Source organism: Burkholderiales bacterium, from assembly GCA_036262035.1.
GTDB lineage: Bacteria > Pseudomonadota > Gammaproteobacteria > Burkholderiales > SG8-41 > JAQGMV01.
Genome location: DATAJS010000001.1, coordinates 115,344 through 230,686, shown reverse-complemented (window position 1 = coordinate 230,686; position 115,343 = coordinate 115,344). Strand labels below are relative to the sequence as shown.

The following is a 115,343-nucleotide window of genomic DNA, read 5'->3' as shown; positions in this document are numbered from 1 at the left end:
TCGCTACGCCGTGATCGCGAACGAACCGTCCGATGCTAATTTCCAGTCGCTCTACAACAACGGCTACGATCTGTCTTTCGGCGATCTCGCGAACAAGGCAGCCAAGATTTTCGAAACCAGTGACAAGACCTGGCTTCCCAACGGCGGTGTTGGGACATTTACGTTCAGCGATTTTGCGAATTTCGTGATCCAGGCGCCGACGTCGACGGAACTCGGCCTCGGCTGGGCTGGCCTGGGGACCGGTGCGCCGCGCGAGTTCGGTAGCAATGCCGCTTACGGCGTCAACTGGATTTTCGGCGACAGCCTGACGAACTACGTCTCTGGCAACGAAGGCTACGTCGTAGCGAACGCATCCGTCAGCGCGGTGCCCGAACCCGGCTCGCTCGCGCTGCTCGCGATCGGCTGCCTGGCCTTCGGCCTCGCCCGCCGGCGCCTCGACGCCTAGGGACGCACATCGACCCGCGGAACCGTCCCGGACGGTTTCGCTTTAAACTCCTTCTCAAATGGACCCCCGCCCGCGCGGGGATGACGAGTCCAGGCGGGGAGGAGCGATGAAGCTCGGCGTTTCGCTGGTCTGTGTCGTGGCGTGCTGCGCGCACGTCGCATTCGCGCAGCAGGACTATCCCACCAAACCCATCCGCATCGTCGTCGGCGTCGCGCCCGGCGGCGCCACCGACATCCTCGCGCGCGCGCTCGGTACGAAGCTCTCCGAGCATCTGAAGCAGCAGGTCATCATCGACAACCGCCCGGGCGCGAACCACATCCTCGGCGGGCAGATCACGCAGAAGTCGCCGCCCGACGGCTACACCATGCAGGTGATCCCCGAAGGCTTCGTGATCAACGCGTCGATGTACAGGAAGCTGCCGTTCGATCCGCTGCGCGACTTCACCGCGATCGCGATCCTCGCGCTTGTGCCGAACGTGCTGACGGTGCATCCCTCGATGCCGGTCCGTAACGTGAAGGACTTCATCGCGCTCGCGCGCTCGCGTCCCGGGCAGATGAACTACGGCACGTCGGGCGTAGGCTCGCCGAGCAACATGTCGGGCGAGCTGCTCAAGGTGCTCGCGCAGATCGAGTACACCCACGTGCCGTACAAGGGACAGTCGCTCGCGGTGAGCGATCTCGTCGGCGGCCAGATCCATTTCGCGTTTCCCTCGATTCCCGCGTCGGTGGGGCACATCCGCGGCGGGCGGCTCCGCGCGCTCGGCGTGACGACGGCGCAGCGTGCTACTGCCTTGCCGGATATCCCGACCATCGCCGAGGCGGGCGTGCCCGGATACGAAGTGAGCGGGTGGTACGGCGTCATCGGTCCCGCCGCCATGCCGCAGGCGCTGGTCGCGCGCATCAACCGCGAGATCAACGCGATACTCACCGTGCCCGAAACCGCCGAGCAGCTGTCGATGCAGGGCGCGGACCCGCGCACCATGAGCCCGGAGCAGTATGCGTCGACGATGGCGAGCGACCTGAAGAAATGGCAGAAAGTCGTCGCGGCGGCCGGACTGAAGCCCCTGTAACGAGCGAGGAGGAAGCATGAGGAAGGCGAGCCGCTTTGCGGCGATCGTATTGTTCGTCGCCGGCGCGGTTCACGCGCAACAGTATCCGCAGCGCCCGATACGACTGATCGTGCCGTATCCCGCGGGCGGTCCGACCGATTTCACCGGGCGCATCGTCGGACAGAAGCTGTCGCAGCTCGTGGGGCAGCAGGTCGTCGTCGACAACCGTCCCGGCGCCGGAACGGTGATCGGCACCGAGCTCGTCACGCGTGCCGCCCCCGACGGATACACGCTGCTCTTCGCGACGGGCGGAGGCACGTTCCTCACGCCGATCATGCTCGCCAAGGTGCCGTACGACCCGGTCAAGGACCTCACGCCGGTCGCGATGCTCGTCATGAGCCCGCAGGTGCTGGTCGCGCATCCGTCGGTCCCGGCCAATACCGTTCCCGATCTCGTCGCGCTCGCGAAAGCGAAACCGGGCGTGCTCAACTTCGCGTCGGTCGGCACCGGCACGTCGCCGCATCTCGGCGGCGAGCTGCTGCAGTCGCTCGCGGGGATCAAGCTCGTGCACGTGCCTTACAAAGGCACCGCGCCGGCGATGACCGACCTCATCGCCGGCCAGGTGCAGCTCATGTTCACGAGCATGCCGACGGTGCTCGCGCACGTGAAAGCGGGAAAGCTCAAGCTCCTCGGCACCGGCGGCAAGAAGCGCAGCGCGGTCATCCCGGACACGCCGACGATCGCCGACAGCGTGCCCGGCTTCGAGCTCATCACGTGGTACAGCATCTTCGCGCCCGCGGGAACAAAGCAGGCGATCGTGACGCGCCTGAACGGCGAGATCGGGAAAGTGCTCGCCGATCCCGAGAGCCGCGACAAGCTCGCGGCGCAGGGACTGGAACCGACGACGATGAAGCCCGAGGAGCTGGGGCGCTACTCGAAGGAAGAGCTCGCGCGCTGGGCGAAGGTGATCAAGGCGGCGGGGATCAAGCCGCAGTAGGGACTCGAAAGTGGATTCCCGATCCCGCTATCGCGGGTCGGGAATGACGGTATCGTCATTCCCGCGAACGTGGATATCCGTTGCGGCCCATCGGCATTCCCGCGAAGGCGACCCATCCGTCATTCCCGCGAAGGCGGGAATCCATTTTTAACGCACGGCGACGTCACGTCGCGTAGACATCGGTGATGTTCTTCAGCCCCTTGAACTCCACCGCGTTCCCGCACCCGTCCTTGCACGTCATGAGCTTCTGCTCCCGGATGGTGCCGGCCTGGCGCACTTCGGGCTTCATGATGAAATCGATGCCGGCGCCGGTGAGCTTCTTCTCGATCGTTTCGAACTGATCGAGCGGGACCACCACCCCGAAATGGCGCATCGGCGTGCCGCCGCCTTCGCGCAGCTTCGAGCCCTTGTCGCCGACGATGTCGTCGGGCGACTCGTGGGCGACGATGTGATGGCCGAAGAAGTTGAAATCGGCGCGGCCCGGCAGCTTGCGGCCTTCCGGACAGCCGAGCAGACCGCCGTAGAAGCGGCGCGCGCGCTCGAGATCGTCGACGGCGAAAGAGAAGTGGAAGAGGGTGTTCACGGACGTCATTGCTCGCTCCTTGATAACCGTCATTCCCGCGTAAGCGGGAATCCATTTAAAGATTCACGTCGCCCCATCGACGCATCAAAGCCTTGCGCTCGGGTCCCGGCGGAACCGATTTCATTCGCTCGACGTCCGCCGGCGTGACGCTTTCGTACGCCGTCACGCTCGACGCGGCACAGAACACGTTCATCGAGTACGCGCCGCACGCGGCGCATCGGCCCAGCAGGTAATCGAAGCCGCCCGCCTGGCCGAGATCGAGCTGCGGACTCCACGACGGTCGTGCGCAGCAGGCCGGCTGTTCCGCCATCGCCCTCGTCCGCATATCGATGCCTCGATATTAGAGCGTGTTGCGCCGGCGTGTCGAACAAGCGAAACTCCGCAGGACTCGAATCGACAACAGCGGCGCCCACGCCGCGCTCCCCGAGGCTGCATGGACTATCGAACCCTGAAGGTCGCGCACGCCGGCGGCGTTTCGCGCGTGACCCTGGACCGTCCGCCGGTCAACGCGATCAACGTGCAGCTCCTCGAGGAATTGCTCCATGCGCTCGACGCGCTCGAAGCGCGCGCGGAGACGCGATGCATCGTGCTCGCCGGCGGCGGGACGAAAGCGTTCTCCGCAGGCGCCGATCTCGCGGATACGCGCGGCGCGCACGGCAACGATCGTTTCCGCGAGCTCGGCCGCACCGCACTCGAGCGCATCGAGACGCATCCCAAGCCGGTCATCGCCGCGCTGCGCGGCTGGTGCATCGGCGGCGGCTTCGCGCTGGCGATGGGCTGCGACGTGCGCATTGCTTCCAGCGCCGCGAAGTTCCGCACCGGCGACGCATACGTCGGCGTCGTGCCGTCGTGGGGCATGAGCCTCACACGCCTGGTGCATTACATCGGCCGCAACCGCACGCTGGACATGCTGATCCTCGGCGAGGACCTGTCCGCCGAGCACGCCGCCGATCTCGGCCTGGTCACGCGCGTCGTTCCCGACGACGCGTTCGATGCGGAGATCGAGCGGGTCGCGGCGCGCGTGGCCCAGGGTGCGCCGATCAGCTTTCGCGCGATCAAGGAGACGGTGCGCGCGCAGTACTGGCTGTCGCCGCCGGAGGCGAGAGAGCTCGAGACCCGATGGGCCGAGCTCAACGATGCGTCCGAGGACGCGCGGGAAGGCAAGGCGGCTTTCCGCGAGCGCCGCCCGCCGGTTTTCAAAGGAGTCTGAGCATCCGATGAAACGATCGCTCCGCATGACCGCGCTCTGTCTGTGCACCTGTTTGTCGAGCGCCGTCGCAGCACAGGGTTATCCCGCCAAGCCGCTGCGCATCGTCAACCCGTTCGCGGCGGGCGGCAACACCGACATCATCACCCGCGCGATCATCGAGCGGCTCGCGCCGGTGTTGAAGCAGCAGATCATCATGGAGAACCGGCCGGGCGCGATGACCAACATCGCGTCCGAGTACGTCGCGAAAGCGCCGCCCGACGGTTACACGCTGCTCATGGGCGGCGCGTCGAACGCGATCAACATGAGCTATCTCGCGAAGGTGCCGTACGACACGCTGCGCGATCTCGAGCCGGTGATCCTGTGTCTCAAGGGCGCGAACGTGCTCGCGGTGCACCCGTCGCTGCCGGTGCGCAACGTGAAAGAGCTGATCGCCCTGGCGCGCGCACAGCCGGCGAAGCTCAACTACGCGTCGAGCGGGCTCGGCAGCTCCAACCACATGGCGGGCGAGCTGCTCAAGGTCATGGCGAAGATCGACATCCAGCACGTCCCGTACAAAGGCAACAACCCGGCGCTGACCGACGCCATGGGCGGACACGTGCACATGCTCTTCGCGGGCGTGCCGTCGCTGCTGCCGCCGGTGAAATCGGGCCGCCTGCGCGCGATCGCCATCAGCGTTCTTACGCGAGCGCCGGCGCTGCCCGACGTGGCGACGTTCGACGAATCGGGCGTGAAAGGCTACGAAGCGACGAACTGGTTCGGGCTCTTCACCGCCGCGAAGACGCCGCGCGACATCGTGGCGCGCCTCAACGGCGACATCGACAAGGTGATCCACAGCCCGGATCTCGTCGAGCGCTTCGGCAACGAGTCGCTCGAAGTGATCGGCGGTCCGCCGGAATCATTCAGGGCTTTCGTGCGCGCCGAGATCGACAAGTACGCGAAGGTGATCGCGGCGGCGGGAATAGCGAAGCAGTGAGCTACAGGCGCACCTGGGCGGCGACCTGCCACCCGGGTTTGCCCAGGCCTTCCACGACCGGCAGCCCGCTCATCCGGTAGAGCTTCGGAAACTCGAACCGCAGCTCGGCCTCGCGCCCGCGCCCGTGCACGGTCAGCGACAGCTCCATGCGCAGCTCCGCGCCGCTGCCGTCGTCGCGCCAGACGAGCGCGTGCGCCCCCGGCGCGAGATTGCTGATGCGAACATCGGCGGGGTCGCTGCTTCCCGTGTCTCCCCATTCGTAAGCGACCTCGTGAAGCACCGCGAGATCCAGCGCATCGTCGCTGTCGTTGATCAGGTAGAAGCTCCACTCGTTGCCGTCCGACAGCGCCTCGCGGCAGGCGGCGATGCGGCAGCGAACGATCGGTCCGTCGTCGACATCCATCGGTCGTCAGGTTTCCCTTTGCCGGAGCGCGTGAGGCAGCTGCTCACGCCGGCATTCTCTCATCCAACCGCCGCTCCCGCCCGTATACGTCGCGGCCCCTCCATGACGAGGGTTCTTCCACGTGGGCAAGGAGAAGACCATGCGAGCAGTGAAAAGAATCATCCGGGCGGTGGCGGTGAGTGCGCTGGTGCTGTGCGCCGCGAACGTGTACGCGGCAGACAAAAGCCTCTACGACCGGCTCGGCGGCAAGCCGGCGGTCGTCGACGATTTCGTCGCGAACGTCGCGGCGGACACCCGCATCAACGGCTTTTTCGCGAACACCGACATCCCGCGTCTGAAGCGCCTGCTCGTCGAGCAGATCTGCGCCGGCTCGGGCGGGCCGTGCACCTACACCGGCCGCGACATGAAGACCACGCACATGGGCATGGGCGTGCAGGACCCGCACTTCGCCGCGCTCGTCGAGGACCTCGTGAAGTCGCTCGACAAGCTCAAGGTGCCGGCGCGCGAGAAAAACGAGCTGCTCGGCGTGCTGGGGCCGATGAAGACCGATATCGTGATGCGCTGACCGAAATCCGGGTCAGAGTCAGTTTAACTGCCAGAAATGTGACTCTGACCCGGATTATTTCTTTGTCGCGGCTTTTGCCTGCTCGCGCGCGCACACGCGGCTCGTGGTCTCGCGGATGATCTCGCCGAGCCTGAGCACGCCCGGACCCGCGGCGTCGCGGTCGGCGTAGACGAGATAGAGCTCGGCGTAGCGGTCGCGGCCGTCGCGCAGGGGCAGGGGCACGAGCGCGCCCGCAGCGAGCTCCTCGCGGATCTTCTCTTCCGGCAGCCACGCGTAGCCGTAGCCCATGCGCGCCGCCTGGATCGAGGTCGCCATGTGGCTCACGGTCCAGCGCTGCGCGGCCTCGACCGAAAGCCGCGTGACGCGCACCGTCCCCGATTCCCTGACGACGAGCTGGCGATGCTTGCGCAGGTCGTCGTGCGTCACCGCGCGGCCGAGCTTGATCAGCGCATGCTCGGGATTCACCACCGGTAACAGGCGCATCCGCAGCAGCGATTCGCCGAAGAATCCCGGCGGCACGAGCGGCGTCAGCGCGAGATCGGCGACGCCCTGGATCAGCGCCTCCGAGGTGCCGCTGATCACCGATTCGATGAGCTCGATGTGCGTGTGCGGACTCTCCTCGCCGAAGCGCTGGAGGCACTCGAACATCACGACGTTGGGAAAGATGTGCTCCATCGCGACGCGGATCTCTGCTTCCCATCCGGCCGACAGCCGCCGTGCGGCGGTCTCGAGCCCGCCGGCTTCCTCCAGCAGCACGCGCGCGCGGCGGTAGAGCAGCTGTCCCGTCGGCGTCAGCACCGCCTTGCGGCCGACGATGTCGAACGCCTTGACGTCGAGCAGCGACTCGATCTTCTGCACGCCGTAGGTGACCGTCGACTGCGTCTTGTTCATGCGCTCGGCGGCCTTGGCGTAGCTGCCTGCCTCGACGACCGCGACGAGCGCTTCCCACTGCTCCAGGGTGATGCGCGGGCTTTGGGCCATGATCGATGCTTTCGATAGATAACGCTCAAATTTTGATGTTTTTTATCGAAAGCGTAAATGCTTTAATCACTTCACACACCAACGTGAGGTGAGCCATGAAAACCAGGACCCTGCTGCAACTGAATTCGAGCCTCAATTCCACCGCCGGCCATTCCAGCCGCCTCGCCGATGCCTTCGTCGCCAACTGGCGCGCCGCCAATCCCGGCGCCGACGTGATGGTGCGAGATCTCGCCGCCGATCCGGTGCCGCACCTGACGGCCGAGCGTTTCGGGGCGTTCCTGTCGAAGCCGGAAGAGCGCACGGCCGAGCAGAGGGCGGTCCTCGAGTATTCGGACGGCCTGATCGACGAGCTCAAAGCGGCCGACGTGATCGTGCTCGGCCTGCCGCTCTACAACTTCGGCGTGCCGTCGACGCTCAAGGCGTACTTCGACCACATCGCGCGCGCCGGCGTGACGTTCCGCTACACCGAGAGCGGCGCTTTGGGCTTGCTGACGGGCAAGAAGGCATACGTGCTGGCGGCGCGGGGTGGAATTTACGCGGGTACGCCCCAAGATACTCAGACTGCCTACGTGCGCGGCTTCCTCGCATTCCTCGGCATCACCGACGTCGAGTTCGTGTACGCCGAAGGCCTCGCGATCGGCGAAGCGACGCGCGAATCGGCGCTGACCAAAGCGCGCGAGCAAATCGAAGCGCTGACGGCGACGGAATGGAAGCAGGCGGCTTAAAGGCATGATTGACCGCAAAGGACGCAAAGGACGCAAAGGTTGATTAGCACCGAGTCGTCATGTGTTCGCGATGCTTAGCCCTTCCTTGGCGTCCTTTGCGTCCTTTGCGTCCTTGGCGGTTAAATAGCTTTTGAAGGAGTAGAGATGACCACCAGAACCGTTAAGAGCGTGATCCAGTCGGTTGCCACCAGCGATGGGGCGGGCGTGAAGCTGCGCCGCAGCCTCGGCTCGCAGCGCGGGCTGTATCACGACCCGTTCCTGATGCTCGACGAGTTCTCGTCCGAGAACCCCGGCGATTACATCGCGGGCTTCCCGGCGCATCCGCACCGCGGCTTCGAGACGGTCACGTATCTGCTCGACGGCCACATGCTGCACGAGGACCATCTCGGCAATCGCGGCGATCTCAAGAGCGGCGGCGTGCAGTGGATGACCGCGGGCCGCGGCATCATCCATTCCGAGATGCCGCAGCAGGAGGAAGGGCGCATGCGCGGCTTCCAGCTCTGGATCAACCTGCCGGCGGCCGAGAAGATGAAGACGGCGGGGTATCGCGACATCGACGCTTCGGAGATCTTGAGCGTGGCGCTGAGGAACGGCGGCGCGGTGAAAGTGATCGCCGGCACGATCGCGATCGACGGCAGGGACGCCGCGGGACCGATCCAGGGTGTGACGACCGACCCGCTGTACCTCGACGTCGCGCTGCCGGCGAACGGGACGGTGTCGCTGCCGGTGAAGCAGGGCTACAACGCGTACGTGTATCCGTACGAAGGCTCGGTCGTCATCGGCGATCGCACGCTGCCCCGCGGCCACGGCGGCATGCTCTCGGATGGCGACGCTCTCGAGCTCGAAGCGGGCGCCGAAGGCGCGCGCGCGCTCGTGCTCGCCGCGAAGCCGCTGCACGAGCCGGTCGTGCAGTACGGTCCGTTCGTGATGAACACGCGCGAGGAGATCGAGCAGGCGCTGCGGGACTATCAGTCGGGGGCGCTGGCGAGCGCGTTCGAAAAGGCGTGAAGAACCAGGGTCTGACCCCGATAGAGCCGGGGTCAGACCCAGCCGCTCATTGCGAAAGTGCGACCGGCGATAGAGGCCGCTTGGCGACCTTGTTCTTCCCTGCTTTGAACCGGGGCTTGCTCAAAATGGGTGCTGGCCTTCGCCAGGACGACGGGTAGCCTAGAGCTGCGGACCCACCAATAACGCCGCTTTCTCTTTCAGCTTCTCGGTCCACGGCCGCTCCCGCCATTCTTCGAGCGTCACCCGCTTCGACTTCGCCACGTCCTTCTCGAAATCCGCGATCTGCCTCGCCGCCACCTCGCGGTCGTAGACGTTGAGGTTCGCCTCGTCGTTCAGCCTGAACGACCGCGGATCGAAGTTCGTCGAGCCGACCGAAGACCACACCCCGTCGACGACCAGCACCTTGCAATGGAACATCGTCGGCTGGTAGCGCCAGATCTCCGCGCCCAGCTCCAGAAGCTCTCCCCATTTCGCCCGTGACGCATCCTGCACGAGCTGCGCATCAGTGATCGGGCCGGGCAGGATCATCCGCACTTTGACGCCGCGCCTGATGGCGGCCTTCAGGGTCTCCATCGCCGGCTCGTCGGGCGCGAAATACGCCATCGAGAGGTGGATCGTCTTCGTCGCGGCGGCGATCGAGAGCAGATACATGAGGTGCATGCTCTCGGCGCCGCCTTCGATCGAGCTCTGGAACACCTGCGCCCGCTGGGTGCCGGCCGGCGGGAGCTCGGGGAAATAATCGGGCGTGTGCAGCACCTTGCCGGTGATCTTGGTCCAGTTGTCCATGAACGCCGCCTGCATCTGAGCGACGGCAGGGCCTTCGATGCGGTAGTGCGTGTCGCGCCAGTGATCGGCGTCCTGCGCGTCGCCCGACCACTTGTCGGCGATGCCGACGCCGCCGGTGAAACCGATGCGACCGTCGACCACGAGCAGCTTCCGGTGCGTGCGGTTGTTGAGGCGGTTGATCGTGTACCACTTCGGTTTGTGATAGCGCTCGACTTCCACGCCTGCGCGCCGCATCGCTTCGAGCTGCGCGTCGTCCATCTTGTTGCTGCCGATCCAGTCGAGGATGACGTGGACTTTCACGCCGCTCTTCGCGCGCTCCGACAGCGCGTCGGCGAACGCTTTCCCTACGTCGCCCGACCAGTAGATGTAAGTCTCGAAGGTGATGGTCTTTTTCGCCGAGCGGATCGCTTCCAGCATCGGCGGGAATATCCCTTCGCCGTTGAGCAGCGTCTCCACCTTGTTGCCGCCGACCAGCGCAGGACCGAGCAGGACCCCGATCGTGCGCGTGAACTGCGGATCGTCGACCGAGTACTCGTGACGGACCTGCTCCTTGATCTTCTTCTCGGTCGCCACGAAGTTCATCGCGATGAGCGTCACCGACAGCGTGGCGATCACTGCCATCGCGATGTTGAGCGGCCACCGCTTGCGATTGCTCTTTGGTTTCTTCATGGGGCTGGGATTGTAGCGGGCGCGCACGGGCATACGGGTTGCTGCCGACGGGCTCGTTCTCAAGGAAGGGACCCCGATGGCCGCACGCAAGAAAACGCCCGCCGATTCCAACGCCGCCGCCGATGCCGCGAAAACTTCTTCGCGCGCGACAGTTAGCGGCCCGGCACGCAAAGGCGGTGCCGACGCGATCACCGATGCCGCGACGGCGAAGATCGCCGGCACCGAACAGGTTTCGGCATCCATTCCGCACAACGCTGCAAAACCTTCCGAATTCGGCGACGCCGCGGCGATGCAGCCTGCGACCGGCCAGAGTGTGGAACCGCCGCACCCGCTGGTGAGCGGCAGCACGCTCACCGAGACGAACGCCTCGGAGAAAGTCGGGAAGGGCAATCCACAGGCGAGCTTCAATCCGACCAGCGGTCCGCTCGACCGCGTGCGCGTGGACTCGGGCGGGCGCGTGCTCACGACCAATCAGGGCGTTCCGGTCGCGGACAACCAGAACTCGCTGAAAGCGGGCCTGCGCGGACCGACGCTCCTCGAAGATTTCATCCTGCGCGAGAAGATCACGCACTTCGACCACGAGCGCATTCCCGAGCGCGTCGTGCATGCGCGCGGCTCCGGCGCGCATGGGTACTTCGAATGCTACGAGCCGCTGACGGACCTCACCCGCGCGTCGATCTTCGCCGAAGCGGGCAAGCGCACGCCGGTGTTCGTGCGCTTCTCGACCGTCGCGGGCGAGCGCGGGTCCACCGACCTTGCTCGCGACGTGCGCGGGTTCGCGGTCAAGTTCTATACCGACGAAGGCAACTGGGACCTCGTCGGCAACAACATCCCGGTGTTCTTCATCCAGGACGCGATGAAGTTTCCCGACCTCGTGCACGCGGTGAAGCCCGAGCCGCACCACGCGATGCCGCAGGCGGCCTCGGCGCACGACACGTTCTGGGATTTCGCCTCGCTCATGCCCGAGATCACCCACATGCTGATGTGGGTGATGTCCGACCGCGCGATCCCGCGCTCCTACCGCATGATGCAGGGCTTCGGGGTACACACGTTCCGCTTCGTCAACGAAGCCGGCGAGTCGCGCTTCGTGAAGTTCCACTGGAACCCGCTCGCCGGGACGCATTCGGTGATCTGGGACGAAGCCGTGAAGATCTCGGGCGCCGATCCCGATTTCCACCGCCGCGATCTGTGGGAAGCGATCGAGGCGGGCGAGTATCCCGAGTGGGAGCTCGGCGTTCAGATCTTCACCGAGGAGGATGCCGAGCGCTTCAGCTTCGACGTCCTCGATTCGACCAAGATCGTCCCCGAGGAGCTCGTTCCGCTGCGGCCGATCGGGCGCATGGTGCTGAACCGCAACCCCGATAATTTCTTCGCGGAGACCGAGCAGGTCGCGTTCTGCACCGCGCACATCGTGCCCGGGATCGACTTCAGCAACGATCCGCTGCTGGCGGGCCGCATCCATTCGTACGTGGACACGCAGATCTCGCGGCTCGGCGGCCCGAACTTCCACGAGATCCCGATCAACGCGCCGGTGGCGCAGGCGCACAATAACCAGCGCGACGGCATGCACCGCCAGGAGATCAATCGCGGCCGCGTCGCCTACGAGCCGAACTCGCTCGGCGGCGGTTGTCCGTATCAGGCGGGCATGACGGGTTTCCGCTCGTTCCCCGAGCCCATGGAGGAGAACAAGGTGCGCGGCAAGCCGGAGCGCTTCGCCGAGCACTACAACCAGGCCAAGCTGTTTTACAACAGCCAGACCGACGTCGAGAAGCAGCACATCGTCCGCGCATTCCGCTTCGAGCTGACCAAGGTACAGGTGAGCGCGGTGCGCGAGCGCATGGTGGCGGGCTTACGCAACGTCGACGAGGCGTTCGCACAGGCCGTGGCCGAAGGTCTGGGGATGGCGGCGCTGCCCGATCCTTTGCCGAAAGTGCTCAAGCGCGATCCGAAGGCGGAAGTGACGACGTCCGGCGCGCTGTCGCTGCTTTCACGCCCGGGGCAGACCGGCATCCGCACGCGGCGCATCGCGATCCTGGTCGCCGACGGCGTCGACGGCGCAGTCGCGCGCGCGACGCACGCGAGCCTCGTCGCACAGGGTGCGGTGCCGCGCTATGTCGGAATCACGCTCGGCCAGGCCGCCAGCGAGTCCGGCGATCCCATCGAGATCGAGGTGAGCATGGAAGCCGCGCCTTCGGTGCTGTGGGACGCGATGATCGTCCCCGGCGGCGACGCCGCGACCGAGATGCTCGTGGAGAGCGGGCATGCGATCGAGTTCATCAAGGACCAGTATCGGCACTGCAAGCCGATGCTGTTCTTCGGCGCGAGCGCGACGACGTTACTGGAAGAGGCGCGGGTGCCTTTGATGCTCCCGAACGGCGGCAAGGACCCGGGGGTGATCCACTCGGACGGCGCGAATACCGACGCGGCGTTGAAGCAGTTCGTCGATGTGCTGACGCGGCATCGGGTGTTCGAGCGGGAGACCGATCCGCCGGTTGTTTAAGGGAGTCGTCATTCCCGCGAAGGCGGGAATCCATTTTTTGCAGTTGAGGGTCAACATGGGTCCCCGCCTACGCGGGGACGACGACCTTTTTCACCCGTTCACCCGTTCACGCCTTCTTCCGTTTCTTCTCTTCCTGCGCCGCTTCCACCGCCGTCTTCACGTCCTTCTTCTCCTCGGGCGGCGGCAGCACCGCTTCGAGCCCGAGCGCCTTCAGCCATAGCTCGCGGCACCAGCCTTTGGTGTGGTACAGGTGTTCGTCCTCTTCGTCTTCGACCGCCTCGTACGCCTGCATCAGCGCATCGCGCGGGTCGCCGTCGAGCGCTTTGGCGCATTCGCCGATGAGCTCCCAGTCGAAGTGGTCCTTGGTCTCCGCCAGCACGACGCACTCGCACGCGACGAGCTCGGCGGCGGGGGGATCGTTCGCCGCGAGCGCCATCTTCATCGCGACGACCAGCGACTTGCCGTTGTGCTGCACGATCTTGCGGCCCGGCGTCATCTCGTCCGGATCGAGTCCGAGCGCTTCGCAGGCGCCGGTCAGCAGCTCGACGTGTTTTTCGGTCTGCTGCAGGTATTTTTTCCATTCCTTGCGCAGATCGCCGTTCACCGCGCACTCGAGCGCGGTCTGGTAGACGATCACGCCGCCGCGCTCGTGCTCGAGCGATTGCAGCAGCAGTTCCCTGAATTGCGCTGGGGCCATCTATACTCCGGTTCGCTTTCAATGCCGGAACACACCCGGCGACACATGCGAACAGCAACCGGCATGCCCCCGCGATGTCCTCACTGAAGCGCCCCGCATTCACGCGCTTCTGGATCGGCGAAACCGCCACGGTGCTGGCTTACCAGATGCTCGTCGTCGCGGTGGGCTGGCAGACCTACGACCTCACCCAGAGCGCGCTCGCGCTCGGCCTGATAGGCCTCTTCCATTTCTCCACGCAGTTCACGCTGCTCCTGCCCGCGGGGCATTTCGCCGACCGTCACGATCGAAGGCGCATCGCGCTCGGCGCTCAGCTCGTGCAGCTCGCGGTGGCCGCGGTCTACACCGGTGCGAACCTGTCGGGCACGATGAGCACCGCGTTCATCTACGGTGGTTCGCTGTTCATCGGCGCGGCGCAGGCGTTCCAGAACCCGAGCATCCGTTCGATGCTGCCGACGCTCGTCGAGCGGCGTGAGCTTCCGCAGTGCATCGCGTGGTCCGGCGCGACCCGCAAGATGGCGGTGATCGCGGGGCCGGCGCTCGGCGGTCTCATCTACCTCGCCGGGCCGGCGTACGTGTACGGCACCGCCGCGGTGTTCTTCGTGATCGCCGGGATGCTGCTCGTCAGCGTGAAGATGCCGCACGCCGTGCGGCCGCACGAGCCCGCGACGCTCAAGACGCTGTTCGGCGGCATCTCCTACATCCGCAGCAACCCGGTCGTGCTCGGCGCAATCTCGCTCGATCTCTTCGCGACGCTGCTGGGGGGCGCCACCGCGCTGCTGCCGATCTACGCGCGCGACATCCTCGCCACCGGGCCGTCGGGTCTGGGCGTGCTGCGCGCGGCGCCGGCGATCGGCGCGATCGTCGTCTCGGCGGTGCTCGTGCGCGCGCCGCTGTCGCGGCACGTGGGGCGCGTCATGTTCACGTGCGTCGCGGTCTTCGGGGTGGGGACGGTCGTCTTCGGCCTATCGAGCTCGTTCGCGCTGTCGGTGACCGCGCTCGGCGTGCTCGGCGCGGCGGACATGATCAGCGTGGTCATCCGCACGTCGCTGATACAGCTCGAGACGCCCGATCACATGCGCGGGCGCGTGAGCTCGGTCAACTCGATGTTCACGAGCACGTCGAACCAGCTCGGGCAATTCGAGTCGGGCGTGGTCGCGGCGCTCGTCGGCACCGTGCCGTCGGTGGTGATCGGCGGCGTAGGGACGCTGATCGTCGCGGCGGTGTGGATGAAGCTCTTCCCGGCGCTGTATCAGCGCGATCAGATGACCTCGGTGCAGTGAAAAGCGAAAAGCTTTACCGCAAAGGACGCAAAGGACGCAGAGGAAAAGCAAAAAGCGCTATTTGAAGTCACGTAGGGTGCGCTCGCACGCGCCCTACGGTCCCGTCATTCCCGCGAAAGCGGGAATCCAACTTAGCGGTCCAAGTCAAAACGGATTCCCGATCACATCCGCTATCGCGGGTCGGGAATGACGAATCCTCAGGTGATCGAGTTGTGGCGGGGATAGTAGGAGAAGCTGAACGGCGTGCCGTTCGCTCCGCCCGGATCCGCGACGAGGATCACTTCGACTGCGAAGCGCGTCTCGCGTTTGGCCTCTCCGCCGAGCACGTCCTGATATTCGGCCTTGCCGTACAGGACCGCCTTGCGCGATCCGCCCTGCACCAGCACGACGTCGGTCTGCGGCACGTACAGCGTTCCCGAGGTCACCGTCGAATGCGAGCCGAGCTCCCCGCCCGCGAAATCGGCCATCACCGGCGGCGCGAAGTCGAAGTCTTTCGGGATCTCGTGATCGAACTGCCGCAGCGCCGCCCAGTAGCGAAAGCCGCGCGTCGGCGTCGCCCCCGAGTTCTGCCACACCACCTGGAACACCCACCCGTGCAGGAAGTTCTTCTCGTCCTTGACCGGGCCCTGCAGGAACTCCTTGACCGTCACGTACGGCCGTAGCTGCCGCGCGGCGGTGTCCTGCAGCACCGTGGCGGAGCGCTCGGCGGCTTCGGCGCTGCGCTTGGCGGCCTCGGCGGCGCGCTCGCTCGCTTCGATCGCGCGGCGGTTGGCGTCGAGCAGATCCTGCGACGGAGCCCCGGCCGCCGCTGCGCCGCGCGAGACCCGCCACGCGAAGATCGCCACGAACAGCGTGAAGATCGCGACCAGGATGTCGGTCACGTTCATGTCGCGCAGCAGATGGCTGACCGCCTCCGGCGCCGCGTTCGCGGGAGCGGCGGTGGCGGTGGCCGCGGGCGCAACCGCCGCAGCGGCCACCGGGGGCGGCACCGCCGGCTTCTCGGTCGGCGGCGGCGTGGCGGGCGTCGACGCGGTCGTCGAAGATGTCGTGCCCGGCGGCGTCTCGGCGGGCGCGGCCGTCGCCGTCGGCGTTGCCGCGCTCGTCGCGCCTTTCGCAGCGGCGGCCTTGTCGTCCTTCCTGTCGTCCTTCTTCTCGTCCTTTTTCGCCTCTTTCTTCTCGTCCTTCGCCTCGATAGGCGGGAAGGCGTTCAGCGGCTGGGGCTCGGCCGGGTGCGCCGGCGCGTGCTTGGTCGCGCCGAGGGCGACGGCAGGGGCGAGGACTACGCACATGCCGAGCACCAAGGCGTTTTTCACCGCAAAGGACGCCAAGGACGCAAAGGAAAGCTTCATATTGTTTTTCATCGTCTCGCGCCGTGTGCCGCGCTCAGTTTGCTTCCGGCACGCCGTTGCGCAAAAGATCGCGCGCGATGAACCAGCGGTGCACTTCAGACGGGCCTTCGTAGATGCGCCACGAGCGGCACGCGCGGTACATGTACTCGAGCGGCAGGTCCTTGGTCATGCCCATGCCGCCGAAAAGCTGCATCGCGCGGTCGGTGATGCGCGAGACCATCTCGCTGCCCTGCAGCTTGACCATCGCGGCGTCGCGGCGCCAGTCGCTCACGCCCGCGTCCATCTTCCACGCGAGGCGCCACGTGATCCAGCGCACCATCTCCATCTCCTGGAAGCTGTCGGCGAGCCACCACTGGATCTGCTGGCGGTCGGCGAGCGCCGCGCCGAAGGTCTTGCGCTCCTTGGCCTGCGGGATCATGAGCTCCATGCAGCGGCGCGAGTAGCCCAGCGCGCGGCACGCGATCTCCATGCGTCGCACGCCGAGGCGGCCCTGCATCGGCGCGAAGCCGTTGCCGATCTCGCCGAGCACCTGGTCGTCCGGGACTTCGACGTTGTCGAAGAACACGCCATAGGGCGCGTGCTCGCCGATGGTGTTGAAGACCGATGGAATCGAGAGGCCCTTGGCGCCCTTGTCGACGAGGAACGCGGTGATGCCGCCGCGCGAGCCTTTCTCCGGATCGGTCACCGCCATCGCGATGATGAAGTCGGCACGGCGCGCGCCGCTGATGAAGATCTTCTGGCCGTTGATGACCCACTTGCCGTTCTTGTACTCCGCGCGCGTCTTCATGTTCGCGGGGTCCGATCCCGCGCCGGGCTCGGTGATCGCGATCGCGCTTTTCTTGTCGCCGTTGGCGTACGGAATGAGGTACTTCTGGATCTGGTCGCCCTTGCAGGTCTGCTTGAGCATCCACAGGTTGGGGCTGTCCGGGGGCAGGATGAACGGCACGATGCTCGTCTTGAGCTCTTCGACGACGACTGCCTTGGCGAGCATGCCGAGGTTCTGTCCGCCGTATTCCTCAGGCACGTCGATGCCGTAAAGGCCGATCTCCTTCGCCTTCTTCGTGAGGTGCTCTTCGGCGTCGGGCGGGATGAGCGGATTGTCGGTGAGACCGCGCTCGGCCTCGCGCTTGATGACCGTCGCCTCGAGCGGGATCAACTCTTCACGGACGAAGCGCGCGACGGTGTCGCGCAGCATGCGTAGTTCTTCGGGAAGCTCAAAGTCCATTGCAGTGTCCTCAAATGCGTCGAAGGTATTGTAGTACGGCGTAGTTCGTCATTCCCGACCGCGCGGCAGCGCGAAGTGATCGGGAATCCATCTTGATTTGCAGCCTTGAAAATGGATTCCCGCCTTCCGCGGGAATGACGACGGGGTTACTCCTCCGGCCTCGCGATCCGCGTCAACCTGCGCAGCGACAGCAGCAAAAACGCGCCCAGGATGATCTCCAGCCCCACCGGTCCGTTCTCCCCGCCGAACGGCGGCGCGAAGCCGAGCTGCACCATCGCCCAGTTCATGCCCCACATCAGCGCCCACGAGGCGCCGCACAGGAGAAAAAAACCGCCGACCAGCACCAGGAACATGCCGATCGAGCCGCCGACGACGATGAAGACGTTTCTTGTTTCCTGCTTGAGCACGCGAATCCTCCCGATGTTGCCGATGGCCGCATTCTCCCATGCCGGCCGCGCCTGATCGGCCGACAGGGGCTTGTCAAGCCGGCAGCTTCGCATGACCGCACCGATCCTGCGCCGCGTCGACGAGCAGGAGATCGACGACGCGACTTCGCTGCGCAGCGCGGAAGCCGCCGGCGCTCCCCGCGAGCCGGCCGTGTGCACCGCCGCCGACGCGAAAGGCGGCGCGGTGCTCGCATGCGCGCCCGCCGCGAACCGCTGAAAAGGCATCGCGTGTAACATCGAAGGCTTCGACCGAAGCAGGGGGGACGATGAAAAAACAGCCGATACTTCGGTCGCCGGGTCTTTTTTCAGCCCGCGTCAACCCGCTCACCGCCGCAGTCGCCGCCGCGCTCTTCGCCGCCTACGGCGCGCCGCGCCCTGCCTACGCCGGCCCCACCGGCGAGCAGCTCGTCGGCGGCCAGGCCACCGTCAGCCGTCCCGACGCCCAGACGACCGTCGTCAACCAGGCGAGCCAGCGCGCCGCGCTCAACTGGAACGGCTTCTCGATCAACGTCGGCGAGGCGGTGATCTTCAGGCAGCCCGACGTGTCCTCGGTCGCGCTCAACCGCGTCGTCGGTCCGAATCCATCCACGATCGCCGGCAGCCTGCAGGCCAACGGCCAGGTCTTCCTGATCAACCCGAGCGGCATCCTGTTCGCGAAAGGCGCGAGTGTGGACGTCGCCGGCCTCGTTGCCTCCACGCTGAACATCAGCAACCACGATTTCATGAACGGCCGCAACGTGTTCAGCGGCGTCGGCGGCAACGTCACGGTGGAGAAGGGCGCGAGCATCAAGGCGGGCGAGCGCGGCTACATCGCATTGCTCGCGAACCAGGTGAGCAACAGCGGCACACTCACCGCGAGCAACGGCACGGTCGCTTTGGGCGTGGGCAGCGACATGGTGCTCGACTTCCACGGCGACGGGCTGCTGAGCCTGAAGGTGAACGCCGCGGCCGCGAACGCGAAGATCGCGCACGACGGGATCATCGTGGCGGACGGCGGGCGCGTGATCATGAGCGCGGCTGCGCGCAACGCGCTGCTCGACACCGTGCTCAACGTCGACGGCATCGTGCAGGCGAGAGGAGCGGTCGAGAGAAACGGCTCGATCTATCTCGAAGGCGGCGACAGCGGCGTGACGCGCGTCGCGGGCACGCTCGACGCGAGCAACACGCAAGGCAAAGGCGGCGAAGTCCGCGTGCTCGGCCAATACGTCGGTCTCGTCGACCAGGCGAAGATCGACGCCTCGGGCGCGACCGGCGGCGGAACCGTGCTCGTCGGCGGCGACTACCAGGGGAAGAATGCGGACGTCCGAAACGCATTCCGCACCTCGGTCGGTCGAGACGTGACGATCAACGCCGACGCGACCGTCAGCGGCGACGGCGGCAAGGTCGTCGTCTGGTCCGACGACTCCACGCGCTTCGAAGGCGCGATCACCGCCAAGGGCGGTCCACGGAGCGGCGACGGCGGCTTCGTCGAAGTCTCCGGGAAGCGAGACCTCGTTTTCGCGGGCAGTGCCGACACGAGCGCGCCCAAAGGCAAAACGGGCACGCTGCTCCTCGATCCGGAGACTCTGGTCATCGACGGCGGCGGCCCGAACAACGGCGGCGCCGGCACCGACGACGATCTCGCCGACAACCAGATCCTGTTCGCCGAGAACCCCGGCGGCACGACGACGATCACCGAAGCGACGCTCGAGTCGCTCAACGCGAACATCCTGCTCGAAGCGACCAAGCTGATCCGCACCGGCTCGACGCCGTTCGGCGGTAACGAGCTGACGATCGCGTCGAACCGCAACCTCACGCTGCGCACGCGCAACCTCGCCAGCAGCGGCGATGCCGGCGGCACGCACGGCATCGATCTCACGAACGGCGGGACGAACGCGCCCCTGATCCGCCTCCAGGGCAGCGGGACGCTGTCGATCACCAGCGGCTTCGGCGACGGCACCGACAACGGCGACGTACCGGCGCCCGTCACGCTCGGCGCGATCACGACGAACGGCGCTACGGTCACGGTGCGCTCGAACTCGACGTTGACCGTCACCGACTTCATCAGGACCCGACCGGATTTCAGCGTCGGCACATCGACCGGAGGCAACGTGTTCCTCACGGCCGGCGACGCGATCACGCTCGACGGCACGATCGAAGCGTCGGGACGGACGGCTACCGGCGGCGGCGCCGACACCGGCGGCAACGGCGGTGAAGTCCTCGTCCGGCACACGAACGCGGTCGCAGACCGATCCATTACGCTGAGTGCCCTCAAGCGCATCGACGCGACGGGCGGCGCGGCCGTCGACGCGGCCGACACCGCAGGCAACGGCGGCGTCGTCACCGTGGTGAACGAGAGCGGCAACATCGTGCTCAACGGCGACATCCTGACGCCCGACGGCGCGATCCAGACGGCCGGCGCCACGGCCGGCAGCGGCGGCGCGATCCAGTTGAGGACCGCGAGCGCCGGCAACACGATCATGCAGGCGGCGACGAACTCGAGGCTGCAGACGACTCAGGGCGCCGCAACGCTGGCCACCGGACAGTTGCTCGTCGATTCGATCGGCAGCGTTCTTCTTCAGGGCAACGGCACGAACTACGTGAAGCAGCTCGCGGCGCGCGTGATCGGTCCGGGCGCGAGCTTCAGCTATCGCGACGAGTTCGGGCTCACGATCGGCAGCGTTCCGGCGGCGGGAAGCCAGGCCGGGACGGCGGGGCTCGTCGGCCTGTCGGGCATCACGACGAACGGCGGCGCCGTCAGCGTCGGCTCGAACACGACACTGACGATCAGCAATGCCATCAACACCAGTGCGGCCGCGCTCAGCGGGCTCAACGGCGGCGCGGTGACGCTCACCGCCGGCACCACGATCACGAGCGGCCCCGGCGGCTCGATCACCACGAGCGGCGCGAGCGGCGCTGCCGGGATCGACGGCGCCGGACCCGGAGACCCGGGAGGTAACGGCAGCGCCGCCGGTAGCGGCGGCGCCGTGGTCATCCAGTCGACCGGCAATGGCGCGATCACTCTCGCCGCGGCAGTGGTCACGCAAGGCGGCGCCGGCGGTAACGGCGGCGCGGGCGGCGACGGGTCCACTCAGGGCGGCGCGGGCGGTGCGGGAGGCGCGGGCGGCGCAGTAACGATCAGCAGCGGCAGCGGCGCGATCGCGATCTCCGACGTCACGAGCTCCGGCGGTGCGGCCGGGGCCACCGGATCGCCGTTCGGCTCGGGCTTCGAGGGCGAGGCCGGAGGCGCGGCGGGCGCGATCACCGCAACGTCCTCTTCGGGGATCACGCTGCGCGGCAATCTCGACGCGCGCGGCGGCAACGCCAGCGGCGACGGGCCCGACAGCGGCGGGGCAGGCGGCGCGATCCTGATGCAGGGACCGGTCACACTCGATAAGGAGACAGTCTCTCTGAATACCGGAGGCGGCGCGGCGTCGGCCGGCGAGGGCAGCGCGAGAGGCGCCGACGCGAACGCCGTTTTCACCGGCACCGTCCAGTCGGCGACCGCGGTCTCGCTCAACAAGCTCTCGATCGATCCGGGCAGCGGCAACGTCGTCTTCCAGGGCGCCGTCGGCGGCGGCGGCAAACCGCTCGGGGACATCACGATCACGACCGGGCTGAACGTCGCCGGCAGCCTCGACGGCGGCACGGCGGCCGGGGCGATCACCGCGACGTCCTTCACCCAGACCGGCGGCGGCGGCCGGACCCATCTCGGGGGCCTCACGGTGTCGGGCAACGGCACGCCCGTGAATGTCGATACGAACGAGATCACGATCACGTCGGCGACCAGCGCGCCTGCGGGCAACGTGGCGCTCAACGCCGGCAACATCGGCGTCGGTCCGATCACGAGCGGCGGCTCGATCGCGCTCACGACAGCGGTCGCTTCCGGTACCGCCACGCTCGGCGGCAATCTCACCACCACCGCCGGAGGCGGCATCTCGATCGATCACGCGGTGCTTCTCGGCGCGGACGTCACGGCCGCGGCGGGAGCGGGCGCAATCACCTTCGGCCGCACGATCGACAGCGTGACCGGCGGGCCCGCGCGCGCGCTTACGGTCAACTCGTCCGGCGCGACGACTTTCAACGGCGCCATCGGTGCGACGACGCCGCTCGCATCGCTGACCACCGACGCCGGCGGCACGACCGCGCTCAACGGCGGGCCGGCGCCCTCCACCGGCGCCGTCTCGTCCGTGACGACGACGGGCGCGCAGAGCTACGGCGATGCGCTCACGCTCGGCGCGAACACGACGATGACGAGCACCGGCGGCGGTGCGATCACGTTCGGCTCGACGATCCAGTCGGGGTTCGACAGCGATCTCGGCCAGAACGCGCTGGCGACGCTCGCGGTGAACACTTCGGGCACGACGACGTTCAACGCGGACATCAACGTGTCCGGCTCGGAGCTCGGGGGTTTGAGCACGGGCGGTGGCGGCACGACCGTATTCGCCGGTGCGCCCGGCACGCGCACCATTACCGTCAAAGGACCGCAGACTTACAACGACAACGTCGTGCTCAACAACGACACGCTTTTCCAGGATTGCAGCTGCACCGGCGCTCCGATCACGTTCGGCGGCAGCATCAACGCGAACACCGGCGCAACCGACCGGCAGCTCGGCGTGAGCGCGCGCGGCAACGTGACTTTCTCCGGCAACGTCGGCGACGTCACGCCGCTCGCTGCATTGAGCGCGACCACCAACGGCGTGGCGGGCGCCGCGATCGTTTTCAACGGCACGTCGGCGCAGACGATCGACGCGTCCCTGGCGGGCGGCGGCGGCATCTCGCTCCTCGCCCCCGTGACGCTGGCGTCGGGCTCGAACGTGACGATCAATGTGGGCACGGAGTTTCTCCAGTTCACCAGCACGATCAACGGCGCGGGTGCGCTCACGACGATGGCAGGGCAGACGCTGTTCCCCGGTGCGATCGGAAACACGACCGCGCTTACGTCGCTGACCACCTCCGGCTCGATCGATCTCGGCGGCAGCACGGTGGCCACCACCGGCGGACAGACTTACAACGGCACGGTGTCGCTGTCGAACGGTGCGACGCTCACGAGCATGAGCGGCGGCGCCGTGACCTTCAACAACACGGTCACGACCGACGGCACCGCGCGCGCGCTGACGATCGGCACGACCGGCACCACGACGTTCAACGACACCGTCGGCGACGGCAATCGCCTTTCCAGCCTCACGATCACCGGCGGCGGGCCGATCGCGATCAACGACGTCGCGAACAGCGGCGTCAGCGTCGGCACGGTCAACGGCCAGAGTTACGGTGGCCCGGTGACGCTCTCGGGTAACGTGTTCCTCGTCAGCGATTCTGGCGGCGCGATCACGCTGTCGAGCACCGTCGATTCGACGGCGTCGGCCGCTGCGAGCCCGCTCACGATCAGCACCTCGGGACAGGTGACGCTCGGCGGCGCCGTCGGCGGCACGCAGCCGCTTTCTCGATTGATCAGCAACGGCGGCGGCCCGGTTGCGATGAACGGCTCCGGCGTCACGACGCTCGTGGACCAGAGCTACGATGCGACCGTCACGCTCGGCGGCACTGCGGGCTCGCCCGTCGCCTTCACCGGCGCCGTTCTCGGCTTCAGCGGCGGGCCGAGCGCGCTCGTCGCGGGCGATCACCCGCTCACGCTGACCACCGACGGCCTCGCGTTCGGGGGCACCGTCAGCGGCACGAGCACGCTGCTCATCCAGCCCGGCGGCGACAACGTCGCGATGGGCATCGCCGGCGGCTCCGGCACGTTCACGCTCCCGACAGGAACGCTGAACCAGCTTCAGAACGGATTCCAGTCGATCACGCTGGGCCGCGCCATGGCGACCGCGGCGACGACGGTCGGCGCCGTGACGTTCCAGGACCCGGTGACGATCCGCGGTCTCTCGGTGCTCGTGACCGGCGACGTGACCGGCGCCGACAACGCGTCGGTGACGCTGAACACCACGCCCTCGCTGGGCGGCGGCATCGATCTCGGCGCGAACATCCGCACGAGCGGCCAGGCGATCGCGCTCAACGGGCCGGTCACGCTCACGACCAACAGCGTGCTCGTCGACTCGACGTGCGCGACGGGCGTTGGATGCACGACGACCGCTGCCGGGGCCGATGTCACGTTCGCATCGACGATCCGTGCGGACAACAGCGCTACGGCGGGCCAGAACCGCACACTGAGCGTCAACGCGGGAAGCGGGGGCGCCGCGACGTTCGGCGGCAACATCGGCGTGGGCGCCAACCGCGCGCTCGCCGACCTCGACGTGACCGCGCGCACGATCCGCCTCAACAGCGCCGCGATCAACGTCAACGATAGCAACGCGCCAGCCCAGACCGTCAGCTTCAACGGCGATGTCGTGCTCGGCGCGGACGTGACGATCAACGCCAATCGCAGCGGTACCGGCAACAGCGTCACCTTCGGCGGCGCGATCGACGGCGACAACACGGCGACCGGGCGCGCGCTCGCGGTCAACGCGGGCAACGCGACGGTGACGTTCGACGGCGTCATCGGCAGCGCGGGATCGCTGTCGGACTTCGACGTCACCGCGGGCAGCATCGCGATCAATACTACGACCATCAACGTCATCGCGCCCGGCGCGGCGACCGCGCCGAGCGTCACGCTGAACGGCGTCACGTCGCTCGCGGCCGGCGGCCTCACCTTGAGCACCCAGGGCCACGGCGGCGGAGCCGGGAGCGTCACGCTCGCACAGATCGAAGGCCCGGGCGGGCTGGTGGTGAACGCGCCGGCGGACACCATCACGTTCGGCGGGTCGGTCGGCGTTACCACGCCTCTCCCGTTCCTCAGCGCGACCGGCGCCCGCATCAACCTGAACGCGGCGACGTTCAACCTCGACGGCGGCACGGTGGCACAGGGCAACCTGTTCAGCGGCCCGGTCTTCCTCGGCGTGCCTGCGGTCACGATCGACGCCGATCGCGCGTCCGATCCCGACAGCGCCGTCACCTTTGCCGGCGCGATCGATGCGGACAACGGCGCCAACAATCGCGTTCTCAACGTGAACGCCGGGAGCTCCGGCGGCGGCATCGTCACGTTCGCGAATTCGGTCGGCACGACCGGCGCGCTGTCGGGCCTCAGCGTCACCGCCGGCACCCGCATCGATCTCAACGCGTCGACGTACAACATCAACGGCGGGAGCGCCGGCGGCAACACCGCCGCTTTCAACGGCCCGGTGCAGCTCAACAACGTGAGCACCGTCCGCATCAACACCGATCGCGCCGGGTCGACTTCGGACAACAACGTGAGCTTCGGCTCCACGATCGATTCGGGCGGAGCGGCGCGCGCGCTCGACGTCAACGCGGGTAGCGGCAGCGTGAGCTTCAACGGCAATGTCGGCGCGGCCCTGCCGCTCACCAATCTCACGGTGACCGGCGGCTCGATCAACCTCAACGCGCCGACGTTCAACATGAACGGCGGCACGACCGCGCAAACGGTCTCGTTCACTGGCCCCGTAACCCTGGGCGCGGACGTGACGGTGAATACTGACCGCGCCGGTACTGCCGACAGCACCGTGACATTCGGCTCGTCGATCGATTCGAATGGGGCGCCGCGGGCGCTCAACGTGAATGCCGGCGGCGCCAACGTGAGCTTCGGCGGCGACGTCGGCAACGTAGCGGCGCTGGCGGACCTCGACGTCACTGGCGGCGCGATCAATCTGAACGCCGGCACGTTCAACCTGAACGGCGGCGCGACAGCGCAGACGATTACGTTCAGCGGGGCTGTCACGCTCGGCGCGAGTTCGGTCACGATCAACACCGACCGCACGGGCGCGAGCGACAGCAGCGTTTTTTTCAGCTCGACGATCGACGCGAGCAACAGCATCGGCAACCGCACACTGAGCGTCATCGCTGGTAGCGGCACGGCGACATTCAGCGGCGACATCGGCGCAGGTGCCACGGGCGCGCTGGCGGACTTCGATGTGACTGCGGGCGCGATCGGGCTGAACGGAGCCGTGCTGAACGTCAACGGCGGCATCGCCGGCGGAAACACCGCGACGCTTTCCGGCCCCGTTACGCTCGGCGCGAACCTCACGATCAATAGCGATCGTGCCAGCGGCGCCGACAACAGCACGTCTTTCGGCTCGCTGTCGGGTCCCACGAGGTCGGTGGTGGTGACGGGCGGAGGCGGCTCGTTCACCGTGACCGGTGCGACGAACGTCGCGTCGCTCGACGCGGTCGCGGGCAGCGCGATCAACCTCGGTCCGGTTACGTCCGGCGGCTTCGTCACGCTCACGTCCGACAACATGGCGCTGACCGGCATCACCGCGGCCGGCCAGACGGTGACGCTGCGCCCGTTGAACGCGGGCCGGACGATCCTGCTGGGCGGAGATTCGGCGTCGAGTCTCGCGCTGAACGCGGCCGAGATGAACGGCATCACCGCGCAGCGCCTGATCGTCGGCACCGCGGCCGCCGGCAGTGCGTCGGGCGCGATCACGATCGCGAGCGACATCGCGCCGAACGTATCGGTGCTGCATCTGAACACCGGCGGCGGCATCACCGGTATCGCGGGCGGCATCGTGCTGCCTTCCGGCACGCTTGCGATCGACGCGGGCGGCACGGTGACCATCACCGACCCGCAGAACAACGTCGCGACGCTTGGCGCCAACAGCGGCCTCGGCGACTTCACGTTCACCAATTCCGGCTCGCTGCAGGTCGGCACCGTCGACGGCGTTGCCGGCGTGACCGCGGCGAACGTGACGCTGACTTCCGCCTCAGGACAGATCACGACCGGCACGACGATGGTTAGCGGCAACGACGTCACGCTCGACAGCGCGACCGGCGTCGGGGCCGGAACGAGTGCGCGCGTCAACACCGCCGCGGCCACGCTGGCGGCGAGAAGCCGCACGAGCGGCGGGGTGTTCGTGAACGAGACCGATGCGGTCACGCTGAATACGATAGGCGCCGTCACGAACAGCGCCGCAGGGTCGCAAGGCTACGACGTCGTCGCGGGCGGAGCGATCACGATCACCGGCCCGGTCAGCACGGGCAGCATGAGCACGGGCGGCGTTCCCGGCGCCGCCGCGACGAGCGGCGGTATCACGCTGCTCGCGAACGGCTCGATCACGGGCGCGGGCACGCTTACGACCGGCAATGCGACCGCGGGGGGTAGCGGACCGGCCAGCGGGACCGCTCGCTCGGGCTCGATCGACGTCACCGCAAGCGGCGGCACGCTGCTCGCGGGACAGATGACGACCGGCAGCGCGACGTCCGGCGCGTCCGGCCAGGCTCGTACGGGCGACATCGCGCTCAGCGCGAACCGCATCGGCGTTTCCGGCAACTCACAGTTCATCGCGTTCGGCACGGCCTCGGGCGGCGGCACGAACACGCAGGGTGTCCTCGACGTCGCCACGACCGGCGTTCGCACGGCGTCCGACTCCGAGGCCGGCCAGATCCTCGTCAGCAGCGCGACCGGACTCCCGATGCGGAACATCACCACCGCGCCGAACAACCAGCAGTCCCTGAGGTTCGAGGCGCAAGGCGGGAACCTCACCTTCCTCGCCGGCGGCGCCGATACCGGCGTCGAAGGCAGCGGCAACGCGCTCGACGGCGATTCCCTCACGGCCAACACGGCCGCAGCCGGTAACAGCATTACGTTCGCGCGCGACATGGCGGCCGGCAACATCTCGGCGACCTCCGCCGGTGCGGTGAACCTGAATGCAAACCTCGCGACGAGCGCCGTCAATGCGGCGGCCCCCGCGGCCTTCATCGCCACAGGAGATATCGGCATCACGGCCGCGTCGGGCGTTACCGGCGCCGGCACGCTCTCCACCGGCGCGGTCACCGCGACCGGCGCCGGCGGTGCGGTCTTCGCGACGTCCGGCTCGTTGACCGTCGACGGCGGCACCGCCGGCGACGTGCGCACGGGCCTCTTACGCAGCGGCAACGCGACGATGACCGGCGGCGGCGCCGACGACACGGTCACTACGGGCAACGTCATCGTGAGGGGCCGCGGCATCGGCACCGCGGCGTCGCCGCAGGCGGTCGCGGTCGGCACAGCGACCGGCGTCCCCGCCGCTAACGGCGGCGTGCTGTTCCTGACGTCGCGCGGAACGGGCGCCGCGGGAGACGCGTTCGTCACCAGCGCCGCGACGCTCGGGGTTATTGCAATGACTCGCACCGCGGATCGGCAAATTCTCGACATCCGCACGACGAACGGTGCGCCGCTGCTCTGGTTCGCCGGCGTGGGCGTCGGCGGCAACGGTCTCGCTTTCAACGGCGACGACGTGCGCCTGACGACGACCGGCGGCGGAGCGATCTCGTTCCAAGGCGGGCTCAGCGCCGGAAGCGCCAACGTGAGCTCGAGCGGCGGGGTCGATCTCGGCTCGTCCACGAGCGGCATCTTCACCAGCGCCGTGAACACGACGGCGACGCCCGGTGTGGACGCAATCACCGGCGACATCACCGTGACCGCGGGCGCGGCGGGCGTGACCGGCGCCGGCCGCATCTTCAGCGGTATCGCGCAGGCGGACGGCGGCACCCCCGGTGCAACGACGGCGCGCACCGGTTCGGTGACCGTCACCACCACCGGCGCGATCCAGGCCGGCACGATCGGTCCCAACCTCGCGACGGTCTCGAACGGCAGCGGCAACGACACCGCGACCAGCGGGACGCTCACGCTCAACGGACAGCGCATCGGCAGCGCAGCGGCGCGCCAGGACATCGTCACCGAATACGCGAGCGGCGGCGCGACCAACGTCCAGGGCTTCGCTACGCTCACGACGACGGGCACGACCGCCGCCGACGGCATCTTCCTCAACAGCACCGAAGGCACCGATGCCGGACGCGGCGTGGTCGCGCTCAACGCGATCAACATCGCGGCGGCGGGCGCGCCGCTCGACGTCATCACCACCGGCACCATCGTCAACGACGTCCCGATCAGCCCAGCGCGGCCGCGGCCGATCCAGCTCAACGGCAACGTGACGACGAACGGCGGCACGGTCTCCCTCGCGCCGCCCGTGCAGCTCGCGAACGACGTCGTCGTTGCCACGAACGGCGCGAGCGTGACGTTCGGCGCTGCGATCGTATCGCCGCTCACGCCGCACAGCCTCACCGTCACCACCAGCGGACTGACGACGTTCAACGGCGTGGTCGGAGACTCCGTCCAGCCGCTGTCGGCGTTGTCCGTGAGCGGACCCACGCAGCTCAACACCGGCAGCGTCTTCACTACGGGCGCCCAGAGCTACGGCGGCAACGTCACGCTCGGCGCGGACACGACGCTCACCGGCACCACACCCACGTTCGGCGGCATCGTCGTCGGCGGCGGTTTCGACCTCACGCTGAGCTTCTCCGCCACGCACACGGTGAACGGCACGACCTTCACCGCCGTGCGCAACTTCACGAGCGGCGGCGGCGGGGTGACGAACCTCACCGGCAATCTCACCACCACCGGCACCCAGCGCTACGACGACGCTGTCGTGCTGGCCGGCGCGACGACGCTCACCGGCACCACGCCGACGTTCGCCGGCACCGTGACCGGCGGCAACAACGATCTCACGCTGAATTTCTCGGGGACCACGAGCATCGACGGCGCGGCGTTTACCGGCATCCGCGCGCTCACGACGGGCAACGGCGGCGCGACGAGCCTCATCGGCGCGCTCACGACGACGGGCGCGCAAAGCTACAACGAGAACGTCACGCTCGCAGGCGATACGACGCTCAACTCGGGCGCGGGCACGCTCACCTTCGCCGGCACGCTGGAGTCGCCGGCGACGCCGCGCGCGCTCACGATCACCTCGGGCAACGTCGCGCGCTTCGACGGCGTGGTCGGCGGGAACGGCAATCCGCTCGGCTCGCTCACCACGAGCGCATCGGGCACGCAGATCAATGGCGGCGCGGTGACGACGACGGGATCGCAGACTTACAACAACCCGGTCGTGATCGGCGCGAACACCCGCCTCGACTCGACCGCCGGCGGTATGACGTTCGGCGGCGCGCTCGACGCCGACGCGGCGACGAACAACCGCACGCTGCTCGTCAACGCGCCGACGGGCACCGTCACGTTCTCGGGCAATGTCGGCGCGAACGCGGCGTTCGCCGATTTCGACGTGATCTCCGGCCCGAACACGACGGTGTTCAACGGCTCGTCGCCGCAGACCGTGAACGTCACGGCCGGGCCGGGCGGACAGACCGTCAGCTTCACCGGCAACGTGCAGCTCAACCAGAACCTGACGATCAACACCGGCGGGGCGGCGAACAACAGCGTGCAGTTCAATAACGGCGTCGATCCGGGCGGCGGCGCGACCAACCGTTCGCTGGGCGTCGACGCAGGATCGGGCAACGTCACGTTCCAGAACGTCGGCAACGCGACGCCGCTCGCGCTGCTGGACGTCAACGGCAGCACGATCGCCTTCAACGCGAGGACCCGCGGCCAGCAGATCGTCGTGAGCGCGATCCAGGTGCTCGTCGATCCGGCGACGGGGCTCGTCCAGGCGCTGCTGCCGTTCACCGGCTTCAGCGGTCCGGCGGCCCTGACCTTCAACGGCACGTCGGCGAACGGCGGGATCTTCGGAACCGAGGCGGTGCCGCTGCGCGTCGACGTACCGGGCCAGTTCGTCGTGACGCCGAACTCGAGCCGCGCCTTCCCGACGGTATGGCTCACGGGCGATCCCGCGCGCGCGCCGCACTACGAGTTCGCCAACGACTTCACCCATCGCGAGGTCGTGTTCAACTTCCGGCCGGTGCTGATCACCGATCCACAGCAGATCAGCGAGCTGCTGCGCCGGCAGCGCGAAGACCTTTTCGACGAAGCGACCGAGGAGGCCATCGCCACGGCCGCCGGCATCGCGCGCGCGCCCGAGCTGTGCACGGCGGTGCAGGGCGACCCGGAATCTGCGCTGGCGTGCGCGCAGGCGAAGCCGAAGTGACCTGCCGGAGATGCGGCGCGCGCCCGCGTGGGTTATCCTTCGCGGCGGTGGGCAGGGAGCCTGCAGAAGAAGAAATTCAGGGAGCATATTGAGACACGACCGCGCAGCAGCCTCTGCAAGGGTTCGGATCAAGTCACTGGCGGCCGCCGTCGCGCTGACCTTCGCTTCGGCCGCCGCCCACGCACAGCAGCCTCCCACCCCGGTCCCGGGCGCCGGCGACGCGCTGCGCGACCTCGGAGAGAAAGCGCGCGAGATCCCGCCACCGCGGGGCGCCCCCGCCATCGACGTCCAGACGCCGCGCCGCGCGGTGAAGCCCGCGCCCGGGCTGAAGCTCGAGGTCAAAGGCTTCAGGTTCAGCGGCCTCACCCGCGTCTCCCCCGATTCGCTCCAGCCGCTGGTGCAGAAGTACGTCGGCGCCGACCGCTCGTTCGACGATCTCGAAGCGGCGGCGCGCGCGGTCACCGATTACCTCCGCGACCGCGGCTATTTCGTCGCGCAGGCCTACATCCCCGAGCAGAAGCTCGAGGGCGGCGTCGTCGAGATCGCGGTGCTCGAAGGCCGTCTCGCCAACGTGAGGATCGACGTCCCGCCGAACTCGCCGGTGTCGCGCGCCGCGGTCGAGCGCACGCTGTCGGTGCTGACCTCGGGCATGGTCATGCACTCCGACGCGATCGAGCGCGCGCTCTTCAACGCGAACGACCTGCGCGGCATCACCGTGCGCTCGGTCGTCGAGCCCGGTCCGACGCCCGGCACCGCCGACCTCGTGGTGCAGGTCGTGCCGGGCAAGCGCATCGACGGCACCTTCGAATTCGACAACCACGGCTCGCGCTTCACCGGAGAGAACCGCTTCGGCGTGAGCGTCAACTGGAACAGCCCGCTTGGGATCGGCGACCTGCTCTCGATGCGCGGCCAGCTCGGCGTGCCCGGCGGCGGCGAGGACACCGATTTCGCGCGGCTGTCGTATCTCGCGCCGGTCGGGCCGTACGGCACCAAGGTCGGCGCGGCGTACCTCAAGCTGCGCTATCACCTCGGCACCGATGCCTTCAAGGGACTCAACCAGAGCGGCGACTCGGACGTGACGTCGGTGTTCGCGCTGCACCCGATCTTCCGCACGCGCGCCTACAACCTCTTCGCGCAGGCGAGCTTCGACGTGCGCGATTTCCACGACGACCGCCGCGCGCTGCTGACGGTGAGCGATCGCCGGATCAAGGCCGGCGTGTTCACGCTGAACGGCGACATCCGCGACGGGCTGCTCGGCGGCGCCTTCAGCACCGCGTCGTTCACGGTCACGCAAGGCGATCTCGACATCAAGACCGCGGCGGACTTCACCGCCGACCAGGCCACCCGCAACGCGCACGGCAGCTACACCAAGCTCAACGGCACGCTGTCGCGCACGCAGGCGGTGTACGGCCCCGTCAGCCTCTACGCGTCGTACGGGTTCCAGCTCGCGTCGAAGAACCTCGACGGCAGCGAGAAGTTCAGCCTCGGCGGTCCGTTCGCGGTGCGCGCGTACGCACAGGGCGAATCGACCTCCGACGAAGCCCAGCTCGCGACCGCGGAGCTGCGCTACAACCTGCCGCCGATCCAGTTCGTGCCGGGCGGGGTGCAGGTGTTCGGTTTCTACGACTGGGCCAAAGGCCGCCTCAACGAGAGCCCGCTCGCCGTGGAGGCCGCGACCAATCACCGCACGCTGGCGGGCGGCGGCGTGGGCGTGTCGTGGGGGCAGCAGGACAACTTCTTCGTGCGCAGCACGCTTGCGTGGCGCACCGTCGGCACGCCGGTGTCGGACACCGCCAAGCGCATACCGCGGCTTTACTTCCAGCTCGTCAAGTACTTCTAGAGACCCAGCGCGCGCCTCTGCGCAGGCAGACAGATGCGCGTGAGGTCGTAGCGGTCGACGACCGTCTCGCGCGCACGCCTGCGCATTGCCGACGTGTCTGTCTGCAGCACGCTCGCGATCTCCTCCGCGAGCATCGAAGAATCGAAGAAGTCCACCAGCCGCCCGTTGTCGCCGTGCGCGATCACTTCCTCGACCGGCGCCGTCGTGGAGCCGACGACCGCGCAGCCGCACGCCATCGCTTCGAGCACCGACCACGACAGGATGAAAGGGTAGGTGAGGTACACGTGCGCGCTCGAGACGCGGTAGACGCTGCGCAAGGCCGGATACGGCAACCAGCCGGGGAAGTGCACGCGGCTCGTGTCGATGCGCCCGCCAGGCTCGCCGAGCAGCCGTTCCCTGTACGAACCGTGGGCCGGCGGATTGCCGTAGCTCACCGCGTCGTTGCCGACGATCACCACGTGCGCGTTCGGCCGCAGCGCCTGCAGCTTCGGCAGCGCGCGCATGAAGGTGTGAAAGCCGCGATACGGCTCGAGCCCGCGCGCCACGTACGTGACGATCTCGTCGCGCGCGGTCAGGCGTGCGCCGCCGGGTAGCTCCAGAACGTCTTCGCGATCGGGCGCGAACCAGTCGGTGTCGACGCCGTCGTGGATCACCTGGATGCGCTCGCGAAAGCCCGCGGGATGCACGCTGCGCTGCCACTCGGTGGGGCTGATGCCGCCGTCGGCCGCTTCCATGGAAAGCAGCGCCGCTGCGTTCTTCGCGCGCGCGCGCAGCGCGTCGTCGGCCGCGGCCGTGAATTCGGGATCGAAGCCGACGTCCGCGCCGCTCGCGCGATAGTAGAACTCGCCATAGAGCTCGATTCGCGCGTCGGGAAAGACGTCGCGCAGGAACAGCGCCTCGCCCCAGCCGGGGTGCGCATAGATCACGTCGGGAACGAAGCCCTCCGCCCGCAGCGCGCGGCAGCGGTGCGCGACGGCGTGGCCGCGTGCGATCGCTGCGTCGAAAGGCTGCGCGAACGGATGCGCGGCGGTCACGCCGGACCGCTCGAAGTGGTAGGTGACGAGCCGCACGCCCGGCAGCGGCGGGCGCCGGCCCGCCGCCGCGGCGTCGCCGAGCGCGACCACCTCGGTGCGCCCTTCGCGGCCGAGCGCCGCGGCCAGATAGCGGAACTGCGCCGGGAAGTTCTGGTGGACGAAAAGCAGCCTCATCGGCCACGTGTGGTCGATAGGGCGCTGATTGTCAAGAGGAATAATTGCCCTTATCGGAAATGTGGCGGGTTGTTGGGGGCATAGGCCATCGGTAATATCGTGATGCAGATCACGAACTTCCGATCGAGCCCGTCAAGACGGTGCGCGAGCAGGACTCAGCCCCTGATCCCCAATCAGGTCCTTCCCCGCTCCCGAAAGCCGCCCAGGCTCTCAGCAGTGCAGGCCGACGCCGGCTCACTGGCGCCGCGTAAATACGATTCAAAGAAAAGTCGCAGGGGTCAGGATGCAGCAGTCGCCGCGTTGGTCTTCGAACGTCGTACGCCCGCGTTCAAATCTCGTCACTCGCCTCAATCCCGTCACCGCCGCCGTCGCCGCAGCGCTGATCGCCGCCTACGGACCCGGCGTGCGACTCGCCCATGCGGGACCGACCGGCGAGCAGGTGGTCGGCGGGGCCGCGACGGTGCAGCGGCCCGACGCCAACACCACGGTCATCAACCAGTCGACGCAGCGCGCGGCGCTCAACTGGAACGGCTTCTCGATCGACGTCGGCCAGGCGGTGATCTTCAACCAGCCGAACGCGGCGTCGGTGGCGCTCAACCGCGTGGTCGGCCCGAATCCGTCGACGATCGCCGGCAGCCTCCAGGCCAACGGCCAGGTGTTCCTGATCAACCCGAGCGGCATCCTGTTCTCCAAAGGCGCGAGCGTCGACGTCGCAGGGCTCGTCGCGTCGACCGCGAACATCAGCAACGCCGATTTCATGGCGGGCCGCAACGTCTTCAGCGGCGCCGCCGGCAACATCACGATCGAGAAGGGCGCATCCATCAAGGCGGGCGAGCGTGGCTATGTCGCGCTGCTGGCGAACCAGGTGTTCAACAGCGGCACGCTCACCGCGAGCAACGGCACCGTGGCCCTCGCCGCAGGTCAGGACATGGTGCTCGACTTCCATGGCGACGGCTTGCTCAGCCTCAAGGTGAACGCAGCGGGCGCAGGGGCGAAGATCGCGCACGACGGCATCGTCGTCGCCGATGGCGGTCGCGTGATCATGAGCGCCGCTGCGCGGAATGCATTGCTCGACACCGTGCTCAACATCGACGGCATCGTGCAGGCGCGCAACGCCGTCGAGCGCAATGGTGCGATCTATCTCGAAGGCGGCGATTCCGGCGTCACGCGCGTCGCAGGGACGGTCGATGCCGGCATTGCGTCGATCGTCACGAACGATCTCGCGCTGACCGGGACGGTCAAAGGCGCCGACCGCGTCATCCTCGCGCCGTCGGACGCGACCGAGATCGCGCTCGGCGCGAGCGCTGCCGGCAAGCTTTCGATCACGCAGCCGATGCTCGACCACGTGATCACCGGAGGCGTGCTCGCGATCGGCTCGGACTCGTCCGGCTCGATCACGCTGACGGGGCCGGTGCACGGCTCGTCGTCCACGTGGCAGACGTTGTCGCTCGTCACGGGTGACCGCATCGCCGACGCCAACGCCGATCCGAGCGCGAGCATCGCCGCGACTTCGCTCGCGCTGCGCGCGGTCAACGGCATCGGCGCGCCCGACGCTCCGGTGCGCAGCCAGGTCAGCAATATCGCTTTCATGAACACCGGCGCCGGCGGCGTGTCGCTCGACAACCACGGGGCGCTGGCGGTCACGAGCGTCGCCGGCATCACGAGCTCCGATGCCGGCAACGGCGGGTTCAATCTGCGCACGCACAGCCCGCTGACGTTCGCCGTGGATACGACCTTCGCCGGGGACATGACACTCGACGCGACCGAGTCGGCCGCGGCTGGGGACGACATCACGGTCAACGCGGGGGTAACGGTCAAATCGACGGGCGGCAACCTGACGCTGCGCGCGGGCGACAACGTCAAGCTGCTCAGCGGATCGAAGGTACTGACCGAGGCGGCCGGAAAAACGGTGACCCTGCTCTCCAGCTTCAACGACACCGACGGCGCCGGCGCGATCACCCTCGATACCGCGACGATCGCGACCAACGGCGGCGACATCCAGCTCACCGGCGGCACCCGGACGCCCGATGCCGACCCCAACGTCAACCTTACCCTGGGGTCGGTGTTGATGACCGACTCCACGCTCACGTCGGGCGCCGGCAAGATCACCATTACCGGCGCGTCGCCCAACGTGGTGCCCGGGGTGCGCACGTCCGGCGGCACGATCCAGTCCACGAGCGGCGCGATCAGCATCACCGGCCAGGCCGGAAGCGGCGCCGGCATTCTGGCGAACGGGGTCAGCGTTACGGGAACCGCCATCTCGTCGACCGACGGCGAGATCAGCATCGTCGGCCAGGGCGGATCATCGTCCGACGGCGCCAATCGCGGCGTCCAGATTTTCGGCGGCGCGACGATCACCACGGCTGCGGGCGGCATCAAGATTTTCGGGACCGGCGGCTCGAATCAGCTTTCGAATGTCGGCGTGCTGGTCAGCGACGACAATACGACGATCTCCACCACCGGCACCGGCGCGATCCAGATCACGGGCACCGGCGGCGCCGGTAGCGCCGGCTCTTCGCAGGGAGGCAACGCCGGGATAGTGGTGCAGTCGGGAGCGTCGATCCTTTCCACCAGCACCGGTGCGGGCGCAGGCGGCATCACATTGACAGGCACCGGCGGCACCGGCGGCGTCGACCCGAGAGACTACGGCGTGTGGTTCTTGGGCGCGACCTTGTCGAACCAGAACCGCGTCGAAGCGGAGGCAGGCAGCATCGCGGTGACGGGCACGAGCGCCAACTCGCTCGGCGTGAGGATCGAACAGTTCGGCGCCCTCGGCAAGGCCGGGATGACCGGCGACATCCTGGTGCGCAGCCTCGGGGGCAGCGGTATGTCGATCGCGGGCAACGCCCCGGTGTTTCCCGTGATACCGGAGGTATCCCCGATCCTCACCACCGGCAACCTGACCCTCAACGCCTCGGGCGGCGGCTCGGTCAGCGTGAGCGGGTTCATCAATGCGAGCGGCCTGCGCCTGCTGTCCGACACGCCGGGCGCCGCTTTCTCGCTGTCGAACGGCTCCAACAACGTGTCGACGCTCGCAATCAACGCGGCCGGTGGCTCGGTGACCTATCGCGACGCCGACGCCCTTGCGTTCGGCACCGTGAACAGCGTGCGTCAGGTGGCTGAAACCGCGACGACGACAGCGGGTGTCGAGGCCGCCGGCAGCCTCACGATCACGACAGGCGGCGACATCACGCAAACCTCGCGCGTCGTCGTCTCGGGCGCATCGAGCTTCAATGCCGGCGCGAACTCGATCACGCTGACGGACTCCGCCAACGATTTCAACGGCGCGGTCACGCTCGCCAACAGCGGCGCGAAAGACATCAGCATCGTCGACTCGAACGCGCTGATGCTCAACGGCGCAAGCTTCGGAAGAAACTTCACAGCGAACGCCGGCGGCGGCGACATCACCATCGCGAGCGGCCAGACGTTCACCAAGAGCAATTCGAGCGCGGCGACGATGCGACTCAATGCGTCGGGCGACATCAACGTCAACAGCGGTGTGACCATTCAGCCGGGCGCCGGTGCGCTGTCGATCGTGCTCAACGCCGACAGCGACGCGAACGACGCGGGGCGCGTTGCGCTCAACGGCATTTCCGGGAGCGCGGTGTCGTTCACGTCGAACGGCGGCAGCATCACGCTCGGCGGGCGTGCGGCGGCGGGGAATACCGTCACCGACGTCGCGACCGGCAACGCAACCAACGGCGAAGGCGTGCGCCTGAGCTTCGCGACACTCGATGCGGGCGCGGGCAGCGTCGGCATTTTCGGCAAGGGCGGCTCGCACTTGTCGGGCTCGGACGGCAACAACCACGGCGTGCTGCTGACCGATTCGACGGTGTCCGCGAACGGCGGCATCACGATTGCCGGGACGGGCGGCACGGCCGGTCGGGACAACTACGGCGTAGACATCACGAGCAACGCGCTCGTGACGACAGCCGCCGCCGGCGGGATCACGGTCACCGGCACCGGCGGCGCCGTCGGCGGCTCGGCGAACCAGATCGGGATACGGCTCGCAGGCGGCGCGGACATCACTTCCACGGGCACCGGCGGCATTACGCTCAATGGGACCGGCGGTGCAGGCAGCACCGGCAATCCCGGCGTCAATATCGGCGGCTCCGGCACGACGATCACTACAGCCAGCGGCAACATCGGAATCACCGGTACGGGCAAGGGCGCCGGGCAGGCCGACCATGGCGTGTCGATCTTCTCGAGCGCGCTGGTGAGCACCAGCGGCACCGGGCAGATCGCGATCAACGGGACCGCCGACGGCGGCACCATGAACAACATCGGCGTGTTCCTCAGCGATGCGCAGGTCACTTCGACGAGCGCGGATCCCGGCGCGGGAACGATCACGCTGACCGGCAACGTCACGTCGGGGAGCGCGACGAGCGGCAACCAAGGCGTGACCGGGCAAAGCAGCGCAACGGTGTCATCCGTCAGGGGTGATATCGGCATCACCGGAACGGGCGGCGGCAGCGGCACGAACAACAGCGGCGTCCTGCTCGGCGGCATTACCGTGCAGTCGTCGGGCGCTGCGGCGCTCTCGATCACGGGCACGGGCGCGGGCAGCGGCGCACTCGGCATCGACGTCGCGACAGGCGGCGGGTCGAGCGAGATCCGGAACACGGCGGGTGCTGCGCCGATCACGCTGACCGCCGACGACATGAGCCTCGCGTCGGTCACCGGGATCACGAACGTCGGCAACACCGTGACGCTGCGGACGCTCAGCGCCGGCCGCGCGATCACGCTCGGCGCCGATACCGCGGGAACGCTCGGTCTGACGAACGCCGAGCTCAACAAAGTCACCGCCAATATGCTCGTCGTCGGCCGCAGCGAGGCCGGAGCGCTGGCGGTGTCTTCGGCGATCGCACCGGTGAACGCACCGAACCTGCAATTGATCACCGGCGCCTCGGCGGCGATCAACGCAGGCGTCAGCGTGATCGACTCGCTGACGATGAACGCGGGGACCGATATCACCGTCGCATCGGGCCAGACGATCGCGCGCACCGGCACCGGCACGGGAAGCGTGCGTTTCAACGCCGCCGACGACATCACGCTCATCGGCGCGACGATCCAGCAGTCCGGCGGCACAGCCGGCACCGACAAGCTCAACGTCGTGTTCAACGCCAACAGCGACGATGCGGCCGGCGGCGGCATCGCCGCGATCAGCGCGCCCAGCGTGCTGACGCGCGGCGGGGACATCACGTTCGGTGGTCGCGACACCACGCTGACCGGCGCGGTGACCGGCGCGGCGGGCGGCGTATCCGCGATCGGCGTGAACCTGAGCGGCGCGACGCTGGATGCGAGCGGCGGCAGCGTTTCGATCGTCGGGCAGGGCGGCACGACCGGCAGCTCGAATCACGGCGTCTCGCTCAACGCGACCGCCATCAGCGGCAACGGCGTGTCGTTGCGCGGCACCGGCGGCAGCGGCGGCAGCAGCAACAACGGCGTCGTCTTCAGCGGCGGCACGCTCACGAGCTCGGGCAACATCGACATCACCGGCACCGCCGGCGCCGGCTCGAGCAGCGCGGTTTCGATCGGCGGCGCCACGATCGGCAACGTGGCGATGGCGGGCGACATCCTGGTCCGCAGCCTGGGCGGCGCGCTTGCGCTCGACGGTACGATCGTCAACGACCGCGGCGCCGGCCACGATGTCACGATCAACGCGTCCGGCGGCAGCGTCACGCAGAGCGCGGGAAGCAGGATCACCGCAGGCGGGCTGCGCCTGCTCGGCCAGGCGACGAGCTTCGATCTCGCCGGCACGGCGAACGACGTCACGGTGCTCGCGGGCGCGGTGACCGCGCCCGTCACGCTGGTCAACTCGCAGCCGCTCACGATCGGTACGCTCACGACGAACGACGGCACGTCGAGCTCGACCACTACCGGTATCTCGACCAACGGCGGCGCGCTGGACGTCGACAACACCGGCGCCCTCACGATCAACGCAGCGGTCAATACCATGCCCACGACGCTCGGCATCGCAGGCGGCACGGTGAAGCTCGTGAGCACCGGCGCGATCGCGTCCGATGCGAACGGCACGATCACGACCGCCGGCAGCGACAGCGGCGGCGCCGCGGCAGGCACGGGTGGTGACGTGCTCGTGCGCTCGACCGGCGCGGGCGACATCACGCTGGTCGCGGCGATCAACGCGAAAGGCGGCGACGCGCCGGTCGCGGGCAGCGCGGGCGGCGGCGGCATCGTCACCGTGCTCAACGACTCGGGCGCGATCTCGGTCGGCTCGGTCGACGCGTCCGCGGGCGGCGGCTTTGGCGGCGGCGCGGCGGGCGCGATCCAGTTGAAGTCCACGGGCGGTGCGATCTCGCAAACGTCCGGCAGCGCGCTCGCAGGCGGCACGCTCAAGGTCCTCGGCGATTCCGCGGTCACCCTCGATGAGTCGGGCAACACCGTCGGTATCGTGGCGGGCTCGGGGTCGAGCTTCGCGTTCACGAACGCGGACTCGGGCGGCCTCACCGTCGGCAACCTCGGCGCAACGACGAGCCTCGGAGTCACCATCGCCGTGGCCAACGGCATCAGCACGACCGCCGGCGACGTCACGCTGCGCGCATCGGCGGGCGCACTGACGGTCGGCAGCGGCAACGTCGATGCGGGCGGCGCGAGCGCATTGCTCTACGCGAACAGCATGAGCTTCACCGGGACCGTCACCGGCAATGCCGGCGTGACGCTGGCACCGGCGATCGACAACAGCGCGATCGTGCTCGGCGCAACCGGCGGCGGCAAACCCGCTCCGCTCTCGCTCGAGAGCACGCTGCTCGGTCAGGTCAGGACGACGGGCGCGCTCACGATCGGCTCGGCCACATCGGGACCGATCACGCTCGGCGGAGCGATCGCGGGCTCGCCGGCGACGTGGAACACGCTCTCGCTGGTGACCGGCGATACGATCGGCAACGCCGCCGGCGCATCGCCGCTGATCACTGCAAGCGCGCTTGCGCTGCGTGCCGCGAACGGCATCGGCTCTTCGGCGACGCCGCTGCGGACCGCGGTGAGCCGCATCGCGTTCCTCAACTCGGGCGCCGGCGGCGTTGCGATCGACAATACCGGCGCGCTCACGCTCGGGAGCGTGGCCGACATCACGAGCGGCTCCAGCGCCGGCAGCGGCGCGCTCACGCTCACCGCGCACAGCCCGATCACGATCGCGAGCGATCTCATCCAGAGCGGCGACATCACGATCACCGCCGGCGACGTTGCCGGCAGCGGCGACGACCTCACGGTGAACGCAGGCGTGACGGTGCGCTCCACCGGCTCCGCAGCGGGCGAAGGCAATGTCACGCTGCAGGCCGGCGACAACATGGTCCTCAACGCGGGATCGAAAGTCGAATCGCGCGCGAGCGAGTTCTCGTCACCGACGGGCGGCAAGCGCGTCACGCTGACCGCGGGCAGCGGCAACGAGCAGGGCACGATCACCGGATCGGGTGTGATCGCCGGCGAGACCGTCGTGCTCGACGCGCTGACGGGCATCGGAAGCTCGGGCACGCGCGCCGCGACGTCGGCTGCGACCCTCGCCGCGCGCACGCGCACTTCCGGCGACGTGTTCGTCGGCAATTCGGGCTCGGTCACGCTCGGCACGGTCGACGGCTCGATCGTCAACGGGGCCGCGGGCGGCGGTGCGTACGACGTGACGTCCACCGGCATGCTCACGGTCGGCGGCGCGGTGAACAGCACGGGGTTCACCGGACCGACGACGCTCGCGACCAACGTCTTCGGCAACATCGTCGTCAACGCCGCCCTCGGCAATGCGGGCTCGACGACCACGCTCACGACGGCTGCATTCGGCGCGATCACCGGCTCCGGCACGGCGACGGGCGCCCAGGTGGTGCTCGACGCCGACCTGGCTGTCGGCACCGACGTCAACCGCCTGAGCACCGCGGCGGGAACGCTCGCGGCGCGCACGCGCGCGCTGTTCGCCTCCTCCGAAGGCAGCGGCAGCGGGGTCTTCATCAGCGAAGCCGACGGCGTCACGCTCGCAACCGTCGGCGGCGTCGCGAACGGCACGGCGAGCGCGGCCGCGTACGACGTCATCTCCGCAGGCACGATGGCGATCGACGGTGCGGTGACGACCAACGGCGGCGCGGTCACACTGCAGAGCACGGCCGGGGCGATCACGTCGACCGCGGCGGGTACGATCACGACGAGCGCGAGCGGAGTCCGGGGTCCGGTCCTGATCACCGCCGCGACGAGCATCGACCTCCTCGGCAAGGTCGCCACGAAGTCGATCCGCTCGTTCGCGCCCGCGACCCGCGGCGGCGACGTCACGTTCAGCGGACCGGGTGGCATAGCGGTCTCGGACATCGACACCAGTGGCAGCGGATCGGACAGCATCGCCGGCGGCGCCGCCGCGGGTGACATCGCGTTCGGCTCGCCCGCGTCGATCACGCTGCGCGGGAACATCACCGCAAGAGGCGGCGACGGGAACATAGGCTTCGGCACCGCCGGCAACGGCGCGAACCTCACGTTCGGCGCGCCGGTGATCCTCGCCGGCGATGTGGTCATCGACACGCGGGCGGGCAGCAACGCCGCGACGCCGGGCATGGCCGGCACGGTGACGTTCTCGAGCACCATCGATTCGCCGGCTACGGCGAGAGCGCTCACCGTGACCACACCCGCGCAGATCGCGTTCGACGGCGCGGTCGGCGGCACGGCTGCGCTCGCATCGCTCACTACCAACGGTGGCGGGGCGATCGCGGTCAACGGCGGCGGTGTCAGCACGAGCGGCACGCAGACCTACGACAACACCGTCACCCTCGGCGGTGCGGCCGGGTCGTCCGCGCTCTTCAGCGGCAGCGCGCTGTTCTTCAACGGCTCGCCCGCGCTCGTCGCAGGCGCGCATCCGCTCACGCTCACGACGAACGCGCTCACGCTCGCCGGCAACGTGACCGGGAGCAGCACGCTCCTCATTCAGCCGACCGGCGATACCGTCACGATGGGCATTGCCGGAGGCGCAGGCACGCTCGCGCTGCCGACGGCGACGCTGAACAAGCTTCAGGACGGGTTTGCCTCGACCACGTTCGGTCGCGCGACGAGCACCGCGGCCACGACCGTGAATGCCGTGTCATTCGGCGACCCGGTGACGATCCGCGGCGGCTCGGTAACGGTGAACGGCGACATCACCGGCAGCGACAATGCGTCGATCACGATCTCGCCGACGAACAGCGGCCCGATCGCGCTCAACGCGAACATCGTCACGGCGAGCAACGCCGTTGCGCTGAACGGCGCGGTCACGCTGGGCGCCAACGTGAGCGTCGATACCACCTCGTCGGGCGTGGGCGCGAACGTCACGTTCGCGTCGACGGTGAACGCCGACGACAGCAGCACCCAGGACCGGACGCTCACCGTCAACGCCGGCAGCGGCATCGTGACGTTCGGCGGCGGCGTCGGCGCGGGCTCCAATGCGGCGCTCGCGGATCTCGATGTGAACGCCGGGTCGATCAGACTCAACGGCCCGATCGTCGTGAACGACGCGAACGCGGGCGCGCAGACGGTGACGCTGAACGGTCCCCTCACGCTCGGCGCCGACGTCTCGATCAACACCGATCGCGCGGGCGCGAACGACAACGCGCTCGTCTTCGGTTCGACGATCGACGCGAGCAACGGCGCCGCGCTGACACTCGACGCGGGCTCGGCGCCGGTCACGTTCAACGGGAACATCGGTGCGGGCATCAACGGCGCGCTCGCCGCGCTCGACGTGACGACGAGCGGCGCGATCAATCTCAACGCCGCGACGGTGAACCTCAGCGGCGGGGCCGGCGGGGCGACGTCGACGTGGGGCGGCAACGTGCTGCTGGGCGCCGACGCGACGTTCACCACGGCACGTCCGAGCGGCGCGAGCAACAACCTCACCTTCGGCGGAACGGTGAACAGCGCCACGACGGCGCGCAGCCTTACCGTCGCGGGCGGCAACGGCGCGGTGACGTTCGGCGGCGATGTCGGCTCGACAACCGCGCTGACAGCGCTGAATGTCACCGCCGGCTCGATCGCGCTCAACGGCGGGCAGCTCAAGCTGGACGGCGGCAGCGGCGGACTCACGTCGACCCTCAGCGGCCCCGTGACGCTCGGCGCCGACGTGCAGATCGACACCGATCGCGCGAGCGGCACCGACCACAGCCTCACGTTCGCCTCGACCGTGAATTCGGCCGGCGCGGCGCGCAAGCTCGAAGTGCTCGCCGGCGGCGGCGCCGTCACCTTCGGCGGCAGCGTCGGCGGGACCGCTGCGCTTTCCGATCTCGATGTCACCGCAGGCGCGATCAACCTCAACGCGCCGACGTTCAACCTCAACGGCGGCGCGAGTGCGCAGACGATCACGTTCACCGGGCCGGTGACGCTCGGTGCGAACGTGGTTGTCAATACGGACCGCTCAGGAGCCGCTGACAGCAGCGTCACGTTCTTGTCGCCCATTTCGCGCGATGCGACTTCGCGGTCGCTGGGCGTTACCGCAGGGACCGGGACGGCGAGATTCTCGGGCGACGTCGGCACCGCGGCTGCCCCGCTGTCGGACTTCGACGTCGCGGCGGGCACGATACTGTTCCGCGTGGCGGGCGGGGTGCAGAACACCTATTTCACCGGCCCCGCGACGACGGTCGCGACGCTCGACGGCACGGTGGAGATCGATGCGTTCGGCGTCTTCTTCAACGGCACCGGCGGCGCCGGTCTGACGTTCAACGGCAATGTGAGGGCGCCGGCCCCGTTCGGTTTCGGCAATGGCCGACACCTGCGTGTCGCGCTCGGCTCGGGCACCGTCACGTTCGCGAGCGACATCGGCGATCTCTCCGGCGGTGCGTTGTCGGCGCTCAACGTCTCGGCCGGCACGATTAACTTCAATGGCACCACCGTGGCGGTGAACCGTGACCTCGGCGACGCGCTGCTCGCGGGCAGCGTGCGTTTCGACGGGCCTGTGGTGCTCGGCGCGGCGGCGGGCCGGGCGGTGCTGATGACGACTGACAATCCCTTGGGTCGTGACGCCTCGTTGACGTTCACGTCGTCCATATCGGGCGCCTCGCATCCGGTGACGATAAGGGCGGGCGATGGTTCGCTGACGGTGGCCGGCGCGACCACCGCCGCTTCGCTCGAGGCAACCGCCCGCGATGGCATCAACCTCGGGCCGCTCACGACGACGGCGGGCGCCACACTGACCGCCGACAGCATGGCGTTGGGGACGATCAGCGCCGCCGGTCAGACGGTCAGGCTGCGCAACTTCAGCGCGAATCGGCCGATCCTGCTCGGCGGCGACTCGGCGACGAGCCTGTCGCTCAGTGCGGCGGAGCTTGGCGGCGTCACCGCTGAGCAGCTCGTCATCGGCCGACTCGACGGCACGAACTCGGGCGCGATCACGATCGGCAGCGATGTGAACCTCGGCGTGTCGACGCTCCAGCTCTCCACCGCCGGCGGCGTGACCGGCACTGCCGGCGGTATCGTCATGCCTTCGGGCACGCTCAGGATCGACACGGTCGGCGCCGTCAACATCACCGACGCGCAGAACGACGTCGGCACCCTGAGCGCATCGGCTCCCGGCGCGTCGTTGACGTTCACCGACGCCAGCGCGCTGACGCTCGGGTCCATCGACGTGCCGACAGCGGTGTCCAACGCGATCACCGTGACCGCGGCAGGCGATCTCGCGATCCCGAACCCGGTCAGCTCCGCCAGCGGCGGGTTGCTCGGCAACGTGACGCTGACCTCGACCGGCGGACGCATCTCCGGCAGCAGTCTCATCACCGGAAACAGCGTCGTGCTCGACAGCGCGACGGGCGTCGGCACCGGCACCGGCGGGCGTGTGAACACGAGCGCGGCGACGCTCGCGGCGCGCAGCCGCGTGAGCGGCGGGGTGTTCGTCAATGAAATGGACGCGGCTACGCTGAACACGATCGGCGGCGTCACGAACAGCGCGGCGGGATCCCAGGGCTACGATCTCGTCGCCGGCGGCGCTATCACCGTCGGCGGTCCGGTCGGCACCGCCGACGTGAACACGAGCGGCGTACCCGGCACGGACGCGACGAGCGGCGGCATCACGCTTTTGGCCAACGGCGCGATCGCCGGCGCGGGCTCGATCCGCACGGGCAACGCGGTCGCGAGCGGCGGCGCCGCCACGAGCGGCTCGATCACGCTGAACGCGCAGCGCATCGGCACGGGCACGGCGTCACGGCTGAACGTGACGACCGGCACGGCCTTCGGCGGCAGTACCAACGTGAACGGGCGGCTCACCGCCACGGCGGCGGACGGCATCTTCCTCACGAGTCCATCCACGCTGACCCTCGGCGCGCTCACCACGACCGCGTCCGGTGCGCCGATCGACCTCATGACCACAGGCATCGATCCGCTGGTGCTGGCGGGGAACCTCACGACGAGCAACGGCGCCGTGTCGATCGGCTCGGCCGCGCAACTCGCTGCCGACGTAGCCGTCATCGCGAACGGCGGCAGCGTGACCTTCGCGGGCACGGTTCAGTCGCCGCTGACGCCGCGCAGCCTGACCGTGACCACGAATGGCGTGACGACATTCAACGGTGCGGTGGGCGGCAGCGGCAATCCGCTGTCTTCGCTGACGGTCGACGGCGGCCCGACCGCACTCAACGGCGGCTCGGTCACCACGACCGGAAACCAGATTTACGGCGCGCTCACGCTCGGGGCGGACACGACGCTCACGGGCGATACGCCGAGCTTCGGCGGCAACGTGGCAGGGGCGAACAACGATCTCGCGCTCGACTTCTCGGGCCTCACCGCGATCGACGGCGCGCGCTTCGGAGCCATCCGCAATCTGGCGGCCGGCAACGGCGGCGTCACGGCGCTCACCGGCGTGCTCGCGACCAGCGGCACTCAGACTTACGACGACAACGTCACGCTCTCGGGCAATACGACGCTCGCAGGCACGACGCCGACGTTCAACGGCCATGTCGACGGCGCGAGCAACGATCTCACGCTGAGCTTCAGCGGCACGACCGCGCTCGACGGTGCGCGCTTCAGCTCGATCCGAAATATCGTGAGCTCAGGTCCGACGACGCTGACCGGGGCGCTCACGACGAGCGGCGCACAAGCCTACGGCAGCAACGTCACGCTGGCCGGCGGTACGACGCTTGCCGGCACGACGCCGACGTTCGGCGGCAACGTCGACGGTGCGAACAACGACCTCACGCTGAGCTTCAGCGGCACGACGACCATCGACGGCGCGAAGTTCGGCCGTATTCGCGACCTGAGCAGCACAGGCGCGACGACGCTGACGGGCGCGCTGACGACAACGGGCGCACAGGCCTATGGCGGCAACGTTACGCTGGCGGGCAACACGACGCTCGCAGGCACGACGCCGACCTTCGGCGGCAATGTCGACGGTGCGAGCAACGATCTCACGCTGAGCTTCAGCGGCACGACCGCGGTCGACGGCGCGCGCTTCACCGCGATCCGCAATTTCGCGAGCTCAGGCGCGACGACGCTGACAGGGACGCTGACGACGACCGGCACGCAGACTTACGCCGGCAACGTCACGCTAGCGGGCGATACGACTCTCGCCGGCACCACGACGACGTTCGGCGGCAACGTCACCGGCGCCGGCAACGATCTCACGCTGAGCTTCGGCGGCATCACGGCGATCGACGGCGCTCGCTTCACCGCGATTCGCAATCTCTCGAGCGCAGGCGCGACGACGCTGACGGGTGCGCTGACGACGACCGGCACGCAGATTTACACCGGCAACGTCACGCTCGCGGGCGACACCACGCTCGCAGGCACGACGCCGACGTTCGGCGGCGCCGTCGATGGTGCGAATAACGATCTCACGCTGAATTTCAGCGGCACGACGGCGATCGACGGTGCGAGGTTCGCCAACATCCGCAATCTCACGTCCGCAGGCGGCGGCATGACGACGCTGACCGGTGCGCTTACGACGACCGGAACGCAGATTTACAACGATGACGTATTACTCGCAGGCAACGCGACGCTCGTCGGCACGACGCCGACGTTCGGCGGCAATGTCGACGGTGCGAACCACGATCTGACCCTGAGCTTCAACGGCGCGACCGCGATCGACGGCGGGCGCTTCACCGCGATCCGCGATCTCGCAAGCTCGGGTCCGACGACGCTGACGGGGGCGCTGACGACGAGCGGCATACAGACTTATTCAGGCAGTGTCGTGCTCGCCGGCAACACCACGCTGGCCGGCACGACGCCGACGTTCGGCGGCAATGTCGACGGTGCGAACAACGATCTGACCCTGAGCTTCAGCGGCACGACCGCGATCGACGGCGCGAGGTTCACCGGCATCCGCAGCCTGACGACCGGCAACGGCGGCGTCACGACGCTTACGGGCACGCTCACGACGAGCGGCGCGCAGACCTATAACGACAACGTCGCGCTCGCCGGGACGACCGTGCTGAACTCGGGGGCGGGCAGCATCACCTTCGCCGGCACGCTCGAATCGCCCGCGACTCCGCGCGCGCTGACGATCACTTCGGGCAACGTGCTGCGCTTCGCCGGCGCGGTCGGCGGCAACGGAGACGCGCTTGCATCGCTCACCACGACCGCGTCGAGCACGCAGATCGACGGCGGCGCGGTGACCACGACCGGCTCTCAGACCTACAACAATCCGGTCGTCATCGGCGCGAACGCGAGCCTCGATTCGACCGCCGGCAATATCTCGTTCGGCGGCGCGCTCGACGCGGATGCCGCAGCGAGCAACCGCACGGTGGTCGTCAACGCGCCGACGGGCACCGTCACGTTCTCCGGCAGCGTCGGCGCCAATGCGGCCTTCGCCGATTTCGACGTGATCTCGGGCCCGAACACCATCGTGTTCAACGGCTCGGCGCCGCAGACCGTGAACGTCACCAACGGCGGCGACGGCACGGTGCGCTTCAGCGGCAACGTGCGCCTCGACCAGAGCGTCGCGATCAACACCACGGGCAACAACGTGGCGTTCGCCAACGGCGTCGAGACGGCCGGCGCGACGAACCGCACCCTCGCAGTCGACGCCTCGACCGGCAACGTCGATCTGCAGGCTGTCGGCAACGCCACGCCGCTCGCGATGCTCATGGCGAACGGCAACGTGGTGAGCTTCAATCGGAACGCGGTCGCGCAGCAGATCGCGATCGGCGCGAGCCAGATCCTCACCAACGGCAGCGCGACGATCATGTCGCCGCTGGCGTTCGCCGGGTACGACGGTCCGGCGGCGCTGACGCTGACGGGTCCGGCGAGCGGCGGTCTGTATGGCAGCGAGACCACCGGCATGCTGCGCGTCGACGTGCCGGGTCTCTTCGTGGTGACGCCGAACGGCAGTCGCGCGCTGCCGACGGTGTGGCTCCAGGGCAATCCGGCGGCCAAGCCGTTCTATCAGTGGTACGACGACACGGGCCGCCGCGAGGTCGTCTACAACGCGCGGCCCACGTCGACGCCCGACTTCCTCAGCGACCCGCAGCAGACGCGCCAGATCCTCCAGCAGGTGAGCGAGCACGACATCGGGGACACCGCGAGCCTCAGGAGCGCCGACGCCGCGGGTGCGGCGCGTGAGCCCGATCTCTGCGCCGCCGCGGACGGCAAGAGCGAGTCGCCTCTGATGTGCGGCGACGCGCAGGCTCGCTGATCGTGCGCGACGCTCAGGCCGGCTTCGGCGCTTCGGACTCCGGCCTCGGCAGGGCCGACTGCGCGACCACGTCGCTGGGGATGGGATAGCCCGCGTCGCCGAACGTCTGCACGATCGCTTTGTTCGTGTCGAAGTACACCTGCCAGTAGTTGTCGTTGTGGGTGTACGGCCGCACCGCGAGCACCGGGCCGCGGTTGGTGAAGTCGACGATCTCGACCACCGGCTCGGGCGTCTTGGCGACGTTCGGAATCCGGGTCACCGCCTCCTTCAGTCGCGCGATCGCGTCGTTCACGTCGACGCTGTGCGCGAGCTGCGCGGTGCGCTCGACGCGCCGTGTCGGGCTCGTCGAGTAGTTGTGGATGGTGTCGCCGAACACCTTGTTGTTGCCGATGAACACCGCGACGTGATCGGGCGTGCTGATCGTGGTGGCGAAGAGGCCGATCTCGGTGACCGTGCCTTCGATGCCCGCGACCTTGATGTAATGGCCGACCCGGAACGGCCGCAGGACGACGAGGAAAGCGCCCGCCGCGAAGTTCGCGAGCAGCCCCGCCCAGGCCGCGCCGACCGCTACGCCCACGCCCGCGACCAGCGCCGCGAACGACGTCGTCTCGAAGCCGAAGTAGCCGAGCAGGCCGACGATGAGGCCGATCGTCAGCGCGGCATTGACGATATTGCCCGTATAGCGCACGAGCGTCGCGTCGATGTGCTGGCGCGTAAGGCCCGCCGACATGACGCGCACGCCGAGCCTGATCAGCCAGCGGCCGACGATCCACGCGACGATCGCGCCGACGATCTTCAGCCCGAAGGCGGTGAGCAGCGCGCTCGCGGTGGCGAGCATCCGGTCGATGTCGAATTCCATGCATACTCCCCTGATGACGAAGACATCCGGGAGTGTAGGCAAAAAACCGCCGGGACTCAGCCCGCGCGGTGCTTCCAGAGCCCGCGCTCGTCGTGGAACTCGCCGTCGACGCAGTGCTTGAACTCGTGGCCGAGCGTGCGCACGTGCTCGACGTGGTCGGACACGACGACGTGGCAGGTGTCGCCGCGGTAGACATAGAAACCGTGGACCGAGAAGACCGACGCGGCCTTGCGGCGCCCCGCCGCGTGCAGCGCGCTCTGCGCGGCTTGCGCCGCGAAGAGATCGTCGATGCGCTCGGCCGGGACTTTCTGCCATGCGACCTTGACCTCGCCGGTCACCGAAGCTCTGGTCGGAACGACCGGCAGCGTGCCGTCGAAGCACGCCCTCACCTGCTGGCCGAGCGTGTGCATCGCGGTCTCGTTGTCGCGTGAGAAGGTGTGGCAGATGCCGTTCTGGTCGCGGAACGCCGGAAGCTCGATGCCGCGCGTCCACGTGAACCGCTGCGCCTGTGCGTCCTCACGGACGGCCGGCGCCGTCGTCGCGCAACCTTGCGCGGCGAGCAGGACGGGGAGCAAAAGTGCGGCGTATTTCACGGAAACCTCTCTCGACGGCCCGTTTTCAGGGCAGGCTGAGAGGGGTTACGGCCGCGCGCGGCAGTTCTTGACGCGCTTCGGGGTACGGTAAATGCTCGAAGCGGCAGTTTTCGCGAAGTCCGCGGCGGCGAGCTGCGGCGACTCAACCGGTGGCTGAACGACGCTCACTCATCCGCTACGCGTGGCTTTCGATCGCCGCCTCGGCGCTGATCATCCTGCTCAAGGCGTACGCGTACTGGATCACCGACTCGGTGGGCCTGCTGTCGGACGCGCTCGAATCGGTGGTGAATCTCGTGAGCGCGTGCGCGATGCTGATCGCGCTGACGATCGCCGCGCGTCCCGCCGACGAGGACCATCAGTACGGCCACGACAAGGCCGAGTATTTCTCGAGCGGCCTGGAAGGCGGGCTGATCCTGTTCGCCGCGGTGGGCATCGCATGGGCGGCGCTCGAGCGTCTCATGAACCCGCGGGATCTCGAGCAGATGGGGCTGGGGCTCGCGGTGTCGTTCGTGGCATCGATGGTCAACTTCGCCGTCGCCCGCATCCTGCTGTCGGCAGGACGTCAGCACGACTCGATCACGCTCGAAGCGGACGCGCGCCACCTCATGACCGACGTCTGGACCTCGATCGGCGTGCTGGTCGGCGTCGGCGCGGTCGCGGTGACCGGCTGGAGCTGGCTCGATCCCGCGGTGGCGCTCGCGGTGGCGGCCAACATCGTGTGGACCGGCCTCGACCTGCTGCGCCGGTCGGTGCTGGGCCTCATGGACACCGCGCTCGCGGCTGACGAGCAGGCGGCGATACGCGCGATCCTCGACGCCTACTGCAGCGACGGCATCCGCTACCACGCGCTGCGCACGCGGCGCTCGGGCGCGCGGCGCTTCGTGTCGATGCACGTGCTGGTGCCCGGCGCGTGGACCGTGCGCAGCGGCCACGACCTTGCGGAAAGCATCGAGGCCCGCATTCGCGAGCGCCTGGCGAACACCACGATCACCATTCACCTGGAGCCGCTGGAGGATCCGCGGGCGTGGCGCGACGCCGAGATCGCGCCGCTCACGACCCCGGACGGAACGCCCGCACCCCGCTCGCACGGTTAGGTGAATAGTGCCGAACGACCCCCGGTCTTCAGCAACATTTGCATGCCGTGCGCCGCCATGCCCGGCGCCGACACTGCAACGGGCGCGCCAGCTCAGCCGTAACCCCTTGGAATGAATCGCAATTGGCCGAGTCTGGCGGGCGATCGCACAAGAACCGGACCCACGGGCACAGCCATTGCAGTTCGAATGGCTGATCCGCGCCCGCCGCGCGGCTGTTTTACAAGGACAGCACCCCATGAACGACCAAGATCTGCAGTCGCGATTCATCGGCATCAATATCGAAGGCCTGCTGCGGCCGTGCGAGATCTATCCCCTGCAGGTCGCGTTCGGCCACGGGTACGTCTGGGAGTGGTCCGCGGTAGACCGCGGGACGCGCTCGCAGCACACGTTCGATCTCTTCTTCGACTGCCTCGAAGACGCGCGCAAGCACGGTTACGAGCCGCACTTCCTCGGCGGCGAAAGCGCCGACCTCTCGGTCGTGCCGGTCGGCGCGCCGGCCTAACAGTCCCCGCCGGCTCCGACACGCTGTTCCCGCGCGCCGTAGAGCGCGCACCGCCGATGCGATAATCCACGCCTTCCCGAAGGAGAGGCGATGGGCGAGTTCGTCGGCAGCACCAGCGCGACGTGGAGCGAGGAATACTGGGCGCACAAGGGAGACGTGAAGCTCTACGTCTACCGCAAGCGCGCATCCGCCCCCGACAGGACCGCGCCGGCGCTGCCGGTACTCTTCCTCGTGCACGGCTCGTCGGCGTCGGGCCGGTCGAGCTTCGATCTGAACGTCCCCGGCCGGCAGTATTCGCTGATGGCGCACTTCGCCGGGCTCGGCTACGACGTATGGACCGTCGACCACGAAGGCTACGGACGCTCGGACAAGACCGGCGGCAATTCGGACATCGCCTCGGGCGCGGACGATCTTGCCGCGGCGATGGGGATCGTCCAGCGCGAGACCGGCGTCAGCCGCGTCTTCATGTACGGCGGCTCCTCCGGCGCGCTGCGGGCGTGCCTCTATGCGCAGCGTAATCCGGGCCGCGTCGCGCGGCTGATGGCCTCGGCGATCGTCTATACCGGCGCGGGCTCGCCGACCCTCGCCAAGCGCCGCGAGAACCTCGACGAATACCGCGCGAACCCGCGGCGCAAGGTCGACCGCGCGTTCATCCACGGCATGTTCACCCGCGACAAGCCCGGCACGTCCGAGATGGCCGCGGCCGACGCGCTCGCGGACGCCGAGCTCGCGCTGGGAGACTCGGTGCCGACCGGCACCTATCTCGACATGTGCGCGAACCTGCCGGTGGTCGATCCTTCGAAGATCACGTGCCCCGTGTGCATCATCCGCGGCGAGTACGACGGCATCGCGACCGAAGCCGACCTGCTCGATTTCTTCTCGAAGCTGCCGAGCAAGGACAAGCAGTTCGTGTTCGTCTCCGGCCTCGCGCACGCGGCCACGCTCGGCATCAACCGCCACAAGTTCTGGCACGCGATGCAGTCGTTCATGACGATGCCGGAGAACAGATCACTTCAAGAGAAATAAAAGCAATGAACCGCGAAGGACGCAAAGGACGCAAAGGAATTCGATATCTCTCCAGTCCAAGACATACCGGCCATAGAAAAAGGTTTTGCTTTTCCTTGGCGTCCTTTGCGTCCTTGGCGGTCAATAGCTTTGTTCTGATCCAAACCACCGGAGATGCGATCGCCGCGCAGCCTCCATATCCCACTAGGCCCATCCGCATGCTCGTCGGCTATCCGCCGGGCGGACCCGCCGACGTCACCGCGCGCCTCTTCGCGCCGCCGCTGTCCGAAGCGCTCGGGCAGCAGGTCGTCATCGACAATCGCAGCGGCGCGGGCGGCACGGTCGCCGCGACGACGCTCGCGCGCGCGGAGCCCGACGGCTACACCATCGCCATCATGGCCAACGGCGAGCTCGCGATCTCGCCCAACCTCCGGAAGGTGCCCTACGACCCGCTGCGCGATTTCGCGCCGGTGAGCCGCATCGGCGTGAACCAGCTCGCGCTCGTCATCCATCCTTCGGTGCAGGCGAAGACGACCGCCGAGCTCGTCGCGCTCGCGAAAGCGAAGCCGGCCAGCGTCAATTTCGCGTCGGCGGGCAACGGCTCGACCGCGCATCTCGCGGGGGAGCTCTTCAAGGCGCTCGCGGCCATCGACATCGTCCACGTGCCGTACAAGGGCGCGGGACCCGCGCTGACCGATCTCATCGGCGGCCAGGTGCAGATGCTCATCACCGGCTATCCCGGCGCGCTGCCGCACATCAAGTCGGGCAAGCTCCGTGCGCTGGGCGTGACCGGATCGAAACGGCTCATCGCGGCGCCCGATCTGCCGACGATAGGCGAGACGGTCAAAGGCTACGAAGTGACCTCGTCCTACGGCGTGCTGCTGCCGGCGCGCGCCTCACGCGCGCTGATCGACCGCCTGCACCGGGAGACCGCGGCAATCGTGAAGAAACCCGAGGTGTCGGAGAAACTGATCGCGCTCGGCTTCGAGCCCGAGGGCACGACCCCGGCGGAATACGCGGCGCAGATCAAGCTGGAGCTCGCGAAGTGGGCCAAGGTGGTGAAGATCGCGAAGGTGCAGGTGGAATGAGGTTCGGAAGCCTCAACGGCAACGCGCAACATGCGTCATTCCCGCGCAGGCGGGAATCCATGCGACGCGAAGCGTCGTCCTGGCGAAGGCCAGGATCCATTTTGAATGTTCGTTCAAAGTCAAAATGGGTCCCGGATCGTGCAGGCCTGACGGCACACGTCCGGGACGACGCGATGATGCCTCGTCGCTTTTCCTTTGCGTCCTTGGCGTCCTTGGCGGTCAATTGCTTTGCTCTGATGTGCGCCGCCGGTGCTGTGAGCGCCGCGCAACCGGCGTATCCCGCCAAACCCATCCGCATGATCGTCGCCGTGCCCCCCGGCGGGCCGGCGGATACGCTCGCGCGGCTGGTCGCGCCGAAGCTCACCGAGTCGTTCGGGCAGACGGTCGTCATCGACAACCGTCCCGGCGCCAACGGCATCATCGCTTACGAGACGACGGCGCGCGCGGCGCCGGACGGTTACACCTTCACCGCGGTCGCCGCGGGCGTGGTCATCAATGCGAGCCTGTACAAGAGCGTTCCCTACGACCCGATCAGGGATTTCGCGCCGATCACGCTCGGCATCACGGTGCCGAATATCCTGGTGGTGCATCCGAGCGTGCCGGCGAGTTCGGTGAAGGAGCTGATCGCGCTGGCGAAGACCAGGCCGATCGCGTTCGCTTCCGCCGGCAACGGCACGTCGGGCCATCTCGCGCTCGAGCTCTTGCGCCAGAACGCCGCGATCGACGTGACGCACGTGCCTTACAAGGGCGGCGGTCCCGCGCTCGCGGAAGTGCTCGCGGGACAGGTGCAGGCGCTGTTCAGCATCGCGCTGTCCGCCATCCCGCAGGTGAAGGCGGGCAAGGTGAGGGGGCTCGCGATCACCAGCGCGAAACGCTCGCAGGTCGCCCCCGAGCTGCCGACGGTCGCCGAAGCGGGCCTGCCGGGCTTCGAAGTGGTCGGCTGGTTCGGCTGGCTCGCGCCCGCCGCGACGCCCAAGCCCATCGTGGCTCGCCTGCACGACGAGATCGTGCGTGCGCTCAGGCTGCCGGACGTGCGCGAGCGGCTCCTGTCGCAGGGCTCGGACCCGATCGGTAACACGCCCGCGGAGTTCGCGGCGTTCATGAAATCCGAGCACGCGAAATGGGGCAAGGTGATCCGGGCCGCCAATATCCGCGTCGAGTAAACTCGAAGCTGCTGAAAAACCCTTTTTAACCGCAAAGGACGCCAAGGACGCAAAGGTTTTCAACGGTCGTCATTCCCGCGCAGGCGGGAATCCAATTGATTGTGTCTTCAACGTCAAAATGGGTCCCGGATCGTGTCGGCCTTACGGCACACGTCCGGGACGACGCGATCGCAACGAATCGCTTTTTCCTTTGCGTCCTTTGCGTCCTTGGCGGTTCAAATTACACAGCGAGGTGTACGCGAGACGCGCGGCGTACCCCAAGGAAGGAGAGGATCCGTGGCACAAGCCAAAGGCATCAAGGAAGTCGCTTACGTCGACGTGAAGCAGGGCGGCGCCGCGCTGTCGCTCGGCGACAAGCGCTCGATCGGGCCGGTTTCCTGGACCGACTGCGCGGGCGGCGGGCAGGTCGTCGTCGAGCGCAACGTCGCCTATATCGGCAACATGCGCAATCCCAACGGGACGCTGATCGTCGACGTCAAAGACCCGAGGAAGCCGAAGATCATCTCGAACCTCGAGATGCCGAAGGGCACGCACTCGCACAAGGTGCGCGTGTCCGGCGACATCATGATCACCAACCGCGAAGTGCTCGGCCAGCACGCGCTCCAGGGCGAGGTGCCGCCCGACGGCTACAACGGCGGGCTCGCGATCTGGGACGTATCGAAACCCGAGGCGCCCAAGCTCATCACCAACTGGGACGCGACCGATCCCGCGGGCGCACGTTACGCGCGCGGCGTGCACCGCTTCGATTTCGACGGCCGCTACGCCTACATCTCGCCGACGATGGAAGGCTACGTCGGCAACATCATGATGATCCTCGACCTCGAGAACCCGGCGAAGCCCGAAGAGGTCGGCCGCTGGTGGATGCCGGGCCAGTGGGTCGCGGGCGGCGAGACGCCGACGTGGAAAGGGGACGCTCACAAGTGTCACCACCCGCTGCGTTACGGCAACCGTCTCTATACGAGCTACTGGCAGGGCGGCTGGGTCATCCTCGACATCGAGGACATGAGCAAGCCCAAGCGCATCTCGGGCATGGACTGGAGCCCGCCGTTCCCGTGGCCGACGCACACCTGCCTGCGCATCCCGTTCAAGATCAAGGGGCGCGACTTCATGGTGGTCACCGACGAGGACGTGTTCCGGCAGGAGGACTACTTCAAGTATCCCGCGTCGTTCATGTGGCTCGTGGACATCAGCGACGAAGCGCACCCGATGCCGATCTCGACGTTCCAGATCGAGGACATGCCCGACGGTCCGCAGCCGCGCATGACCGGCTGCCATCAGCCGTGCGAGAAGGTGACCGGCACCGAGATCCCGGTCGCGTGGTTCGCATACGGCCTGCGCATCGTCGACATCGCCGATCCGCACTCGCTGAAGGAAGTCGCGTACTTCATGCCCGACGTGCCGCCGGGCTCGGATCGCGTGCAGTCGAACGACGTCACCGTCGACGATCGCGGGCTCATCTACCTGCTCGACCGCGTGCGCGGGTTGCACATCCTCGAGCGTACCGAAAAGTAACTCAAGAGCTTTTTTAACCGCAAAGGACGCAAAGGACGCCAGGGTTTGCAGCGGTCGTCATTCCCGCGAACGCGGGAATCCATTTTGAACGGGGCTTGAACGTCAACATGGGTCCCGGATCGTGTCGGCCTGACGGCACACGTCCGGGACGACGCGATGATGCCGCGTCGCTTTTCCTTTGCGTCCTTGGCGTCCTTGGCGGTTCATTGTTTTTATAGGGGTTCAAAATGGCTTCAGGCGTATTCGACGACGCACTCATCAAGCATCTTTTCAGCACCGACGAGATGCGCGCGATCTTCAGCGATCGCAACAAGGTGCAGAAGTGGTACGACTTCGAGGCCGCGCTCGCGCTCGAGCAGGCGGCGCTCGGCATCATCCCGGATGACGCAGCGAAGCAGATCGCCGCCAACGCGAAGGTCGACAAGGTCGACATCGAGAAGATCGCGGCCGAGATCCGGCGCATCAAGCATCCGCTGGTGCCCGCGGTCAGGGCGGTCGAGCAGCTCTGCGCCAAGGGGCTGGGCGAGTACATCCACTTCGGCCCCACCACGCAGGACGTGCTCGACACCGGCACGGTGCTCCAGATCAAGGACGCGCACCAGATCTACCTGCGTGACATGAAGGCGATCGGCAACGCGCTCGCCAGGCTCGCGCGCGAGCACAAGTCGACGCCGATGGTCGGCCGCTCGCACGGCGTGCAGGCGCTGCCGATCACCTTCGGCCACAAGGCGGCGATCTGGCTGTCGGAGATGGGACGCAACTTTGATCGCATGCGCGAGCTCGAAAAGCGCCTGTTCGTGGGCGGCATGGTCGGCGCGGTCGGCACTCAGGCGTCGTTCGGACCGAAAGCGCCGGAGCTCGAGCAGCGCCTCATGAAGCGCCTGGGCCTGGGCGTCGCCGACATCAACTGGCAGCCCGCGCGCGACCGCTTCGCGGAATACGTCTCGGTGCTCGGCATCATCTCCGGCACGCTGGGCAAGATCGCCAACGAGATCGTCACCCTCGAGCACACCGAGATCGGCGAGCTCTACGAGCCTTTCAGCGAAGGCAAGGTCGGCTCGTCGACGATGCCGCACAAGCGCAACCCGTCGACGTGCGAGGCGGTCGTCGGCAACAGCCGCGCGATCCGCTACAACGTCGCCTTCATGCTCGAGTGCATGATCATCGAGCACGAGCGCGACGGCTCGGCATGGCGCGGCGAGTGGAAGACGGTGGGCGAGACCTGCCTCATGGCGGGTGCGATGCTCGCGATGATGAAATACGTGCTGGAAGGCCTGCACGTCGACGTGGAATCGATGCGGAAGAACCTCGACAAGCTCGGCGGCTTCCTGCTCTCGGAGCGCGTGATGTTCGATCTCTCCGACAAGGTCGGCAAGCAGACCGCGCACGAGCTGGTGTACGAAGCGTCGATGCACGGCATCGAGAACGGCGTCACCTTCGAGCAGTCGCTGATGGCGAACGAGAAGATCCGCGGCGCGATGTCGGCGGACGAGCTCAAAGCGTCGCTCGATCCGACCACCTACACCGGGCATGCGGAGGCGATCGTCGATCGCGTGCTCGAGCAGCAGAAAGGCTGGCTATGAAAGTCACCGTACTCGACGATTACCAGAACCTCGTCCGCTCGCTGGACGCGTTCAGGAAGCTGAAGGACCACGACGTCACGGTGTGGAACGATCACACCAAGGACATCGACGTGCTGGCGGAGCGGCTGAAGGACACCGAAGCGCTGGTGCTCATCCGCGAGCGCACGCCCATCCGCGCGCCGCTGATCGAGCGCCTGCCGAAGCTGCGCCTGGTCAGCCAGCGCAGCGTCTTCCCGCACATCGACGTCGACGCGCTGACGAAGCGCGGCATCGTGCTCTCGTCGGACCAGCATCCGGGCAAGCCGTCGTATGCGACGGCCGAGCTGACCTGGGGGCTCGTCCTCGCGGCGATGCGCAAGATCCCGCAGGAAGTCGCGAACCTGAAGGCCGGCAAGTGGCAGTCGACCGTCGGCATCGGCTTGCGCGGGCGCAACCTGGGCATCTTCGGCTATGGCCGCATCGGCGGGGCCGTCGCGGGCTACGGGCGCGCGTTCGGCATGAACGTGAGCGTCTGGGGCACCGAAGGCTCGCGCACGCGCGGACAGGCGGACGGCTATGCCGCGGCGGCTTCGAAGGAAGCGTTCTTCGAGCAGAACGACGTGATCTCGCTGCACCTGCGCCTCGTCGACGCGACGCGCGGCATCGTCGCCGCGCAGGATCTCGCGCGCATGAAGCCGACCGCGCTCATCGTCAACACGAGCCGCGCCGGGCTGATCGCGCCGGGCGCGCTCGAAGCCGCGCTGAAGCAGGGACGGCCCGGCATGGCGGCGGTCGACGTGTTCGAGGAAGAGCCCGTGCTCGGCGGCAAGCACCCGCTGCTGCGCATGGACAACGTCGTGGCCACACCGCACCTGGGCTACGTCGAGCGCGACGCCTACGAGGGGCAGTTTTCGAGCTCGTTCGAGCAGGTGCTCGCGTTCGCGGCGGGCAAACCGATCAACGTGATGAATCCGGAAGCGTTGGATGTGAAGCGGTGATGTAAGGCGTGACGGATGAACCGGTGACGGATGAAGCGGTGCCGGGTGAATCGGTGACGAAGAGCGTAGGGTGCGTGCAAACGCACCGCGAAAAACAAAGAGGAGCAAGCATGTCGAGCAGTCGTATCAAACTTGGTTTTGCCGTTGCGCTGACGCTGTCCAGCGCCGTTGCGAGCGCCGCCGATTCGGGCGGCGCCTATCCCAATCGCCCCGTGCGCTGGGTCGTCCCTTTCACGCCCGGCGCGTCGAACGACATCATCGCGCGCCTCGTCGGCGGCAAGCTCGGCGAAGCGTTCGGCCAGCAGTTCGTCATCGACAACCGGCCCGGCGCGGGCGGCTCGATCGGCGCGGACACGGTCGCGAAAGCCAACCCGGACGGGTATACGCTGCTGCTCGCGAACCCGGGCCCTAGCGTGAACACGCCGCTCATGCACAAGCGCAGCTCGTACAAGGTCGAGGACTTCACCAACATCGTCTTCATCGGCTACGCGCCGCTGCTCATCCTCGCGAATCCGAAGTTTCCCCCGAACAACCCCAAAGAGCTGATCGCGTACGCGAAGGCGAATCCCGGCAAGATCAGCTGGGGCTCGTCCGGCAACGGCAGCAGCCTGCACATCGGGCTCGCGCTGCTCCAGGGCGCGACGGGCATCGACGTCGTGCACGTGCCGTACAAAGGCTCCGGCCCCGCGCTGGTGGACGCCGTCAGCGGGCAGATCCAGATGATGCACACCACGACGGTGAGCGCCGAATCGCAGATCAAGTCGGGCCGCGTGAAAGTCGTCGGCATCGCGTCCGCGAAGCGCAGCCCGCTGCTGCCCGACGTGCCGACGCTCGCGGAGTCGGGCATCAAGGACGCCGAAGCGATCGTGTGGTTCGGCATGGCCGGTCCGCCCAAGCTGCCGCGCGCGATCGTCGACAAGCTCAACGCGCAGGTCAACAAAACGCTGCAGCTGCCCGACGTGAAGCAGCGCCTCGACCAGCTCGGCCTCGAAATCCAGGGCGGCAAGCCCGAGGAGTTCGACGCGTTCGTGAAGAAGGAAGCGGGAAAGGTCTCCGGCCTGCTGAAGAAAGGCTTGCTCAAGCAGGAATGAGCTACGCGTGTCCTCTCCGGTACAGGTGTTGCAGCGAAACATGCAACACGCATCCGGAGAGGGACCATGGCTCAGAAAGACTTCAATCCCTTCGGCAAGAACGAACCGCTGACAGGACACGGCGAGGTCTCCGAAGGGGTACCGCCGCGGCAGACCGGCGACACACCCGGTTACGGCGTGCACGGCATGGGTTATGCGCACGGCAGCGGCGGGCAGTTCGGCGTGTACGGCGTGCCGCACGGCGTCGCGCAGGATTACGTCGAAGCCTCGCGGGCGGGCTCGCCCGGCGAGTTCGACCAACCGCACGGCCGGCTGGGCTTCGGCTGGGAAGGCGGCTTCGGCTCCGCAGGCGAATACAGCGCGCGCACCGACCGCATCCGTCCGGCGCGGCAGCCCTCAAGCTACGCGCCCGAGCATGAAAAAATGCAATCGCAGCGCAACGTGCGGCACGGCCCCAAGAACTACACGCGCTCCGACGACCGCATCCAGGAAGAGATCTTCGACGCGATCGAGCGCGAGCCGCGTATCGACGCATCCGAGGTGACGATCGAAGTGCGGGGCGGCAAGGTCACGCTGCTCGGCGCGGTCGCGCACCGCCAGATGAAGCACTGGATCGAGGACATCGCGGCGGATTGCTACGGTGTCGCCGACGTCGACAACAAGCTGACGGTCGCGCTCGCCGAAGCTTCCCCGGCCGACCGCAAGATGAGTCCCGGCGGCGTCGGTCACTGACCGCCGCCACGGCGCTTCGGGTATCCTCCGTCGCACGGGAAGGACGGCCGCCGTCGTCCTTTTTCCACGACAACGGAGGAAAACAATGACATTCCGTCTCGCCGCCGCGGGCGCCGCCGCGCTCGCGCTCGCCGTACCCGCCGCCGTACACGCTCAAGGCGGTTACCCCACCAAGCCGATCCGCCTCATCGTCGCCTTTCCCGCGGGCGGATCGACCGACATCATCGGGCGCATCGTTGCGCAACGCCTGTCGCAAAGCCTCGGCCAGCAGGTCATCGTCGACAACCGCGGCGGCGCCGGCGGCATCGTCGGCACCGAGATCGCGGCGCGCGCGAACCCGGACGGCTACACGCTCACCATGGGCACGACGAGTACCCACGTGATCGCGCCCGCGGCCTACGGCATCGCGAAGATCAAGTACGACCCGATCAAGGATTTCGACCCGATCACGCTCGTGGCGTCGACGCCGTACCTGCTGGTGGTCAATCCGGCGGTGAAGGCGAATACGCTCAAAGAGTTCGTCGCGCTGGTGAAGTCGCAGCCGGGCAAGCTCAACTACGCGTCTGCAGGCGCGGGCTCGACCACGCACCTCGCGATGGAGATGCTGAAGCACACCGCGGGCATGGACATCGTCCACGTGCCTTACAACGGCAACGGTCCGGCAGGCACCGCGACGCTCGGCGGCCAGGTGCAGGCGCTCTTCGGCAGCATGCCGGCGGTGCTGCCGCACGCGAAATCGGGCAAGCTGCGGCCGCTCGCGGTCGGTACCCTCAAGCGCTCGCCGGCACTGCCGGATACGCCGACCGTCGCCGAATCCGGTTATCCCGGTTTCGAAGTGTCGCTGTGGCTCGGCTTCTTCGCGCCCCGCCATACGCCGGCGCCCATCCTCAATCGCCTGCACAGCGAGCTCGTCAAGATCGTGCTCTCGCCCGACATGAAGGAGCAGCTCGAGCGCAACGGCGCGGAGCCCGCGCACAACGCGTCGAACATCGAGCTCCAGCGGCTGGTGCGCGCGGAGATCGACAAGTATGCGAAGGTGCTGAAAGCGGCAAATATCAAGCTCGAATAGCCGCTCGCGCGACTATTCTCGCCGCCTGCGGCGGCTCCGGTGAACGCCTCGGAGGGAAACCAAGGTTTCCCTCCGAGACCTCCCTTCCTTGGGTGGCTGGCCTCGGTGCCGGTGGCATGCTGATTGCGTCTGGCGCGGCCATGCAGGGCGCATCCAACGCTTACACGAGAAAAGTGGTCGTCGCCGTCGCAGCCGCGACGTTCGCGTTCCTGCTCGTGGCGGCGCTGTACATGGCCTCGCACGTGCTGCTGCTCATCTTCGGCGGCGTGCTGCTCGCGACGCTGCTGCGCGGCCTCGGCGATCTCGTCTCGCAATACACGCGCATTCCACCCGGCTGGTCGGTCCTGCTCGTCGGCGGCGTGCTCGTGCTCGTCTTCGGCTGGGGCGGCTGGTATCTGTCGGCGGAGATCGCCGGCCAGTTCGACGAGCTCGGCCGCAACATGGCGGCGATGTGGCAGCAGGTGCGCGGCCTCCTGGGAAAGTATTCGTGGGGCCGGGACCTCCTGACCAGCCTCGGCGAGTACCAGCTCGACAGCGGCAACGTCGGCGCGATCGGCAAGGTGATCGGCGCGACGCTCGGCGGCGTGTCGGGCCTCGTGCTCTCGGTCATCATCGGCGTCTACGTCGCCGCCGATCCCGGCCTGTACTTCAACGGCGTGCTGCGCCTCGTGCCGCTCGGCTACCGCCCGCGCGCCGAGGAGATCCTGCGCGAGCTGTCGGGCGCGCTGCGCCGCTGGCTCATGGGGACGCTGCTCCTGATGACGTTCGTCGGGACGCTGATCACCATCGGGCTCTATCTCCTCGGCATCCCGCTGGCGCTCGCGCTCGGGCTCATCATGTTCGTGCTCGAGTTCATTCCGTACCTCGGGCCGATACTCGCGGCGCTGCCGGCGGTGCTCATCGCCTCGACCCTCGGGCCGCAGGAGGTGCTGTGGGTAGTGCTGCTGTACTGGGGCGTGCAGTCGCTCGAAGGCTACGTGCTCTCGCCGCTCGTGTTCCAGAGGAGCGTGGACATCCCGCCGCTGGTGACGATGAGCGCGCAGGTCGTGCTCGGGACCATGCTCGGCGTGCTCGGCATCGTGTTCGCGACGCCGCTCGCGGCGTGCGCGCTGGTGCTCGTCAATCGCGTGTATATAGAGGACGTGCTGGGAGATCGGAGGAAGCAGCGTGAGGCGTGAGGCGGGAGACGGGATTCGCATTGCGGCGGTCGGTGACATCCACGCATCGGTAGGGACCAGGGGACAACTGCGCCCGCACTACGCCGCGCTGAAGGATCGCGCCGACGCGCTGCTCATCGCGGGCGACCTCACCAACGTCGGCCGTATCGAGGAAGCGCAGGCGCTCGCCGCGGAGCTGCGCGGCGCCCCGGTGCCGGTCGTCGCGGTGCTCGGCAACCACGACCATCATCGCGGTCAGGCGCACGCGATACGCGAAACGCTCGAAAGCGCCGGCGTGATCATGCTCGAAGGCGAATCGGTGACGCTGCAAGTGCGCGGGCGCACCCTCGGCATCTCCGGCGTGAAAGGCTTCTGCGGCGGGTTCAAGGGCGACCACGGCCACAAGTTCGGCGAGCCCGAGATGAAAGCTTTCATCCAGGCGACCGACGACGCGGCGTCCGCGCTCGAAGCGCAGCTCACGAGCCTTCGAACCGATCGCCGCGTGGCCCTGATCCATTACGCGCCGGTGCGCGGCACGGTCGAAGGCGAGCGTCCCGAGATCTTTCCCTATCTCGGGGCGTATCAACTCGCCGATGCGATCGATCGCGCGGGCGCCGACCTCGTGCTGCACGGTCACGCCCATTACGGCAGCGTCGAAGGCGTCACCGAAGGCGGAGTGCCGGTGCGCAACGTCGCGATGCCGCTCATCCGCATGCCTTATGCGATCTATACGCTCTAGCCTCGCACTCCTCGTCGCCCTCGGCGCGTGCAGCAGCGAAGCGCCGAAGCAGGTCGTCGCCGGCGGCGACGAAGCCCGCGGCCGCGTTTACATCGAGCGTTACGGCTGCGCGAGCTGTCACTCCGGACTGCCGGGCGCTCAGGGTACGGTCGGCCCGCCGCTCGAGCGCATCGCTCATCGCGCCTACCTCGGCGGCGTGCTCCCGAACACGCCGGAGAACATGGCGGCGTGGGTGTCGCGGCCGCAGCGCTACGCGCCGGGCACGGCAATGCCCGATCTCGGCATCTCCGAAGCCGAAGCGCGCGACATCGCCGCCTATCTCTACACGCTGCGATGACGCGCCTGCGAACGGTCATCACGACCGCCGTCGTGCTCGGCGCCCTCGGCGCGATCGGCGGCGCCGCTTTCGTGCTCTCCGGCGTATACGACATCTCCGCGGTCGACCCGCACACCAAGCCGGTGTACTGGCTGATCGAGGCGACGATGCGCCGGTCGGTGGCGGCGCGGGCGAAAGACACCGCCGTCCCCGATCTCGCGTCCGAGCCGACGATCGCGCGCGGCTTCGCCGCTTACGTGCGCAACTGCGAGCAGTGCCACGGCGGTCCGGGCGTGTCGCCGGGGCCTGCCGCGCTCGGCATGATGCCGGTGCCGGCGTATCTCGTGACGGTCGGCCGCGAGTGGCCCGCGGCCGAAGTGCAGTGGGTGGTGAAGAACGGCATCAAGGCGACCGGGATGCCGGCGTGGAAGCACCGCATGAGCGACGACGAGATCTGGGAGGTCGTTGCGTTCGTGAAGCACCGGCTGCCCTATCTCTCCGCTGCGCAGTACGGCGAAGCGGCCGCGAAGATCGCGCAGACCGGGAACGCGGTCGCGCCTGCGGTCGAGCGGCGCCCCGGCAACGCCGACGCGGGACGGCGAGCGCTCGATCAGTACGCGTGCACGACGTGTCACGTCATACCGCTCGTCACCGGCGCGACGAAGCACGTCGGGCCGCCGCTCGCCGGCATCGCCAGGCGCAGCTATATCGGCGGCGCGCTCGCGAATACCCCGGAGAACATGGTGCGCTGGCTCAGGTCTCCGCCGAGCGTGAAGCCCGGAACCGCAATGCCCGACCTCGGCGTGAGCGAACAGGACGCGCGCGATCTGGCGGCGTATCTCGCGACCCTGAAGTGAATGCGACGGGTCAATCCGCGTTCGAGCCTGCGGGCACGCATGCGCTGGCGATCGACGAGCTCTCGCGGGTGCTCTACATCGGCACCGCCGCGACGTTCGCGGTGGCCGTGGCGATCGTCGCGATCGCCGTGCTCGGCCGCGCATCGCGCGTGTCGTCGCGCGCGTGGATCGTCGGCGGCGGCCTCGCGCTGCCGACGCTCGTGCTCGGCGTCCTGCTCGTATACGCGCTGCGCGTGGGCGAGGCGCTGTCGATGGACGTCGATTGCAGCGTCACGGTGCGCATCGTCGCCAAGCGCTGGTGGTGGGAAGTGCGCTACGTACAGCCTACCGGAGACGTCGTATCGGCCAACGAGCTGCACCTGCCCGCGAACCGGCGCGTGAAGCTCCTGCTCGAGACGAGCGATGTCATCCACAGCTTCTGGGTGCCGAGCCTCGCCGGCAAGGTCGACATGATCCCGGGCCGGGTCAATCATCTCGTCGTCGAAGCGTCGCGGCCGGGCGTGTATCGCGGGCAGTGCGCCGAGTACTGCGGCGCGCAGCACGCGCTGATGGCGCTGAGCGTGATCGTGCACGACAACGCCGACTTCGAGCGCTGGCTGGAAAAAGAGAGCAGACCGGCCATCGCCGACGAGGAGGGCGCGCGGCAGTTCGCGATGTCCGGCTGCGCGCAATGCCACACCGTGCGCGGCACGCAGGCGGCGGGCCGCGACGGCCCCGACCTCACGCATGTCGCGAGCCGCGCGACGCTGGCCGCCGGCACGCTGCCGATGAGCCGCGGCGCGCTCGCCGGCTGGATCGCGGACAGCCAGGGCATCAAGCCCGGCAACCTCATGCCGCCGACCCGCACTACGCCGCAGGCGCTGCACGCGCTCACCGAGTACGTCGAGAGCCTCAAGTGAGCGGGCGGCCGCTGCCCAACCCGCTGCCGCGCCCCGACGGCGAGCTCGAAGCGCTGGAGCGCGCATGGCTGACGCCGCGCGGGTGGCGCATCTTCGGCGCGGTCAACAACACCGTCATCGGGCTCTTCTACGTCGGGACCGCGCTGCTCTTCCTGGTCCTCGCGGGCGTGCTCGCGCTGCTCATGCGCGCTCAGCTCGCGGTGCCCGGCAACGACTTGCTGTCCAACGCCGAGTACAACCGCATCTTCACCATGCACGGCACGGTGATGATGTTTCTCTTCGCGGTGCCGGTCGTCGAAGCGGTCGCGGTGCTGCTCCTGCCCAACATGCTCGGTGCGCGCGACCTGCCGTTCCCGCGGCTGTCGGCGTACGCCTACTGGGCGTACGCGATCGGCGGGCTCGTGTTCTTCGGCACGATCTTTTTTGGCGTCGCACCGGACGGCGGCTGGTTCATGTATCCGCCGCTCACCGGCGGCACCTATTCGCCGGGCAGCGGCGCGGACTGGTGGCTGCTCGGCATCGGTTTCATCGAGATCTCGGCGATCGCGGGCGCGGTGGAGCTCGTCGTCGGGATACTGCGCACGCGCGCGCCCGGGATGTCGCTCATGAAGATGCCGCTCTTCGCGTGGGCGATGCTGGTCGTCGGCGCGATGATCGTGTTCGGCTTCCCGCCGATCATCCTCGGCACGCTGCTGCTCGAGCTGGAGCGCGCATTGGGCTGGCCGTTCTTCATCGTCGAGCGCGGCGGCGACCCGGTGCTGTGGCAGCACCTCTTCTGGCTCTTCGGTCATCCGGAGGTGTACATCATCTTCCTGCCCGCCGCGGGGATGATCTCGATGATCGTGCCCACGCTCGCGCGCACGCGACTCGCGGGTTATCGCTGGATCGTCGCCGCGACGATCATAGTCGGCGTGCTGAGCTTCACGCTGTGGGCGCACCACATGTACGCGATCGGCCTCACGCACAAATACGCGGCGTTCTTCTCCGCCGCGAGCATGGCGGTGAGCATCCCGACCGCGATCCAGCTGTTCTCGTGGGTGACCACGCTGTGGCGCGGCGAGGTGCGGTTCGCCGCGCCGACGTGGTTCCTGCTCGCGTTCTTCGCGACCTTTGTGCTCGGCGGTCTCACCGGCGTGATGCTCGCGGTCGTGCCTTTCGACTGGCAGGCGCACGACACCTACTTCGTCGTCGCGCATTTCCATTACGTGCTGATCGGCGGCATGGTGTTCCCGCTGATCGCGGCGATCTATTACTGGGCGCCGTTCGTCTCGGGCAAGCCGTTGTCGGAGCGCATGGGCAAGTGGTCGTGCGCGCTCATGTTCGCGGGATTCCACGCCACGTTCTTCCCGATGCACATCACCGGCATGCTCGGCATGCCGCGGCGGGTCTACACGTACCAGGCGGGGCTCGGCTGGGACGGGCTGAATCTGCTTTCCACCCTCGGCGCGTTCGTGCTCGCCGCGGGCTTCGCCGTCTTTCTGCTGGACGTGCTCATGCACCTGCGCCTCGCCAAGAAAGTCGACGCGAACGTGTGGGGCGCCTCCACGCTCGAATGGCTGCCGGCCGACGACTACGGCTTCCGCAGCATCCCGCGCATCGACGATCGGGATCCGCTGTGGGCGAGACCGACGCTCGCGGCGGAGGTCGACGCGGGACAGCATTACCTGCCCGGAACCGCGACGGGCAGGCGCGAGACTCTGGTGACGAGCCCGCGCGATGCGCGGCCGCAGTATGTGCTCGTGCTCACCGGCGACAGTTGGCTGCCGTTCGTCGCCGGTCTGGGCACCGCGGCGTTCTTTCTGCTGCTGACCGCGAAGCTGCACGTGGCCGCCGCGATCGGCGGCGTCGTCGCGCTGGCCGCGATACTCCGGTGGCTGTGGGAGACCGACCCGGGCGCGATCCGCGGCCCGGTCGATATCGGCGACGGACTGCCCCTGCCGATCTACGTGAGCGGACGGCATTCGCACTCGGCATGGGGGATGGGCGTGCTGCTGCTCGTCGATGCGACGATCTTCGCCTCGCTCGTCTTCTCGTGGTTCTACCTGTGGACCCAGTCGCAGGGCCCGTGGCCGCCCGCACCGTACGCGTTACCGGCGGGGCATACGTCGGTGACGGTGGCGGCGTTGTGGAGCGCGAGCGGCGCGGCGCTCGTGTGGGCGGGGCGTCTCCTGCACCGGCGCCTTTTCACCGAAGCGCTGCTCGCCGGCGCGGTGTGCGCCGCGGCGGCGACGGCGCTGCACTGGAGCGCATACGCGGACATCGATCCGGCGGCGCACGGCTACGGCGCGCTCGTCTACGCGGGACTCGCGCTGCAGGCGCTGCACGTGCTCGTCGCGATCGCGATGGCCGCTTACACGCTTGCGCGGCGCTACAGCGGCAAGCTCGACCCCGTGCGCCGGGTCACGTTCGACAACACCTGCATCTTCTGGCTCTATACGAGCGCGCAGGGCGCAGCGCTCGTGCTCGTCCTGGAGGCCGCGCCTCGGCTCGTCACTTAGTCGCGGTGTCCGCGTCCGACGCGACGGTCGGCCACGTCCGCTCGAAGTTCGCGCGATTGCCGCCGGCATCCAGGAAAGCGCGGTACGCCTTCATCCGCAGCGTGCACTCGAGCGACCGCTGCGCCTTGGCGCGGGCGGCGCGCACGGTCTCGCGCGCCCGTGCCGCGCGCGCGGTGAGCTCTTCCTCGATCGCGAGCTCTTCGGCGATGCGCGCACGCCGCGTCTCGATCTCCGCGAGCTTGAGCAGCAATCGAAGGGTGGACCTGAGCAGGTCGGGGTCGAGCGGCTTGACGAGGAAGCGCAATGCGCCGGCGGCCACCGCGCGGCTCTCGTGCGCAGCGGTGCCGGTGGACGACACGTAGATGATCGGCGTGCGCGGATCGATCCGGTGGAGCCATGCGCACAAGGCGAGGCCGCTCGCGTCGGGGCCGCTCGCGAGCAGGTAGACGTCGTAGCTCACGCGGCGCGCGAGCACGCGCGCTTCCTCGTCGGTCGCGACGATGTCGATCTGGTGCGGCGCCAGCAGCTCCTGCATGAGCAGGCGCGCCTCCGCGTCGCCGTCGACGTACAACAACCGCCGCTGTGCGGTGTCCATGATTCCCCCGGGCGTACTGGCTTTCCCAGCAAGTCTAGCGAATGCGGGGGCGGCGCAGAAGCGCCGGCGACGCGCGGCACGTCTCAGGCGACGAGCGCGATCACGCCTTCGTCCGGGCGCAGCGCACAACTCCCGGTCAGCGCCTCCCCGACGCGGTCCATGTGCGTCGACATCAACACCTTCCCCGGGCGGTCGGGCAGCGCCACCGCCTCCGCTTCGTGGCCGAAGTTGAGCGCGACGACGAGCCGCTCGGCGCCGTCGTAGCGCTCGAACGCCATTACGCTGCCTTCGCACGTGATCTGCGCGTAACCGCCGACCGACAGCGCGCGGTGACTGCGCCGCAGCCCGATCAGGGCCTTGTACAACGCGAGCACCGAGCGCGGGTCTTCCGCGAGCACCTTGACGTTGTGGCGGTGGAAGTCCGGGGGGATCGGCAGCCAGGGCTCGCTCGTGGAAAAGCCGGCGTGCAGCGAGCCGTCCCACTGCATCGGCGTGCGCTGCGGGTCGCGGCCGAGGCCGAGCCCCGGCTGGTTCTTCTCGTACGGGTCCTGCACGCGCTCGGGCGGGATGATGTGGTCGCACATCCCGATCTCGTCGCCGTAATAGAGCGTCGGCGTGCCGCGCAGCGTGAGCAGCATCATCGCGGCGATGCGCGACTGAGCGTCGCCCACGCGCGTCGCGATGCGGTGCTGGTCGTGGTTGCCGAGCACCCAGTTCGGCCATTCCTCTTCAGGTACGCGCTCCTCGTACTCGCGGATCATGCGGTCGATCTCGCACGCGTTCCACGGCGCGTGGATGAGCTGGAAGTTGAACGGCAGGTGGACTCCGGGGCGCTCGAGGCCGTAGTACTCGACGAGGCGCTCCACCGGCAGGTAGATCTCGCCGATGATGAGGCGCTCATCAAAGGTCTCGAAGAGCTCGCGCATCTCGGAGATCACCTCGTGCACCTCGGGCCGGTCGGTCGTGTAGAGCTCGAGCAGCTTGCGGTGCTCCGAATCGCCGGGCTCGAAGCCGGGGTTGGGCGGGTTGTCGCGGAACTGGTCGTCCTTGATGAGATGCCACAGGACGTCCATGCGAAAGCCGTCGACGCCGCGGTCGAGCCAGAAGCGCAGCACGCGGTACATCGCGTTGCGCACCTCGCGGTTGCGCCAGTTGAGGTCGGGCTGCTCCTTGAGGAACGCGTGGTAGTAGTACTGGCCGGTGGCGGCATCGAGCTGCCAGGCACTGCCGCCGAACTGCGCCAGCCAGTTGGTCGGCGCGCCGCCGCCCGGCGCCGGATCGCGCCAGATGTACCAGTCGCGCTTCGGGTTGTCGCGCGAGCTTCGGCTCTCGATGAACCATGGATGCCGGTCCGACGTATGGTTGGGGACGAAATCGAGGATGAGCTTCATGCCGCGCGCGTGCACTTCCGCCAGCAGCCGGTCGAAATCCTCGAGCGAGCCGAAGGTCTGCGCGATGTCGCAGTAATCGGAGATGTCGTAGCCGAAGTCCTTCATCGGCGACGGATAGATCGGCGATATCCAGACCGCGTCGACGCCGAGCCAGTGGAGGTAATCGAGCCGCTGGCGGATCCCGTCGAGGTCGCCTTTGCCGTCGCCGTTGCTGTCCTGGAACGAGAGGGGATAGATCTGGTAGACGATGCCGCGCTGCCACCACAGAGGATTCGCGGGCGATTGGGGTCGATTGCTCTGAGCCACGGAAGTTCCTCGGAAACCTGCAACTGGAACCATGAATCGCAGCAAACGCGGTGCCGCGCTGCGGCGAGGCGCGCAATTTGCAGCGGCGGGTAAATCGAATAGAAAGGTCGAATCATGGCGAAATCGAATCGACGTGCGACGCCCGAGCCGATGCAGGCGCCGCGCGATTACAGCTCGCAGGCGCAGGCGGCCGGCGTCGCTGGTGCCCGCGATGCCTCCTGGGAAGGCACGCGCCGGTGGGGCGACGACGATCCGTTCGCGCCGCATCGCTATCGCTACGACGCGCAGGCGCCCGCCGCCGTACTGCACGACGGCGAGCAGCTCATCGGCGGGCAGCCCCGGCTGCATACAGGACTGCGCGGCCCGAAGAACTACCGCCGCAGCGACGAGCGCATCCGCGAGGACGTCTGCGAGGCGCTGATCGGCGCGACGCACCTCGACTCGAGCGAGGTGACGGTGGAAGTCGCCGGCGGCGTCGTCACGCTCGAAGGCATCGTCCCCGAGCGCCGCATGAAGCACGCCATCGAGGACATCACGGCGCAAGCGCGCGGCGTGCGCGAGGTGGAGAACCGCATACGCGTGGTGCGAGGAGGCGCGGACCCGCTCCTCGCGCGGCGCTAGCCGGCGCATGGCGAGCCTGCTGCAACCGGGTTCGAACTGCAGCGCGGCGGCGCGCGCGGCGCGCGCGGCTTTCCTGTTCGGCGCCGACGAGTACTACCGCGCGTTCAGGCACGCGGCCGAGCGCGCGACGCGCTCCATCGTCATCGTCGGTTGGGATTTCGACGATCGCACCGCGCTCGGCCGCAAGACGCGCGGCCGCGGCCTGCTCAAGCTCGGCGAGTTCCTCGACCGGCTGGTGCGCAAGCGGCCGAAGCTCGAGGTGTACGTGCTCGCGTGGGATTACGGCGCGCTGTACGGCAGCAGCGGCGACGGCATGCGGCCGCTCTACGGTCCGAGCGGCCATCACCACGCGCGCGTGCACCTGCACTACGACAGCACCAATGCCGCAGGCTGCTCGCACCACCAGAAGCTCATCGTGATCGACGACGCGATCGCGTTCTGCGGAGGCATCGACTTCACGTCGCGTCGCGCCGTGGATTCTCGGGACGCAGTGGCGGTCGTCGACGCGGGCGCCGCGCATGCGCTCGGCGAGATCGCGCGCGAGCGCTGGAGCGCCGCGACCCGCCAGGCCATACGCACCTCGCGAGGCGCGGTCGATCCGTGGCCGCAGTGGCTGAAGCCCGACGTGACCGACGTCGAGGTCGGGATCTCGCGCACGCTGCCGGCGATCGACGCGCGGCCGGCGGTGCACGAGATCGAGAGGCTGTTCCTGGACGCGATCGCGAAGGCGGAACGGTCGATCCGCATCGACACCGCGCACTTCACGTCCGAGCGCGTCGCGGCCGCGCTCGCGTCCCGTCTCGCGGAGGACGATCCGCCCGAGATCGTGCTCGTCACGCGCGACGCATCGCACGGCTGGCTCGACCGCGCGGCGCTCGAGACGCGGCGCGCCCGGGCGCTCGGGCAAGTCGAGTCCGCTGACACGCGCGGCCGTTTCCGCGCGTACACGCGCGAACCGACGCTCGGCGATGCGCATACGACCGTGATGGTCGTCGACGATTCGTGGCTGCACGTCGGCTCGGCGGGTCTGAGCAACCGTTCACTGCGCTACGACAGCGAGTGCGATGTCACCTTCGAAGCGGGCGACGACCCGCGGCGCGCCGAAGCATTACGTGCGTTGTGCGATCGCGTGTTCGGGGACGTCGCGCGGCTGCGCCCGTTGACGCGCGGCGCGGCCGCACCGGTCGCGGCGCCGCTCGAGGACGCCGAGCCGGCGCTCGCGCTCGACGACGTGATCGAAACGTTCGCGCCGGACACCACGATCGCCGAGCACGCGACCGGCCCGGCGTGGGGCAAGCTCGCGCTGATCGCGGTCGGCATCGCGGTGCTCACCGCGGTGTGGCGCTACACGCCGCTGTCCGAAGTCTTCACGCCCGAGCGCGCGATCGCGTGGGCCGAGGACGTGGGGGCGGTGTGGTGGGCGCCCCTTGCGGTGATGGCGGCTTATACGCCGGCGTGCTTCGTCATGTTCCCGCGGCCGCTCATCACCCTGTTCGCGGTGATCGCGTTCGGCCCGGCGCTCGGGCTCGCTTACAGCCTGCTCGGCATCCTCGGCGCCGCGCTGTCGACGTACTTCGCGGGCCTCCTGCTGCCGCGCGACACCGTGCGCAAGCTCGCGGGCGACAAGCTCAACGAGATGACCGAGGTGCTCAGGCGCCGGGGATTGATCGCGATCTTCGCGGTGCGCATCGTGCCGGTGGCGCCGTTCGCGGTCGAAGGCATGGTCGCGGGCGCGGTCGGCATCAAGCTGTGGCACTACGCGCTCGGCACCATCCTCGGCATGCTGCCGGGGACGCTGACGACGACGGTGTTCGGGGAGCAGATCAAGACCGCGCTCGAAGACCCGTCGCGCATCAACTACTGGCTGGTCGCCGGGGTGGGCCTGTTCTTCGTCGGCGTGATCTGGATCGTGCGCCGCTGGTTCCTCAAGGAGCACAGGCTCGCCGAGGCGGCGCAGCGGGCCGCTGCGCAGGCAGCTGCTTAACGCTCGGCTTCGCGAGCGTTAACGCCGGTAAACGCAAAGAGGGAAACCAGGGTTTCCCTCCTTGAACTTCCCTTCCTTCAACTTCGGGAGCGGCGCTAGCTCTTCGAGCGCTTCTTCGTCGATTTGCGCTTATGGGAGCGGCCGCTGGACTTCTTGCGACTGGCCGGCTTCTTGCGGCTGCTCGACTTGCGTGCGCTCGACTTGCGGCTGCTGCTGGACTTCTTGCGGCTCGACGACTTCTTCTTCGAAGTCGACTTCTTGCGGGACGCCTTCTTCGGCGCTTTCCCGCCTGCCTTGCGCGCTTCGGACAGGCCGATGGCGATCGCCTGTTCCTTGCTCTTCACCTTCTTGCCCGAACCGCTCTTCAGCGTACCGCGCTTGCGTTTGTGCATCGCTCGCTTCACCTTGCTCTGGGCTTTCTTGCCGTATTTCGCCATTGCGATCCTCTCTAGGTAGGTTGATCGGCGATTCCTGACTGCAGAGAGTGGTTGTGCAAGAAGTATGCCGTGAGCATCACTTGCGCGGTGTGCGTCCTTTCACGCTCGGTCTTCCGGTGTCGCTCTTGCCCTTGCGCAGCAGCTCGCGCGCGCGCTCGGCGATCCCCTCGTATTCCTTGGTGATCTCGCGCAGCTCGTTCTCGTCGAGCTCTTCGAGGTCGAGCAGCGCGTTGTGCGCGCCGCTCGTCGTGCGGATGAGCTCGTCGAGCTTGACCTGCACTGCGGTGCCGTCGCGGTTCTGGGTGTTCTGGATGAGGAACACCATGAGGAAGGTGACGATCGTGGTGCCGGTGTTGATGACGAGCTGCCACGTGTCGCTGAAGCCGAAGAGCGGGCCGCTGATAGCCCACACCACGATGGTGCCGAGCGCGAGCCCGAACGCGAGCGGACTGCCGGTCCAGCGCGAGATCCACTTCGAAAAGCTGCCGAACCAGCTCGTCTGCTTGGTTACCTTCATGCGATCTCCTGTCTATCGATCGCTGCTGTTGTTGCTGAAATACAACAGCATTGAAAGTATTATGCCTCGCGTGAAGAGCTTATATCGACAACTTAAAGCGTTTTCTTTACCCTCGGCTCAGATTGTCGCGACGAGGCGGCGAGGGGAGGCGGATGAAGCGCGGTTTGGCGATGGCAGCAGGCACGTGCGCATTGATGGTTGCAGGCAGCGCGAGCGCCGATATCTCGATCGGCGCGGGTTTCGAGAGCTTTCGCTGGAAGGAATCGACGACTCCGTCCGTCAAGGAAGACGGTCTGCGCTGGGCGCTGGACCTCACGTGGAGCCAGAGCAGGGCGCCCGGGCCTTCCGTCGCTTACAACGTCAAAGCGTACGTCGGCAACGTCGACTACACCGGCGCCATCCTCGGTACCAACGCTCCGATCAGCGGCGAGACGCATTACCGCGGCGTTCAGAACGAATTCCAGACGCACTATCGCCTGACCAACGGTTTCGGATTCATGGCCGCGTTCGGCTGGGACCACTGGCGGCGCGAGCTCACCGCGGCGCAGGAGGAGCAATATGACATCCTCTACGCGCGCGCGGGCGTCGCTTACGAGCCTCTGCGCACCGGTGTCATCGGCAGCGCGGGCGTGAAGTACCCGGTGCACACGCGCGAGAACGCCAAGCTCATGGACATCGGGTTCACCAGCAACCCGCACCTGCGGCCGGGCCGGGATTTCAGCTTCTACGGCACGCTCGGTTATCGCGTGAATACCGATTGGGACATCTTCGCGTACTACGACAGCTATCGCTTCAAGCAGTCGAAGTTCGTCGCGGTGCAGGACGGCGCGGGCAACGGCTTCGTGGTGTTCCAGCCGAAGAGCCGCCAGGACCAGTTCGGATTGAAGATACAGCGTACTTTCTGACGATCACGATTGGGCGTGGGGAACAGGGAGATATAAGCAGCTAAGCATCACCGCGTTCGAATGGTGCGGTACCAATAGCCTATATAAAGCCGCACCAATAGTTCGTAGCCGGGTCGCCCCCGGCTATTTTTTTTTGCGCTTCGCGCAGAAAAAAAATAGCCGGCCCGTGCTCGCTCCGCTCGCCGGGCCGGCCGGTGAACGAACGGGAGGAAACCGGAGGTTTCCTCCCGTAGGCCCTCCATCCTTGAGGTGGTTCACCGACAGCCAACGTGCATGAAAGAAAGGGTCAGCCCCCGGCGTTTTGGGGTCTGACGCTGGTTTGATCCTGGTTTGAGTCTCAGCGCATCAGATTGCGGTGATCGACCATCAGGCACCGGTTCTGCACGACCTTGATCCCCGCTTCGGCGAAGCGGCGCGCGGCTTCGTCGTTCTGGATGCCGAGCTGCATCCACACCGACTTCGGTTTCTTCGCGAGGATGTCGTCGACGTGGGGCAGGACGTCCTGCGAGCGCCTGAAGACGTTGACCATGTCGACCTCGCCCGGGATATCCGCGACCTTGCGGTAAACGGTGCGGCCGAGGATCTGCTGCACGTCGGGGTAGTACACCGGCACGGGGATCACTTCGAGCCCGGCGTCCTGCAGGTACTTGGCGACGTAGAACGCCGGCTGTCCCGCCTGCGCTTCGGTCTTGATGCCGAGCACGGCGATGGTTCGCGTGTCCTTCAGCAGCTCGCGCATGCCGTTCTCGTCTCGGATGATGTTCTCTTTCCAGTCCATGGCTATTCCGGCGCCTTGTCGATGAGGTCCGCGACGGCCGACCGGATCGGTTCCGGCACGCCCTCGCTCGCTTCGTTGAAGATTTCGGAGACGCGCACGCGGTTCAACTGCCCGTCGGCGACCAGGATGGGCGCCTGCTTGTACGCGGTGGAGTGCGCCTCGCCGTCGTCGACGGCGGAGTGATCGTAACCGCGATCCGTACGCCACGTCAGCGCGCGCTCGCCGTGCATCTTGTCGTAGCAGAGCTGGAAGCCGACCAGATTTTCCGCGTCGTCGAGCCAGACGATGAGATCGAGGTCCGGCGACGAGAACCAGCGCCGCCTCGGTTCTCCGGGCACCTGTCGCGTGTGGTCGAGCTCTCTCAGCGTTTGCATACGAAGCTCACTGCAATGTTCCCGCCCGCCGCGCCGCGAAAATGACCGCGCCGCCCAGCGCCGCGGGCAGCTCGACGAGACAGCGGTCCGCATCGAGATCGCGGGCAGCGGCGCCGGCTTCGCGCAGGTAGTCGCGCGTTTGCGCGAGATCGCGCACGTGCAGCGTGTACGCCGCCATCCACGGCAGCGCGGGCGCGCGCAAGCCGAGCTCGCGCTCCAGCGTTTCCGCGGTGCCGAACGCGAGCGTGCCGCGGCTCGTCGCGAGCATGCGCCACGGTCCGTCGCCGGCCGGCGTGAGGCCGGTGTAACGGCCGTACCTCGCCGCGGCTTCGTCCGGATCCGCGACACACAGCACGACCGAAGCGAGCTCGACGGCGCCGTTCGCGTGCGCCAGCCAGCGCGCCTGCCAGACGAATTCGGACGTCTCCTGCCGGCAGTACTGGATGCGGCCTTCCGGCATCGATTGCGGCGGAACGCGTACGACGGTGAAGCGCGCGGTTTCTTCACCGTGCTCGGTGCCGATCGGGCGCTGCAGCGCCACGGGGTAGAGCGGCGAGAAACCTTCACGTTCGAGCCGCGCGTAGTCGGCTTCGGCCGCCGAGGTGCCGAACGCGATCAGGTGCACCCCGACGTAGCGGCGCATCGCCGCGCGGAGCTGGTCGGCGACGATCGATTCGCCGAAAGCGGTGAGGAACTCGAGATAGCCGCGCTCGAGCATCACGCAGCGGTTCCCCGTTCCGGCCGGAACGAGCGGGCCGTCGGCGTCGAGCCGGTGAGACTGCTCGGAGAACGGCGTGAGCGTGAAACCGAGCCGCTCCAGCGCTTCGCCCGCTGAATGCCTGTCGGGCACGAAATGCGCGATATGGTCGAGCGTGAGCGCGCCGAGCCGCGGCACCTGCGCTGCGGCAATCGCCGCCGCGACGCCCGTCACCGTCTTATCCGTCACCGCACCACCCGTCACCGGTTCATCCGTCACTTCTTTCAGTATCCGAGCTTCCGATCCACCTCGTTCTTCAGCTTCTTGCCCGCCAGAAACCGCTCGAAGTTCGCGAACCACGTATCGAAGAGCTGATCGATGTAGCGCGGGTCGTCGCACGTGATGTGCGGGGTGATGACGAGCTTCGGCACGTCCCACAGCTTCGAATCGGCGGGCAGGGGTTCCTCGTCGAACACGTCGAGCACGGCGCCGCCGAGCGTGTCCTTCGCGAGCATGGCGGCAACCGCATCGTAATCGATGATGGGCGAGCGGCCTATGTTCACGAGTCCGGCGTCGCGCTTCAGGAGGCCCAGGCGCTTGCGGTCGAGCAGGCCGCGCGTGCCTTCGGTGAGCGGCGTGGTGACGATCACGAAATCGGCTTTCGGCAGCACGCGCTCGATGCGGCTCACCGGGTAAACCGCGTCGGCGGGACGGCCCGCCTTGCCGCTGCGCGTGATCGCGATCACCTGCATGCCCAGCTTTTTCGCCGCGCGGCCGGCGCCCTGGCCCAGATCGCCGAAGCCGACTACGACCGCGGTCTTGCCCGCGATGGGCGCCGTGTAGATCGCGTCCCAGCGGTGCGCGCGCTGGTTCGCCATGATCTCGGGAATGCGCGCCTGGAGCATGAGGAGCGCCATGGCGCACGACTCCTCGGCCTTGGCGCCGTGCGCGCCGCTGTTGTTGGTGAGCGTGACGTCCCGCGGCAGCCAATCGAACGGCGTCAGCGCGTCCACGCCTGCGCCGGTGGTCTGTATCCATTTCAGCCGCGGCGCGCGCTCGCGCAGGTTCTGCTTCGGCGGGCTCGAGTTGATCATGACGTCGGCGGTTTTCAGCGCGCCGTCGATGATGTCGCCGTCCCAGCCGATGGTGACGCGCAGCTTTTTCGCGAGGTCGCGATGGCGCTTCGCCGCGGCTTGCCAGCGATCCTCGGTCAGGTGAAAGAGGGCGGGGCGCTTCTTGAAGCTTTCGAGGTGGAGGTGCAATTTTTCTGTTTTAGGCATGTTTTAAGTTCAAAAGCATCAACACGGAGGGCACGGAGGAACACGGAGGACACGGAGGAAAACCCAATGGGTCATTGCGAGGAGCAGGGCGACGAAGCAATCTCGTTGCGAACGGAAAGCCGTGCGTCACGAGATCGCCGCGTCGCTTCGCTCCTCGCGATGACATTCGTCTTCCCTCCGTGTCCTCCGTGCGCCTTTCCTCCGTGCCCTCCGTGTTACAGCTTGGATCTGAAGATTATTTGATTGACTTCGATTGCTGGTAAGGCCCCGCGACGAACGCGCTGTCCGGCGCGTCCTTCTTCACCGCGCCCGCGGCTTTGGCGATCTCCTGCATCCGCTTGAGCGAGGCGATGTCGTGCGGCTCGAAGGACGCCATGTAAGCGCCTTCCCACTGCGCCGCATACGCCTTCGCGTCGTCGGCTTTCATGTTCGCCGCTTTCTGGAGGATCTCAGCGACCTGTGCTTTGTTCCTGGCGCCGAACTCCAGCCCTTTACGCACCGCCGCGATGAACTTCGCCACGGCCTGCGGGTTCTTCGAAAGATAGTTGTCGTGAACGATCGTCACCGCGAGGATGGGCGCGGCGTTCGACTTGGTGAGCTTCTTCCATTCGTCGACGATGCTCGTCAGGCGGCGCGGCTTCACTTCGTCCATCTGCGCGATCGTCACCGAGCGGATGGCGGCGATGTCGATCTCCTTCTGCGCGAGGAACTGCGCGAGGCGCGCTTCGTTGCCCGGAACGACCGAATAATCGCCCGGCTTCAGACCGTAGTTGTGCTCGAGGATCGCGCTGGCGATGGCGTGCGTCGCGCTGCCGGGGGGCGACATGCCGATCTTGCGGCCTTTGACCTCGGAAAGGCTCTTGATGCCGGACCCGGGCAGCACGACGAACTGGCCTTCGAGGATCTGCGTCGCGAGCACGATCTTCACCGGCACGCCGTCGCCGGCGATCTGCATCGACGCGGTGGAAGGCGCGGCGAACGCGACGTCGATGCCCTGCGAGACGATCGCGCGCGTCGGACCGTTCACCTCGGCGAACTTCACCCATTCGACTTCCAGGCCCTCTTTCTCGGCGAGCTTCATCTGCTCCATCACCGAGCCGAAGCCCAGGGAAAAGCCGCTCGTCCAGTAGCCGACTTTGATCTTCTGGGCGAAGGCGGGGGAGAGGGTGAGGGCGAGCGCTGCGCCGAGGACTGCCGAAGTAAATCGGTTCAATTGCTTCTCCTTGAATCGAACCGGGGTCTGACCCCGGAAAGCCGGGGTCAGACCCCGAACGTTAAATGAGCGCGCGAAGGCGCTGGATGTACTGGGTGACCGCCGGCGCGGTCGGGTCGCGCGGGCGCGGGATGGCGATGGGCACGTGCTCGCGCACGCGGCCCGGCCGCGGCGCCATCACCACGACGCTGTCGGCGAGCACCACCGATTCCTCGACGTCGTGCGTGACGAAGACGATCGTCATCTTCTTCATCGCGTGGATGCGCAGCAGCTCCTCGTGCATGAGCGACCTCGTCTGCGCATCGAGGCGCGAGAACGGCTCGTCCATGAGCAGGATGCACGGCTCCAGCACGAGGCTGCGGGCGAGTGCGACGCGGCTGCGCATGCCGCCCGAGAGCTGGTAGGGGAAAGCGTCGGCGAAGCCGGACAAGCCGACGAGCTCCAGCGCTTCCATCGCGCGCCGCCTGCGTTCCGCTTTCGGCATCGAGCCGGCTTCCAGCGCGAACTCGACGTTGCGGCACGCGGTGCGCCACGGCAGCAGCCGGTCTTCCTGGAACATGTAGCTCACGCTGCGCCAGTCGCTGAAATCGCTCGAAGCCACGCCGTTGATGCGCACGCGGCCTTTGTCCGGCCTGACGAGGCCCGAGATGATGTTGAGCAGCGTGCTCTTGCCCGATCCCGACGCGCCGAGGATCGCGACGATGCCCTGCTCGGGGACTTGCAGCGTGACGCCGTCGAGCACGTGCAGCGGCTGCCCGTCCGCGGACGCAAACCACTTGCTGACGTCCGCGACGTCGATCCCGTCGCGTGTCGCGAGGCTGCTCTCGGCCATGTCAGCCGGCCTTCACCGGCGGTTTGGCCGCGAACGCCGAGCCGCGCACGCACAGCCGGCCGCGCGGGTCCTGCCACAGCTTCTCGTCCGCGTGCAGCTTGCCCAGCGCGCGCGTGACGACGGGGAAGGGGTATTGGGCGAAGCGCTCGCCGATCTCGGAGTAGTACAGAGGCGTCTTCTCGATCACCGCGAGGATCTCGTTCGCCAGCGTCCCTACCTTCGCGTCCTCGATCGCGACTTTCCCGCTCGCCGCATCGGCCTTGCCCGCGACGTAGTCGGCGATCTTCGCGCGGTCGGCGTAGGCGTAGGCGATGCGCTCGAAGCGCTCGTGCGGGATGCCTTCGCCGATCGTCGCATCGATGCCGACTTTGGCGCCGGTCGGGACGACACCCACCGGCATCACCGGCAGGCTCGGATCGAGCGGCTTGGCGCGGGCTCCGGGAATCACGATGACGTCGCGGTCGCCCTGCACGCGAGTCGCGATCGCCCATTCGACGTCGGTCGGGTCGTGCACGTCGATGTCCTCGTCGACGACCACGACGTGCTTGAGGTCCATCACCGACAGCGCGGCGATGAGCGCGTTCTTGCCTTCGCCCGCCTGCTTGCGGATCGAGATGACCGCGTGCCAGAAGGCGCAGCCGCCGAGCGTGACGTTGATGTCCTTCACCTGCACGCCCGCGGTCTTCAGCGCCTGGCGGATCGCGGTGTAGCGCGTAGGCGCGGCGAGCCAGGTGTTCTCCCACGGCATGTGCAGCGCGTAGTACATCGCGTCTTCTCGCATCGTGACCGCCTTGATGCGCACCACCGGGTTCCAGTGCAGCCCGCCCATCAATCGCGTGAACTCGCCGAAGCGGCCTTCGGGCTGGGTCCAGCCGGTCGGCAGGATCTCGCCTTCGAGGACGATCTCGGCGTCGGCGATGCAGGGCAGGTCGATCGTCTCGCATTGAGCAAGCTCGACCGGCGAGCCGCGCAGGCCGCCCGAGATCGCCATCTCGTCGACGCCGATCGGCGCGCGGTAGCCGGCGCCCATGATCTCGATCGGGTGCGTGCCGATCGAGATCGAGATCGGGCAGGGGCGGCCCTGCTCGTACGCACGCTGGGCGTACATACGCATGTTGTTGGGCGTGACGATGTCGATGCCGGTGAGGTTCTTCTCCTTCACCATGAAGCGGTAGATGCCGGTATTCACGCCGTACTCGGGATCGCGCGCGATCACCACGCCGGCGGTGATCATCGGCCCGCCGTCGTAGATCGAGGACATCGGGATCGGCAGCTTGAACAGATCCACGTCCTCGCCGGTGCGGATCACCTGCTTGTGCTTTGCGGTCTCGACGTATTTGGGCGCGATCGGGTTGTCGATGCCCTGGCGCAGCTTGTGCTCGATCTCGGGATAGGTGGTGCATCCCATGCTCATGATCGAGCGCTGGCGCGAGCGGATGATCCCCGACACCACCGGCATGTCGTAGCCGATGACGTCGTGGAACACCAGCGCCTTGTCCGACTGGTCGACGAGGGTCGCGATGTGGCGGATGTCGACGGGCTGTTTGATGTCTATGAGCTCGCCTGCGGCGCGCAGCCGCTCCAGGAACTCGCGGAAGTTTTCTTTCATTTCGGTGTCTCTTTCACTCGTCGCTCAGCTTCAGGCCTTCCTTCATCCCCTGCCACCTCTTGATCGACTCGTGCTCCACCCCGAAGAGATCGAGCACGCGTCCGACGGTGTGGTTGACGATGCCGTCGATGGTGCGCGCGCCGCTGTAGAAGGCGGGGACCGGCGGGAAGACGATGCCGCCCATCTCGGTCACCGCCACCATGTTGCGCAGGTGGGCGAGGTTCAACGGCGCTTCGCGCGTGATGAGCACGAGGCGGCGGCGCTCTTTCAGGACCACGTCGGCCGCGCGCGTCACCAGATTGTCGGAGAACGCATGCGCGACCCCCGAGAGCGTCTTCATCGAGCACGGTGCGATCACCATGCCCTCGGTGATGAACGAGCCGCTCGCGATCGTGGCGCCGATGTCGCGCACGTTGTGGACCACGTCGGCGAGCTTGGTCAGGTCCTTGCGGGCGAGCTTGTATTCCTGGTGGGCGTTGAGCATGCCGGCTTCGGAGACGACGAGGTGCGTCTCCCAGCCGCCGCCTGCCCGCAGCGCCTCGAGGATGCGTATGCCGTAGATCGAGCCCGTGGCGCCGGTGATGCCGACGATCAGGCGCTTCGGTTTCGCTTTCAATGCTCGGCTTCTTTTTTCCATCGGAAGAGGTGATTTTCGACCGGCCGCAGCACGCCCATCTCGAGGGCGGCCATCATCACGACGAGCGTGATCGTCCATGCGAACACCTGGTCGGTCTGTATGAGGTCTGCGGCTTGTCGGAGCCGGTAGCCTACACCACTCGACGAGCCGAGCGTCTCGGCGACCAGCGAGACGCGCCAGCCGAAGCCGAACGCGAGCCGCGCGCCCGAGAAGAAGTAGGGCAGGATCGTCGGCAGGTAGATCTTGGTCATCACCCGGGCGCGAGGCATGCGCAGCGTGTGCGCGAGCTCGATGAAGTCGGCGCTGACGGTGCGCGTTCCCTGCCAGACGTTGGTGATGATGAGCGGCATCGCGGTCATGAACACGACGAAGATCGTGGTCGCGTTCGAGATGCCGAACCAGATGATCGCGAAGATCGCCCAGATCGCCGACGACACCGTGTTCATCACCGGGATGATCGGCTCGAAGAACTCGCCGAGGCGGCGGTTGGCGCCGAGGACGATCCCCAGCGGCAGCCCGATGAGCGTCGCCGCGATGAAGCCCGCGCCGACCCGGCCGAGGGTGATCGCGAGGTTGTGCCACAGGTCGCCGCTCGCGGAGAGCGCGGCGAGCGCGTCGAATACGCGAGGCGGCCCCGGCACGACGAAGTGCGGCACGCGCAAGCTGGCGAGCCACCAGATCCCGATGAGGATTACGACGAGCGCGATGCGCTGCGCCACGACGCCCATATGCCAGCCGCGTCGGGGCGCGATCGCGTGGATCTGCTGTTCGAGGACCCTGGGCACTACTTGGGCTGCGCGGTGAAATACGTGCCGCGCCCGCTCGCCACCAGTGCGCCGTCCTTGTCGTAGACGTAAGCCTCGGCGGTGGAATACTGGCTGCCCATGCGCACGACCTTCGCCTTCGCGGTGAGATCGCCGGGCATCGCGGCCTTGTGATAGTCGACGCGCAGGTCGATGGTCGGCACCGGGCGCCCGAGCTCGGCGGCGATGGCGTAGTCCGCCGCGACGTCGACGATCGCCGCGAGGATGCCGCCGTGGGTGTACCGGCGATCGGGATTCACGACCCAGTCCTCGCGCCACGCGGCGCGCACTTCGAGGCCTTCGGCGTCGGCCTTCACGATGGTGAAGTCGAGCCAGCGGTTGAACGGCCCGCGTCTGATCAGTTCCTGCAGCTTCTCCACGCCGATGCGCGTGTCCGGTTTGTCGCTCATGTCGTTTCCCTGTTCCTGTCCAAAGTGCCGTCCGCAACCCATTGCCTGAGCTGCTTCCGGTCGATCTTGTTGGTCCCCGCGAGCGGAAGCTGCTCGACGAAGAACACGCGCCGGGGATGCTGGTACGCCGGGCCGTGCGCGAGCGCGAACTGCTTCAGCTCGTCCTCGCCCGCATCGGCGTTCTTCCTGAGCACCACGAACGCGTAAGGCACCTGGCCTTTCATCTCGTGCTCGAACGGCAGCACGTACGCCTGGTGCACCGCCGGGTGGCGCTCGAGGAGCTGCTCGACTTCGATCGGAAAGATGTTCTCGCCGCCGGAGACGAACATGTCGTCGGTGCGGCCGACGAAGTAGTAGAAGCCGTCGGCGTCGCGCCGGCAGACGTCGCCGGTGTAGTACCAGCCGTCGCGCACGCGCTTCGCGGTTTCCTCGGGCAGGTTGTGATACCCCAGCAGGATGCCGGGATTCTTCAGCACCAGCTCGCCTTCGTCGCGCTCGTTGCCGCTCGCGTCGAGGAGCTTCGCCTCGGTGCCTTCGTAGGGCGCGCCGATCGAGCCGAGCGGCCGCGGCAATCCCTTCGGATGCGGACCGAGCGGCACCGGTCCGCCTTCGGTGACGCCGTAGACGACCAGGGGCGACGCGTTCGGAAAAGTCTCGTGAAGCTGCGCGAGGAGCGTGGGCGAGGAGGGCGCCGAGCCCATCATGATCGTGCGCACGGTGGAGGTGTCGGTGCGCGCGAGCAGGTCGCGGCGGGCGAGCACCATCGACATCATCGTCGGCACGCCGGAGATCACCGTCGCGCCATGGCGGCCGATCGCGTCGACGTAGCGCTCGGCGCTGAACTGCGGGAGGAGCACGAGCTTCGCGCCCGCGGTGAGGCCCTGCTTGATCGCGTTGAGCGCGTTCTTGTGGTACAGCGGCGCCGCGACGACGATCACGTCGGCCGCGGTCGTTCCTCGCGTATGCACGAGGATGCGCCGGCTCCAGTTCTGGCCGTAGTGCGTCAGCAGCACGCCTTTGGGGCGGCCGGTCGAGCCCGAGGTGTAGGGCTGTATCGCGACCGAGTCGGCCTGCGGCTCGAACGCTTCGAATGCGCCCGGATCGAGGAAGCGCCGGAACGCATCGCCGCCGTATTCGACGACGTCAGCGCCTCGGGGGCAGAGGCGGCGCAGCGCAGGCTCGGCGAACACGAGCTTCGCTCCGGCGTCTTCGGCGATGAAGCGCACCGATTCCGCCGCGAGCTTGATGTTGATCGGCACCGGCACCACGCCCGCTCGCATCGCGCCGAGCAGCGTGACGACGAACTCGTGGCGGTTGAGCGAGAGGATCGCGATGCGGTCGCCGGCCTTCAGCCCGCGTTTCGCGAGCCCGCGCGCGACGGCGTCGCACAGCGCGTCGATATCGCGGTAGGAGAGCTCGCGCGGCTGCGCAGCATCGTGGAGATCGACCAGCGCGATGCGGTCGTCTGCTGCGCTGAGGAGCTTGCCGAGATTGCCGGGGTAACCGCGCGGGTCCGGTTTGCTTATCCCGTTCACGCGTTCACCCGTTTACGCCTTTCAACGGTCACGGCGTGACGACGACCTTTCCGAACACCTCGCGGTTCTCGATCAGCCGCAGACCCTCCACCGCCTTTTCCAGCGGCAGCACCTCGTCGACCACCGGCTTCAGCTCGCCCTTCTGGATCATGTCCATCAGCGCGGTGAGGTTCTCGTCGTAGAAGCTGTTCGAGCCGATGATCGAAAGCTCGAAGCTCCAGACGTAGCGCAGGTCCTCTTTCGGGTCGTAGCCCGCGGTCGCGCCGCAGACGAGGATCTTGCCGCCGCGCTTCACGCAGCGCAGCGTCGGCTTCCACGTGTCGCCGCCGGTGAAGTTGATGACACAGTCGACGCCGCCCTCGTACGTGCGGCGCTGCGGCTTGCCGTATTTCTCGATCGCCCACTTCGAGAAATCGACTTCCTTGTAATTGATGACGTGGTCGGCGCCGAGGTCTTTCAGGCGCTGGATCTTGTCTGCGGACGAGGCGCAGGCGATCACTTCCGCGCCGCGCATCTTGGCGAGCAGCACGCAGCCGGTGCCCACGCCGCCGCTGGCGCCGAGGACGAGGACCTTGTCACCCGCCTTGATCGTGTCGTGCGTGACGATCATGCGATGCGCCGTGCCGTATGCGACGGGCAGCGAAGCCGCGTCCGCGTAAGACACGCCGTCGGGCATGCGCAGCAACTGGTGCTCCGCGACGAGGCATTTCTCGGCGAGGCCGCCGTGCATCATCTCGCCCATCAGCCCTTTTTTGCGGTTGAGCGGGTTGACGAGGACGCGGTCACCCGGCTTCCAGCCGGTGACACCCGGACCGACTTCGAGGATCTCGCCCGCGATGTCGAGCCCGATGATCATCGGCATCGGCACCTTGATGCCTTCCATGCCGCGCACCGTGAAGACGTCGTGGTAGTTGAACGACGTCGCGCCCACGCGGATCACCACGTGGCCTTCGACGGCGACGGGATCTGGAAAATCGGTCACGTATTCGAGCTTGTCGAGTCCGCCGTGCTCGCGAAGTACCACTGCTTTCATGCTGCTCTCCGTGGAATGCCGCCGCCATGAAGTGAGGCGGCGGGGAAGAAATTCGTCAGGCGTCTACCGTGATCGGCAGGTTCATCACCGAACGGCTGGTGAGTATCGCCGAAAGTACCATGTTGCGCGCGGCGTCGATCTGGTCGCGGGATATGCGCTCGGCCGTCCCGCCGTCCCCCCGCGCGAGCGCTTTCACCAGCGTTTTGTGCTCGTGCAGCGTGTCCTGCGGCCCCTTGCGCAGCCCCAGGCCGAGATGCAGGAGCCGCGTCATCTCGTCCAGAAGCTGCTCGATCGCCGCGGCCAGGCGCTGGTTGCCGGCCGCCCGGGCGATCTCGACGTGGAACGCCTTGTTCGCGTCGAGGAAGCGCGTGGTCGATTTCGCATCGCCGGGCTGATAGCCCTCGCGGCAGACGTCGTCGTAGCCTTTCAGGCGCTGCATGTTGACCTTGCCCGCGGCCATGCGTGCCGCGGGCGGCTCGAGCATGAGCCGCAGCTCGAATACGTCGTGGATGTCCTTCAGCGTCACCGGCACCACCATGTAGCCGCGCCGCGGGATCGCGCGCACCAGCCCGTCGTGCGCGAGCCTGGTCAGCGCGACGCGCACCGCGGCCTTGCCGAGCTTGTACTGGGTCGCAAGCTCGTTCTCGGAGATCTCGCTCCCGGGTTGAATCGCGCAACTGATGATGTCGCGGTGGATGCGCTCGTAAGCGCGCTCGGTGAGGAGGGGAATGGTGACGCCCATGCTGAAATTCTAATTCTGTGGTGCTGACATGACAAACTTCAGGGTGAATGGGTGAATGCGTGAACGGGTGAAACGGGTAAACGCATAAACGGGTAAACGCGTCAACGCGTAGGGTGCGTTAGGCGCGGCGCGCCGTAACGCACCGTAAAGCCGCCGCCTTCAAGCATCCTGTAACCAGCGCACCGTTGCGCCGCGCCGCGCACCGGCTTCGCGCCCGACCCAGGCGCCGCTACTGCGCTGCGCTGCGTAGCGGTTGGCGCGCACGCGTGCGCGTGCGCGACCCTGCGGTGCTCGCCTATACTTGACGACACGCTGTGAAGGACGCCGTGACGAGGTGGGTATGCACCGCGTTACGCCGATTTCATGACCGAGGAGGATTGCCCATGAAGTGGCTGCTAATAGCCATGATCCCCGTTTTGATGTCGTGCACCGACCCACGTGACACGATCCTGCCGAAGGATGTCTCTAAACCTGACACGCTCAAACCGGTGCTCGACAAACTCAGTCCGGAGGAACGGGAGCTGTTGGCTGGGTATGTGGCGCGCCATACGATGGGAGGCGCGCGGCTCGGCATTCGGCGTACGCACGGAGCCAGTACCCGAGGGAACGACGGTCCGCAAGGCAATCGATGAGCAGCGTGCTCTCGTCGAGAAGAATCGCGCTGAGGAAGCTGCCCGGAAAGCGGCGCAGGAAAAAGCCGAGGCTAATCGGCAAGCACTCGCCGCACAGATGGCTCAACTCCTGGCGGTGCGACTAATCGATGTGCGCTTGCACAAGGCGACGTTTCGCGATTTTGATGTCGAGAACTACATCAACTTTGCGTTCGAGTTCCAGAATAAGGGAACAAAGCCCATCACCGGCATCAAGGGAACGGCAGTGTTTCGCGACCGCTTCGGCGACAAGATTGCGGAGCTTCCGTTAAAGGTCGAGGAGAGCATGCCTGCAGGCAAAAATGTGACCGTGAAGCTGCAGAAACGCTACAACCAATTCCGAGCGGAGGATCAGCAGTTAGTAGGCTTGGATCCAGCTTCGACAAGCTTCATATTGGCGCCCGAGGTGGTGCTTTTCGCGGACGGCAGTAAGTTCGAGGCACCAGCTGCGCCTAAGTGAATTCGACGTAGGCGTGACGACCACAGGCAGCGGTACTAGGCGCTAGCGTTCGCCTCACGCTCCCAAGGCAGGTGGCGCACGTTGTCATTGTTGTGTCGACCAAGCACCGTCCACAAGAGCGGCCACGATGAACGACCGCTCCTGGCCGGCAGCAGCGGTTGGCCTCTCCCGGAGCAGAGAACGGTCAGGCGAATCCGCGCTCTGCCAACTGCTTTTTCGTCTGGGCGCTCGAGAGGAAATCAACAAAGGCCCGCGCCGCCCGTCGATGGCTGCTCGAGTGGCGTATCGCCGCAGTCAGTACGGTCATCTCCTGCAAGGCCGAAGGCACATAGCCCACCAGGGCGACTGCGGGCTCCGACAGAATTTCGCTGACCGGCGCCAGGCCGAGCTCGACATCGCCGCACGCCACGGCGGCGAGCAATGCACTGCCGGAGAGCAGCATCGTCCTGGCGGCCACCGCCGGCCCTATCCCGAGCTGCTCCATCAGCCGCGCCGCGTGCCTTCCCGCGGCTGCGCCGCTCGCGGGATCCGCGTAGCCGAGCGAACGGGCGTCCAGCACGGCGCAGCGGAACGCCGCAACGCTGCTGACGTCGGGCTCCGGCGCCCCGCGCTTCGTTTGCACGCCCAAGCCCACGCGGGCGATGTCCCTGCGTCCGTCCAACTGGTCCTCGGCCTGCAACGCGTCGATCACCTCCATCGTGCTGATGACAACGTCGATCGAAGGCTGTGCCATCGCGCTCGTCATCGCGCCCGCCGTCGCATAGGTAAGCGATACGACATGTCCGGCGACGCGCTCGAATTCGCGTGCGAGCTCGGGCAGTGCCGGCGCAATCGCGGGGCTCGCTATGACCATTATCTGCATGACCGCCTTGGCGACTCAATCGCCCTTGATGTGCGCGTCTTTGACGACTTTTTCCATCCGCTGCATTTCGGCGCGCAGAAAGCGACCGAACGCGTCCGGCGATAACGGCGCCGGAGCGACGCTCAATCGGGCGAGATTGGCGAGCACATCCTTCCCCTCGATCCCGCGCAACATCTCGGCGTTGAGCTTCGTGACGGCCGCGGGCGGCGTGCCTGCGGGTGCGGCCGCGCCGATCCACGAAGCCCAATCGAACCCCGGGTATCCGCTCTCGGCCACGGCCGGCACCGTCTTCAGCGCGTCGCTGCGGGCCGCCGTCGTAACGGCAAGCGCGCGCAGCCTGCCGGAGGAGATATACGGAAGCGCGTCGGACAACGGCCCCACCAGCACCCCGGCATGTCCGCCCGCGGCGGCGATCGTCGCCTGCACGCCACCCTGGTACGGAACGTAGGTCATGTGGATAGCGGTCGCCGTGTTGAAGCTCTCCGCAATCAGTTGACCGAATCCGAACGAGGCGTAATTGAGGTCGTTCGGCCGGGCTCGCGCGAGCCCGACGAGCTCCTTCAGCGACTTGACCGGCACGGACGGATGCACCGCGACCACGTATGGCAGCGAGACGAGCCGTGCGACCGGCGCGAAATCCCTCAGCGCATCGTACGGCACGTCACGCAGGAACGGGTTGGTGACGAAGCTCGTGCCGACCATCGCGAGCGTGTGCCCGTCCGCGGGCGCGCGCGCCACGATGTTCGTCCCGATGATCGTGTTGCCGCCGGGCCGAACATCGACGATCACGCTCTGGCCGAACGCGGCCGTCATCGATTGCGCGACGGCGCGGGCGACGATGTCGACCGTGCCGCCGGCCGGGTTCGGGACGACGATACGAACGGTCTTGGTGGGAAACGGCTGTGCGGCCGCCGCGGTGGAGAGGAGGATGATCGCGACAGCAATTCCAATGAGTTTCGTCATAGGTGGTCCTCCTGCGTTCGCGTGCATTAACTGTAACGCCTCGGGCCGGCGATACAATCCACTGTCTCGGAAAAGCGCCTGTGACGGAGATTCACAGATGACGCGTATCGGCGATTTCGGTGGGATCGAGGCTTTCGTGCGCGCCGTCGAGCTCGGCGGATTTTCTGCGGCTGCGCGCGAGCTCAAGCTCACGCCGTCGGCTTTATCCAAGCTCGTGACGCGGCTCGAGCGCTCGCTCGGCGTGCGGCTGCTTAATCGCACGACGCGCAAACTGCTGCTGACGCCGGAAGGCGAGCTCTTCCTTTCGCGTTGCCGGCGCATCCTCTCGGAGATCGAGGACGCCGAGACTGAAGTGGGGCATTCGCGAGAAAGACCGCGCGGCCGGCTCAAACTGCACGTCGGTGTCGGCTTCGGCACGCACGTGCTCGTGCCGGAGCTGCCGCGCTTCGTCGAGCGCTATCCCGAAGTCGAGATCGAGCTGACGGTGCTCGACGAAATCGTGGACCTCGCGCAGCACGGCGTCGACATCGCGTTGAGAGCAGCCCCGATCGTCAACGGCGCGCTCGTCGCGCGGAGGATCTGCGATTTCCAGCGCATCGTCTGTGCGGCGCCGTCATACATTGCGCGCTTCGGCGCGCCGCGGGTGCCTCAGGATTTGCGCGCACACCGCTGCATCACGATCGGCGACTCGCCGATACTTCGGCGCTGGGAATTCGAGTCGCCCTCCGGCGTGGAGGTGATCGACATCGACGGCGGCATCAAAGTGAACAATGCCAATTGCGTGCTGCGGCTCGCATGCGACGGCCTGGGCGTGGTGCGACTGAACGAGTTCTCAGCGGCCCCGTTCATTCGCGATGGAACGCTAGTACCGGTGCTGCGCGAGTTTCAACGGCGCGAAGAGATCGCGATGATGGCCGTATACCCGCACGAGCGCCACCGCCTGCCGCGCGTGCAGGCCATGCTCGATTTCCTGGTGGAGAGGTTCTCCAGCTCCCCTTGGCGCGGCGTCTGCGACGCCGGAACGCTCAACGCCGCCGGCGAATAGCCGCTCCTGGCCGATTGCAGTCCTACCGCCGCATTGATTTCTTCCAGCGCACGCGCCGGGTCGGGCGCGGGCCTTGAGCCCGTGAAGGCGTCCGAGGAGCGCAGCCGAGGGCGGGGTTTCGACGGTCAAAGTCAAAATGGATCCCCGATCGCGTGCGCTAGCGCCTACGGTGCGGTGATTACGTAATGCTTCAAGGCGGGGTTCGTCCTTCGACTTCGCTACCGCTACGCTCAGGACGAACGGAAACAAGGCGCGGTGCGTTACCACGCACCCTACGAGCTGCGCTCAGGACGAACCGACCACAGACGCCGGGCGTAGCGCACCCCCAAGGCGTTGCGCAAGCAACGGCCCGTGAAATACTCTCGATCACTCGATCAAACCGGGGTTTGACCCCAAGAAGCCGGGGTCGGACCCCATGCAGAACTCCTCTCGCAATGCGCACGCGGTCGTCATTGCCACGTTCGCGACCCAGATGGTCGTGACGATGTCGAACTCGACGCTTCCGACGATCGCGCCCAAGCTCGCCGAAGCTCTGCATGTCGAGCCCGCGATGATCGGCTACCAGGTGAGCCTGCTGTTCGGCGCGGCGGTGACCGGGACGCTCTTCGGCGGCGCCTACACGCGGCGCTTCGGCGGCTGCCGCACCATGCAGATCAGCGTTGCGCTGTGCGCGCTCGGCCTGCTCTTCATGATGGTGCCGAGCGTGTGGGCGATCATCGCCGGCTCGCTCGTCGCGGGGTTCGGACAGGGCATCCTCAATTCGGCGACGGCGCATCTCCTCGTGAAATACACGCCGCCGGAGCGGCGCAACTTCCTGTTCTCGATCAAGCAGAGCGGCGTGCCTTTCGGCGGCATGGTCGTGGCGCTGACTGCGCCCGGGATCGCGCTCGCGCTCGGCTGGCAGTGGTCGGTGGCGATGACGATCGCGTTGATCGCCGTCGTGGCGGTGCTGATGCAGCCCAGACGCGCCGCGTGGGACGACGATCGCGCGCCCGGCGTCGACGTCAGCGCGCAGAAGTTCGGCGGCGTGCCGCTGGTCCTGAAGCAGCCGGCCCTGCGCTGGATCTCGTTCACCGGGCTGCTGTTCTCCGCCGTGCAGCGCTGCCTGCTCACGTTCACGGTGATCTACCTCGTCGCGGAGCGCGGCTACAGCCTGATCGAAGCCGGTTTCATGCTGTCGCTGATCCAGATCGGCGGCGTGCTCGGGCGCCTCGCGTGGGGCTGGATCGCCGACCGCTGGTCGAGCACCTCGGTGCTGCTCGTGATCGCGGTGGTCACGGTGGTCGATACGTTCGCGCTGGTCGCGCTCAACGCCGACTGGCCGCGCGCGGCGGTTTACGCCGTCTTCTTCGTGTTCGGCGCGGCAGCGCTGGGCTGGAACGGTGTGCTGCACGCCGAAATCGCGCGCCTGGCGCCGCAAGGGCTGCACAGTGTGGTCGCCGGCGGCTCGACCTTCTTCGTCTTCGGCGGCGTGCTGCTCGGACCGTCGCTGTTCGCGATGCTGTACACCGCGATCGGCAGCTACAGCACGACGTTCCTGTTGATGGCGACCGCCGCCGCGGCGGGCGGCGTGCTGGTGCTCGTCGCACGCCGTGACGCGCGTCTCGCGCGACGGCTTGCATGAGCGAAGCGCAGCTCATCCCCGCGGGCGAAGGCCGGTTCATCCGGCGCTCGACGGTCTACGCGGTGGTCGTCGCGACGACGCTTGCGCAGATCGCTTCGGTCATGGGCATCGCGGTGTTTCCCGTGATCGCGCCGCGGCTCGCGGCCGAGATCGGCGTCGCACCCGCGGCGATCGGCTACCAGATCAGCCTCATCTACGGCGCGGCGACCATCGGCTCGCCGCTGATGAGCTTCGCGGTGACCCGCTGGGGCGCGTGCCGCGCGACGCAGGTCGGCCTCGCGTGCTGCGTCGCCGCGATGGCGCTGGCGCTTACGGCGGCGGTCTGGGCGCTCGTCGCCGCATCGCTCCTGCTCGGCCTGGCGATGACGCTGATGACGCCGGCGTCGACGCACCTCCTCTTCAGGTTCAGCCCGCCGCAGAATCGCAACCTCATCTTTTCGATCAAGCAGACCGGCGTGCCCGGCGGCTGGGTGGTGATGGCGCTGATCGCGCCGCCGATCACGCTTAGCGTAGGCTGGCGCTGGGCGGCGGCGCTGGTGCTCGCGGTCGCGGCGATCCTCGTGGTGCTGTTGCAGGGCGTGAGGGCGCAGTGGGACGACGATCGCAAGCCCGGCGCGGCGGTGCGCGTGAACCCGCTCGCAGGGCTGGTCGCGGTGTGGCGCCATGCGCCGCTGCGCTGGCTCGCGATCGCTTCGCTCACGCTGTCGTTCGTGCAGCTCTGCCTCGGCACCTTCCTGGTCACGATGCTCGTGCAGGAAGCCGGTTACAGCCTCGTCGCGGCGGGCGTCATGCTGTCGGTCGTGCAGGCCTCGGGCGTCGCCGGACGGATCCTGTGGGGTTACATCGCCGATCGCACCGGCGACAGCCTCGGTCTGCTGCGCCGTATCGCGCTGACGGCCACCGCCTGCTGTGTCGGCATCGCATTTCTTACCCCGGCGTGGCCGCAGCTGCTGATCGCGCTGTTCTTCGTGGTGTTCGGCGCGGCGGCGGTGGGCTGGAACGGTCTCTTTCTCGCCGAGGTCGCGCGCACCAGCCCGCGCGGGCTGGTGAGCCAGTCGACGAGCGCGGCGATGACGTGGAACTTCGCGGGCATCCTGCTCGGGCCGGCGATCTTCGCGGCGATGTACGGCGCGACTGGCAGCTATACGACGACGTATCTCATGCTCGCGATCGTCGCAGTCGCCGGGTTCGTCCTGCTGTCGCTCTCGGGCGCAGCGGGACGGCGCGAGCGCGCAGCCGCATGACGACGCTCGAGAGCCTGTCCTGGCTCCAGCTCGCGTGGATCGGTCTCGCGGTTTTCCTCGCCTATGTCGTGCGCGGTATGTCGGGATTCGGCGCCGGCCTGATCGCCGCGCCCATGCTCGCTTTCGTGCTCCCGGTGCACATGGTGATCCCGACCACCGGGCTGCTCGTGTTCGTGCTCTTCTGCGTCATCACGGTCCGCGACCGCGGGCATGTGGACTGGCGCGAGCTCAGGCTGCTCGCGGCGCCGACGGTCATCGGCGTCATCGTGAGCCTGCTGGTGTTTAGGCTGCTCGACAACCGCCTGCTCGTGCTGATGCTGGGCGGCTTCCTGCTGCTGTATGCGATCTACATGTTCGCCGTGCAGATCCTCGGCCTGCCGCGCTTCAACTGCTCGGAGCGGTGGGCATGGCCGCTCGGCTTCGCCGGCAGCTTCTTCGACACCATGTTCGGCGGCGGCGGAGGGACGCTGGTCGTGATCTACATGGATGCGCGCGGGCTTGCGCGCATGCAGTTTCGCGCGACGCTCGCCATGCTGTGGCTCATCGAGATGATCGCGCGCATCGGCGGCTATGCGACCGCGGGCTTCTATACCAGGGACGTGCTGATCCTCGTCGTGGGGCTGCTGCCGTTCATGGCGCTGGGCACGCTCGTCGGCGAGCGCCTGGGCAACAAGGTGAGACCGGAGACGTTCCAGCGCATACTGGCGCTGCTGCTCGGGGCGAGCGGCATCAGTCTCATCATCAAAGCCTGAGGAGGCCGCTTGTCCTTCATCCTCGCGCTCGACCAGGGCACGACGAGCTCGCGGGCGATCGTCTTCGATCGCGGCGGTGGCGTGGTCGCGGTCGCGCAGAAAGAGTTCGAGCAGATCTTTCCGCAGCCCGGATGGGTCGAGCACGATCCCAACGAGATCTGGGCGTCGCAGCTCGCGGTCGCGGCGGAAGCGATGGCGCGCGCGGGGCTGCGCTCCAGCGACGTCGCGGCGATCGGTATCGCCAACCAGCGCGAGACCACGCTCGTCTGGGACCGCGTCACCGGCGAACCGGTGTGCAACGCGATCGTGTGGCAGGACCGGCGCACCGCGGCGCTGTGCGACGCGCTGCGGGGGCAGGGGCTGGAGCCCGCCATTACCGCCAGGACCGGTCTGGTGCTGGACGCGTATTTCAGCGGCACCAAGGTGAAGTGGATCCTGGATAACGTCGCGGGCGCGCGCGCAGCGGCGGCGCGCGGCGGGCTCGCCTTCGGCACGGTGGACACGTGGCTGCTGTGGAAGCTCACCGGCGGCCGGGTCCACGCGACCGACGTCACCAACGCTTCGCGCACGCTGCTCTTCGACATCCATCGCGGGCGCTGGGACGACGAGCTGCTCGAGTTATTCGGTGTGCCCCGGACGATGCTGCCCGAGGTGCAGCCGTCGAGCGCCCGTTTCGGGGAGACCGCCGCATCGCTGTATCCGTCGCCGATCGCAATCGCCGGCGTCGCGGGCGATCAGCAGGCGGCGCTGTTCGGCCAGCGCTGTGTCGCGCCGGGCATGGTGAAGAACACCTACGGCACCGGCTGCTTCATGCTGATGAGCACCGGCGAGCACGCGATCCCTTCGCGCAACAAGCTCGTCACGACCGCCGCGTGTCCCGTTGATGGTCATGCCCAGTACGCGCTCGAAGGCAGCGTGTTCGTGGCGGGTGCGGCGGTGCAGTGGCTGCGCGACGGCCTCGGCATCATCAGGACCGCACCGGAGGTCGAGGCGCTCGCCGCGTCGGTGCCCGACAGCGGCGGCGTGTACATGGTGCCGGCGTTCACCGGCCTCGGCAGCCCGCACTGGGACGCGTACGCGCGCGGCGCGATCGTCGGGCTCACGCGCGGCACGACCGCGGCGCATCTCGCCCGCGCGACGCTCGAGAGCATCGCGTTCCAGACCGCCGACGTGCTGCGGGCGATGCAGGAGGATTCGGGCATCACGTTGACCGAGCTCCGCGTCGACGGCGGCGCGACGAGCGACGATCTCCTCATGCAGATACAGGCGGACGTGCTCGGCGTGCCGGTGGTGAGGCCGCGAGTGGCCGAGACCACCGCGCTGGGGGCGGCATATCTCGCGGGCCTCGCGGTGGGTTATTGGAATGCGGCCGAAGAGATCGACACGCAGTGGCAGGCCGAGCGGGTGTTCGAGCCCAGGATGTCGCGCAATGAAGCCGAGTCGCGGATGCGGCATTGGGCGAGGGCCGTGGAGCGCTCCAAAAACTGGGCTGGGTCTGACCCCGGCTTTATCGGGGTCTGACCCTGGTTTTGATCTGCTCCGCAGTCCAGCGAAGGGTTTCGTCGTCGACCGGATGCCTGATCACGCACGCGGGTGCCACGATGACGCCTTTGCCGCCGTTCGGCGCGAGGGCGGCTTCGATATCCGCGGCGATGCCTTCGCGATTCCTGTTGGTGATGTGGGCGCGCTGCAAGCCGCCGAGGATGGGCTTGGCGCCGCCGCTTGCGCGGTAATCGGCGATCGACGGCGGCGTCTCGCCGATGTGCCAGTTGAGCGCTTCGACGTCGTAGCGCCTGATGACGTCGAACAGGATGTCCTCGCCGTGCGCGTGGACGGCGTTGAACCAGCCGCCGGCTGATTTAGCGACCTGTATGACCCGGCTGTCGTAGGGCTCACCGAACCGGCGATAGTCGGCTTCGGTGAACGCGGAGCACGTCGCTTCCTGCATCGCGAGGAATACCCCGGCGCAGCCGCGCTCGATGGCGGCGCGCGAGAAGTCGCAGGTGACTTGCGCGATCGTCTCGAGCCCGGCGATCACCGCGCGCTCGTCGGACGCAAGATGCTCGCGCGAAGCGCCGTTGGAGAGCTTGGCCGCGATGGTGAGCGGAGAGAACACCGTCGCGAGCACCGGCACGCCCGGGCCGACGAGCTCGACCAGCCTGGACAGGTGCCGGAGCTCGCGCCCGTAGGATCCCTGAGTCACGTCGACGCGCTGGAGCGTCTTCCAGTCGCCTTGCGATTGCACCGCAGGCACGACGACCTTCGCGACGCCGCCGCGCGCGATGTCGCTGTAGTCGCACTCGCAACCCCAGTCCTCGACGCAGTACAGGCCGTTCGGCATCGACTTCAACACGTCGATGTCGTAGCGCTTCGCGAACGTGGCGCTCTCCGCCGCGAGGCGCTGCGGGTCGAGGTCGATGCCGGGAAGGTGGGTCCAGAAGCTGTAGGGCGGCCGGTCGACCGGCTCACCGTTCAGCGTGGCTTTGATGCGTTCGAGCTTGTTCAAGAGCAGTTCAAATATTTAACCGCAAAGGACGCAAAGGACGCCAAGGAAGGCGAAATCGTCATCGCGAGGAGCGAAGCGACGTGGCGATCTCGTGGCGCACGATCCGGACGCTCCGGGATTGCTTCGTCGCTGGCGCTCCTCGCAATGACAGAAAAAGGTTCACTTTGCGTCCTTTGCGTCCTTGGCGGTCAATGGTTTTTACGAAGTCAGGGCATCATGTCACCGCCGCCGCATGCGACGAGAACGACACCGTTCCGGCACGCGCCGTGTCGTCGGTCTTCACGTTGACGAGCGCGACCATGCCTTCGTCGACCTTCTTCTGCGCGCGGACGAGCGCGGCGCCGATGTCTTCGGGCTTCTCGACGTACTCGCCGTAGCCGCCGAGCGCTTCGCACATCTTGTCGTAGCGGGTGTAGCCCAGATCGCGGCCGACTTTCTCCTTCTTGGGATCCGCGGTCCAGCCGCCGTTCAGGCTGATCACCACCAGCAGCGGCGCCTTGTGACGGATCGCGGTGTCGAGCTCCATCGCGTTCAGCCCGAACGAGCCGTCGCCGTGCACGCAGATGACCTGCTTGTCCGGGCACGCGATCTTGGCGCCGACGGCGAACGGCATGCCGACGCCCATCATACCGAACGGGCCGGAATTGAGGCGATGGCCGGGCACGAACGTCGGCATCGACTGGCGGCCGAAGTTGAGGATCTCCTGGCCGTCGACCACGAGGATCGCGTCGCGCTTCATGAAGTTCTTCACTTCCTCGCACAGGCGCAGCGGGTGGATCGGCGTCTTGTTCATCGACATGCCGCCGCCGGTCTCCTGCCTCTTCGCCGCCTCGCCCTCGGCGAGCTTCTTGCGCCACTGCGCGTAGTTCTCGGGCTCGATCCGTTTGGGCAGCGCTTCGATCAGCTGCTGGAGCACCGCCTTGCAGTCGCCCTGGATCGGGATGTCGATCCTGCGCGGCGCGGTGGCGAGCTCGTCGCCGTCGATGTCGATGCGCGCGATCTTCGCGTTGCCGCCGAAGCGCGGCGCCGACCCGTGACCGATGACGTAGTTCATGCGCGTGCCGAGGATGAGGATGAGATCGGCGTCCTTGAACGCGGTCGAGCGCATCGTCATGAACGACAGCGGATGATCGTCCGGCACGACGCCGCGGCCCTGCGGCGTGGTGTAGAACGGGATGCCGGCCTTTTCCACGAACTGTTGCATCTCGGCCCACGCCTGCGACCAGATGACGCCGCTGCCGCTCACGACGAGCGGCTGCTTCGCGTTCGCGAGCGCGTCGATGAGCGCGTTCACTTGCGCCGGGTCGCCGAGCGGGCGCGGGCGCAGCAACGGCCGCCCCGAGAGGCGCCAGTCCACCTGGCTCTCGTCGACCTTCTCGTAGAGCACGTCGGCCGGGAAATCCAGGTACACCGGGCCGGGTTTACCGCCCATCGCCTTCTGGAACGCGTTGTTCACCATCTCGGGGATGCGCTTCAGGTTCACGACGCGGTCGGCCCACTTGCAGATCGGCTTCATCATCGAGAGCTGGTCGATCTCCTGGAACGTCTGCCGGCCGAAGAGGCCGATCGCGCTCGAGCCGCCGAGCGCGACGATGGGCGCGCAGTCGATGAACGCGTTCGCGATGCCGGTCGTGAGGTTGATCGCGCCGGGGCCGCTCGCGCCCATGCACACGCCGGGCTTCTGGAGGAGCCGCGCGTAGGCCTGCGCCGACAGCGCGGCGGCCTGCTCGTGACGCACGTCGATCATGCGGATCTCCTCGGTGCGGCACGTGGTCTGCACGAGCTGCATCGGCCCGCCCATGATGAAGAACAGGTCGTTGGTGCCTTCCTTCTTCAGTGCTTTTGCGAGTATTTCCGAGCCGGTGATTTCAGCCATGATCCCCTCCCTTAGATGATCTTGTCGTCGCGCAGCGCAGCGACCTGCGAGTCCGTCATCCCGAGCCAGTCCTTGAGCGCCTCGCCGCTGTGCTCGCCGAGGAGCGGTGCGGGCTTCACGGCCGGCGGCTGACCGTTGAAGCGCACGGGCCAGCCAGCCATCCTGAACTCCGGCCATGCGGGATGCTTGATCTTGTGGATGATCGCGCGCTCCTCGAAATTCGGGTCGTTCAGCAGCTCCATCGTGTCGCGCACCGCACCCGAGGGCACGGCGGCCCCGATCACACGCATGCATTCGTACTTGTCGCGCTTGCTCGTGAACTCGGTGATGATCCTGTCGATCTCGGCCGAGTTCTCCACACGCGCCTCGCGCGTCTCGAAGCGCGGATCGCCGACGAGGTCTTCACGCCCGATCGCCTTCAGCAGTCGCGGCCAGTGGTCCGGGTTGCCGCGGCTCGTGTAGACGTAGACGTAATCGTTGGGGCCGCCCGGCGCGCACGGATAGATGTCGCAGGGCGGGTTGTTGCCTTCGAGGTTGCGCGCGCCCGCGCGCGGCGCGGGCTTGCCGCTCTTGGTCGTCAGCGAGAAGGAGTTGCGGATGTAGTGCAGGATCGCGTCCTGCATCGCAACCTGCAGGTGCACGCCTTTGCCCGTCTCCTTGCGCTTGTGGAGGGCCGCGAGAATGCTGATGCACATCAGCATGCCCGTACCCGTATCCCCGAGTGTTGCGCCGGGCTTCGCGGGCCGGCCGTCGGGCTCGCCGGTGATGCTCATCAGCCCGCCGCACGCCTGGGCGATCATGTCGAAGGCCAGATTGTTTTCGTAGGGGCTGCCTTCGCCGAAGCCTTTCACCTGGCCGTAGACGATGCCCGGATTGATCTCGCTCAGGACGTCGTAGCCGAGCCCCAGGCGCTCGATCGCGCCCGGTGCGAAGTTCTCCATGAAGATGTCGGCTTTCTTCGCGAGATCTTTCACGATCTGGAGCCCGCGCGCCGATTTCAGGTTGACGGTGACCGAGCGCTTGTTCGAGTTGTAGTTCAGGAAATAGGGATCATCCTTGTGCGGCTTGGTGGCGCCCGTTCGGCGTCCTGGATCGCCGCCGGTGGGATTCTCGACCTTCACCACGTCGGCGCCCAGCCATGCGAGAACCTGCGTGCATGAGGTGCCGGCTTCGAACTGCGTCAGATCCAGGACCCTGACGCCCGTGAGACAACCCGGAGCGACGGCGTTGATATTCGGCATCGTTTTCCCCCCATAAACGGTTGATGGAAAATGCGGCGCACGAGAACAATCTTACGCCATGCCGGCCACTGCCATCGATGTCGCGAAAACCCGGGGCTACGACCGGTCGGGCTTCAGCTCCGTTTTATAGCTCTTCCAGCGCCTGACGTAGTTGTCGGCCGTGGAATTGATGGCCCGGATCTCGTCGTCGCTCAACTGCCGCACGACTTTGCCCGGCGAGCCCATGACGAGCGAGCCGTCGGGAATTTTCTTGCGCTCGGGGATGAGCGTGTTCGCGCCGATGAGGCAGTTCCTGCCGATGATCGCATCGTTCAGGATGACGCTCTTGATGCCGATCAGGGTGCCGTCGCCTATCGTGCAGCCGTGCAGCATCGCCATGTGTCCGACGCTCACGTTCTTGCCCATCGTGAGGGGGTGACCCTCGTCGATGTGTACGATGCAGCCGTCCTGAAGCTGCGAGTTCTCTCCGATCGTGATGAGGTCGTTGTCGCCGCGCACCACGCAGTTGAACCAGACGCTCGCGTTGTTCTCGAGAACGACCGAGCCGATGACGATCGCGTTGTCGGCGATCCAGTAATCGCCTTTGGCGACGACCTTCTGGTCGCCCAGGGAGTATTTCATGTGTACTTCCTCGTATGCGTAAAAACAAACGGCCAGCGGAAGCTGGCCGTCCAAGGCTGCAGGCGAGGGCGCCTGCGCTACAGCAGCGGCACGATCAGCAGCGCCACGATGTTGATGATCTTGATGAGCGGGTTCACCGCCGGACCCGCGGTGTCCTTGTAGGGATCGCCCACGGTGTCGCCGGTCACCGCCGCTTTGTGCGCGTCGGAGCCTTTGCCGCCGTGGTTGCCGTCCTCGATGTACTTCTTGGCGTTGTCCCACGCGCCGCCGCCGGTGGTCATCGAGATGGCGACGAAGAGGCCGGTCACGATGGTGCCGATCAGCAGGCCGCCCAGCGCGCGGATGCCGGCGCCGGGGCCCATCGCCCAGTTCATCAGGAACGCGAGCACGATCGGCACGAGCACCGGGAGCAGCGACGGGACGATCATCTCCTTGATCGCCGCGCGCGTCAGCATGTCGACCGCGCGCGAGTAATCGGGTTTGGCGCGGCCTTCCATGATGCCGGCGATCTCGCGGAACTGACGCCGCACTTCGACCACCACCGCGCCGGCCGCGCGGCCCACCGCTTCCATCGCCATCGCGCCGAAGAGATACGGCACCATGCCGCCGATGAACAGACCGATGATGACCGCCGGATCGGCCAGCGAGAACTCGGCGGCCTTGCCCGCGAGCTGGAGGTTGTGCGTGTAGTCGGCGAAGAGCACGAGCGCCGCAAGACCGGCGGAGCCGATCGCGTAACCCTTGGTGACCGCCTTGGTCGTATTGCCCACCGCGTCGAGCGGGTCGGTCACCGCACGCACCGAATCCGGGAGCTCCGACATCTCGGCGATGCCGCCGGCGTTGTCGGTGATCGGGCCGTAGGCGTCGAGCGCGACGATCATGCCGGTCATCGAGAGCATGGCGGTCGCGGCGATCGCGATGCCGTAGAGGCCGGCGAGCTGGAACGCCCCCCATATGGCGATACACACGGCGAGCACCGGCAGCGCGGTCGATTTCATCGACACGCCGAGGCCGGCGATGATGTTCGTGGCGTGGCCGGTGGTCGAAGCCGAAGCGACGTGGCGCACCGGCGTGTATTCGGTCGCGGTGTAGTACTCGGTGATCACGACCATGGCGGCGGTGAGCACGAGACCCACGAGCGCGGCGCCGAACAGGCTGGCGCGCAGCTCGGGTCCCATCATGAGGTCGGTGATGAACCAGAACGCGATCGCGGCGAGCACGCCGGAGACGATCACGCCCTTGTACAGCGCGCCCATGATCTTGCCGCCTTCACTGGTCTTCACGAAGAAGGTGCCGATGATCGACGCGATGATCGAGGCGCCGCCGAGCACCAGCGGGTAGACCACCGCCGCCTGCTGGAGCGCGGCGTCTTTCGCGAAGAGCAGGCCGCCGAGCAGCATGGTCGCGATGATCGTGACCGCGTAGGTCTCGAACAGGTCGGCCGCCATGCCCGCGCAGTCGCCGACGTTGTCGCCGACGTTGTCGGCGATCACCGCGGGGTTGCGCGGATCGTCTTCGGGGATACCGGCTTCGACCTTGCCGACGAGGTCGGCGCCCACGTCCGCGCCCTTGGTGAAGATGCCGCCGCCCAGACGCGCGAAGATCGAGATCAGCGAGCCGCCGAACGCGAAGCCGACGAGCGCGTGCAGCGCGGCGTCGCCGCCCCACAGCTTGTCGGCGAGCCAGAAGTAGCCGACCACGCCGAGGAGGCCGAAGCCGACCACCAGCATGCCGGTGATCGCGCCGCCGCGGAAAGCGATCTTGAGCGCGGGGTTGATGCCGGCACGCGCCGCTTCGGCGGTGCGCACGTTGGAGCGCACCGAGATGTACATGCCGGTGTAGCCGGCGAGACCCGAGAGCAGCGCGCCGATCAGGAAGCCGAGCGCGGTCGGCCAGCCGATCGCGATCCCGAGGACCACGAAGAGGATCACGCCGACGATGCCGATCGTCGTGTACTGGCGATTGAGGTAAGCCTGCGCGCCCTGCTGGATGGCGGCGGCGATTTCGCGCATGCGGTCGTTACCGCTCGGCTGGCCCAGGATCCACTTGATCGACATGGCCCCGTAGATGAGGGCCGCTATCGCGCAGGCTAGCGCGAAGATCAGGTACGACTGCATGCTCACTCCCGTGTGTTAACGGCCGCTTATACGAATTCGGGCCGGCCGTATGTGTGCCCTTGAACTGTGCTGGTTTATCGGCCCCGCGGCGGCACCGAATCGAGCGCCGCGAAGATCTGGTCGCGCACCGCTTCGACGGCGCCGAGGCCGTTGATCGCAACGTAGCGCGGTGCGCGCGCGTCGCCGTTCTTCGCCCAGTCCACATAATACTGGACGAGCGGTTCGGTCTGTTCGTGGTAGGTCTCGATGCGCTTCCTGACCGTGATCTCGTTGTCGTCGGCGCGCTGTACCAGAGGCTCGCCGGTAACGTCGTCCACGCCGGCGACTTTCGGCGGATTGAAATCGATGTGGTAGGTGCGGCCCGAGCCCGGATGCACGCGGCGGCCGCTCATGCGCTTGAGGATCTCTGCGTCCGGCACCTGGAAGTCGACGACCACGTCGAGGTCGACACCCGCCTGCTTGAGCGCTTCGGCCTGCGAGATGTTGCGGGGGAAGCCGTCGAAGATGAAGCCTTTCGCGACGTCGGGCTCGTTCACGCGCGCCTGCACGAGCTGGATGACGAGCGAGTCCGGAACGAGCTCGCCGCGATCCATGTAGCCTTTCGCCTGCCGGCCGAGGTCGGAGCCGGAATTGATCGCGGCGCGCAGCATGTCTCCGGTCGAGATCTGCGGGATGCCGTACTTGGCGATGAGGTACTGCGCCTGGGTGCCTTTTCCGGCACCCGGCTGGCCGAGCAAGAGTATGCGCATGAGCGGTGGTGCGAGGTGGGTTGCCGTCGGCAAACCGGTGAATTATAGCTGTTTTCGCCCGGACACGCGAAGCGGCGGGCGCCCGGAATCAGCGTCGCGGCGATGCGCGACCGGCCGCTGCGAACGCTTTCTGCACGCGCGCGAGATCCTCGGGCGTGTCGACGCCCGGATGCGGCGCGGTGCGGGCGATCGCGACGCTGATGCGATAGCCGTGCGCGAGCGCACGCAGTTGCTCGAGCGCTTCGAAGCGCTCGATCGCCGCGGGCTGGAGCTTCCTGAAGTCGCGCAGAAACGCGGCGCGGTATGCATAGATGCCGAGATGGCGGTACACCGGAAGGCCGGACGGCACGGCCTTTATCCCGGCCGCATACGCGTCGCGCGCGTACGGTATGGGCGCGCGGCTGAAGTAGAGCGCGAGTCCGGCGTCGTCCAGCACGACCTTCACGACGTTCGGATTCGTCAGCTCCGCCGCGTCGCGGATCGGATGGCACGCGGTGGCGATCTGCGCGGTGCGCTGCGCGCTCAGGTTCTCCGCGACCCGCCGGATGAGGGCGGGCGCGATCAGCGGCTCGTCGCCCTGTACGTTGACGACGATGGACCGCGCGCCCATGCCGCGCTTCGCGACGACCTCCGCCAGACGGTCGGTACCGGTCGCGTGGTCCTTGCGGGTCATCACCGCTTCGAAGCCGTGGCGCTCGACTGCGGCCGCGATCGCCTCGTGATCGGTGGCGACGACGACCGCGCTCGCGCCGCTCCTCGCCGCACGCTCGGCGACGCGCACCACCATGGGCTTGCCGCCGATGTCGGCGAGCGGCTTGCCCGGCAAACGCGAAGAGGCGTAGCGGGCGGGGATGACGACAGTGAATTTCAAGTGTTGAGTGTTGAGTGTTTAGTTAGACCCCTTGCGCCACGAGCGGAGTGCTCAAGCCGACCACGGCTCAACTAAACACTCAACACTAAACTTCCTCGTTCGGAGGAAGTTTTCTCGCCTCGTCTTCGAGCATCACCGGGATGTCGTCGCGGATCGGATATCCGAGACGGCACGGCTTGCAGACGAACTCGCTCTGCGCCTTGCGGTAGAGCAGGGGACCTTTGCAGAGCGGGCAGACGAGGATGTCGAGCAGTCGCGGATTCATGGTTTGGGGGCGCTCCTGATTTTGCTCAGCACGAGCTCGCCGAGTCGTGCGTCGAGCTCCGCTTCGACGGGCAGCATCCAGTGTTTGTCGGATGCGAACGCCGCGCATTTTACCGCATCCTTCTCGGTCATCACGACGGCATCGGCGCCTTCGAACGCGATGTCCAGCGGTTTGTATGCGTGATGATCGGGGAAGGCGCGCGGCTCGAACTCGATGCCGAGTCGCTTCAGATGAGCGAAGAAACGCGGCGGATGGCCGATGCCGGCGACGGCGACGACCCGCTTGCCGCGGAAGTCCTCGGCGCTCGCGGTGCGTTGCGGGTCGCGCAGGTTGTGAAAGCGCGATCCGACGAGCTTCATCGATTCTCCGTTGACGACCACCGCGTCGACCGTCTCGAGACGCGAAGCGGGCTCCCGCAAAGGCCCCGCGGGAAGAAGAAGGCCGTTGCCCAGTCGCCGTGCACCGTCGATCACCGCGATCTCGACCTCGCGCGCCAGGCGGTAATGCTGTAGGCCGTCGTCGCTGATGACCACATCGCATGCGGGGTGGGCGGCGAGCAGCGCTCGCGCCGCCGCCACGCGATCGCGGCCGGTCCATACCGGGCAGCCGCTGCGGCGCGCGAGCAGCAGCGGCTCGTCACCGACACGCGCAGGATCGGCGTCGCTGCGCACCTCGGACGGATGCCCGGCGCTGCCCCCGTAGCCGCGGCTCACGATGCCCGGACGGCGGCCGTGCGCCGCGAGGAAGCGCGCGAGCCACAGCACGAGCGGCGTCTTTCCCGTGCCGCCGACGTAGATGTTGCCGACGACCACGACCGGTGCTCCCACCCGTTGCGAGCGCAGGATGCCGTTCGCATACAGGGCGCGGCGCAGCGCTGCGACCGCGCCGAACACGAGGCTTACGGGATAGAGGGCCGCGCTGAGCGGTGTGACGCGCTGCCAGTGGCGCACGAGGCGGGAGAGGAGAGAAGAGAGAGGAGAAAGGGGAAGGCGCGTCGGTCAGCCGTAACCGTTCTCCTCTTTCCTGTCTCTTCTCTATTTCGAAGTGGATTGCGTGGTGAACGTGATCTTGCCGTAACCCGCGGTCTGCGCGGCTTCCATCACGCGGATCACCGACTGGTGCGAAGCGTCGGCGTCGGCGTTGATCACGATGACCGGGTCTTTCATGCCCCCGGCGGCGCTCTTGAGCGCCTGTACGATCGTGTCGCGATTGGCGCCCTTGAGCACGTTCTTGTTCACCGCGTAGTTGCCTTTGGCGTCGACCGACACGTCGATCTGGTCGAGGCGCTCCGGCGGCTTGTTCGACTCGGCCGTCGGCAGGTTGATCTGCAGCTCCGCGAAGCGCGAGTACGTCGTCGTCACCATGAGGAAGATCAGGATGACGAGCAGGACGTCGATCAACGGGATGAAGTTGATCTCCGGCTCTTCGCGCTGAGCGCGCGTCCTGAGTCTCATGCCTTGCGTTCGCCGTGGACGACTTCGACCAGCTTGATCGCGTGCAGCTCGATGTCGACGAGCATCGCGTCGACTTTCGCGCGGAAGTAGCGGTAGAACACCATGCTCGGCACCGCGACGACGAGGCCGAACGCCGTGTTATAAAGCGCGATCGAGATGCCGTGCGCGAGCACGAGCGGATTGCCGCCCTGCGGCGTCTGCGAGCCGAAGATCTCGATCATGCCGATGACCGTGCCGAAGAGGCCGAGGAGCGGTCCGATCGCGGCGATGGTGCCGAGCGTCGTGAGGAACCGTTCGAGCTCGATCGAGACCGCGCCGCTCGATTCCTCGATCGCTTCCTTCGCGATCGCGGTCTCGCTGCCGACGTTGCGCAGGGCCGCCGCGAAAACCTGGCCTTCGGGAGACTCGGCCGCGAGACGATTGACCATCTCGGGACTGACGCCGTTCTGCCGGTATTCCTGGAGCACGCGCTCGAGGAGGTTCTTCGGAGTGACGAGGCTGCGCCGCAGCGACCAGGTGCGCTCCCCGATGATGGCGAGGGCGATGACGGAACACAGAATCAAGGGCCAGATCGGCCAGCCGGCCGCTTGTATGATCGAAAACACGCGCTCGCTCCGGAAAAGTCGGCGTCACTTTAATCGGGCTAAGCCCAATGAGCAAGGGAAGCTCCAGTTTTGCTTGATAAAGATGACGCAAGCCGTTTCCACGACAACACTTTTTAGGTTGTCCACACGAATTGTGGATAACATTGTGGGCAGTCTGTAAAAACTCGGCGTAAGTGGTCCGTCGGTCAGGGAATTTCCTGCGGCGATTAAATTTTGAACCCGAGTTTTTATTGCGTAATATCAGCAGCTTATGGCGTTTCCCGGGGCATTTCCCTCTGCGCGTGAAAGCGAGTGTTCAGGTTTTGTGACGGCTGTGGATGAACCACATGGCGGACTCGAAATCAAGCCTCGGCTGAAGCCTTGAATCATTGGGTATTTTTTTCCGGATCGGAATTCAGAGTTGTCATTTTTACCGTCGTCAAGCCCTTTGTTCGAGGCTGACCCCACGCCGACGCCGCCGCGCGTGCTCACCGTCTCGCAACTGAACGCCCGCGCGCGCGAGCTCGTCGAGCGCCACATGCCTCTCCTGTGGGTCGCCGGCGAGATCTCGAACTGGAAGCGCTACGACTCGGGCCACTGCTACTTCACGCTGAAGGACGAAGCCGCGCAGGTCGACTGCGTGATGTTCAGGACGAAAGCGGCGCTCATCGGCTGGCAGCCGACGAACGGCGCGCAGGTCGAAGTCCGCGCGTGCCCGACGCTGTACGAAGCGCGCGGCAAGTTCCAGCTCAACGTCGAGACGATGCGGCGCGCGGGGCTGGGTGCGCTCTACGAGCGCTACGAGCTCCTGAAGCGCAAGCTCGCGCAGGAAGGCCTGTTCGACACGGCCGCGAAGCGGGAGCTTCCGCGGCATCCGCGCGCGATCGGCATCGTCACTTCACCGCAGGCCGCCGCGCTGCGCGACGTGCTGACGACGCTGAAGCGGCGCATGCCGAGCATACCGATCGTCATCTATCCGACCCCGGTGCAGGGCGAAGGCGCCGCGGCGAGGATCGCGCGCACGATCGCGAAGGCGGACGCGCGCGCCGAGGTCGACGTTCTCATCGTGTGCCGGGGCGGGGGCAGCATCGAAGACCTGTGGGCGTACAACGACGAAGCGCTCGCGCGGACGATCCATGCGTGCGCGATTCCGGTGATCTCCGGCGTCGGTCACGAGACCGATTTCACGATCGCCGACTTCGTCGCCGATGTGCGCGCGCCCACGCCGACCGCCGCCGCCGAGCTCGCCTGTCCCGACCGCGCCGAGCTGTGCCGCGCGCTCGAGCAGCGTTACGTGCGCATTTCGCGCCTCGTCACGCGCGGTCTCGAGAACCGCATGCAGAAGCTCGACTATCTCTCGAAGTGTCTCGTGCACCCGGGAGACCGCATCCGCAACCAGCGCCAGCACCTGACGCATCTCGCGAACCGGCTGTGCGGCGCGTGGAAGCGCTGCGCCGAAGGGCAGGTGTGGACGTTGCGCGGGCTTGCGCGCGAGCTGCGCGCATCGAGGCCGGATGTCGAAGCGTGCGAGCGTCACCGCGCGGACCTCGCCCGCAGGCTGCGCGAGTCGGCGCGCGTGCGCATCGACGGACTGGGCGCGAGGCTCTCGGCGATCGAATCGCATCTCACGCACCTCAACCCCGAGCTGGTGCTCGAGCGCGGCTACAGCATCGCGACCACCGCCGCGGGCGCGATCGTGCACGACGCGTCTCAGGTCGAGGCAGGGGAGACGCTGAAGGTGACCTTCGCGCGCGGCTCGGCGGAGACCGAGGTCAAGCGCACGCAGCAGTAACCGTCAGATCGTCATCCCCGCGAAAGCGGGGATCCATTTTGACGTTCCAGCTCTCGCCGTACGTAGTCGAGAACCTGCTGCGCGAGATCGCCTGAGTTGCTGCCGAAGAACTTCACATCGGTCATCGCGCGCAGCCACGTGAGCTGGCGCTTGGCGAGCTGGCGCGTCGCCGCGACGCCTTGCGCAAGCAGCTCTTCGCGGTCGATGTCGCCGTTCAAGAACTGCAGCGCCTGGCGGTAGCCGACGCAGCGCATCGACGGCAGCGACGAGTCGAGCCCGTATTCGTCGCGCAGGCGCGCGACCTCGTCGAGCAGACCGTCCCCGAGCATCTGCTCGAAACGGCGCTCGATGCGCTCGTGCAGCACCGCGCGGTCCTCGGGCACGAGCGCGATCTTGATCGGCGTGTACGGGAAGTAGACGTAGCGCGGCTTGGCGAGCAGCTCCGCCATCGTCTTGCCGGTGATGAGATAGATCTCGAGCGCGCGCTGGATGCGCTGAGTGTCGCCGGGGTTGAGGCGCACGGCGGTCTGCGGGTCGACTTCCTTCAAACGCCTGTAGACCGCGCCGGGGCCGCCCTCTTCGGCCATCGTGTCGATGACGAGCCGGATCATCGGGTCGGCTTCGGGCAGCTCGTTCAGTCCTTCGACCAGCGCCTTGAAGTACAGCATCGTGCCGCCGACGAGCAGCGGGATGTGTCCGCGCTCGTCGATCTCGCGCATGATCGCGAGCGCATCGTCGCGAAAGCGCGCTGCCGAATACGATTCGTGCGGCTCGATGACGTCGACGAGGTGGTGCGGAAAGGCTTCGAGCGTCGCGCGATCGGGCTTGGCCGTCCCGATGTTCATGTCCTTGTAGACGAGCGCCGAATCGACGCTGACGACCTCGACGGGGAGCGCACGCGCGAGCTCGAGCGCCACCGCGGTCTTGCCGCTCGCGGTGGGGCCCATCAGGAGGATCGCGGGAGGATGTTTTGCTGCGGCCAACGCGTCAGCGTCCTCGCAGGAAGAGCTTGTCGAGATCGCCCAGGCTGATCTGGTGCCACGTCGGACGGCCGTGATTGCACTGGCCCGAGCGCTCGGTACGCTCCATGTCGCGCAGCAGCGCGTCCATCTCCGGGATCGTCAGGCGGCGGTTCGCGCGCACCGCGGCGTGACAGGCCATCGTGCCGAGGAGCTCGTTGCGGCGTTCGGTGAGCACCCGGCTCGCGCCGAATTCCGCGAGCTCGCGCAGCACGTCGCGCGCGAGCTCGCGCGCGTCGGCGTCCTGCAGCATCACCGGCACGGCGCGCACCACGAGCGTCCCGGGCGACGAAGGCGCGATCTCGAAGCCGATCTGCGAGAGCACGTCGCGATGCTCTTCCGCGGCCGCGACCTCGATTCCCGCCGCGTTGAACACCACGGGGACCAGCAGCGGCTGCATCGGGATGCGGTCGGCGTCGAGCGCGTCCTTGAGCTTCTCGTACATGATCCGCTCATGCGCGGCATGCATGTCGACGATCACCAGACCCTGCGCGTTCTGCGCGAGCACGTAGATTCCTGCGAGCTGTGCGATCGCGGAGCCGAGGGGCATGTCGGTCTGCGCAGGCGCCTCCGCCGGCGCAGCGGCCGGCGGGCGCCCGAAGAGCGTCTCGTAGAACGACCCCGCGTCGCGCGCGGCGAGCGGCATCGGCTGCTGCTGCGTGTAAGCGGGCGGTGTCTCCGGCGCGTAAGCGAAACCCATGTACGAAGGCGCTTCGATCGCCGCCGGCCGCGCTGCGTCCGCGCCGAGTGCGTGAGGCGCGACGCTGCGCGCCAGCGCCTTGCTCACCGCGTGGAACACGAACTGGTGGATCGCGCGCGAATCGCGGAAGCGCACCTCGGTCTTGGTCGGGTGCACGTTGACGTCGACCGCCGCCGGATCGAGCTCGAGATAGAGCGCGTACGAGGGGAAGCGCTCGTGGTGCAGCACGTCCTGGTAGGCCTGGCGTATCGCGTGTGCGAGGAGGCGGTCGCGCACGAAGCGTCCGTTGACGTACACGTACTGCGCTTCGCGCGTCGCGCCCGCGCTCGCCGGCGAGCCGACCAGACCGGTGAGCCGCACCGGCCCGGAAACCTCGTCGACCGGCAGCGCGTCGCCGGCGAAGTCCTGACCGAGCACCGCCACGATGCGCTCGCGCAATGACTGGGGTTTCACGTGCCAGCGCACGCGGCCGTTGTGCTGGAGCGAAAAAGCGGCGTCCGCACGCGACAACGCGGTGCGCTTGAAAGCTTCCTCGCAGTGCGCGTATTCGGTGGCTTCGGTCTTGAGGAACTTGCGCCGCGCCGGGGTGTTGAAGTAGAGGTCGCGCACTTCGACGGTCGTTCCTGCGCCCAACGTCGCGGGCGTGGGCGCTTCGCTGCGCGGGCCCTCGGTGACGACCGACCATGCGTGCCGGTCTTCGGCACGGCGCGAGACGAGCGTAAGGCGCGATACGGATGCGATGCTCGCGAGCGCCTCACCCCGAAAGCCCAGGCTCGCCACGCGCTCGAGGTCTTCGAGCGACGCGATCTTGCTGGTGGCATGGCGCGCGAGCGCGAGCGGCAGATCGTCTTTCGCGATTCCGCAACCGTCGTCGCTCACCTTGATCAGGCTCGCGCCGCCGGCGGCGAGCTGCACCGAAATGTCGTGCGCGCCCGAGTCGAGGCTGTTCTCGAGCAGCTCCTTCAGCGCGGAAGCGGGACGATCCACGACTTCTCCCGCCGCGATCTGGTTCACGAGGAGGTCGGACAGGACTTTGATTTTGGTCGTCGGCATGCCGAATTATAAATTCTATAATCCGACTCGCCCGCAAGAAACAGAAGAGGAAGCATGGCCGAGCTGATAGGGGTGCCCGCGGAGACCGCGGCGGGAGAGAAACGCGTCGCCACCGTTCCCGAAGTCGTCGAGAAGCTGATCAAGCTGGGTTTTCGCGTGATCGTGCAGTCCGGCGCGGGCGACGCGGCGAACTTCAGCGACGACACCTACCGCGCCGCGGGTGCCACGATCGCGCCGGACGCCGCGGGCGTGTGGTCCTCCGCCGACATCGTGTTCAAGGTGCGCGCGCCCACGCCGGCCGAGGTGCCGCTCATGCGCGAGGGGCAGACGCTCGTCTCGTTCATCTGGCCCGCGCAGAACCCCGATCTCATGCAGTCGCTCGCTGCGAAAAAAGCGACCGTGCTCGCGATGGACAGCGTGCCGCGCATCTCGCGCGCGCAAAAGCTCGACGCGCTCTCCTCGATGGCGAACATCGCCGGTTACCGCGCGGTCATCGAAGCGGCGCATCACTTCGGCCGCTTCTTCACCGGCCAGATCACCGCCGCGGGCAAGGTGCCGCCGGCGAAAGTGTTCATCATCGGCGCCGGCGTTGCGGGTCTGGCGGCGATCGGCGCGGCCTCGGGCCTGGGCGCGATCGTGCGCGCCAACGACACCCGTCCCGAAGTCGCGGACCAGATCACGTCGCTGGGCGGGGAGTTCGTGCCCGTCGAATACGAGGAAGAAGGCTCGGGCGTCGGCGGTTACGCCAAGGTCATGAGCGAAGGCTTCCAGAAAGCGCAGCGCGAGACCTTCGCCAGGCAGGCGAAGGAGGTCGACGTCATCATCACCACCGCGCTCATCCCCGGCAAGCCCGCGCCCAGGCTGATCACCGCCGAGATGGTGCAGTCGATGAAACCCGGCAGCGTCATCGTCGATCTCGCGGCCGAGCAGGGCGGCAACTGCGAGCTGACCGAGCCGGGGCAGGTCGTCGTGCGCCACGGCGTGACCATCATCGGCTACACCGATCTGCCGAGCCGGCTTGCGAGGCAGTCGAGCACGCTCTACGCGACCAACCTGCTGCGCCTGACCGAAGAGCTGTGCAAGGCGAAGGACGGCCGGATCGTCGTCAACATGGACGACGAGGTGATCCGCGGCACCACGGTCATCAGGCAAGGCGAGGTGACATGGCCGCCGCCTGCGCCCAAGCTCTCGGCCGCGCCGCCCAAGCCGCCCGCGGCCAAAGCCGCCGTGCCGGCAGCGCCCAAAGGCCACGGCCACGGCGCGGGCGCCCCCGCTTCCGGCAAGGCCACGGCCATCACGTTCCTGGTCGCCGCGGTGCTCTTCGCCTTCATCGGCGCGACCGCGCCGGCGGCGTTCATCGGGCACTTCACGGTGTTCGTGCTGGCGTGTTTCGTCGGCTACATGGTGATCTGGAACGTGACGCCGGCGCTGCACACCCCGCTCATGAGCGTGACCAACGCGATCAGCAGCATCATCGCGATCGGGGCACTGGTGCAGGTCGCGCCGCCGATACCGGACACGCCCGATCGTCCGACCGGATGGATCATCGGTCTTGCGGTGGTTTCGATCGCGCTCGTCGCGATCAACATGTTCGGCGGTTTCGCCGTCACCCAGCGCATGCTGGCGATGTTCAGGAAGTAGGGGATACGCGATGTCATCCACGCTTGCAACGGTCGCGTATCTCGGCGCCATCATCCTCTTCATCCTGAGCCTCGGCGGGCTCTCGAACCCCGAGAGCTCGCGGCGCGGCAACCTCTACGGCATGATCGGCATGACGATCGCCGTGCTCGCGACGGTGTTCGGGCGCACGCCCGCGGGACAGCCGCTCGTCAGCGGCGACGGTTATGCGTGGATCGCGGGCGCGATGGCCGTCGGCGCGTGCATCGGTCTTTACGCCGCGCGCACGGTCAAGATGACGCAGATGCCCGAGCTCGTCGCGCTGATGCACAGCCTGGTCGGCCTCGCGGCGGTGCTCGTCGGCTACGCCAACTACGTCGACCCTGCCGCGACCGGGCATTACCAGGGCGCGGAGAAGACGATCCACGAGATCGAGATCTATATCGGCATCCTCATCGGCGCGATCACGTTCTCGGGCTCGCTGATCGCGTTCGGCAAGCTCTCGGCCAAGATCAGCGGCAAGCCGGTGCTGCTGCCGGGTCGGCACTGGATCAACCTGACCGGTCTGCTGGCGGTGATCTGGATGGGCGGTCAGTTCATCCATGCGCCGTCGATCGAGGCGGGCCTGATGCCGCTCGCGGTGATGACGGCGATCGCGCTCTTGTTCGGCATCCACATGGTGATGGCGATCGGCGGTGCGGACATGCCGGTGGTGGTGTCGATGCTGAACAGCTACTCCGGGTGGGCGGCGGCGGCGACCGGCTTCATGCTGAGCAACGATCTGCTGATCGTCACCGGCGCGCTGGTGGGCTCGAGCGGCGCGATCCTCTCGTACATCATGTGCCGCGCGATGAACCGCAACTTCGTCAGCGTCATCGCGGGCGGTTTCGGCACCGAAGGCGGCAAGCCGGCCGCGGCAGCGAGCGGCGAGCCGCAGGGTGAGGTGGTGCCGATCAGCGCGTCGGACACCGCGGGCCTGTTGCGCGACGCGAAGAACGTGATCATCGTGCCGGGCTACGGCATGGCGGTGGCGCAGGCGCAGCACACGGTGTTCGAGATCACCAAGTATCTGCGCGACAAGGGCGTCAACGTGCGCTTCGGCATCCATCCGGTGGCGGGGCGCATGCCCGGTCACATGAACGTGCTGCTCGCCGAAGCGAAAGTGCCGTACGACATCGTGATGGAGATGGAGGAGATCAACGAGGACTTCCCCGAGACCGACGTGGCGATGGTCATCGGCGCGAACGACATCGTGAATCCGGCCGCGCAGGAAGACCCGTCGAGCCCGATCGCCGGCATGCCGGTGCTGGAAGTGTGGAACGCGAAGACGTCGGTCGTCATGAAGCGCAGCATGGCTTCGGGCTACGCCGGCGTCGACAATCCGCTCTTCTACAAGGAGAACAACCGCATGCTCTTCGGCGATGCGAAGAAGATGCTCGACGAGGTTCTCGTCGATCTCAAAGCGGCTGCGTAGCGCCCGTCATTCCCGACCCGCAATAG

The 115,343-nt window shown here is 67.4% G+C and carries 87 protein-coding genes (1 of these 87 only partly in view); 43 read left to right on the top strand and 44 right to left on the bottom strand.

Annotated elements, in window-relative coordinates:
* From VHP37_00910 to VHP37_00900, 3 genes are all read left to right on the top strand, one after another.
* Nucleotides 1-445, top strand: partial view of a PEP-CTERM sorting domain-containing protein gene (locus VHP37_00910; GenBank protein ID HEX2824877.1) — the 3' portion only. 344 nt of this gene lie to the left of the window's left edge; 445 of the gene's 789 nt are visible here — the last part of the coding sequence; its start codon lies off the left edge, out of view; it ends in the stop codon at nucleotides 443-445.
* Between the two features lie 106 nt (nucleotides 446-551).
* The gene (locus VHP37_00905) at nucleotides 552-1,514 is read left to right on the top strand and encodes a tripartite tricarboxylate transporter substrate binding protein (protein HEX2824876.1); all 963 of its coding nucleotides are present in this window, start codon (nucleotides 552-554) and stop codon (nucleotides 1,512-1,514) included.
* A 16-nt stretch (nucleotides 1,515-1,530) separates the two neighbouring features.
* A complete protein-coding gene (locus VHP37_00900) occupies nucleotides 1,531-2,490 on the top strand; it encodes a tripartite tricarboxylate transporter substrate binding protein (protein HEX2824875.1) in 960 nt (319 codons plus the stop codon).
* A 163-nt stretch (nucleotides 2,491-2,653) separates the two neighbouring features.
* Here the strand turns inward: VHP37_00900 and VHP37_00895 are convergent, their stop codons facing one another.
* Together VHP37_00895 and VHP37_00890 are read right to left on the bottom strand one after the other, a co-directional pair.
* Nucleotides 2,654-3,082, bottom strand: coding sequence for a VOC family protein (locus tag VHP37_00895; GenBank protein ID HEX2824874.1), 429 nt, complete (start codon nucleotides 3,080-3,082; stop codon nucleotides 2,654-2,656).
* 46 nt (nucleotides 3,083-3,128) lie between these two features.
* Nucleotides 3,129-3,383: a hypothetical protein gene (locus VHP37_00890; GenBank protein HEX2824873.1), complete on the bottom strand. Its 255-nt coding sequence runs from the start codon at nucleotides 3,381-3,383 to the stop codon at nucleotides 3,129-3,131.
* A gap of 123 nt (nucleotides 3,384-3,506) precedes the next feature.
* Here VHP37_00890 and VHP37_00885 point away from each other — a divergent pair, with 123 nt between their 5' ends.
* Nucleotides 3,507-4,283, top strand: a complete 777-nt coding sequence (locus VHP37_00885; GenBank protein HEX2824872.1) for an enoyl-CoA hydratase/isomerase family protein — start codon at nucleotides 3,507-3,509, stop codon at nucleotides 4,281-4,283.
* Nucleotides 4,284-4,290: 7 nt separating this feature from the next.
* Nucleotides 4,291-5,256 carry a tripartite tricarboxylate transporter substrate binding protein gene (locus VHP37_00880; GenBank protein HEX2824871.1) on the top strand — a complete coding sequence of 322 codons (966 nt, stop codon included), beginning with the start codon at nucleotides 4,291-4,293 and terminating at the stop codon, nucleotides 5,254-5,256.
* 1 nt (nucleotide 5,257) lies between these two features.
* Here the strand turns inward: VHP37_00880 and VHP37_00875 are convergent, their stop codons facing one another.
* The gene (locus VHP37_00875) at nucleotides 5,258-5,659 is read right to left on the bottom strand and encodes a hypothetical protein (protein HEX2824870.1); all 402 of its coding nucleotides are present in this window, start codon (nucleotides 5,657-5,659) and stop codon (nucleotides 5,258-5,260) included.
* 139 nt (nucleotides 5,660-5,798) lie between these two features.
* On the opposite strand from VHP37_00875, the gene VHP37_00870 reads away from it, so the two are divergent.
* Nucleotides 5,799-6,224 (top strand): group 1 truncated hemoglobin, encoded by a 426-nt coding sequence (locus tag VHP37_00870; protein ID HEX2824869.1) that lies wholly within the window; start codon nucleotides 5,799-5,801, stop codon nucleotides 6,222-6,224.
* 54 nt (nucleotides 6,225-6,278) lie between these two features.
* Here the strand turns inward: VHP37_00870 and VHP37_00865 are convergent, their stop codons facing one another.
* On the bottom strand, nucleotides 6,279-7,205 hold the full coding sequence (locus VHP37_00865) for a LysR family transcriptional regulator (protein HEX2824868.1): 927 nt from the start codon (nucleotides 7,203-7,205) through the stop codon (nucleotides 6,279-6,281).
* Nucleotides 7,206-7,300: 95 nt separating this feature from the next.
* Here VHP37_00865 and VHP37_00860 point away from each other — a divergent pair, with 95 nt between their 5' ends.
* Complete coding sequence (locus tag VHP37_00860) at nucleotides 7,301-7,930, top strand: NAD(P)H-dependent oxidoreductase (protein HEX2824867.1); 630 nt, start codon at nucleotides 7,301-7,303, stop codon at nucleotides 7,928-7,930.
* Nucleotides 7,931-8,074: 144 nt separating this feature from the next.
* A complete protein-coding gene (locus VHP37_00855; GenBank protein HEX2824866.1) occupies nucleotides 8,075-8,938 on the top strand; it encodes a pirin family protein in 864 nt (287 codons plus the stop codon).
* A 159-nt stretch (nucleotides 8,939-9,097) separates the two neighbouring features.
* Here VHP37_00855 and cls read toward each other — a convergent pair whose 3' ends face one another.
* On the bottom strand, nucleotides 9,098-10,393 hold the full coding sequence (cls, locus tag VHP37_00850) for a cardiolipin synthase (protein ID HEX2824865.1): 1,296 nt from the start codon (nucleotides 10,391-10,393) through the stop codon (nucleotides 9,098-9,100).
* 76 nt (nucleotides 10,394-10,469) lie between these two features.
* Between cls and VHP37_00845 the strand changes: the two genes are divergently transcribed.
* Nucleotides 10,470-12,893, top strand: a complete 2,424-nt coding sequence (locus tag VHP37_00845) for a catalase (protein ID HEX2824864.1) — start codon at nucleotides 10,470-10,472, stop codon at nucleotides 12,891-12,893.
* A gap of 106 nt (nucleotides 12,894-12,999) precedes the next feature.
* On the opposite strand, the gene VHP37_00840 is transcribed toward VHP37_00845, so the two are convergent.
* The gene (locus tag VHP37_00840; GenBank protein ID HEX2824863.1) at nucleotides 13,000-13,590 is read right to left on the bottom strand and encodes a hypothetical protein; all 591 of its coding nucleotides are present in this window, start codon (nucleotides 13,588-13,590) and stop codon (nucleotides 13,000-13,002) included.
* Between the two features lie 74 nt (nucleotides 13,591-13,664).
* On the opposite strand from VHP37_00840, the gene VHP37_00835 reads away from it, so the two are divergent.
* Nucleotides 13,665-14,870, top strand: coding sequence for an MFS transporter (locus VHP37_00835; GenBank protein HEX2824862.1), 1,206 nt, complete (start codon nucleotides 13,665-13,667; stop codon nucleotides 14,868-14,870).
* Between the two features lie 197 nt (nucleotides 14,871-15,067).
* Here the strand turns inward: VHP37_00835 and VHP37_00830 are convergent, their stop codons facing one another.
* From VHP37_00830 to VHP37_00820, 3 genes are all read right to left on the bottom strand, one after another.
* On the bottom strand, nucleotides 15,068-16,159 hold the full coding sequence (locus VHP37_00830; protein ID HEX2824861.1) for a hypothetical protein: 1,092 nt from the start codon (nucleotides 16,157-16,159) through the stop codon (nucleotides 15,068-15,070).
* A gap of 94 nt (nucleotides 16,160-16,253) precedes the next feature.
* Complete coding sequence (locus VHP37_00825; GenBank protein ID HEX2824860.1) at nucleotides 16,254-17,444, bottom strand: acyl-CoA dehydrogenase family protein; 1,191 nt, start codon at nucleotides 17,442-17,444, stop codon at nucleotides 16,254-16,256.
* A 146-nt stretch (nucleotides 17,445-17,590) separates the two neighbouring features.
* A complete protein-coding gene (locus VHP37_00820) occupies nucleotides 17,591-17,944 on the bottom strand; it encodes a hypothetical protein (protein HEX2824859.1) in 354 nt (117 codons plus the stop codon).
* Between VHP37_00820 and VHP37_00815 the strand changes: the two genes are divergently transcribed.
* From VHP37_00815 to VHP37_00805, 3 genes are all read left to right on the top strand, one after another.
* Nucleotides 17,943-18,107: a hypothetical protein gene (locus VHP37_00815; GenBank protein HEX2824858.1), complete on the top strand. Its 165-nt coding sequence runs from the start codon at nucleotides 17,943-17,945 to the stop codon at nucleotides 18,105-18,107. The genes VHP37_00820 and VHP37_00815 overlap by 2 nt on opposite strands.
* Nucleotides 18,108-18,156: 49 nt before the next feature.
* A complete protein-coding gene (locus VHP37_00810; protein ID HEX2824857.1) occupies nucleotides 18,157-30,732 on the top strand; it encodes a filamentous hemagglutinin N-terminal domain-containing protein in 12,576 nt (4,191 codons plus the stop codon).
* Between the two features lie 88 nt (nucleotides 30,733-30,820).
* The gene (locus VHP37_00805; protein ID HEX2824856.1) at nucleotides 30,821-32,572 is read left to right on the top strand and encodes a ShlB/FhaC/HecB family hemolysin secretion/activation protein; all 1,752 of its coding nucleotides are present in this window, start codon (nucleotides 30,821-30,823) and stop codon (nucleotides 32,570-32,572) included.
* Here the strand turns inward: VHP37_00805 and VHP37_00800 are convergent.
* Nucleotides 32,569-33,780 (bottom strand): glycosyltransferase, encoded by a 1,212-nt coding sequence (locus VHP37_00800; GenBank protein HEX2824855.1) that lies wholly within the window; start codon nucleotides 33,778-33,780, stop codon nucleotides 32,569-32,571. The genes VHP37_00805 and VHP37_00800 overlap by 4 nt on opposite strands.
* Before the next feature lie 283 nt (nucleotides 33,781-34,063).
* On the opposite strand from VHP37_00800, the gene VHP37_00795 reads away from it, so the two are divergent.
* Nucleotides 34,064-49,345, top strand: coding sequence for a filamentous hemagglutinin N-terminal domain-containing protein (locus VHP37_00795; GenBank protein ID HEX2824854.1), 15,282 nt, complete (start codon nucleotides 34,064-34,066; stop codon nucleotides 49,343-49,345).
* 13 nt (nucleotides 49,346-49,358) lie between these two features.
* Here the strand turns inward: VHP37_00795 and VHP37_00790 are convergent, their stop codons facing one another.
* Nucleotides 49,359-50,204, bottom strand: a complete 846-nt coding sequence (locus VHP37_00790; GenBank protein HEX2824853.1) for a mechanosensitive ion channel family protein — start codon at nucleotides 50,202-50,204, stop codon at nucleotides 49,359-49,361.
* 56 nt (nucleotides 50,205-50,260) lie between these two features.
* Nucleotides 50,261-50,797, bottom strand: a complete 537-nt coding sequence (locus VHP37_00785; protein ID HEX2824852.1) for a hypothetical protein — start codon at nucleotides 50,795-50,797, stop codon at nucleotides 50,261-50,263.
* 149 nt (nucleotides 50,798-50,946) lie between these two features.
* Between VHP37_00785 and VHP37_00780 the strand changes: the two genes are divergently transcribed.
* From VHP37_00780 to ctaD, 17 genes are all read left to right on the top strand, one after another.
* Entirely contained in the window at nucleotides 50,947-51,891 is a 945-nt protein-coding gene (locus VHP37_00780; GenBank protein ID HEX2824851.1) for a cation diffusion facilitator family transporter, read from the top strand.
* 235 nt (nucleotides 51,892-52,126) lie between these two features.
* Complete coding sequence (locus VHP37_00775) at nucleotides 52,127-52,393, top strand: hypothetical protein (protein HEX2824850.1); 267 nt, start codon at nucleotides 52,127-52,129, stop codon at nucleotides 52,391-52,393.
* A 90-nt stretch (nucleotides 52,394-52,483) separates the two neighbouring features.
* A complete protein-coding gene (locus VHP37_00770; GenBank protein HEX2824849.1) occupies nucleotides 52,484-53,419 on the top strand; it encodes an alpha/beta fold hydrolase in 936 nt (311 codons plus the stop codon).
* A gap of 197 nt (nucleotides 53,420-53,616) precedes the next feature.
* On the top strand, nucleotides 53,617-54,486 hold the full coding sequence (locus VHP37_00765; protein HEX2824848.1) for a tripartite tricarboxylate transporter substrate binding protein: 870 nt from the start codon (nucleotides 53,617-53,619) through the stop codon (nucleotides 54,484-54,486).
* A gap of 254 nt (nucleotides 54,487-54,740) precedes the next feature.
* Nucleotides 54,741-55,649, top strand: a complete 909-nt coding sequence (locus tag VHP37_00760) for a tripartite tricarboxylate transporter substrate binding protein (protein HEX2824847.1) — start codon at nucleotides 54,741-54,743, stop codon at nucleotides 55,647-55,649.
* Nucleotides 55,650-55,925: 276 nt separating this feature from the next.
* Nucleotides 55,926-57,161 carry a hypothetical protein gene (locus tag VHP37_00755; GenBank protein ID HEX2824846.1) on the top strand — a complete coding sequence of 412 codons (1,236 nt, stop codon included), beginning with the start codon at nucleotides 55,926-55,928 and terminating at the stop codon, nucleotides 57,159-57,161.
* 227 nt (nucleotides 57,162-57,388) lie between these two features.
* Nucleotides 57,389-58,744, top strand: a complete 1,356-nt coding sequence (gene purB, locus VHP37_00750) for an adenylosuccinate lyase (protein ID HEX2824845.1) — start codon at nucleotides 57,389-57,391, stop codon at nucleotides 58,742-58,744.
* Nucleotides 58,741-59,721: a D-2-hydroxyacid dehydrogenase family protein gene (locus tag VHP37_00745; GenBank protein HEX2824844.1), complete on the top strand. Its 981-nt coding sequence runs from the start codon at nucleotides 58,741-58,743 to the stop codon at nucleotides 59,719-59,721. Before purB ends, VHP37_00745 begins: the two co-directional genes overlap by 4 nt.
* A 110-nt stretch (nucleotides 59,722-59,831) precedes the next feature.
* Nucleotides 59,832-60,812, top strand: a complete 981-nt coding sequence (locus tag VHP37_00740; protein HEX2824843.1) for a tripartite tricarboxylate transporter substrate binding protein — start codon at nucleotides 59,832-59,834, stop codon at nucleotides 60,810-60,812.
* Nucleotides 60,813-60,878: 66 nt separating this feature from the next.
* A complete protein-coding gene (locus VHP37_00735) occupies nucleotides 60,879-61,544 on the top strand; it encodes a BON domain-containing protein (protein ID HEX2824842.1) in 666 nt (221 codons plus the stop codon).
* Nucleotides 61,545-61,629: 85 nt separating this feature from the next.
* A complete protein-coding gene (locus VHP37_00730; protein ID HEX2824841.1) occupies nucleotides 61,630-62,613 on the top strand; it encodes a tripartite tricarboxylate transporter substrate binding protein in 984 nt (327 codons plus the stop codon).
* 116 nt (nucleotides 62,614-62,729) lie between these two features.
* Nucleotides 62,730-63,791 (top strand): AI-2E family transporter, encoded by a 1,062-nt coding sequence (locus VHP37_00725; protein HEX2824840.1) that lies wholly within the window; start codon nucleotides 62,730-62,732, stop codon nucleotides 63,789-63,791.
* Complete coding sequence (locus VHP37_00720) at nucleotides 63,781-64,509, top strand: metallophosphoesterase (GenBank protein HEX2824839.1); 729 nt, start codon at nucleotides 63,781-63,783, stop codon at nucleotides 64,507-64,509. The genes VHP37_00725 and VHP37_00720 overlap by 11 nt, the downstream gene beginning before the upstream one ends.
* Nucleotides 64,490-64,846, top strand: coding sequence for a c-type cytochrome (locus tag VHP37_00715; protein HEX2824838.1), 357 nt, complete (start codon nucleotides 64,490-64,492; stop codon nucleotides 64,844-64,846). The genes VHP37_00720 and VHP37_00715 overlap by 20 nt, the downstream gene beginning before the upstream one ends.
* A complete protein-coding gene (locus VHP37_00710) occupies nucleotides 64,843-65,682 on the top strand; it encodes a c-type cytochrome (protein ID HEX2824837.1) in 840 nt (279 codons plus the stop codon). The genes VHP37_00715 and VHP37_00710 overlap by 4 nt, the downstream gene beginning before the upstream one ends.
* Nucleotides 65,679-66,581, top strand: a complete 903-nt coding sequence (coxB, locus tag VHP37_00705; GenBank protein ID HEX2824836.1) for a cytochrome c oxidase subunit II — start codon at nucleotides 65,679-65,681, stop codon at nucleotides 66,579-66,581. The genes VHP37_00710 and coxB overlap by 4 nt, the downstream gene beginning before the upstream one ends.
* Nucleotides 66,578-69,079 carry a cytochrome c oxidase subunit I gene (gene ctaD, locus VHP37_00700; GenBank protein HEX2824835.1) on the top strand — a complete coding sequence of 834 codons (2,502 nt, stop codon included), beginning with the start codon at nucleotides 66,578-66,580 and terminating at the stop codon, nucleotides 69,077-69,079. The genes coxB and ctaD overlap by 4 nt, the downstream gene beginning before the upstream one ends.
* Here ctaD and VHP37_00695 read toward each other — a convergent pair.
* Entirely contained in the window at nucleotides 69,072-69,674 is a 603-nt protein-coding gene (locus tag VHP37_00695; GenBank protein ID HEX2824834.1) for a response regulator, read from the bottom strand. The two genes, ctaD and VHP37_00695, sit on opposite strands and share 8 nt — an antisense overlap.
* Before the next feature lie 83 nt (nucleotides 69,675-69,757).
* Nucleotides 69,758-71,371: an alpha-amylase family glycosyl hydrolase gene (locus VHP37_00690; GenBank protein HEX2824833.1), complete on the bottom strand. Its 1,614-nt coding sequence runs from the start codon at nucleotides 71,369-71,371 to the stop codon at nucleotides 69,758-69,760.
* A 114-nt stretch (nucleotides 71,372-71,485) separates the two neighbouring features.
* Here VHP37_00690 and VHP37_00685 point away from each other — a divergent pair, with 114 nt between their 5' ends.
* Together VHP37_00685 and VHP37_00680 are read left to right on the top strand one after the other, a co-directional pair.
* Nucleotides 71,486-71,992, top strand: a complete 507-nt coding sequence (locus VHP37_00685) for a BON domain-containing protein (GenBank protein HEX2824832.1) — start codon at nucleotides 71,486-71,488, stop codon at nucleotides 71,990-71,992.
* A gap of 7 nt (nucleotides 71,993-71,999) precedes the next feature.
* Nucleotides 72,000-73,976 carry a VTT domain-containing protein gene (locus VHP37_00680; protein HEX2824831.1) on the top strand — a complete coding sequence of 659 codons (1,977 nt, stop codon included), beginning with the start codon at nucleotides 72,000-72,002 and terminating at the stop codon, nucleotides 73,974-73,976.
* 95 nt (nucleotides 73,977-74,071) lie between these two features.
* On the opposite strand, the gene VHP37_00675 is transcribed toward VHP37_00680, so the two are convergent.
* Together VHP37_00675 and VHP37_00670 are read right to left on the bottom strand one after the other, a co-directional pair.
* On the bottom strand, nucleotides 74,072-74,413 hold the full coding sequence (locus VHP37_00675) for a DUF6496 domain-containing protein (protein HEX2824830.1): 342 nt from the start codon (nucleotides 74,411-74,413) through the stop codon (nucleotides 74,072-74,074).
* Nucleotides 74,414-74,489: 76 nt separating this feature from the next.
* Nucleotides 74,490-74,930, bottom strand: a complete 441-nt coding sequence (locus VHP37_00670) for a low affinity iron permease family protein (GenBank protein HEX2824829.1) — start codon at nucleotides 74,928-74,930, stop codon at nucleotides 74,490-74,492.
* A gap of 152 nt (nucleotides 74,931-75,082) precedes the next feature.
* On the opposite strand from VHP37_00670, the gene VHP37_00665 reads away from it, so the two are divergent.
* The gene (locus VHP37_00665) at nucleotides 75,083-75,835 is read left to right on the top strand and encodes a hypothetical protein (protein ID HEX2824828.1); all 753 of its coding nucleotides are present in this window, start codon (nucleotides 75,083-75,085) and stop codon (nucleotides 75,833-75,835) included.
* A gap of 337 nt (nucleotides 75,836-76,172) precedes the next feature.
* Here VHP37_00665 and VHP37_00660 read toward each other — a convergent pair whose 3' ends face one another.
* The 13 genes from VHP37_00660 to VHP37_00600 all read right to left on the bottom strand — a co-directional run bounded on the left by VHP37_00660 (nucleotide 76,173) and on the right by VHP37_00600 (nucleotide 87,778).
* The gene (locus VHP37_00660) at nucleotides 76,173-76,613 is read right to left on the bottom strand and encodes a CoA-binding protein (protein ID HEX2824827.1); all 441 of its coding nucleotides are present in this window, start codon (nucleotides 76,611-76,613) and stop codon (nucleotides 76,173-76,175) included.
* Between the two features lie 2 nt (nucleotides 76,614-76,615).
* Nucleotides 76,616-76,987 (bottom strand): hypothetical protein, encoded by a 372-nt coding sequence (locus VHP37_00655; GenBank protein ID HEX2824826.1) that lies wholly within the window; start codon nucleotides 76,985-76,987, stop codon nucleotides 76,616-76,618.
* A 7-nt stretch (nucleotides 76,988-76,994) separates the two neighbouring features.
* Nucleotides 76,995-77,933 (bottom strand): VOC family protein, encoded by a 939-nt coding sequence (locus VHP37_00650; GenBank protein HEX2824825.1) that lies wholly within the window; start codon nucleotides 77,931-77,933, stop codon nucleotides 76,995-76,997.
* A 35-nt stretch (nucleotides 77,934-77,968) separates the two neighbouring features.
* Nucleotides 77,969-78,964, bottom strand: coding sequence for a D-2-hydroxyacid dehydrogenase (locus VHP37_00645; GenBank protein HEX2824824.1), 996 nt, complete (start codon nucleotides 78,962-78,964; stop codon nucleotides 77,969-77,971).
* Nucleotides 78,965-79,199: 235 nt separating this feature from the next.
* The gene (locus VHP37_00640; protein HEX2824823.1) at nucleotides 79,200-80,177 is read right to left on the bottom strand and encodes an ABC transporter substrate-binding protein; all 978 of its coding nucleotides are present in this window, start codon (nucleotides 80,175-80,177) and stop codon (nucleotides 79,200-79,202) included.
* 61 nt (nucleotides 80,178-80,238) lie between these two features.
* Nucleotides 80,239-81,009: an ABC transporter ATP-binding protein gene (locus VHP37_00635; protein ID HEX2824822.1), complete on the bottom strand. Its 771-nt coding sequence runs from the start codon at nucleotides 81,007-81,009 to the stop codon at nucleotides 80,239-80,241.
* 1 nt (nucleotide 81,010) lies between these two features.
* Nucleotides 81,011-82,618, bottom strand: coding sequence for a UbiD family decarboxylase (locus VHP37_00630; protein HEX2824821.1), 1,608 nt, complete (start codon nucleotides 82,616-82,618; stop codon nucleotides 81,011-81,013).
* A gap of 13 nt (nucleotides 82,619-82,631) precedes the next feature.
* Nucleotides 82,632-83,255 (bottom strand): UbiX family flavin prenyltransferase, encoded by a 624-nt coding sequence (locus VHP37_00625; protein ID HEX2824820.1) that lies wholly within the window; start codon nucleotides 83,253-83,255, stop codon nucleotides 82,632-82,634.
* Complete coding sequence (locus VHP37_00620) at nucleotides 83,231-84,040, bottom strand: ABC transporter permease (GenBank protein ID HEX2824819.1); 810 nt, start codon at nucleotides 84,038-84,040, stop codon at nucleotides 83,231-83,233. Before VHP37_00620 ends, VHP37_00625 begins: the two co-directional genes overlap by 25 nt.
* Nucleotides 84,040-84,468, bottom strand: a complete 429-nt coding sequence (locus VHP37_00615; GenBank protein ID HEX2824818.1) for a PaaI family thioesterase — start codon at nucleotides 84,466-84,468, stop codon at nucleotides 84,040-84,042. The genes VHP37_00620 and VHP37_00615 overlap by 1 nt, the downstream gene beginning before the upstream one ends.
* Complete coding sequence (locus VHP37_00610) at nucleotides 84,465-86,003, bottom strand: class I adenylate-forming enzyme family protein (GenBank protein HEX2824817.1); 1,539 nt, start codon at nucleotides 86,001-86,003, stop codon at nucleotides 84,465-84,467. Before VHP37_00610 ends, VHP37_00615 begins: the two co-directional genes overlap by 4 nt.
* Nucleotides 86,004-86,031: 28 nt before the next feature.
* The gene (locus VHP37_00605) at nucleotides 86,032-87,036 is read right to left on the bottom strand and encodes a zinc-binding dehydrogenase (protein HEX2824816.1); all 1,005 of its coding nucleotides are present in this window, start codon (nucleotides 87,034-87,036) and stop codon (nucleotides 86,032-86,034) included.
* A 55-nt stretch (nucleotides 87,037-87,091) separates the two neighbouring features.
* On the bottom strand, nucleotides 87,092-87,778 hold the full coding sequence (locus tag VHP37_00600) for a GntR family transcriptional regulator (GenBank protein HEX2824815.1): 687 nt from the start codon (nucleotides 87,776-87,778) through the stop codon (nucleotides 87,092-87,094).
* A 534-nt stretch (nucleotides 87,779-88,312) separates the two neighbouring features.
* Between VHP37_00600 and VHP37_00595 the strand changes: the two genes are divergently transcribed.
* The gene (locus tag VHP37_00595) at nucleotides 88,313-88,888 is read left to right on the top strand and encodes a hypothetical protein (GenBank protein ID HEX2824814.1); all 576 of its coding nucleotides are present in this window, start codon (nucleotides 88,313-88,315) and stop codon (nucleotides 88,886-88,888) included.
* 184 nt (nucleotides 88,889-89,072) lie between these two features.
* Here VHP37_00595 and VHP37_00590 read toward each other — a convergent pair whose 3' ends face one another.
* Both VHP37_00590 and VHP37_00585 read right to left on the bottom strand, forming a co-directional pair.
* Nucleotides 89,073-89,750: a substrate-binding domain-containing protein gene (locus VHP37_00590; GenBank protein HEX2824813.1), complete on the bottom strand. Its 678-nt coding sequence runs from the start codon at nucleotides 89,748-89,750 to the stop codon at nucleotides 89,073-89,075.
* A gap of 15 nt (nucleotides 89,751-89,765) precedes the next feature.
* Nucleotides 89,766-90,713 (bottom strand): tripartite tricarboxylate transporter substrate-binding protein, encoded by a 948-nt coding sequence (locus tag VHP37_00585; GenBank protein HEX2824812.1) that lies wholly within the window; start codon nucleotides 90,711-90,713, stop codon nucleotides 89,766-89,768.
* On the opposite strand from VHP37_00585, the gene VHP37_00580 reads away from it, so the two are divergent.
* The 5 genes from VHP37_00580 to glpK all read left to right on the top strand — a co-directional run bounded on the left by VHP37_00580 (nucleotide 90,679) and on the right by glpK (nucleotide 96,899).
* Nucleotides 90,679-91,758 (top strand): LysR family transcriptional regulator, encoded by a 1,080-nt coding sequence (locus VHP37_00580; GenBank protein ID HEX2824811.1) that lies wholly within the window; start codon nucleotides 90,679-90,681, stop codon nucleotides 91,756-91,758. The two genes, VHP37_00585 and VHP37_00580, sit on opposite strands and share 35 nt — an antisense overlap.
* Before the next feature lie 415 nt (nucleotides 91,759-92,173).
* Nucleotides 92,174-93,382, top strand: a complete 1,209-nt coding sequence (locus tag VHP37_00575) for an MFS transporter (GenBank protein HEX2824810.1) — start codon at nucleotides 92,174-92,176, stop codon at nucleotides 93,380-93,382.
* On the top strand, nucleotides 93,379-94,626 hold the full coding sequence (locus tag VHP37_00570) for an MFS transporter (protein ID HEX2824809.1): 1,248 nt from the start codon (nucleotides 93,379-93,381) through the stop codon (nucleotides 94,624-94,626). Before VHP37_00575 ends, VHP37_00570 begins: the two co-directional genes overlap by 4 nt.
* On the top strand, nucleotides 94,623-95,378 hold the full coding sequence (locus tag VHP37_00565) for a sulfite exporter TauE/SafE family protein (GenBank protein ID HEX2824808.1): 756 nt from the start codon (nucleotides 94,623-94,625) through the stop codon (nucleotides 95,376-95,378). The genes VHP37_00570 and VHP37_00565 overlap by 4 nt, the downstream gene beginning before the upstream one ends.
* A 9-nt stretch (nucleotides 95,379-95,387) precedes the next feature.
* Nucleotides 95,388-96,899 carry a glycerol kinase GlpK gene (glpK, locus tag VHP37_00560; protein ID HEX2824807.1) on the top strand — a complete coding sequence of 504 codons (1,512 nt, stop codon included), beginning with the start codon at nucleotides 95,388-95,390 and terminating at the stop codon, nucleotides 96,897-96,899.
* Here the strand turns inward: glpK and VHP37_00555 are convergent.
* The 11 genes from VHP37_00555 to VHP37_00505 all read right to left on the bottom strand — a co-directional run bounded on the left by VHP37_00555 (nucleotide 96,886) and on the right by VHP37_00505 (nucleotide 107,641).
* Nucleotides 96,886-97,884 carry a uroporphyrinogen decarboxylase family protein gene (locus tag VHP37_00555; GenBank protein HEX2824806.1) on the bottom strand — a complete coding sequence of 333 codons (999 nt, stop codon included), beginning with the start codon at nucleotides 97,882-97,884 and terminating at the stop codon, nucleotides 96,886-96,888. The two genes, glpK and VHP37_00555, sit on opposite strands and share 14 nt — an antisense overlap.
* Before the next feature lie 214 nt (nucleotides 97,885-98,098).
* Complete coding sequence (locus VHP37_00550) at nucleotides 98,099-99,760, bottom strand: thiamine pyrophosphate-binding protein (GenBank protein HEX2824805.1); 1,662 nt, start codon at nucleotides 99,758-99,760, stop codon at nucleotides 98,099-98,101.
* 11 nt (nucleotides 99,761-99,771) lie between these two features.
* The gene (locus tag VHP37_00545; GenBank protein HEX2824804.1) at nucleotides 99,772-101,001 is read right to left on the bottom strand and encodes a CoA transferase; all 1,230 of its coding nucleotides are present in this window, start codon (nucleotides 100,999-101,001) and stop codon (nucleotides 99,772-99,774) included.
* A gap of 96 nt (nucleotides 101,002-101,097) precedes the next feature.
* Nucleotides 101,098-101,622: a gamma carbonic anhydrase family protein gene (locus VHP37_00540; protein HEX2824803.1), complete on the bottom strand. Its 525-nt coding sequence runs from the start codon at nucleotides 101,620-101,622 to the stop codon at nucleotides 101,098-101,100.
* A 77-nt stretch (nucleotides 101,623-101,699) separates the two neighbouring features.
* Nucleotides 101,700-103,739 (bottom strand): sodium-translocating pyrophosphatase, encoded by a 2,040-nt coding sequence (locus tag VHP37_00535; protein HEX2824802.1) that lies wholly within the window; start codon nucleotides 103,737-103,739, stop codon nucleotides 101,700-101,702.
* A 74-nt stretch (nucleotides 103,740-103,813) separates the two neighbouring features.
* Nucleotides 103,814-104,488 (bottom strand): adenylate kinase, encoded by a 675-nt coding sequence (adk, locus tag VHP37_00530; protein ID HEX2824801.1) that lies wholly within the window; start codon nucleotides 104,486-104,488, stop codon nucleotides 103,814-103,816.
* 88 nt (nucleotides 104,489-104,576) lie between these two features.
* Complete coding sequence (kdsB, locus tag VHP37_00525) at nucleotides 104,577-105,359, bottom strand: 3-deoxy-manno-octulosonate cytidylyltransferase (GenBank protein HEX2824800.1); 783 nt, start codon at nucleotides 105,357-105,359, stop codon at nucleotides 104,577-104,579.
* 85 nt (nucleotides 105,360-105,444) lie between these two features.
* Entirely contained in the window at nucleotides 105,445-105,624 is a 180-nt protein-coding gene (locus VHP37_00520) for a Trm112 family protein (GenBank protein ID HEX2824799.1), read from the bottom strand.
* Nucleotides 105,621-106,574: a tetraacyldisaccharide 4'-kinase gene (gene lpxK / locus VHP37_00515; protein HEX2824798.1), complete on the bottom strand. Its 954-nt coding sequence runs from the start codon at nucleotides 106,572-106,574 to the stop codon at nucleotides 105,621-105,623. Before lpxK ends, VHP37_00520 begins: the two co-directional genes overlap by 4 nt.
* Nucleotides 106,575-106,658: 84 nt before the next feature.
* A complete protein-coding gene (locus VHP37_00510) occupies nucleotides 106,659-107,078 on the bottom strand; it encodes a biopolymer transporter ExbD (protein HEX2824797.1) in 420 nt (139 codons plus the stop codon).
* Complete coding sequence (locus tag VHP37_00505) at nucleotides 107,075-107,641, bottom strand: MotA/TolQ/ExbB proton channel family protein (protein ID HEX2824796.1); 567 nt, start codon at nucleotides 107,639-107,641, stop codon at nucleotides 107,075-107,077. Before VHP37_00505 ends, VHP37_00510 begins: the two co-directional genes overlap by 4 nt.
* 469 nt (nucleotides 107,642-108,110) lie before the next feature.
* Here VHP37_00505 and xseA point away from each other — a divergent pair, with 469 nt between their 5' ends.
* Entirely contained in the window at nucleotides 108,111-109,454 is a 1,344-nt protein-coding gene (gene xseA / locus VHP37_00500; protein HEX2824795.1) for an exodeoxyribonuclease VII large subunit, read from the top strand.
* An 11-nt stretch (nucleotides 109,455-109,465) separates the two neighbouring features.
* Here the strand turns inward: xseA and miaA are convergent, their stop codons facing one another.
* Nucleotides 109,466-110,437, bottom strand: a complete 972-nt coding sequence (miaA, locus tag VHP37_00495) for a tRNA (adenosine(37)-N6)-dimethylallyltransferase MiaA (GenBank protein ID HEX2824794.1) — start codon at nucleotides 110,435-110,437, stop codon at nucleotides 109,466-109,468.
* Nucleotides 110,438-110,441: 4 nt separating this feature from the next.
* On the bottom strand, nucleotides 110,442-112,226 hold the full coding sequence (gene mutL / locus VHP37_00490; protein HEX2824793.1) for a DNA mismatch repair endonuclease MutL: 1,785 nt from the start codon (nucleotides 112,224-112,226) through the stop codon (nucleotides 110,442-110,444).
* 54 nt (nucleotides 112,227-112,280) lie between these two features.
* On the opposite strand from mutL, the gene VHP37_00485 reads away from it, so the two are divergent.
* Entirely contained in the window at nucleotides 112,281-113,867 is a 1,587-nt protein-coding gene (locus tag VHP37_00485) for a Re/Si-specific NAD(P)(+) transhydrogenase subunit alpha (protein HEX2824792.1), read from the top strand.
* A 10-nt stretch (nucleotides 113,868-113,877) separates the two neighbouring features.
* Nucleotides 113,878-115,317 (top strand): Re/Si-specific NAD(P)(+) transhydrogenase subunit beta, encoded by a 1,440-nt coding sequence (pntB, locus tag VHP37_00480; protein HEX2824791.1) that lies wholly within the window; start codon nucleotides 113,878-113,880, stop codon nucleotides 115,315-115,317.
* Nucleotides 115,318-115,343: the final 26 nt, after the last annotated feature.

Excerpts from the sequence above, each read along its gene's own strand:
- VHP37_00905 (HEX2824876.1), top strand. The coding sequence starts at position 552 with ATGAAGCTCGGCGTTTCGCTGGTCTGTGTCGTGGCGTGCTGCGCGCAC.
- VHP37_00900 (HEX2824875.1), top strand. The coding sequence starts at position 1,531 with ATGAGGAAGGCGAGCCGCTTTGCGGCGATCGTATTGTTCGTCGCCGGC.
- VHP37_00895 (HEX2824874.1), bottom strand. The coding sequence starts at position 3,082 with ATGACGTCCGTGAACACCCTCTTCCACTTCTCTTTCGCCGTCGACGAT.
- VHP37_00890 (HEX2824873.1), bottom strand. The coding sequence starts at position 3,383 with ATGGCGGAACAGCCGGCCTGCTGCGCACGACCGTCGTGGAGTCCGCAG.
- VHP37_00885 (HEX2824872.1), top strand. The coding sequence starts at position 3,507 with ATGGACTATCGAACCCTGAAGGTCGCGCACGCCGGCGGCGTTTCGCGC.
- VHP37_00880 (HEX2824871.1), top strand. The coding sequence starts at position 4,291 with ATGAAACGATCGCTCCGCATGACCGCGCTCTGTCTGTGCACCTGTTTG.
- VHP37_00875 (HEX2824870.1), bottom strand. The coding sequence starts at position 5,659 with ATGGATGTCGACGACGGACCGATCGTTCGCTGCCGCATCGCCGCCTGC.
- VHP37_00870 (HEX2824869.1), top strand. The coding sequence starts at position 5,799 with ATGCGAGCAGTGAAAAGAATCATCCGGGCGGTGGCGGTGAGTGCGCTG.
- VHP37_00865 (HEX2824868.1), bottom strand. The coding sequence starts at position 7,205 with ATGGCCCAAAGCCCGCGCATCACCCTGGAGCAGTGGGAAGCGCTCGTC.
- VHP37_00860 (HEX2824867.1), top strand. The coding sequence starts at position 7,301 with ATGAAAACCAGGACCCTGCTGCAACTGAATTCGAGCCTCAATTCCACC.
- VHP37_00855 (HEX2824866.1), top strand. The coding sequence starts at position 8,075 with ATGACCACCAGAACCGTTAAGAGCGTGATCCAGTCGGTTGCCACCAGC.
- cls (HEX2824865.1), bottom strand. The coding sequence starts at position 10,393 with ATGAAGAAACCAAAGAGCAATCGCAAGCGGTGGCCGCTCAACATCGCG.
- VHP37_00845 (HEX2824864.1), top strand. The coding sequence starts at position 10,470 with ATGGCCGCACGCAAGAAAACGCCCGCCGATTCCAACGCCGCCGCCGAT.
- VHP37_00840 (HEX2824863.1), bottom strand. The coding sequence starts at position 13,590 with ATGGCCCCAGCGCAATTCAGGGAACTGCTGCTGCAATCGCTCGAGCAC.
- VHP37_00835 (HEX2824862.1), top strand. The coding sequence starts at position 13,665 with ATGTCCTCACTGAAGCGCCCCGCATTCACGCGCTTCTGGATCGGCGAA.
- VHP37_00830 (HEX2824861.1), bottom strand. The coding sequence starts at position 16,159 with ATGTGCGTAGTCCTCGCCCCTGCCGTCGCCCTCGGCGCGACCAAGCAC.
- VHP37_00825 (HEX2824860.1), bottom strand. The coding sequence starts at position 17,444 with ATGGACTTTGAGCTTCCCGAAGAACTACGCATGCTGCGCGACACCGTC.
- VHP37_00815 (HEX2824858.1), top strand. The coding sequence starts at position 17,943 with ATGACCGCACCGATCCTGCGCCGCGTCGACGAGCAGGAGATCGACGAC.
- VHP37_00820 (HEX2824859.1), bottom strand. The coding sequence starts at position 17,944 with ATGCGAAGCTGCCGGCTTGACAAGCCCCTGTCGGCCGATCAGGCGCGG.
- VHP37_00810 (HEX2824857.1), top strand. The coding sequence starts at position 18,157 with ATGAAAAAACAGCCGATACTTCGGTCGCCGGGTCTTTTTTCAGCCCGC.
- VHP37_00800 (HEX2824855.1), bottom strand. The coding sequence starts at position 33,780 with ATGAGGCTGCTTTTCGTCCACCAGAACTTCCCGGCGCAGTTCCGCTAT.
- VHP37_00795 (HEX2824854.1), top strand. The coding sequence starts at position 34,064 with ATGCAGCAGTCGCCGCGTTGGTCTTCGAACGTCGTACGCCCGCGTTCA.
- VHP37_00790 (HEX2824853.1), bottom strand. The coding sequence starts at position 50,204 with ATGGAATTCGACATCGACCGGATGCTCGCCACCGCGAGCGCGCTGCTC.
- VHP37_00775 (HEX2824850.1), top strand. The coding sequence starts at position 52,127 with ATGAACGACCAAGATCTGCAGTCGCGATTCATCGGCATCAATATCGAA.
- VHP37_00770 (HEX2824849.1), top strand. The coding sequence starts at position 52,484 with ATGGGCGAGTTCGTCGGCAGCACCAGCGCGACGTGGAGCGAGGAATAC.
- VHP37_00765 (HEX2824848.1), top strand. The coding sequence starts at position 53,617 with ATGCTCGTCGGCTATCCGCCGGGCGGACCCGCCGACGTCACCGCGCGC.
- purB (HEX2824845.1), top strand. The coding sequence starts at position 57,389 with ATGGCTTCAGGCGTATTCGACGACGCACTCATCAAGCATCTTTTCAGC.
- VHP37_00745 (HEX2824844.1), top strand. The coding sequence starts at position 58,741 with ATGAAAGTCACCGTACTCGACGATTACCAGAACCTCGTCCGCTCGCTG.
- VHP37_00740 (HEX2824843.1), top strand. The coding sequence starts at position 59,832 with ATGTCGAGCAGTCGTATCAAACTTGGTTTTGCCGTTGCGCTGACGCTG.
- VHP37_00735 (HEX2824842.1), top strand. The coding sequence starts at position 60,879 with ATGGCTCAGAAAGACTTCAATCCCTTCGGCAAGAACGAACCGCTGACA.
- VHP37_00730 (HEX2824841.1), top strand. The coding sequence starts at position 61,630 with ATGACATTCCGTCTCGCCGCCGCGGGCGCCGCCGCGCTCGCGCTCGCC.
- VHP37_00725 (HEX2824840.1), top strand. The coding sequence starts at position 62,730 with ATGCTGATTGCGTCTGGCGCGGCCATGCAGGGCGCATCCAACGCTTAC.
- VHP37_00715 (HEX2824838.1), top strand. The coding sequence starts at position 64,490 with ATGCGATCTATACGCTCTAGCCTCGCACTCCTCGTCGCCCTCGGCGCG.
- VHP37_00710 (HEX2824837.1), top strand. The coding sequence starts at position 64,843 with ATGACGCGCCTGCGAACGGTCATCACGACCGCCGTCGTGCTCGGCGCC.
- VHP37_00695 (HEX2824834.1), bottom strand. The coding sequence starts at position 69,674 with ATGGACACCGCACAGCGGCGGTTGTTGTACGTCGACGGCGACGCGGAG.
- VHP37_00685 (HEX2824832.1), top strand. The coding sequence starts at position 71,486 with ATGGCGAAATCGAATCGACGTGCGACGCCCGAGCCGATGCAGGCGCCG.
- VHP37_00680 (HEX2824831.1), top strand. The coding sequence starts at position 72,000 with ATGGCGAGCCTGCTGCAACCGGGTTCGAACTGCAGCGCGGCGGCGCGC.
- VHP37_00675 (HEX2824830.1), bottom strand. The coding sequence starts at position 74,413 with ATGGCGAAATACGGCAAGAAAGCCCAGAGCAAGGTGAAGCGAGCGATG.
- VHP37_00670 (HEX2824829.1), bottom strand. The coding sequence starts at position 74,930 with ATGAAGGTAACCAAGCAGACGAGCTGGTTCGGCAGCTTTTCGAAGTGG.
- VHP37_00665 (HEX2824828.1), top strand. The coding sequence starts at position 75,083 with ATGAAGCGCGGTTTGGCGATGGCAGCAGGCACGTGCGCATTGATGGTT.
- VHP37_00660 (HEX2824827.1), bottom strand. The coding sequence starts at position 76,613 with ATGGACTGGAAAGAGAACATCATCCGAGACGAGAACGGCATGCGCGAG.
- VHP37_00655 (HEX2824826.1), bottom strand. The coding sequence starts at position 76,987 with ATGCAAACGCTGAGAGAGCTCGACCACACGCGACAGGTGCCCGGAGAA.
- VHP37_00645 (HEX2824824.1), bottom strand. The coding sequence starts at position 78,964 with ATGCCTAAAACAGAAAAATTGCACCTCCACCTCGAAAGCTTCAAGAAG.
- VHP37_00635 (HEX2824822.1), bottom strand. The coding sequence starts at position 81,009 with ATGGCCGAGAGCAGCCTCGCGACACGCGACGGGATCGACGTCGCGGAC.
- VHP37_00630 (HEX2824821.1), bottom strand. The coding sequence starts at position 82,618 with ATGAAAGAAAACTTCCGCGAGTTCCTGGAGCGGCTGCGCGCCGCAGGC.
- VHP37_00625 (HEX2824820.1), bottom strand. The coding sequence starts at position 83,255 with ATGGAAAAAAGAAGCCGAGCATTGAAAGCGAAACCGAAGCGCCTGATC.
- VHP37_00615 (HEX2824818.1), bottom strand. The coding sequence starts at position 84,468 with ATGAGCGACAAACCGGACACGCGCATCGGCGTGGAGAAGCTGCAGGAA.
- VHP37_00605 (HEX2824816.1), bottom strand. The coding sequence starts at position 87,036 with ATGAAAGCAGTGGTACTTCGCGAGCACGGCGGACTCGACAAGCTCGAA.
- VHP37_00600 (HEX2824815.1), bottom strand. The coding sequence starts at position 87,778 with ATGGGCGTCACCATTCCCCTCCTCACCGAGCGCGCTTACGAGCGCATC.
- VHP37_00595 (HEX2824814.1), top strand. The coding sequence starts at position 88,313 with ATGTGGCGCGCCATACGATGGGAGGCGCGCGGCTCGGCATTCGGCGTA.
- VHP37_00590 (HEX2824813.1), bottom strand. The coding sequence starts at position 89,750 with ATGCAGATAATGGTCATAGCGAGCCCCGCGATTGCGCCGGCACTGCCC.
- VHP37_00580 (HEX2824811.1), top strand. The coding sequence starts at position 90,679 with ATGATCGCGACAGCAATTCCAATGAGTTTCGTCATAGGTGGTCCTCCT.
- VHP37_00585 (HEX2824812.1), bottom strand. The coding sequence starts at position 90,713 with ATGACGAAACTCATTGGAATTGCTGTCGCGATCATCCTCCTCTCCACC.
- VHP37_00575 (HEX2824810.1), top strand. The coding sequence starts at position 92,174 with ATGCAGAACTCCTCTCGCAATGCGCACGCGGTCGTCATTGCCACGTTC.
- VHP37_00570 (HEX2824809.1), top strand. The coding sequence starts at position 93,379 with ATGAGCGAAGCGCAGCTCATCCCCGCGGGCGAAGGCCGGTTCATCCGG.
- VHP37_00565 (HEX2824808.1), top strand. The coding sequence starts at position 94,623 with ATGACGACGCTCGAGAGCCTGTCCTGGCTCCAGCTCGCGTGGATCGGT.
- VHP37_00550 (HEX2824805.1), bottom strand. The coding sequence starts at position 99,760 with ATGGCTGAAATCACCGGCTCGGAAATACTCGCAAAAGCACTGAAGAAG.
- VHP37_00545 (HEX2824804.1), bottom strand. The coding sequence starts at position 101,001 with ATGCCGAATATCAACGCCGTCGCTCCGGGTTGTCTCACGGGCGTCAGG.
- VHP37_00540 (HEX2824803.1), bottom strand. The coding sequence starts at position 101,622 with ATGAAATACTCCCTGGGCGACCAGAAGGTCGTCGCCAAAGGCGATTAC.
- VHP37_00535 (HEX2824802.1), bottom strand. The coding sequence starts at position 103,739 with ATGCAGTCGTACCTGATCTTCGCGCTAGCCTGCGCGATAGCGGCCCTC.
- adk (HEX2824801.1), bottom strand. The coding sequence starts at position 104,488 with ATGCGCATACTCTTGCTCGGCCAGCCGGGTGCCGGAAAAGGCACCCAG.
- VHP37_00520 (HEX2824799.1), bottom strand. The coding sequence starts at position 105,624 with ATGAATCCGCGACTGCTCGACATCCTCGTCTGCCCGCTCTGCAAAGGT.
- VHP37_00510 (HEX2824797.1), bottom strand. The coding sequence starts at position 107,078 with ATGAGACTCAGGACGCGCGCTCAGCGCGAAGAGCCGGAGATCAACTTC.
- mutL (HEX2824793.1), bottom strand. The coding sequence starts at position 112,226 with ATGCCGACGACCAAAATCAAAGTCCTGTCCGACCTCCTCGTGAACCAG.
- VHP37_00485 (HEX2824792.1), top strand. The coding sequence starts at position 112,281 with ATGGCCGAGCTGATAGGGGTGCCCGCGGAGACCGCGGCGGGAGAGAAA.
- pntB (HEX2824791.1), top strand. The coding sequence starts at position 113,878 with ATGTCATCCACGCTTGCAACGGTCGCGTATCTCGGCGCCATCATCCTC.